The organism is Dactylosporangium aurantiacum, assembly GCF_000716715.1.
Classification (GTDB): Bacteria; Actinomycetota; Actinomycetes; order Mycobacteriales; family Micromonosporaceae; genus Dactylosporangium; species Dactylosporangium aurantiacum.
Window position 1 is genome coordinate 1 of sequence record NZ_JNYJ01000033.1, and the last position, 94,031, is coordinate 94,031.

Below are 94,031 nucleotides of genomic sequence, written 5' to 3' on the forward strand. Positions count from 1 at the left end.
CACGTTGGCGTACACGTGCGCAGGGCGCATACTGACGTCGGCCTCGTCGTGGATGGGTACTGGTGTGGTAACCGAATCCAACCCCGACGAGGCCAACTCGTTGGCACGTCTATCAATCCGGGCGAGTTACGGACATAACTATTGGACAGGCGCTTAGATGAACCGCCACAGGTGGTCGTTGGTGCCGTTGTCGTCCCAGATCAGCACCTGGGCGCCCTGGGCGGTGGAGGCGCCGTTCACGCCCAGGACCCGCCCGCCGTTGGCGGACTGGATGCGGAAGTAGCCTCCTGTGCCGTACCGCAGCCGCCAGCGACGGTCGGCCGAGGACGTGTCGGCGAGCTGCACGGCCCGCGTGCCGTTGGCCGTGCCCCCGTTCTCGACGCCGAGGACCAGGCCGCTGTTGGCGTTGCGCAGCCGCAGGTAGCCGCCGGAGTCGACCACGGCCGTCCACAGGTGGTCGGCGGTGCCGGTGTCGCCCCACTGCAGGATCAGCCCGCCGCTGGCCGTGGACATGTTCTGCACGCCCAGGACCAGGCCGCTGCCGAGGTTCTGGATGCGCCGGCTGCCGTTGGGCACGAAGCGCCACAGGTTGTCGGTGCCGCCGTCGTCGGGCGCCTGCACGGCCTGAGCGCCGTTGGCGGTGGAGTTGCCCTGGATGGCCAGGACCTTGCCGCTGTTGACGTTGCGCAGCTTGTGCGAGCCGTCGCCGTTGTCCACCACGGTCCAGCGGTGGTCGGCGGTGCCGTTGTCGGCCCACTGCAGCACGACGGCGTTGTCGGCGGTCGACATGTTCTGCACGCCGAGCACCTTGCCGCTGTTGACGTTGCGCAGCCGCACGGCGGTGCCGTCGGTGACCAGCTCCCAGTTGTGGTCGGCGGTGCCGTTGTCGGTCCACTGCAGCGCCAGGCCGCCGTCGGCGGTGGACATGTTCTGCACGCCGAGCACCAGCCCGCTGGCGGCGTTGACGAGCCGGTAGTTGGCCACGCCGGAGCCGGTGCCCTGGCCGTCGGCGCTCCAGTACACGGTGTAGTTGTAGCCGTGCGCGTCCTGGAACGGGTTGAGGGCGACCGTCGCGCCGTTGGCGGTGGCGGTGAAGGCGAGCGACGTCGAGCCGGTGCGGGTGACCGAGGCGGTGTTGAGCGACGGCAGCGCGCTCAGGGCGGTGTCGCCGTAGTTGCCGGCGAGCACGACCGGACCGTAGGTGACGGCGACGACGTTGGCGTTGTCGTTGGCCGGGCGCACGGCGACCTGCATCGGCAGCCGGACGGTGACGGTGTCGCCGGACGTCCAGGAGCGGGTGAGGCTCGCGTACGTGCCGGGCGTGGTCGCGATGCTCTGCGCGGTGCCGTTGACGCTGACGGTGGCCCCGGAGGTCCAGGCGGGGATGCGGATGCGCATCGTCCAGGTGCCGGCGGCGGTGCCGGTGACCGTCAGCGTCGTGGTGTCGCTCACCGGGTACGTGGTGCTCTGGGTGACCGTGATCCCGCGCTGCGACCAGTTCAGCACCGACGGGGTGAACAGGTTCACGGTCAGCGTGGTGCCGTTGTAGAAGTAGATGGACTCCATCAGCTTCGTGTTGGTCTCCACGCCGGTGCCCTGGCAGCACCAGAAGCTGTTGTAGTCGGTGCTCCAGGTGCCGCCGCCCCACGCGGGGCCCACGCCGCGCCGGCCGCCGGGTTTCAGGGGCGTGAAGTAGGTGACGTGGCCGTGGCTGTCGGCGGGGTTCTGCGCGCCGATCAGGTGGTTGATGAGGGCCCGCTCGTAGAAGTCGAAGTAGGCGGCGTTGTCGGGGTTCAGCAGCCACAGCTCGCGCGTCAGTTTCAGCATGTTGTACGTGTTGCACTGCTCGCACGTGTCATTGGTGAGGTACGCGGCGATCGCGTTGGGCGCGCGGAAGTGCTCGGCCTGGCTGTTGCCGCCGATGACGTAGGTGTGCGCGGCGACGGTGATGTTCCACGCGTTGGCGGCGATGTCGCGGTAGCGGGTGGTGCCGGTGGCCTTGTACTCGCGTGCCGCGCCGATCCACTTCGGCACCTGCGTGTTGGCGTGCAGCCCGTTGAGCTGGTCGGTGTTGGACGCGAGCGGGTTGAACACCGAGGCGTGGTCGAAGCGCTGGGCGGTGGTCAGCCAACGGGCGTCGCCGGTCTGCTGGTACAGGTCGGCCAGCACGGCGTTCATGCCGCCGAACTCGACGCCGAGGGTGTTCTGCATCTGGCTGGCGCTGAGCCGGCCGGTGCGCCAGTCGACCCAACCGGCGAGGGCGAGCAGCACGTCGCGGGCCTGGGTGCTGCCGATGAGCCGCCACACGTCGAGCAGGCCGGCGAGGGTCTTGTGGATGCAGTACCACGGGACGTTGCCGTTGCTCAGCGTGCCGTTCTCCAGCGCGGTGAAGTCCGACTCGGGGAAGCCGGACAGGTAGCCGGTGCTGAACCCGGCGGCGCCGTTGTTGGCCTGGCACGCGGCGAGCCCGGCGACCATCGCGTTGGCCTTGTCCCGGCAGGTCGTGTCGCCGAGCACCGCGTACGCCTGGGCCCACGCGGTCAGCAGGTGGCCCTGCATGTGGGTGCGGAACGGGAAGTTCGGCGCGTCCCATCCGCCGTTGGCGGCGGCGCCGGCCGTGGACAGCCGGTGGTTGGCGCGGAAGTTGTACAGCATCCGGTTGACGTCGACGAACTGCAGGTACGCGAGGGTCCGGTTCTGGTTGTCCAGCCAGCGGCCGGTGGTCAGCCGCACCTGCCCTAGGTCGAACGGGTACGCCGAGACGCCGATGTCGGCGCGGGCCGGGGCGACGGCGGCGCCGGCCGTCGCGTCGCCGAGCAGGGGTGCGGCGGCGGAGGCGGCGGCGAGCACGCCGGTGGTCTGCAGCAGCCGTCGCCGGCTGACGCTGGGGTGGGCCATCGGGGGTGTGATCCTTTCCAGGTCGGCGGTGCATGTGAACGCTCACATGGCGGGGGTACGCTAACCATCCGTAGCAGTCGGCGGACTCGGATTGATCAGCGTGAGCGCTCACATCCGTGCCGAGCGTGCCAGACCCGTCCGGACACCGCAAGAGCGAGGTACGCTCGCCCGGCGGGGAGGATCATGTGTGGGCGGACACCAACCGGCCTGAGCTGCGCGGCCGGCGGCAGGAGCGGCAGCTCCTGGACCAGCTGCTGCGCGACGTGCGCGCCGGTCGCAGCCGGGTCCTCGTCGTTCGCGGCGAGGCCGGCGCCGGCAAGTCGGCCCTGCTGCAGCACCTGACCGCCGGGGCCGGCGCGCCGCGCGTCGCCCGCGCCGCCGGCGTCGAGCCGGAGACCGAGATCGCCTATGCCGCGCTGCAGCAGCTGTGCGTGCCGCTGCTGGGCCACCTCGACGCGCTGCCCGAGCCGCAGCGCCGCGCCCTGGGCACCGCGTTCGGCCTCGCCGCCGGCGACCCGCCGGATGCGCTGCTGGTCGGGCTCGCCGTCCTCGGCCTGCTCGCCGAGGCCGCCGCCGTGCAGCCGCTGCTGTGCGTCGTGGACGACGCGCAGTGGCTCGACCGGATGTCCGAGGTCATCCTCACGTTCGTCGCCCGCCGGCTGGACGCGGAGTCGGTGGCGCTGGTGTTCGCCGCCCGCAGCCCCGGCGGCGACCGGCTGCTGACCGGCCTGCCCGAGCTGCGCGTCGGCGGGCTGCCCGCGGCCGACGCGCGGGCCCTGCTCGACTCGGTGCTGCCCGGCCCCGTCGACGAGCGCGTCCGGGACCGCATCGTGGCCGAGACCGGTGGCAACCCCCTGGCGCTGCTGGAGCTGCCGCGCGCCTGGAGCGCCGCCGAGCTGGCGTTCGGCCCCGGCGCCCCCACCGACCGGGGCGATGTGCCGGCGTCCGGCGCACCCGCCGGCCGGGGCGCAGCGCTGGCCGGGCAGGTCGAGGAGGGCTTCGGCCGGCGCATCGCCGCGCTGCCGGCCGCCACCCGGCTGCTGCTGCTCGCCGCGGCCGTCGAGCCTGTCGGCGACGTGCCCCTGCTGTGGCGGGCCGCCGCCCGGCTCGGGGTCGGCATGGACGCCGCCGCGCCCGCCGTCGCGGCCGGCCTGCTCGACCTCGGCGCGCTGGTGCGGTTCCGCCATCCGCTGGTGCGCTCCGCCGCGTGGCGGGCCGCCGACCCGGCGACCCTGCGTGACGTGCACCGGGCCCTGGCCGACGTCACCGACCCCGACCTCGACCCCGACCGGCACGCCTGGCACCGGGCGCACGCCGCCGCGGGCCCCGACGAGGACGTCGCCGCCGAGCTGAAACGCTGCGCCGACCGGGCCCTGGCCCGCGGCGGGCGGGCCGCGGCCGCGGCGTTCCTGGAGCGCGCCGCCGCGCTGACCGAGGATCCGAAGCGCCGCTCGGCCACGCTGCTGGCCGCCGCCCGGGCCCGGCTCGCCGCGGGTGCCCCGGCGCTGGTGCCGGATCTGCTCTCGGCCGCCGAGCTGGGCCCGCTGGATCCGCTGCAGCAGGCCGGCGCCCAGCGGCTGCGGGCACAGGCGGTCCTCGCCGCCGAGCCGGGACCGGCCGCCGTCCCGGCGCTGCTCGACGCGGCAGGCCGCCTCGAAGGGCTGGACCCGGCCGCGGCCCGCGAGACGTACCTGGCGGCCCTCGGCGCGGCCCTGCACGCCGGCCGGCGCGGCCGCGACACCGCCCGGCGGGCCGCGCAGGCGGCGCTGGCCGTGCCGGCGGCCGACGACGCGACCGGACTGCTGCTCGGCGCCCTGGCGACCTGGACCCTCGAGGGGCACGCGGCGGCCGTCCCCGCGCTGCGGCGCGCCGTCGACGCCACCGGCGACCCCGACCTGCTGTGGCTGACCGCGCCGGCCGCGCACGAGCTCTACCGGGCCGACGTCGCGCACCGGCTCTGCGAGCGGGCGATGACCTTCGCCCGCACCGCCGGCGCGCTGTCGCTGCTGCCCGCGGCGCTGCACCTGCACGCCGGCACGCTGCTGCTCATGGGCCGGTTCGGTGACGCGGCCGCGGCCCTCGCGCAGGGCGCCGCCCTGACCGGCGCACCGCCGGCCGCACCGCCGTCGCCCGCGGCGCTGCTGCTGGCCGCGTACCGCGGCGACGAGGACGGCACGCTGCGGCTGTGCCACGACGCCGAGGACCGCGTGCCCGGCCACGCCCTGACCGCGCGGGCCGTGCTGGGCAACGGCGCCGGCAACGCCGCGGCGGCGCTGCAGGCCGCCCGGCAGGCGGCGGCGCACGAGGAGCTGGCCGTCACCGGCGCGGCGCTCGGTGAGCTCGTGGAGGCGGCGGCCCGGGCCGGCGAACCCGCCGCCGCGGCGCACGCCCGGGACCGCCTGGCCGAACGGGCCACGGCCGCCGGCACCGACTGGAGCCTGGCCGCGCTCGCCCTCGCCGACGCGCTCGTCACCCCGGCCGACGGGCACTTCCGGCGGGCCGTCGACCGGTACACCGCCGCCGGCCTGGACCTGCTCACCGCGCGGGCCCGGCTGCTGCACGGCGAGTGGCTGCGCCGGGAGGGCCGCCGCGCCGACGCCCGCACCGAGCTGCGCGCCGCGCACGACGCGTTCACCGGCATGGGCGCCGAGGCGTTCGCCGCCCGGGCCGCCCGCGAGCTGGCGGCCACCGGCGAGACGGTCCGCAAGCGGTCCGAGGGCCCGTCGCAGGAACTGACCGCGCAGGAGGCGCAGATCGCCCGGCTGGTCGTCGCGGGACACACCAACCCCGAGATCGGCGCCACCCTGTTCCTCAGCCCGCGCACCGTCGAGTGGCACCTGCGCAAGGTGTTCGGCAAGCTCGGCATCGCCTCCCGCCGGGAGCTGGCCGCGGCGCTGCGCGACGGCTGAAACGGGCCGTCAGGCCGGCAGGCCCGCCGCCTTCGCCATGTACGCGGCGTACCAGGCCGGCCAGTCCGGGTCCTCGCGGCCGATCTCCTGCTCGTGCCGGCCGTGCGCCGCGGCGGCGTCGCGCAGCGCCTGCTCCAGCTCGCCCACCGAGTGGTAGATGGCGTGCCCGACCCGTCCCGGTAGCCGCCGGGTCACCTCCTGGAGCACGAACAGGTTCCCGTCGGGGTCGGTGAACGACGCGAACGACCCGTACGACTGCCGCTGCGGATCGGGTCCGGGCACCCTCGCCTCGGTGCCGGCGTGGTGGAAGATGCCACCGGCGTCGTGGAACACCTCGCTGACGTCGACCCCGCGCGTGCTGAGATCCTTCTGGGCGGCGACGACGTCGTCCACGACCAGGTACACGCCGCCGCGCGACGAGCCCGGCGCGGCGTCGGTGACCCGGCTGCCGAAGATGATCGACGCGGTCGAGCCGGGCGGCGTCACCTGCACGACGCGGAACCCGCCCTCGCCGGAGAAGTCGGCGTCCTCCCGGAAGCCGGCCCTGGTGAAGAACTCCTTGGACCGGTCGACGTCCGAGACCGGCAGCACCACGATCTCCAGTTTCAGATCCTGCATGTCCACTCCTCGGTTGAGCCGTGCGGCAGCGCCTGCACTGCCCAATCCGGCCCGCGTCTACCGCGCCGGCACCGGCCGGAATCGCGCCGCGTAGCCGACCGGTGGCCGTGCGCCAGGTGGTCCCTGGCGGGTCGTATTGTGGGGTTCGACGGGGAGGAGTGCTCAGGTGTCGATGCTCAAAGGCGCGAACCTGCCGGTGCGGGTGGCGGCGGTGCGTGCGGTGCTGGGCTGGTCCAGCGGTGCCGGGGTGCCCGACGCGGACGGTTCGGCGTTGCTGCTGGTCGGTGGCAAGGTCCGCAACGATGACGACTTCGTCTTCTACAACCAGCCGGCGCACCCGGCGGGCGCGGTCCGGCACGAGGGCAAGACCAGCGGCGGCGGGGTCGTGACCGACACGCTCTTCGTGAACCTGGCCCGGGTGGAGCCGGTGGTGGAGCGGATCATCCTGGCCGCGTCGGCGGACGGCGGCACGTTCGGGTCGGTGCGGGGGTTGCACATCCGGCTGCTCGACGCGGGGTCCGGGGTGGAGGTGGCCCGGTTCGACAGCCCGGGCGCCACGACCGAGACGGCGTTCATCTTCGGCGAGCTGTACCGGCGGGCCGGGCAGTGGAAGTTCCGCGCGGTCGGGCAGGGGTATGACTCCGGGCTGGCGGGGCTGGCCCGCGACTTCGGCATCTCCGTCGACGACGAGCCGGCACCCGCCGCCGCGACACAGGTACCCACGGCACCGGCACCCGCCGCGCCGCCACCCGCCGCGCCGGCACCCTCGACTGGTGGCTGGCCTTCGGTGACGGTGACGGGCCCCGATGGGCAGCCGCGGCAGATCGGGCTGCCGGCGACGGTGCCGCCGCCGGTCGCGCCGCCACCACCGCCGATGGCCCCGCCCGCTGCCCCGGTCGCGCCGCCATCGCCGCCCGCGCCGCCGATGGCCCCGCCTACTCCCCCGCCCGCGCCGCCGATGGCCCCGTTCGCTCCCCCGGTCGCTCCGCCGGCTCCGCCGGTCGCCCCCGGGCCGCCGGCCGCACCGGCGGCGCCCGTGCGGCTGACCAAGGTGACGCTGACGAAGCAGGCGCCGACCGTGTCGCTCACCAAGCAGGGCGGCTCGTCCGGGTCGATGCGGGTCAACCTCAACTGGAGCATGCGGGGGCTGGAGAAGCGCGGCCTGTTCGGCAAGCGGAAGTCCGCCCAGCTGCCCGACCTCGACCTCGACCTGTGCTGCCTGTGGGAGCTGGTCGACGGCCGCAAGGGCATCGTGCACCCGCTCGACAACCAGTTCGGGGCGCTGCACCAGGCGCCGTACATCCTGCTGGACGGCGACGACCGCACCGGTGCCGTCGAGACCGGCGAGAACCTGACGATCAACCTCGACCACGCCCGCGAGTTCCGCCGGATTCTCATCTACGCCAACATCTACGACGGCGCCGAATCGTTCGCCGGCCTCGACGCGGTCGCCACGCTGTACCCGCAGCACGGCGCCCCGATCGAGATGCGCCTCGACGAGTGCACCGTCCAGTCGCGGGCCGGGGTGCTGTTCCTCATCGAGAACGTCAACGGCGAGCTGGTCGTGCGGCGGGAGTCGCGGTACATCATCCCGGAGCCGGGCCAGTTCCGGAACCAGGCGGTCGACCTCGCCTACGGCTGGGGCCTGTCCTGGGTCGCGGCCGGCCCGAAGACCTGACGGGCCGCCGCGGCGGTCACATGACGACGACGAGCTTGCCGGTGGTGTGCCGGCGCTCGAAGTCGACGCACGCCTGCGCACCCTCGCCGAGGGTGTACCGGCGACCGATCGTCGCCCGCAGCGGGCCGTTGGTGGCCAGGTCGGCGACCTCGCGCATGCCGCCGAGAGCGCCCTCCATGTCGAGGACGAAGCGCAGGTCGACGTCGTCGCGGCCGATCCAGTCCTGCCGCGGCACCGGGTAGGTGATGGTCAGCAGCCGGCCGCCGGGCCGCACCGCCCGGGCCACGCCGGTGAGCCGGTCGCTGGGCAGCGTGAGGTTGAACGCGGCGTCGACGCCCTCGGGGTAGCCGCGCTCGTCGTAGCCGACGACCTCGGTGGCGCCGAGGTCTCGGACGAGGTCGGCGTCGTGCTCGGTCGCGGTGGCGACGACGGTCGCCCGCGCGGCGGCGAGCAGCGGCAGCAGCGTGGTGCCGACGCCGCCGGTCGCGCCGACGACCAGGACCCGCTCGCCGGGCCGGATGCCGGCGGTGGCGAGCACCGCCCGGGCGGCGAGCCCGGTCGTGGCGAGGGCGGCGGCCTGCTCGGCGGTGAGGCCGGCGGGCCGGTGCGTCACGAACGGCGTGTCGGCCTCCACGACCGTGTACTGCGCGAGGGAGCCGGTGCTCATCGAGGGGCGCGGACCGAGCATCGGGCGCAGCGCCCGGGGCGCGGCGTAGCCGAAGATCTCGTCCCCGGGGACGTAGCCGCGCACGGCCGGCCCGACCTCGGCGACCGTGCCGGCGAAGTCGTTGCCGGGCACGTGCGGGAACGTCAGCGGCGCGGCGTCGCGGAACCGGCCGCTGGGGATCACCACGTCACCCGGGTTGATCGACGCCGCGGCCACCCGCACCAGCAGCTGCCCGGGCCCGGGTCGCGGCACCGGCAGCTCGGCGACCGCGTACTGCTCCGGCGGTCCGTAATCCCGTACGACGACTGCCTGCATGCGCCCTCCCGTAAACGGACCGCCCGGTCATGTTGTCCCGCCGACATTAGCCATAAACGGACCGGGCGGTCAACTTGTACGATGGGCGCCATGACCGACACCCGCCCGCCGCGCGCCGACGCCGTGCGCAACCGGGCGGCGCTGCTGGCGGCGGCCGCGGACGAGTTCGCCGAGCGCGGCATGGACGCGTCGGTCGCCGACATCGCCCGCCGGGCCGGCGTCGGCAAGGGCACGGTGTTCCGGCACTTCGCGACGAAGGACGACCTGATCGCCGCGATCGTGCTCGACCGGATCGACGAGCTGACGACCGCGGGCGAAGGGCTGCTGGACGCCGAGGACCCTGGCGCGGCGCTGCTGGAGTTCCTCACCGTCGCCGCGCACCAGCGCCAGCAGCGGGACCTGTCGTTCCTGCACGGCGCCGGCGATGTGGATCCGGCGGTGGCGCGGGCCCGGGAGCGGATGTACCGGACCGTGCACGAACTCGTCGACCGGGCCCGCCGGCACGGCGCCGTACGCGCCGACGTCACCGGCACCGACGTCATCCTGCTGATGTGCGCGCCGAACTACGTCGCCAGCTACGCGCCCGGCGCGCCCCCCGAGCTATGGCGGCGCTACCTGGGCATCCTCTTCGACGGCCTGCGCCCCCAGGGCGCGCACCCGCTGCCGGAGCCACCACCACCGGCCTTGTAGCCGGCGGGTCGACCCCGCGGCCACGGCACCGGAGGCGCGACCGGGCCCCGAAGCCACCGGGCACCGGTCAGCCGCGGGACGCGGGGCCACACGCCTGACCGCCGAGCCGGCCGCTGGAGACGAGGCCCAGCGGGCCGCCGGGTCGTCAGCCGCCGGACGGTCCGAGCGGCGCGGCCGCCGTCGGCGACGGCGCCGGCTCCTTCAGCTCGATGAAGATGCTGTGGGTGTCGGTCGTGCCGATGTTCTCGCCGGCGTGCTCCTGGGCGCCGACCCACCGCGCCTGGCCCGCCGGCAGCTCGACCTCGACCTGCCGGTCACCGGCGGACACCCGGCGGCGGAAGCCGCTCAGGGTGACCATCACGCTGTCGGGGTGGCGGTGGCGGTGGGTCGTGTCGCCGGGGTGGTCGCGGTATTGCAGGACCCGGACCCGGTCGTTCTCGAACAGCACCGAGTAGAGCGCGGGGTCAGTGACCACCGGATCCGCTTCATGGGACTCCAGTACCATGGGACTACGGTACCATGAAGGACGATGGAGACACCATACGAAGCGACCGGCCGCACCCAGCAGAAGACACGCACCAGGGAGGCGCTGGTCGACGCGACCCGGGCGCTGCTCGCCGAGGGGTCGACACCGCAGGTGGAGGACGCGGCCGAGCGCGCCGGGGTGTCCCGCACCACCGCGTACCGCTACTTTCCTAACCAGCGCAGCCTCCTGCTCGCCGCGCACCCGCAGATCTCCCCGGACACGCTGCTGCCGGCGGACGCGCCGCGGGAGGTGACCGCCCGCCTCGACGCGTTCATGGCCGCGTTCACCCGGTACAACTTCGAATGGGAGCCGCAGCTGCGCACCTCCCTGCGGCTGGCGCTGGAGCGGTCCGGCGCGCAGCCGGCGCTGCGGCAGGGCCGGGCGATCGGCTGGATCGAGCACGCGCTCGAGCCCCTGCGAGACAGCCACCCCGCCGTCGACGTGCACGTTCTCGCGGTCGCCATCCGGTCCGCGACCGGCATCGAGTCACTGATCTGGCTGGTCGACATCGCCGGCCAGTCGCGGGCCGAGGCCGCGGAGACGGTGCGCCGCACGGCCCGCGCCCTGCTCGACGCCGCCGTGCGCTGATCCGGCAGGATGACCCGGATGCGGATCGAACTGCCGTCCGGCGTCGCCGACGCCCTCGCCGCGGCCACCCGGGTCGTCGTCTTCACCGGCGCCGGCATGTCGGCGGAGAGCGGCGTGCCGACGTTCCGCGACGACCTCACCGGCCTGTGGGCCCGCTTCGACGCCGAGCAGCTCGCCACCCCCGAGGCGTACCGGGCCGACCCGGACCTCGTGTGGGGCTGGTACGAGTGGCGCCGCGCCCGCGTGCGCCGGGCCGCACCGAACGCCGGGCACCTTGCCGTCGCGGAGCTGGAGACACTGGTCCCCGGCACGACGGTCGTCACCCAGAACGTCGACGACCTGCACGAGCGGGCCGGCTCCCGGGCGCCGGTCCACCTGCACGGCAGCCTGTTCGCGCCGCGCTGCACCGGCACCGCCGCGCACCCCGCCGACGTGCCGGACGCCGCCGACGTGCCGGACGCCGACGTCGTGCCGGACGCTGACGTCGCCGACGGCGACCCGGCAGCGGGCGGCCGCATCCCGCCGCCCGCCTGCACCCGGTGCGGGGCGCCGGTGCGGCCCGGCGTCGTGTGGTTCGGCGAGGCGCTGCCGCGGGCCGCGCTGACCACGGCGATCGAGGCCGCCACGACCTGCGACGTGCTGCTGACGGTCGGCACGTCCGGCGTGGTGTACCCGGCCGCCGAGATCCCACGCGTCGCCATGCTCCACGGCGCCACGGTCATTCAGGTGAACCCGGACCCGACGCCCCTGGACCCGGTCTGCGCCGCCAACCTCCGCGGCACCGCGGCACAGGTGCTGCCGACCCTGGTCGCCGCCGCGCGACGCTGAACCGCCGCGACACTGAACCGCCGCGACACTGAACCGCCGCTACGCAAACCGCCGCGACACAGCGCCGCCGCTACGCAAACCGCCGGGAAACAGCGCCGCCGGGAAACAGCGCCGCCGCGAAACAGCGCTACCGCGAGGCTCAGCGTCGTGCGACCCAGCGCCCCGTCGCCTCGCGGACTCCCGGCTCGTCGTTGAAGCCGGGCAGGTGGCGGGCCCAAAACTGCCGCGGCGCGTCGGCGGCCTGCCGCGCCAACCGGTCCAGCGCCGGCGCACCACCGGCCCGGTACGCGCCGATCTCGTCCGGCCGCAGCTGCATGGCGAGCTCGTACATCGCCACCGTCCCGCACACCACACACAGGACGTGCCGGTCCCCGTCGACGTACAGCATCCATGCCCACGGCTCTTCGGCGACCACGTCCATGCGCCGATTCTCGCCGATGCCCTGCCCGTCCCCGGCCCGGGCCCGGCGGGCCGGCCGTGGCACGTGGCGCGGCCGGCCCGCCGCTACCCTGGCGCCGTGACGGATTTCGAGTGGGGCACCCTGTCGGCGGCGCGGCAGGCGCGGCTCGACGCGGTGCCCGACATGGTCCGGCACGCGCTGCGGGTCCTCGAGGACGTCCTGGAGGAGGCCGACCACGCGTGCACGTTCACCCTCGAGGAGACACCGCTCACCGGCGACCTGGACGCGGCGGTGCGGGCCCTGCTGCCGGCGTCCTGCGAGGTGGCCGGGCTCACGCCGGTGCCGGTATGGTCCACAGTGGTCGGTGCGGCGCTGCCCGGGTTCTTCGTGCCGTCGCGACAGCCGCAGGCATGGGCCGCGCAGGCGGCGCCGCGGGTGCTCGCCGAGGCGCTCAGCGCCTGGGTCACCGCGCTGCTGGCCCGGCTGTGGCCCGCCACGGCGCAGGCGTGGGAGCTGACCGTGCGGTCCCGCGACTGGTACGAGGCGGCCTATGTCGACGTCGTCGTCCTCGCCGACGGCCGGGTGTGGCTGCTGCACCTGGGCGTCAGCGACTGAACGGGGAAGGGGCCGGTACGTGCCGGACAGCGTGCTCGACGGCCTGGCCGTGAACCCGGCGCTGCCGGACCGCCTCATCCGGCGCGTCATCGAGCTGCGGCTCGACAGCCGATGGGTGACGCAGCGCACCGCCCCGAGCGCCGACCTGGCCGACGCCGTCATCGCCACCGGCGACCACCGGCTGCTGCACGCGTTGGCGCTCAACCGCGGCCTGCCGCACGACATCCGGCTGCGGCTGGCCCGCAACCCCGACGACGGGGTGCGCGCCGCGCTGGTCATCGGCGGGCGCGACGGCGACCCGGACCTGTTCGCCCGGCTGATCGACGACCCGTCGGCGCAGGTCCGCCGCTACCTCGCCGAGGGCGACAACGTCCCGGCCGGCCTGCGCGCCCGCCTCGCTCACGACCCCGACCCGGAGGTCCGGGCCACCCTCGCGCGGTGGTGGCCGGCGGCGCCCGAGCACGTGCGGCGGGTCCTGCTGACCGATGCCGCGGACACGGTACGGGCCGCCGCCTGCGCCACGTACTACGCCCGGCTGCCGCATCCGGTGCCGCCCGCCGATCTGCTCCCCGCACTGCTCGACGACCCGGTGACCCGGGCCGGCGCGGTCCGCCACGCCGCCCTCACCCCGGCGCTCGCCGCCCGGCTCGCCGAGGACCCGGACGAGGAGGTACGCCGGGAGCTGGCCGGACATCCGCACCTGCCGCCCGAGCTGCGCGAGCGGCTCACCGAGGATCCGAACCCACGGGTGCGCGTCGGCGTGTTCGCCCGGCCGGACACCCCGGAGCCGGCGCGGGCGGCCGTTGTCGCCGGGATCCGCGTCGTCGACCCGCTGGCCGACCTGGACGATGACGGCCTGGAGCACATGTTCGCCGACCTGGAGCTGCGGACGCTGCGCCTGGCCTGGGTCACCGACGACCCGCTGCCGCACGTGTCGTCGCCGTACCCGTGCTTCCGCGCGTCCGCGGCCCGCAGCCCGGCGCTGCCGCCGCAGGCCGTGGCGCGGCTGCTCGCCGACGAGGTGAGCGACGTGGCCGCCGCGGCGCTGTCGCGGGCGCCCCACCTCGCCGACGTGGCGACCGCGGCACGCATCGACCGGGAGTTCCGCCCGGTGAAGCACAGCCGGTGGCGGCCCGCCGACTGCTACCCGTTCCCGCCGGACGCGCTGCGCCGCTTCGCCGCCGATCCCGACCCGAGGATGCGCCAGCTCGCGGTCCGCGACCCGGACCTGCCGGTCGCGCTCGCCGAACGCCTCGCCGCCGACCCGGACCCGTCCGTGCGCAAGGCGGTCGCCGACCATCCGCGCCTGCCGGTCGGCACGCTGCGCGCCATGCTGCGCGACCCCGTGCCGTGGGTCGCGGGCGCCGCCGCGGCCGTCCCGGCGCTACCGGTCGGCGACCTGGAGCGCCTCCTGCACGCCGCGTCCCCGCGCCGCTGAACCCGGCCGGCCCGTCCGCGCCCAGCCCGCCCGTCAGTGCCGCCGCGCGCCGCGCGCCGCGCACAACAAGGGGCCGCCCGTCCCGCGGCACCGGCGCCCGTCAGTGCCGGTGGCGGCGCGCGTCGCGGGGCAGCGGGGTGAACCAGGTGCGCATCGTCCGTGCCGCGTCGTCCTGCGGGTCACGGCCGGCCAGGTAGTCGGCGACCAGGATCCGCCAGGTCTGCCGGCGGTCGCCGTCGGCGGCGTGCTTGAACACCGCCCGCCACTCGCCGGCGGCACCGGCCCCGGCGACGAACGCGTCGCGCAGTGCCGCCTCGCCGGCCGGGTCGTCGTGTGCGGCGGCGTACAGCAGCAGCAGGCCGAGGATGAGGAACGGCCGCGTCTGCGGTTCGTCCCGCCACGTGCCGGGGTGGTGCAGGTGGCACCAGGCGACGAAGCGCAGCGCCTCCGCGGTCGGCTCGGGGCCGAGCACGAGCGCCGACTCGACCAGCCCCGCGAGGGTGCCGGCCGCCCACACGACGTCGTCGGTGCAGACCACGACGAGGCAGGCGAAGAGCCGCGCGACGTGGCCGCGCGGGTCGTCGGGGGCGGGCTCGCGGCCGCTCGCCGGCCCCAGCACCGCGCCCGGTCTCCACGGCAACCGCTGCGGCAGCCGCCGCACGCCCATGAGGTCCTCGATGCTACCGCGGTACTCCTCGACGTGCATGCCGTAGTCGAGCGCCGCGATCTCGTCGACCATGGCCGCGTCGACGCGGGTGCGCACCCAGTGCAGCAGCGACAGCTCGTCCGGGCGCAGGGTCGCCAGCAGCCGCGCCGGCTCGGCATCGGCGTCCGACGGTTGCATCGCCACGCGTCGACGGTACGCCCTCAGCGCAGCGGCTTGCGGAACACGATCTCGTGCCGCGTGTAGCCCATCCGGTGCTCGTAGAACGGCATCGAGGTGGGGTTGTCCACGCCGGTCTCGAGCGTGATCACGGCCGCGGCGCACTCGATCGCCCACCGCTCGGCCGCCGCCATCAGGGCCGTGCCGGCCCCGGACCGGCGCGCCGAGGCGGTCACGGTGAGGGCGTCGACGTGGACCCGGCGCTGCCCGAGGTCGCGCTGCAGCTGCCAGGCGGCCGTCGGCACCGGCGCGTGCAGCCGGGCGACGAGCGTGCCGACGATCTCGCCGCCGGCCTCGGCGACCAGCATCAGCACCGACGGGTCCGCCGCGTACCGCTCGTACAGCTCCTCGTGCCACGCGGCGAGGCCCTCCGGGTCGGGCTCGCGCGCGGTGTCCGGGTCGAGCGCCGCGAAGTACCGGCCGGCGTCCTGCCACACCCGCGCCCGGCCGGCTCCGTCGCCGGCCCGCACCGCCCGCACCAGGCTCACCATCGCACCAGATCGTTGAGGGCGGCGCCAGTGGCCTCGTCGGCCGGCAGGAACGCCTCGAGGCGCAGCTCGGCGACGGTGACATCGGTGGCGGTGCCGAAGTGGGTGAGGGTGGTGATCAGCCGCAGCTCCCGGCCGCCGGTCCGCAGGTGCAGCGGCACGGCGAAGCCCAGGTGCTGCGGTGACACGCGCCGGGGCGGGGCGAGCGCGGCGAGCTCGTCGGCGAGGCGGCGCAGCCGGTCGCTCGGGTTGCGCACGCTCTCGGCGTGGACGCGGTCGACGACGTGCCACGCCCACTCGTCGAGGTTGACGATGTGCGGCGCGAGGCCGCCGGGGTGCAGCAGCACCCTGGGGACGCTGACCGGCGCGGTGAGCAGCGCCGGGTCCACGTCGCGGGTGAGCATGCCGAAGCCGGCGTTGCCGGCGACGAGGTCACCGTGCCGGTCGACGACCACGGCGGGGAACGGCAGGTGCCCGTGCAGGATCCGGTCCAGGGCCGCCCGCACGGTCGCCAGCCTCGGATCGTCGAGGTCTCGCTGCGGGTACGCGGGCGCGAACCCGGCGGCGAGCAGCAGCGCGTTGCGTTCGCGGACCGGCACCTCCAGGGACTCCGCCAGCCGGATGATCATGGCACGGCCGGGGGTTGACCGGCCGCTCTCGATGAAGCTGACGTGCCGTTGGGTGGTGCCCGCGCGGGCGGCCAGCTCCAGCTGGCTGACGCGGCGGCGAGTGCGCCAGGTGCGCAGCGCGACCGCGAGCCCGCCGGCCGGTTCGGTGGTCATGGCTCCTGTCTACCGGTTCGCGGCGCCGTCCGGCGATTCCCTGCCGGGAATTGCCGGGGTCCGCCGGGCGCCGGCAGAGTCCATGACCATGACGATGGCCATGACCGACAACGACACGCAGGACCTCATCGACCGGTACGTCGCGGTGTGGGGCGAGGCGGACGACGGGCGGCGCGCCGCCGCCGTCCGCGCGCTGTGGACCGACGACGCGTTCCACGTGCTGCGCGCGCCGCAGGAGCTGCGGCAGGCTGCCGCGGCGCTAGGGTTCGACCGGCTGGAGCTGCAGGCGCGCGGGCACGCCGAGCTGGAGGTGCGGGTGGCGCGGGCGTACCGGGAGTTCGTCGCCCCGGGCACGTTCACGTTCCGCGCCCGCGGTGACGGGGAGCGGCTCCGCGACGTGGTCACCTTCCGGTGGGAGATGGTGCCGCGGGCCGGCGGCGACCCGGCCGGGGCCGGCCTCGAGGTGCTGGTGCTCGGCACGGACGGCCGCATCGCCCGCGACTACCAGTTCATCGAGGCATGACGACCGCGCTGCCCGGGGCCGTGCGCAGCTACCACGTCACCAGCGGCGCCGGCATCGACGGGCTGACGCTGCGGGTGGGCGCGCCGCGCCGGCCGGGACCCGGCGAGGTGGCGGTCGCGGTGCACGCCGTGTCGCTGAGCTTCCGTGAGCTGCTGGTGCTGCGCGGCCGGTACGTGCTGCCGGTGCGCCCCGACGTCGTGCCCGTCTCCGACGGGGCGGGCGAGGTCGTCGCCGTCGGGCCCGGCGTGCGGCGGGTGCGGCCCGGCGACCGGGTCACCGCGGCGCTGTTCCCGCTGTGGCGGGACGGCCCGCTGCGGCCGCAGTGGCTGCCGCAGCTGGGCGGGTCGCTCGACGGGCTGCTCACCGAGCTGGCCGTCCTGCCGGAGCAGGCCCTGGTGCCGGTCCCGGGGCACCTGTCGTACGCGGAGGCGGCGACCCTGCCGTGCGCGGCGGTCACCGCCTGGAACGCCCTCACCGGCGACGGCACCGGTGTCCGGCCCGGACAGACGGTCGTCACGACCGGCTCGGGCGGCGTATCGCTGTTCGCGATCCAGTTGGCGAAGGTGCTCGGCGCGACGGTGGTCGCCACGACGGGCCGGCCGGACCGGGCGCGGCGCCTGCGCGACCTCGGCGCCGACGAGGTCGTCGACTCTGCCGCGGTGCCCGCCTGGCACACCGCGGTCCGGGAGCTGACCGGCGGGCGCGGCGCCGACCGGGTCGTGCACACGGCCGGGCCGCTGGAGGAGTCGGCGCGGTGCCTGGCCGTGAGCGGGCACCTCGCCCTCGTCGGCTCCCTCGGCAGCGCATCCGGCCGCTCGGCCGAGGGCTCGACCGAGGGCTCGACCGAGGGCTCGACCGGCGGCTGGGCGCCGCTGGATCCGGGGCTGCTGTTCGGGGTGGCGGGGACGCTGCGGGCCGTCGCGGTCGGCAGCCACGCCCAGTTCACCGAGCTGGCCGAGGTCGTCGCCGCGCACCGGCTGCGGCCGGTGATCGCGCGGACGTTCCCGTTCGAGGCGGCACGGGAGGCGTTGCGGCACTACGAGACGGCCGCGCCGTTCGGCAAGGTGGTCATCGCGGTGCGGTGATGCCCGGGCCGCCGGCGGGCGCGAAATGCGTGGACGCGGGGTGCGCGCCGGGTGAGGATCGGATGGTGGAACTGCCCGGTGGACTGCTCCTGCGCGCCGCCCGCCGCGCCGACCTCGACCAGATCGGTGCGCTGCTGGCCGCGCGGGGCGCGCCGGCGGACGCCGAGGATCACCGCCTCGTGGTCGAGGACGCCGACGGGGGGTTCGACGCCTGCGGGGTGGTGGTCGACGGGGACCGGGTCGTGTCCACCGCGACGCTGCTCGACGAGACCGTCGTGCTCGCCGGCCGCCCGGTCCCCGCCGGGCAGGTGGAGCTGGTGGCGACCGACCGCGAGTACGAGGGCCGTGGCCTGGTCCGGGCGTTGATGGGCTGGGCGCACGAGCGCTCGGCCGGCCGTGGGCACCTCGTCCAGGTGATGATCGGGATCCCGTACTTCTACCGGCAGTTCGGCTACCAGTACACGATGCCGATCGCGCAGCGGCGGGCGGTGCTGGACGTGCCGGCGATGCCCGACGGCTGCACGGTGCGGGTGGCCGGGCCGGACGACATCGCGGCCATGGCGCGGCTGCAGGACGCGGTCCAGCGCCGGCACGACGTGTCCATGCCGCACTCACCGATGTGCTGGCGGGCCCTCGTCGCCAGGTCGGGCAGCACGCAGGTGGTGGCCGAGCGGGCCGGCGCGGTGATCGGCACCGCCCGGGTCACGCCACCCCACGAGGGTGTCGTCGTCGGCGAGGTCGCCGTGGCCGGCGACGGCGGTGCGGGGGTCGCCGCGCTGCTCGCCCATGCGGCCGGGCTGGCCGGCGGCGCGCCGTTCGAGGCGAAGGACCGCGCCGGGCTGCTGGCCGCGCACCTCGCACCCGCGCGCCCCGACGCCGCCGACTACTACGTGCGCGTCCCGGACGTGGCGGCGCTGCTGCGGCACCTGCGGCCCGTGCTGTCGGCGCGCCTCGCCGGGCACGACGGCGACGCCGACGTCGTCGTGTCGTTCTTCCGCCATCATGTACGCCTGCACCGCACCGACGGCGCCGTCACCGACGTCGCGGCGGGCGGGCCGATGCAGGGGCCGGCCGCGCTGGGCGGCGCGGGCGTGGCCCCGGACCTGGTCGGGCCGCTGCTGTTCGGCCCGCACGGCATCGACGGGCTCGCCGCCCGGCACGCCGACGTCTACCCGGGGCCGCGGGCGGCGCTGATGCGGGCGCTGTTCCCGCCGGTCACCTCGGACCTGCTCACCTTCTACCTGCCGTAGGGCGGCCCGGCAATTTCCTGCCGGGAACCGTTCAGGTGCCGCGAGGTTGCGCCGATGGTCTCAGCGTCACACGGACGCGACGCACCACAGGGGGCACGGATGAACAGCACCGCGATCACGAAGGCGCTCACGCTCGCCGGTTTCACCGCCGTCGCCGGGCTCGGCACGATGCTCGCGCCGGCCGCCGCGCACGCCGCCACGAACCCCGACGTGTACGCCCGTGCCGGTGTCATCTACGTCAACGACGGCCACCGCGAGGTGCGCCTCACCGAGGACGAGGTCAACGCGCAGCCGAGCCTCTCCCCCGACGGCGTGAAGATCACCTACGTGCACAACGGCACCATCTGGGTCATGAAGGCCAACGGCGCCGGCAAGCACCAGGTCAGCGACCGCACCGGCACCGCACCCACCTGGACACCGGACGGCACCTCGATCACCTACACCGCCGAGTCGTGCACCGGCGCGCCCGGCACGTTCCGCGTCGGCACCCGCGGCGGCACCACGTCCGAGCCGCTGTCGCCCGCCGAGTGCCGCGACGAGGCCGCCCCGCAGGTCGGCTACATCACCGAGCAGCCCGGCACCGGGCCGCAGTCGACCCGCTGAGCGCGGCGGTTGACTCTCCCACCGTGGGAGACCCGATCCTGGTCGGGTGGGTGAACTGTTCAGCATCGGCGACCTGGCCGCACGCACCGGCCTGCCGGTGAAGGTGATCCGGCACTGGTCCGACGTCGGCGTGGTGCCACCGACCATCCGCACCGCGTCCGGCTACCGCCGCTACGACGCGGGCGCCCTCGCCCGGCTGGAGCTGGCGCGCACGCTGCGGGACCTCGGGCTCGGCCTGACCGCGATCCGCGGCGTCGTGGACCGGGAGCGGACCGTGGCGGAGGCGGCGGCGGTGCACGCCGACGCGATCGAGACGCAGGTCCGCACGCTGCGGCTGCAGCAGGCGGTGCTGCGGTCGGTGTCGCGGCGCGGGGCGACCGCCGCGGAGCTCGCCGACCTGACCCGGCTGGCCCGGCTGTCGGCGCGGGAACGCACCGCCGTCATCCACGACTTCGTCACCGCCGCGCTCGGCGACCTCGACGTGCCCACCTACCGCGCCGGGTTGCTCGCCGCCACCCCCGACCTGCCGGAGCAGCCGTCCCCCGAGCAGCTCGACGCGTGGATCGAGTTGGCGGCGCTGGTACGCACACCGCGGCTGCACGCGTCGCTGGCGCGGATCGCGCGGTACGCCGCCGAACACGCCCCCGGCGAGCACGACGAGCGGGCCGTCGCCGCCGCCAGGGACGTCACCGACCTGTGGGTGCGCCGGGTCACGGCGGCGATCGACGGCGGGATCATGACCGACTCCCCGGCGGCCGACCCGGTCGTCGCCGACATCGTCGCGGCGTGGCTGCCGACCCAGGCCGGCACCGGCGTCGACGGCGCGCCGGCCCGGCGCCTGTTGCTGGAGCAGCTGGAGGTCGCCGCCGACCGGGACGTCGAGCGGTACTGGCAGCTGCTGTGCGTCATCAACGGCTGGCCGGTGCCGGCAAGCCTGCAGGCACCCGGGCGGTGGCTGATGACGGCGCTGCGGGCGAACCCGGCGCCGGGTGCCCGCGCCGCCGGCATCGCCGCGCTGCTGGCCGAGGAGGACCCCGACCCGGCGTGGCTGCTGCCGGCCTGCGAGCGGGTCCTCGCCGAGGTGGAGGAGCTGGTCGCCGCGGTGCCGGCCGGGCGGCTCGGCGCGCCGACGCCGTGCGCCGGCTGGGACGTCCGCGCGCTGCTGGAGCACCTCGTGTGGGAGAACCTGCTGTGGACCAGCCTGGCCGCCGGCGCCCCGCGCGCCGACTTCGCCGCCGACCACCTCGGCGACGACCACGTGGCCGCGTTCCGGGCCGCCTCGCGGGACACCCTCGCCGCGTTCCGCCGCCCCGGGATGCTGTCGCAGCGGTACGGCGAAGCACCCGGCTGGCGCCTGGTGGAGCAGGTCGTCGTCGAGATGCTCGTGCACGGCTGGGACCTCGCCACCGCGACCGGCCGGCCCACGGACCTCGCCCCGGACGTCGCCGACGCGATGCTGCCGGCGGTCCGCGCCATGTACGGCCCGCTGCCCAGGACGTCGGCCGGGTCGTTCGGCCCCGAACAGCCCTGTCCGGAGGGGGCGACCGCGGCTGACCGGCTCGCCGCCTACCTGGGCCGCGTCACAGGCCCCCGTGCGTGACGAGGGCAGGCGGCTCGCCGTCCGGCACCTTGCCCACCCGGCCGGACGACAGCTCAGGCCAGGACGACCCGCTCCAGCACCGTGAGCGGGGTGCGCCACTGGTCCGGGGTGTCGTAGTTGCCGGCCACGACCGCCACCACCAGGTCCTGGTCCGGCACGACGGCGAGCCGCTGCCCGCCGTTGCCCGCGGCCATCACGACCCGCCGCCCGGCGACGGTCTCCAGGTACCAGTGGTAGCCGTAGCCGGCGCCCCAGTCCGTCCTCAGCCGCGGCTGCACCATCGTGCGGATCCAGCCCGCCGGGACCACGGCCCGTCCCCGCCACTCCCCCTCGGCGAGCACCAGCTCCCCGATCCTGGCCAGGTCCCGCGGCGCCAGCCGCAGCCCCGACGCGGCGGACGGCACCCCGTCCTGACCGGCCAGCCACTCGTGCCGCTGGATGCCCAACGGCTCGAACAACGCACCGTCGGCGTATTCGTCGAGCGGCCGCCCGGTGCCCTCGGCGATGAGCCCGCCGAGCAGCGCCGTGGCCCCGCCGCAGTAGCTCCACCGTCGGCCGGGCGCCTCGACGACGGGCCGTTCCAGGACGTACCGGTACCGGTCCGGGGCAAGCTCCATGGCGATCTCGGCGTTGGCGGGGCTGTCGTACGGGATCTCCTCCCGCCACTCGAGCCCCAACGACATGGTCAGCGCGTGCTCCACGGTGAGCCGCGCCCGGTCCGGCTCCGCCCGCAGGTCCGGGTACTGCGGAAACCGCGCCAGCAGCGGCGTTTCCGGCTCGGGCACCAGCCTGTCGGCGAGCGCGGCGCCGTACAACAGCGCCGTCACGCTTTTCGTGACGGACCGTAGGTCGTGCAGCGTCTCGGGCCCGAACCGCACGACGCCGAGCGACTGCCCCCACGTGAAGTCCTCACCCTCGCCGTAGTGCTCCAGCACCGTGCGACCGCCGCGCGTCACCACGACCCCGTGCAGCCCGTCGACCTCCCCCGCGCCGACCGCCGCCGCCAACCGGTCCCGCATCCGCATCGATCTCCTTCGTCAACGAACCACGCTGCGCAGAACGTACACAGGATTTCGCAACCGTGGCGGCCCGGAAGGTGCACCCACGCGGCGGCGGCAGGTGGCCGCCGCCCGGGGCCGTGCGCGGTTGGGAGAACGAATTCCGAGATCATCCGAAATCAATTTGACGATCATCCACGCCGGTGATCTCGGCACTCATCTGCGTCAATACGATGGAGACCACGCAGACTTTGCAGACTTTTCGCGTGTTGGGTTTGACAGGCTACATCGTATCGCCTTCCATGGAAGCTGCAGTCGATGGTCCGTTCGTTACTTCGTCACGGGGGATGCCGTTATGGCCACGGTGTTGTGCGCGGTCGTCACCGTCCTGGCATGGGGCAGTTGGATCGGGCTGGCCCAGTACGCCGGCGAGGCCGACGCCCACCTCAAGACCGTGTACGTGACGGCCGGCGGGCTCGCCTTCGCCCTGATCGCGCCGGCGGTGCTCGGCAGGCCGGGCGCCGGCGACCTCCGTTTCACCCTGGCCGCGTGGTGGATCCCGTTCCTCGGCGGCGTGATCTGGGCACTGGGCAACGTCTGCGCGCTCAGCGCCGCCGGACGGCTCGGCATCGCCCGTGCCGCGGCGGTCTGGACCAGCCTGAACATCGCGCTCGCGGTGGTCTGGGGCGCCGCCCTGTTCGGCGAGTTCTCCCGCCTCGGCCCGGCCCGGCTCGCGCTTAACGCGGTCGTGCTGCTGGGCGTCATCGGCGGCCTGGTGCTGGTCACCATGGCCAAGGACGACGGCGAGGTCCGGGCGTGGGCGTCCGGCGGGCTCGCCGCGGCGGTCGGCGCGGGCGTGCTGTGGGGCAGCTACTTCGTGCCCGTGCAGGCCTCCGGGGTGTCGCCGTGGGTGGCCAACATCCCCCTGGCCGCCGGCATGGTGGTGGGCAGTGTGGCGCTGCTGCTGACGCCGGGCCGGCCGCACCGCCTGAGGCCCGCACACCGGCGCGCCTACGCGGTGCTGCCCGCCGCCGGCGCGCTGTGGGGCGTGGGCAACGTCGCCATGCTGCTGCTCGTCCAGGACGTCGGCGCCGGCCGCGGATTCACCGTCGCGCAGCTCGGCCTGGTCGTCAACGCACTGGTTGGCATCTATTTATATAACGAGCCGAAGCCCGGCACCCGCGCCGCCAGGATCACCTTGTGCGGGGTCGCCCTCGCCACGGCCGCCGGGGTGCTGTTCGGCACGTTCTCATAAGCGGCCGAACACCACAGGCACGGCACCACCATCACACGGCAAAGCGAGCCGCACGACGTCGGCGTGCGCGCGTACCGGCGTGCGCACAAAACCTTTCCGCAGCAGATCGGAGGAGCGTATGCGTGTCATGATCACCGGGGTGACCGGCTTCGCCGGCAGTTACCTCGCCGAGCACCTCGTCGACAAGCCCGGCGTCGAGGTGTACGGGCTCAAGCGCTGGAACAGCCCGATGACCGACATCCTGCCCGTGCGGGACCGCATCACCCTGATCGACTTCGACCTCGGCGACCCGCACTCCGTCTACGCGGCGGTCCGCGAGGTCCGCCCCGACCGCGTCTTCCACCTCGCCGCGCAGTCCTACGTGCCGATGAGCTTCCGCGCCCCGGTGGACACGATCCGGGCCAACGCGCTGGGCACCGTCGCCCTGCTCGAGGCGCTGCGCGAGGTCGGCGGCGACCCCGTGATCCACATCTGCACGTCCTCGGAGGTCTACGGCGAGGTCCCCAGCGACGAGCTGCCGATCACCGAGGCGACCCCGTTCCGCCCGCAGAGTCCGTACGGCGTGAGCAAGGTCGCCGAAGACCTCACCGCGTACCAGTACTTCATGTCCTACGGCATGCACACCCTGCGCACCAGGTCGTTCACGCACACCGGTCCGCGCAGCAAGGAGGTCTTCGTCGCGCCGGCGTTCGCCAAGCAGATCGCGGAGATCGAGGCCGGGCTGCGCCCCGACGGCATCGTCAAGGTCGGCAACCTCGACTCGACCCGCACCTTTCTCGACATCCGCGACATGGTCGAGGCGTACTGGCTGCTCACCGAGCGCTGCCCGGCGGGTGAGGTGTACAACATCGCCGGCGACACCACCTGCCTCGTCGGCGAGATGCTCGACGTGCTCGCCTCGCTGACCGACGTGACGGTCAAGGCCGAGGTGGACCCGGCGCTGCTGCGGGCCTCGGACGTCACCCGGCAGGTCCCCGACACCACGAAGTTCCGCGAGGCCACCGGATGGTCGCCGCGGATCCCGTTCGAACAGACGCTCAAGGACATCCTCGACTACTGGCGCGCGCAGGTCAGCCTGCGCGCACTGCGCGCCGAGCGGTGACGGAAGGAGCAGGGCAATGGTCTATGTGATCGCGGAGATCGGCAAGAACACCGACGGCGACCTCGGCCGGTGCGCGGAGCTGGTACGCGCCGTGCACCGCGCGGGTGCCCAGGCGGTGCGCTTCGCCCACTTCTCGCTCGACGCGAGCGTGCACCCCGACGCCCTGCGGCCCGGCGCCGAACGCGCCTGGTCCCTGGCGCTGGAGCTGCCGTTCCGCACGGAGCGGCTCTTCGACGCCGACGGCTACCGGGCGGTGCTGGACCTGTGCGGCGAGCTCGGCCTCGACCTCATCGGCACGCCCTGGGACCTGCCGTCGCTGGAGGTGTTCCAGGCGGCGGGGGTCACCGACTACGCGGTGAACTCCATCAACGCCTACAACCTGCCGGCCGCGCAGCGGATCCTCGCCGCCGCCCGCCGGTCGTACCTGTCCACCGGCGGGCTCGGCGAGCCCCAGGTGAAACGCCTCGTCGAGGCGCTGGAGCTGTCCGGGCGCGACGCGGTGCTCATGCACGCGGTGACCGCCTACCCGGCGCCGCTGAGCACGCTCAACCTGCGTGCGCTGCAGGTGTTGCAGCGGTACCACCCACACGTCGGCTACTCCAGCAACGACCTGGTGCCCACCGCCCCGCTCGCGGCCGTGGCGAACGGCGCGACCGTCATCGGCAAACACGTCCACCTCCTTGACGGTGCCGGGCCCGCGCATCGCGCCTCGATCACCGTCGGCGAGCTCGCTGAGCTGGTGGCGACGCTGCGCGAGTTCGAGGCGGCGAGCGGCGAGGAACGCAAGCACGAGTCCCGCGGCGAGATGGCCAACCGGGACGTCCTGGCCAAGGGCCTGGTGCTGGCCCGCGCCGTGCCGAGTGGGCAGCCGCTGACGGCCGAGGACCTGGCGCTGCAGCTGCCGCCGAAGGGCGTGCTCGCCGAGGAGTGGTTCGACGTGCTCGGCCTGCCCGCCGCCCGTGACCTGACCGCCGGAGACTATCTGTTCACCGCCGACGTCGGCGGCCAACGCGACGACGACCTCGGCGAGCGCGGTGTCGTGCCCGGTGAGCGCGGGGTCGTGGTGCGGCTCAAGGACATCGACGAGATGACCGCGGGTCGCGACTTCGACTACGTCGAGGTGCATTACGCGGCCAGCGACATCGGCAAGCCGGACACCTTCGACGAGTACGACCTCGACGTCGTGGTGCACGTGCCCGAGTACGCCGACGGCGTCCTGCTCGACCTGTGCGCCTACGACGAGGCGTTGCGCCGCTTCTCCATCGAGGTGATCGACCGCGTCATGGCGAAGGCCCGCGCGCTGCGGCCGCGCTTCACCCGCGGCGGCGACCTGGTCCGGTTCGTGATCCACCCCGGTGCGCTCACCCACCCCGACCCGCTGGCCGACCCGAGCCGCCAGTACGAGCTGTTCGCCGACGCGATGCGCCGCATGAACACCGACGGCCTGGAAGTGCTGGTGGAGAACATGACGCCGTTCGCCTGGTTCCTGGCCGGCGACTGGTCGCCGCGGCAGGGTGTGAGCAACAGCTTCCTCGACCCGCACGCGATGCGGGCGTTCGTCGAGGAGCACGGCTACCGGATGACGCTGGACCTGTGCCACGCGCAGCTGTACTGCAACCACGCCGGCCTGTCGCTGCGGGAGTACATGGAGGTCGTGCGGCCCGTCGTCGGGCACATCCACTTCTCCGACGCCACCGGCATCGACGGCGAAGGCATCCGGGTCGGCACCGGCGACATCGACTGGCGCGCCGTCTGCGAGGTCTTCGGCGGGCACACCGGCGGCTGGACACCGGAGATCTGGAACGGCCACCACGACCACGGGGCCCGCTTCTGTCAGGCGCACCGGGACCTCAACGCGCAGTTCCGCCTGTACGGTCCGGCGCCGTGCGAGCGGTGATCCTGGCCGGCGGCCGCGGCACCCGGCTCGCGGCGCGCTTCGGCGACATCCCGAAACCCCTCGTCCCCGTCGCCGGCCGGCCGGTGCTGGAGCATCAGCTGGCATCGCTGCGGGCCAGCGGGATCCACGACGTCACGCTCGTCGTCGGCCACCTCGCCGGTCACATCGTCGAGCACTTCGGCCGCGGCGAACGGCACGGCATGCGGATCGACTACCACCTGGAGGACCGGCCGCTGGGCACCGCGGGTGCGCTGGGCTCGCTGCGCGACGACCTCGGCGGTCCCACCGTCGTGATGTACGGCGACGTCATGCTCGACATGGACTTCACCGCGCTGCTGGACTTCCACGCCGGCCACGGTGGCGCGGTGACCCTCGTCGCGCATCCGAACGACCACCCGTACGACAGCGACGTGCTCGTCCTGGACAGCCAGGACCGGGTCACGGGGCTGCTGCCGAAGCGGGAGCCGCGGGCCGGCTGGTACGCCAACCGGGTCAACGCCGGGGTGTTCGTCCTGGAGCCGCGGGCCCTCGCCGGGCTGGTCCCGGGCCGAGCCGCGGACCTGGAACGCGACGTGGTCAGGCCGGCGATCCCGCACCGGACGGTGTACGCGTACCTCACGGCCGAGTACCTCAAGGACATGGGTACACCCGAACGGCACGCTCAGGTGAGCGCCGCGGCCGAGGCGGGGCTCATCGCGGCCCGGCACCGGGCGCGGCCGCAGCGGGCGGTGTTCTTCGACCGGGACGGCACCCTCAACGAGTACGCCGGGCTGCTGCACGACATCGACGAGCTGCGTCTGGCCGGCGGGGCCGCGGAGGCCGTCGCGGCCGTCAACCACGCGGGTTGGCTCGCCGTCGTCGTGACCAACCAGCCGGTCGTCGCGCGAGGACTGTGCACTGCGGTGGAGCTGGCGGCCATCCACGCGAAGCTGGAGACCCTGCTCGGCGAGCGCAACGCGTACGTCGATGCCATCTACGCCTGTCCGCACCACCCGGACCGCGGGTACCCGGGCGAGGTCACCGAGCTCAAGGTGGCCTGCGCCTGCCGCAAACCCGGGACCGCGCTCATCGACCGGGCCGCGGCCCGGCACCACATCGACCTGTCCAGTTCCTACCTTGTCGGCGACGGTTCCTGTGACGTGCAGGCCGGACGGGCCGCGGGGATGCGCACGGTCCTGCTGGACACCGGCGAGGGCGGCCGCGACGGCCGCTGCCCCGGCGCCGAACCGGACCTGCGCGCATCCACCGTCTCCGACGCGGTGGCAATGATCCTGAAAGGGGCCGAGTGATGACCGACTCGCAAACGCTGGACTTCGCTCCCGGCGTCAACGACTACCTCACCGAACTCAAGGACGTCATCGACACCGTGGACGTCGAGGAGATCACGCACGTGATGCGGCGGCTGCTGGCGACCTATGAGCGGCGTGGCTCGGTGTACGTGTTCGGCAACGGCGGCAGCGCCTCGACCGCCTCGCACTTCGTCAACGACTTCAACAAGGGCGTCAGCGAGCACCTCGAGCAGGGCTTCCGGTTCTACTGCCTCAACGACAACGTCGCCACCGTGATGGCGGTCGCCAACGACATCAGCTACGAGCAGGTCTTCGCCCTGCAGTTGAAGAACTACCTCGTCGACGGCGACCTGGTGCTGGCGATCTCCGGCAGCGGCGAGTCGCCGAACGTGGTCGAGGCCGTCCGGTACGCCAGCGACCGCGACATCGAGACGATCGGGCTGGTCGGCTTCGACGGCGGGCAGCTCAAGAAGCTGGCGGATCACTGCATCCACGTGCCGGTGTACGACATGCAGAAGGTCGAGGACATCCACCTGGTGGTCAACCACGTGATGATGGCGCTGTTCAAGGAGCACCTCTCGGCACCGGTTCGGGCGTGAAGGGGGTTCGATCGTGCGGACGTTGACGCTGACCCGTACACCGTTGCGGGTCAGCCTCTTCGGGGGCGGCACCGACCTGCCGGACTACTACCGGCGGCACGGCGGGAAGGTGCTCAGCCTGACCATCGACAAGTTCGTCTACGTGACGGTCCGCGCCCGCTGGGACGGCGCGGTCGGCCTGAGCTGGACCGGCACCCTCGCCGACGGCGCCGAGCAGGTCAGCGACCCGATCGTGCGGGCGGCGCTGCAGGTCACCGGGATCACCGGCGGCTGCGACATCGCCAGCATGTCCGACGTGCCGCCCGGCGGCAGCGGCCTGGGCTCCTCCAGCGCGTTCACCGTCGGGCTGCTGCACGCCCTGCTCACCGCGAGCGGGCGGGACGCCTCGCCGTCGGTCCTCGCCGAGCTCGCCTGCCGGGTCGAGATCGAGCTGCTCGGCGCCCCGATCGGCAAGCAGGACCAGTACGCCGTCGCGGTCGGCGGCTGCAACGAGTACGCGTTCCATCCCGACGAGCGGGTGTCGGTCAGCGCGGTGCCGCTGCCCGGCACCGGCCTGGCCGACCTGGCCCGGCACGCGCTGGTCTTCGCCACCGGCCGCACCCGGCGCACCAACGACGTGCTGTGCGACCAGAAGGCCCGCATCCCGCACACCGCACATCACCTGCACGCCATCAAGCAGATCGTCGACCCGGGCCGCGACCGCCTCCTCGGCGGCGACATCGCCGGCGTCGGTGCCCTGCTGCACGACGGCTGGCAGCGCAAGAAGCAGCTCTCCGCCCGCATCAACGACGACCAGCTCGACGACTGGTACGACCGTGCCTTGCGAGCCGGCGCTTACGGCGGCAAACTGCTCGGCGCGGGCGGCGGCGGCTATTTCCTGTTCCTCGCCCCACCCGGCGCCCACCCCCGCGTGGCCGCCGCCCTGCCGGAGCTGCGCCGCATGCCCGTCAGTTTCGTCCCGACCGGCTCACGTGTCGTGGCCAGCCTGCCCTGACCGCCGTCGGTACCATGGACCGGGTGCTCTCAGCCGCGATCTTCGACCTCGACGGCGTCCTCGTCGACAGTGAACCGAACTATCTCGCCGCCGAGCGGGAGCTGCTCGCCGGGTACGGCATCGACTTCACCGAAGACATGAAACGTCCCTACATCGGCTGGGGCACCCGGGACATGCTCATCGACGTGGCCGCCCGGCACGGGATCGACGATCCGGTCGACGCGCTGGTCGCCCGCAAGAACACCACCTACCTGTCACTGACCCGCCGCCACGTCACCGGCTACCCCGGCACCCGCGAGATCCTGCTGGCCCTGCGCGCCGACGGCCTGCCCACCGCGCTCGCGTCGGGCTCCTCCCCCGAGGTCATCGACGTCATCCTCACCACGCTCGACCTGCACGACGCATTCGACGCGGTCGTCTCCGCCGAGCAGGTCCCCCACGGCAAACCGGCCCCCGACCTCTTCCTCGAGGCCGCCCGCCGCCTCGCGGTGCCCCCCGCCTCCTGCGTCGTCTTCGAAGACTCCGAAGCCGGCGTACGCGCCGCCCTCGCCGCCGGCATGCGCTGCGTGGCCATCCCCTACCTGCCCGACCCACCGTTGCCGGAGCCCTTCCACCGCGCACATCTGCTCATCGACGGCGGCATGCCCGCCCTGAACCCGGCAACCGTCCTGGCCTGGCTGCGCACCTGACGACCGCCGGGCCCGTACCCCCCGGAACGTCGTCGGTGCGGCCGCGACGCGGCTGAACAGTGCTCCTCCGCAAGGGGCGACCGCGACCGGGCCGGTACGCCGGCCGGCAGCCGGGCGGAGGTCGGCATCCAGGACGCCTGTAGGGCGGCGACGGACGGCGGTACGCGACGCTCAACAGCTGGATCTGGGACCCGTCCAGCGGCGTCCCGTCACGCCGCCCACCATGTGGCGTCTCGGCCCCAGCGCCGGCCGGGAATCCGCGCCCGGCAGGTTTGCGGCGCCTGAGCGGGGAAGTGTGCTGCCGACAGCGGCAGCGAACCTGGAAGAAGGTGACCAGCGTGGCGAAGTACATGCTCCGAAGCACCTACACGACCGAAGGCGTCCGAGGGCTCCTCGACGAAGGGGGCAGCGGCCGCGCCACGGAGACCGAGCACCTGATCGCCCGTCTCGGCGGCCGGCTGGAGTCGCTGTACTTCGGCTTCGGCAGCGCTGACACGTACGTCATCGCGGACCTGCCCGACAACATGACGGCCGCCGCGATCCGCCTCGCCGTCACCGCCTCCGGCGCGGTCGAGACCGAGGTCATCGCGCTGCTCACGCCGGACGAGATCGATCAGGCGACCCGGCAGAAGGTCGGCTTCCGCGCACCCGGCGCCTAGAATCTCGAGCACGACCAGCCCCCTGCGCGGCCGCGGTGCGGCGGCGCGGGGGGTCATGCCGGAGCGCACCGTCCCGGCACGGGCAACGGCGAGAAAGACCGGAAGAGGTGCCATGTCACAGTCCGAGGCGGGTCCGCGGTCCCAACCGCTGCGGGAGGTCCCGCGACCGGAAGGACCCGCCATGCGCGCGCTGCCGCTGTCGTCGCTGGCCGACCAGCACCTCGCCACGGCGCGGGGCGCCTCCAGCGGGCGCAGCGCCCAGACCGTGTACGGCGGCCACGAGCACACCCTGCGCCAGGTGCTGCTCGCCCTGGCCCGCGGGCAGGGCCTCGACGAGCACGAGAGCCCCGGCGAGGCCACCCTCCACGTCCTGCGCGGTCGTGTCCGGCTCAGCACGGCCGACGACAGCGTCGAGGCCGACGCGGGCGAGCTCCTCGTCATCCCCGATGCCCGGCACGCCCTGCACGCGCTGGACGACGCGGTCGTGCTGTTGACGGTCGCCAAATCGCCGTGAGCCCGCGGCGTCGCCGTCGCCGGTCACCTCGGAGGGCTACGATGCGGTCCTTCAGCGACCGGTAGGAGAGGCGACGGATATGAGCGAATCGGTGGAGACCCGGGGCGATCAGCGTGACGAGCTGCTGGCCGTCGACACGAACCAGGACGGGGTCGCCGACGTGCTGGCGATCGACACCGACGGCAACGGCAAGGCCGACCTGTTCCAGCTCGACAGCGACGGTGACGGCGCCGTGAACGTCACGATGGTGGACCTCGACGAGGACGGCGTCATGGACGTCAAGGTCGACGGCGACGGCGGGCACCCCCTCGCCGGCTGACCGCCCGCCCCGGCTCGCCGCGCTGCCACGCGGGCGGCGAGCCCGGGCACCCACCGCGGGCCACGAGCCCGGGCCACAGGTCTAGCCCAGCGAGCGGTCCCCGGTGCGGGCGAGGGTGGCCAGCGGATCGCTCAGGAGCTCCTCGAAGCCGAGCTCGGCCGCGCCGATGAGGGTGGCGTCGTCGCCGAGGTCGCAGATGCGCAGGCGGATCCGTTCGCGGGCCACCGGCAGGACGTTCGTGGCGATGCGGCGCTGGACCGTGGCCGCCGCGGCCGGGTACAGGTCCCGCAGCATCCCACCGAAGATGACCATGGCCGGGTTGAACAGGTTGATGAGGTTCGCCACGCCGATGCCGAGCCAGTCGCCGACCCGGCGGACCGCGTCGCTCGCCCGCGGGTCGCCTCGCACGGCGTCGTCGACGACCGCCCTGATCGCGTCCCGGCCGAACTCGTCCGCCGGCCGGCCCGCGGTGTCCAGCAGCGCCCGCTCGCCGACCTCGGCCTCGAAGCACCCGCGTGAGCCGCAGCCGCAGGGCCGCCCGTCGTACGGGTTGATGACCATGTGCCCGACCTCGCAGCCGTAGCCGCCGTCCCCGTCCAGCAGCGTGCCGCCGACGATGATGCCGCCGCCGACCCCGACGTCGCCGTGCAGGTAGACCAGGTTCCGCAGGCCCCGGCCGGCGCCGCGGCGCTGCTCGGCCTGCGCCCCGAGGTGGGCCTCGTTGCCGACGATCACCGGCCGGCCGAGGCCGAGGCGGCGGCCGAGCTCGGCGCCGAAGGCCTGGTCGACCCAGCCCAGCTCCGGACCGAAGCGGACCATGCCGTCGCCCGGCCGGATCATGCCGCAGTACGAGGCGCCGAGGCCGACGCAGGTCGAGCCGGCCGGGGCCGAGCGGTGCAGCTGGCGGCCGAAGCGGGTCAGCGCCTCCACGACCCGGTCCAGGTCGGCGCCGGCCCGGGGGCGCACGGCCTCGTGCCGCTCGACGATCGTGCCGCCCAGGTCGACGCGGGCGGCGACCACCCGGTCGACGGCGACGTCGAAGGCCAGCACGTGGGCCCGGCCGGGCTCGGGCCGCACCACGAGCGACGGGCGGCCGCGCCGGCCGGTGTCCCCCGGGGCCTCTTCGCTGACCAGGCCGGCGGCGCTCAGCTCGGCGGTCGCGGCCAGGATCGTGCTGCGGTTCAGCCCCATCCGCTCGGCCAGCACCGCCCGCGAGACCGGGCCGTCCAGGTGCAGGTGGCGCAGCAGGGCGCCGAGGTTGTTCGACGGATCACGCAGCACCAAGCCGACCTCCCGCCGACGCACCTTACCGCCGTCGGGGTCGTCGCGCGCACCGCCGGGCCCGGCGGCCTGGTGCGTTCAGGCCAGGCCGAGGGCCGCGCGGGCCTGGGCGGCGTCGGCGGGGGCGAGGACCTGCCGGGCCGTGTCGGCGACCATCTCGCGCACCGGCGCCGGGGCGCCCGCGAGGCCGGCCAGCCAGCCGAGGCGGGCGGGGCGTTCGATCGCGGGCAGCAGCCACCGGATGCTGGTCCGGGTCACCGGGGCGGGCGTGGCGGCGAGGAACTGCTCGCGGCACGCGCTCAGCTCCTCGTCCGACCGGACCCGCCAGATCGCGGCCATGACGGTGGTCTCCTCCTCGTGCAGGTGGTGCAGGGTCGTGCCGACGTAGCGGGCGAGGTCGCGGTACCAGGCGAGTCCGGCGTCCGGGTCGCCGCCGGCGCGCAGCACGGCGAAGCGCTCCTCCAGGTCGTGCAGCAGGTCGTCGAGGTCGCGGTGGTCGTCCTCGGGCAGCGTGAGGGCGGCCTCGTGGCCGTCCAGCAGCCGGAAGATGTACTTGTCCTCGTGTTCGGTGTGGCTGTGCAGCAGCTCGGCCATCGCGTCCCAGCGGGTGCCGAGCTCGGCGACCTCGGCCGGGTCGCTCCAGTCGGTCGCGCCGGCGCGGGCGGTGAGGTCGAACAGGCCGGCGCGCAGCGCCTTGTGGATGCCGGTGAAAAGGTCGACACGGGGCGTGTGCGGTGCGTTCACGGGAGGTGGTCTCCGATCGTCGGTGCGGTCCCGGGCAACGTACGGCGGGCGTGCGGCGCGTCACCATCCCTGCTTCGCGGGGGTGGCGCCGGGTCGTGGGCCGACGACAATGGGGGGCATGCACCTCCGGTCAGCCGTCAGGCACCTCGCGGCGGGCGACCTCGACGCGGCGCGGCGCGGGCTGGACACCCTGCTGCGCGGCGCGGTCGGCTACGACATCGCGGCGATCTCGACGGTCGATCCGGCCACCATGCTGTGGACGAGCTGCTACGTGTCGGGCATCGACGAGGCGGGCTCCCGCGAGCGCGAGCGGCTCCTGTTCGACCTCGAGTTCTGCGGGGAGGACCTCAACGGCTACGCCGAACTGGCGACCCGCCGCGTTCCCGTGGCGACGCTGCGCGAGGCCACCGGGGGTGACCTGGCGCAGGCCGCCCGCTGGCGGCTGCTGCTGCACGGGCTCGGGGTCACCGACGAGCTGCGGGCGGTGCTGCGCTCCGCCGGGCAGTGCTGGGGGACGTTGACGCTGTACCGCACCGGCGACGCGCCCGCCTTCACGGCGCAGGACGTCGCGCTCGTCGCGGACGCGGGCACCGCGATGGCGGACGTGTTCCGGCTGACGCTGCTGCGCGCGGCGCTCGACGTGCCCGGCGGCCTCGAGCATCCGCCGGGGATGCTGCTGGTCCACCCCGACGGCGCCCTCGGCCCGGTGTCGGAGACGGCCGAGCGGTGGCTGTCGCTGCTGGACGACCGGGGTCGTGTCCCGTCCGTCGTGCAGTCCGTGGCGGCGGCCGTGCGGGCCGGCAACCCGATGGCGCGCGCCGCGGTGCCGAGCCGTGCCGGTCAGTACGTGGTGCTGCACGGCTCGCCCGTGTCCGGCACGACGGTCGAGGACCGGCTGGTCGCGGTGATCATCGAGAGCGCCCGCCCGGTCGTGCTGAGCGACGCCATCGTCGCGGCGCACGGCCTGACCCCGCGGGAGCGCGACGTCACCGGCCTGGCGGCGCTCGGCCGCAGCACCCGCCAGATCGCCAACGAGCTGGACATCTCCCCCTTCACGGTCGGCGACCACCTGAAGTCGGCGTTCTCGAAGGTCGGTGTGCGCAGCCGCAGCGAGCTGGTCGCGGCGCTCTACCACCAGCACTACAGGCCGAGATCCGAGCAGGGCGCGCAGCCCGGGCCGTACGGCTGGTACCTGGACCACAACGTCGCCGTCTGAGCGTGACCTCAGCGGCGGACCGGTGTCGTCCGGTCGGTCCGGGGCAGCTTCCGCGGGTTGCGGACCGCGTACAGGCCGCTGATCCGCCCGTCGTCGATGCGCACGGCGATCACGCAGTCCAGCCGGCCGTCGAGGTACAGCAGCAGCGCCGGGTGACCGTTCACGAACGCCGGTGTGAGCGCCGCCGTGCCGGGGACCTTGCGCATGCCGCCGAGCAGCAGCCGGCCCACCCGGTCGGCGCCGACGACCGGCCGCCGGACGGTCTGCACGTTGCCGCCGCCGTCGCCGAGGAGCACCACGTCCGGTGCCAGGACGTCGAGGAGCTGCTGCAGCCCGCCGGTGCGCACCGCCGCCTCGAACGCGGCGAGCGCCGCGCGGGTCTGCGCCGCCGACGCGGCTCCGCGCGGCCGGCGGGCGGCGACGTGCGCGCGGGCCCGGTGCGCGATCTGCCGGACCGCCGCCTGGGTCTTGCCGACCGCGGCGGCGATCTCGTCGTAGTCGACGGCGAACACGTCGCGCAGCACGAACACCGCCCGTTCGGTCGGCGTGAGCGTCTCCAGGACCAGCAGCATCGCCATCGACACGCTGTCGGCGAGTTCGACGTCCTCGGCCACGTCGGGCGTGGTGAGCAGCGGCTCCGGCAGCCACGAGCCGATGTAGGACTCGCGGCGGCGGCGCAGCGTCCGCAGCCGCATCAGCGCCTGCCGGGTCGTGACACGCACCAGGTACGCCCGCGGGTCGCGCACCTGGTCCAGCTCGACCTCCGACCAGCGCAGCCACGTCTCCTGCAGCACGTCCTCGGCGTCGGCGGCCGAGCCGAGCATCTCGTAGGCGACGGTGAACAGCAGGTCGCGGTGGGCGACGAACGCCTCCGTGGCGGTGTCCGGCTCCGTCATCGTGGCTCCTTTCCCGGCGTCGCCCATCCGATGCCGGCCGGCGGCGCCGTGTGACACCCGCCGAGCGTGGCGCCCGTCACGCCGCGCCCGCGTCACGGACCGTGGGGCGGCGGCATCTGGATGGGCGTCACGAACCGACGCCGGACAGGAGCTTCTCATGCACGTCGCACTGTGGATCGCCGCCGGGCTGCTCGCCGCGGTCCTGCTGGTCAGTACGTCGAAGATGGTGGTGCCGCGGGAGCGGATCGCGGCGATGGGCGGGCCCGCCGCGCAGTGGGTGCTGGACTTCAGCCCCGTCCGGCTCAGGGTCATCGGCGCCCTTGAGCTGCTGGCCGCGGCGGGGCTGATCCTGCCCGCCGCGCTGGACGTGGCGCCGGTCCTGGTGCCGGTCACGGCAACGTGCGTGGCGGCCCTGTTCGCCGGCGCGGCGACGATGCGGCTGCGCCGGGGCGAGCGGGCCACGATCGTGCCCGACCTGCTCTATCTGGCCCTGGCGATCTTCGTGGCGTGGGGGCGTTTCGGCCCCGGACAGTTCACCGGCTGACCGGGGCCTCGGGCGTGCGGCGCGGCAGGGCCGCGGTGTGGCCGTAGAAGTTGCGGATCTGCATGACGACCCGGTCGTAGTCGTCGAGGTTGATGGGTTTGGTGACGTACGCGTTGGCGTGGGCGGTGTAGCTGGCCGCCACGTCGTCCGCGGCCGCCGAGGTGGTGAACACGATCGTCGGGATCGACTTGAGGTCCTCGTCGGCCTTGATCGCCGTCAGTGTCTGCCGGCCGTCGACGCGGGGCATGTTCAGGTCCAGCATGATCAGATCCGGGCGGGGCGCGTCGGCGTACGGGGGCTGGCGCCGCAGGAACGCGAGGGCCTCACCGCCGTCGGCGACGTGGTGCAGCTGGCTGCCGATGCTGTGATCGGCGAAGGCGCTCTCCACCAGCGCCACGTCACCGAGGTCGTCCTCGACGACGAGCACCTGCAGCGGCGGCTGGTCACGGTTCACGAGCAGGCCGTCGTTCACCAGCCGACGGTACCGTCCCGGACGCGGTGGGCGGCACGCACGATCGGCCGGTCAAGTGTGCCGGTCCGGCAGGTCGTCATGGACCGTCGACGTGCCGTGCCGCACGCACCGGGGGCAGCCGTGGGGGCCGTCGGCGGTGCGCGCGCCGATCCACCCGTGCCGGCGCAGCACGCTCCACGCCAGGTCCCACCGGTGCAGCACGGCGCCGAGGCCGCGCAGCAGCAGGCCGCAGCCGTCGCAGCGAAGGCTGAAGTCGGTCCCGTCCGGCCCGTGCACCGCTGTCATGGCGGTCCTCCGTACACCTCGAACGGCGGCAGGTCAACTGCCCCAATGGTCACGCGGTGGCATGGCGACAATCCTTCGGAAATATGACAGCTCGACGACAACCGGCTCAGCCGACGAGGCTGTCGCCGAGCGGGGTGCGTCGATAGAGCACCGACCGGCCGGACCTGGCGCGTTCGACGAGCCTCGATCGGTGCAGGACGGCGAGGTGGTCGCCGACGGCGCCGGTGGCCATGCCGAGGGCGCGGGCGAGCTGGCTGGTGCTCGCCGGGTCGGCGAGGGTGACCAGCAGCAGCGCCCGGGAGCGGCCCAGCAGCGCCGACAGGTGCGCCGGCGCCGACGGCGGGCCGTGCTCCAGCAGCGTCGCGACGCCGCGGGCCGGGTACACGATCGCCTTGGGCCACGGCGCGTCGGCGTACACGGCCAGCTGCGGCCACACGAACACCGACGGCACCAGCAGCAGCCCCGCGCCGTCGAGGGCGGTCTCGCCGCGGGACCGCACGAGCACGTCGATGCCGCCGTCGCGCCACCGGACCTTCGGATGCAGGCCGGCGAGGGCGGCGGCCCAGCCGGCCCGGCCGAGCGCGGCGACGCGGTGCACCACGTCGCGCTCGCACAGCAGCCGCAGCCGTGGCCAGTCGTCGGCGAGCAGCGCCGTCCACGCGGCGGCGAGCAGTGCGGCGAGGCGGTCCAGGACGTCGGGTGCGGTGAGGACCGCGCGCGCGGCCGGCGGCACGGCACGCCGCCGCAGGTAGAAGTCGATCTCGGCGCGGGCCTCGGCGGGTGGGGCGGCGCGCAGCGCGGCGAGGTCGTCGTCGATGCTCTGGTCGAGCCCGCGCGGCGGCGGGGAGAAGAAGGTCGCCCCGGACCCGGGCCCGTGCAGGGCCAGGACGGCGTCCAGGGCCGGGTCGGCGCGCAGCGACGCGAACCGGGGCCGCAGCCGGTCCAGCCACGCCTGCGGCACGCCCTGCCGGTCCGGGCCGGCCAGGGCGCGGATCAGGTGGTGCAGCTCGAAGACCGGTGACAGCGCGAACCGGGTGCGCAGCAGGTCCTCAGCGCCGACCACGAACCGCAGCATGCCCCGACCTTACGCCACAGGACGAATCATTCGTGGCCGTCCAGCCGGGCCCGCAGGCTGCTGGCATGACCGTCGTCGACCGCCCGGCCACCTACCGCGAAGTGTTCGCGGAGCCGTCGTTCCGGGCCCTGTTCACCGCCCGTACGCTGGCGATCGGCGCCACCTCCCTGCAGATCTTCGCGCTGTCCGTGCTCGTGTACGCCGGCACCGGCTCGCCGCTGCTGAGCGCGCTGGCGTTCGGGGCGGGGTTCCTGCCGCAGGTCGTCGGCGGGATGCTGCTGGGCTCGCTGACCGACCGGCTGAGCCCGCGACCGCTGATCGTGGCCGGCTACACGGTGGAGGCCGGGCTCGCCGCCGCCCTGGGCTGGCTCGATCTGCCGGTGGCGGCGAGCCTCACCCTTGTCGCGGTCGTCGCCTGCGGTACCCCGGTGTTCGCCGGCGCCGCGGCCCGGGTGATCGCGGAACGGTTGACCGGCGACGCGTACGTGCTGGGCCGGTCCGTGTCGAACATGTCCTCGTCCACGGCGCAGCTGCTCGGCCTGGCCGGCGGCGGCGTCGCGGTCGCCACCCTCGGCGCCCGTACGGCGCTGCTGTGCGCGGCCGGCTGCCACGTGGCCGCCGCCGTCATCGTCCGGTTCGGCCTGCCCGCGGCCGGCGCGTCGGGGGCCGGCGCAAAGGACGGCGCCGGCCGGGGCGGCGCGGTGCGGGACAGCTGGACCGGCGCCGTCGCGCTGCTGTCGGACCGGACCATCCGGCGGCTGCTGCTGGCGCAGTGGTTGCCGTCGGCGCTCGCCGCGGGCGCCGAGGCGCTGCTCGTCGCGTACGGCGCCGGCCGGGGCTTCGCCGCCGGCAGCGGCGCGCTGCTGATGGCAGCTCCCGCGCTGGGCATGCTCGCCGGCAACTTCGGCGCCGGCCGGTGCATGCGCCCGTCGCTGCGGGAACGCTCCTCCCCCTGGTTCCTGCTGGTGCTCGGCACGCCACTGATCGCGCTGCTCGCCGGGCCACCGCTGCCGGTCGCCGTCGGGCTGCTCGTCGTGGCGGGCACCGGGTTCGCGTACGGGCTGGGCCTGCAACGGGCGTTCCTCGCCGCGGCCCCGGAAGACCGCCGCGGTCAGCTGTTCGCGCTGCTGTCCACCGGCCTGATGGCGCTGCAGGGCGTCGGCCCGCTCGTCCTCGGCGCCGTCGCCGAGGTGACCTCACCGGCGGTGGCCATCGCGGTCGCCGGCGCGGCCACGGTCCTGGTGGCGCCGTCCCTGCGCCGCCCGCGGCACGACAGCGTTTGAGCCGCCGGCGGCACGACGGCGTTTCCGCCGCCGGCGGCACGACGGTGTTTGAGCCGCCGCGGCCGGGACACAGGGGACGCCATGCACAAGGTGACCGTCGTGATCGCCACCCGCAACCGCTGGCCCGGCCTGCAGCGGACGCTGCGCCTGCTCACCGGGCACGGCGACGCGCCCCCGGTCGTGGTGGTCGACAACGGCTCCACCGACGGCATGCCGGACCTGCTCGCCGAACAGTTCCGCAGGTACTGGTCGTGCCGCTGCGGCGCAACGCCGGCGCGGTCGCCCGCAACCACGGGGTGGCGGCGGCCGGCACGCCCTACGTGGCGTTCGCCGACGACGACTCGTGGTGGGCGCCCGGCGCGCTCGACCGGGCGGCCGCGCACCTCGACGCGGCACCGCGCCTGGCGCTGCTCGCCGCCCGGACCCTCGTCGGACCGCGGGAGCGCCTGGACCCGATGGCGGCGTTCATGGCCACCGGCCCGCTCGGCGAGGCCGCCGACCTGCCGGGCCCGTCCGTGCTCGGGTTCCTCGCCTGCGCCGCGGTGGTGCGCCGCGCCGACTTCCTCGCCGTGGGCGGCTTCGACCCGGTCGTGTTCTTCATGGGTGAGGAGGCGCGGGTAGCGCTCGACCTGCGCGTCGCCGGCCGCGGGCTGGCGTACTGCGACGACGTCGTCGCCCACCACCACCCGGCGCCCGGCAACGGCCGGGCCGGCAAGCGGGCCCTCGCGGCGCGCAACGCCGCGCTGACCGCGTGGATGCGCCGCCCGCTGGCCGTCGCCGCGCAGCTGTCGGCGGCGCTGCTGGGCGCGGCCCGCACCGACCCCGCGGCCCGGCGCGCGGCGGCCGGGCTGGCGGCGCGACTGCCGGCCGCGCTGGCCCGCCGCCGCCCGGTGCCGGCGGACGTCGAGGACGAGCTGGCCGCCCTCGCCGCCGGCGAACGCGCCGCCGGCTACAGCACCGCCGGACGGACGGAGGAGCCGGCCAGATCATAGGCGGGATGGACCGCCGCCGCCGCGCTGGTCGACGTGGCGCAGGTCGTGGGCCGCGACGAGGAGGCGGCCGCGCTGCCGACCGCCCGCCTCGAGGCGCCGGTGACGCGGGACTGCGGTGCGTGGCCGCGCACCGGCAGCGGGCGGAGCTGCCCATCGACCTCGGCCGGGTCGAGGAGGCCGTGACGCTGCTGCGGCAACCCGGCCCGGGCCCTGATCCCGGTCAGAACGTGCCCTGGTACAGGGCACAGCCGCGGCACACGTCCGGCGGGTCGTCGCCGGCCAGGCGGCGGCGGAACTCCTGGTAGTGGGCGCCGGACCAGATCTCGGGGAACGACTGCTCGTCGAGGCGGCCGAGGGCCACCCGGTCGTCACCCATCACCATGCAGCACGGCTGGACGACGCCGTCGCTGGTCACGTACGCGGCGTCCCACGGCCACGTGCAGCCGCCGGGGTGCGGGCCGGTGCTGGGCAGCCGCAGCATGACGCCGTGGTCCTTGGCGGCGCGGCGGGCGGCGGCGAACGCGGCGTCGGCGGCCGCCCGGTCCTCACCCGTCCACAGCGCCTCGGCGGCGGCGTAGTCACGGATCTCGCGGTAGGCGCCGGACGGGTCGGTGTCGCCGAAGGTGTGCGAGAGGTTCTGCACCCGCAGCTCCGCCACGCCGATGCGGCCCAGCAGCGCCACCAGGTCGGGCAGCTGGGCGACGTTGCGGCGCATCGCGACGAACACCACCCGGATCCACGGGGTGTCGCTGCCGGCGGCCCGTTTCGCCGCGACCAGGCCGGCGAGGTTGCCCACCACGGTGTCGAAGGACGCGCCGTCGCGGATCGCCTCGAACGCGCCGGCGTCGGCGCCGTCGAGGGACACGTGCAGCCAGTCCACGCCGGAGTCGACGAGCTCCGCGGCGCGGCGGGCGTTGAGCAGCGTCGCGTTGGAGTTGAAGCCGACCCGCGCACCGCCGCCCTTGGCGAGCCGGATCATCGCCAGCAGGTCCGGGGCCAGCAGCGGCTCACCCAGCCCCTGCAGCGTGAGCTGCCGCAGGTCGGGCAGGTCGCCGATCAGGCGCTCGAACATCACCATCGGCATCGCCCCGGTGATCTTGTTGACCGGTGGCCGGTACCGCACCAGGCACATCGCGCAGCGCAGGTTGCACGCCGAGGTGACCTCGACCTGCAGCGCGTCGGGCAGGGGTGGGCACAGGTCGAGCACGCGCGCGGGGTGTGCGACTGCCGTCACCGCGACCTCCGTGTCCTCGTGGGCGTCCTGCGCACCGGCTACCCGCGCCGAGGACCCGAAAACACCCGGCGGCGGCTACCCGCCGGGCTGCCGGCGCGCCTCCGCGGCCCGCTTCTGCCGCTCCCGCATCTGCTTGTACTGGTCGCGGGCCTGCGGGCTCCAGCCCTGGATCGCCCCTTCGACGGTCGCGGGGCCGAAGATCTGGAAGAAGAACTCGCCGACGCGGTCCTTCTTCGGCTTCGGTTGCCCGGCACGGGAACGCTTGAACATGGCCGCCACTTCCTTGGTGTACCAACTATTGGGGTACCATCAGTGTGACACGCCGGCGAGACGCGAGGAATACTGAACGACGTGACCCGCACCGCAGACCTCACGGCGGAAGGCCGCGACCCCCTCGCCCTGGATCAGCAGGTGTGCTTCGCCCTGGCCGTCGCCTCGCGCAACGTCATCGCGCTCTACCGCCCGCTGCTGGAGCCGATGGGCCTCACCCACCCGCAGTACCTGGTGATGCTCGCCCTGTGGCAGCACTCACCGCTGTCGGTCAAGGACCTCAGCCGGCTGCTGCAGCTCGACCCGGGCACCTTGTCACCGCTGCTCAAGCGCCTGGAGGCGGCGGGTCTGGTGCGCCGGCAGCGGGCGCCGCAGGACGAGCGGACCCTCGCCGTCACCCTGACCGAGACCGGTCAGGCGCTGCGCGCCGAGGCGGAGAAGATCCCGGCGGCCGTCGTCGACCGGCTCGGCATGCCCCTCGACGAGCTGCTGCGGCTGCACGCCGCCCTCACCCGCGTCATCGAGGTCACCCGCGAGCTGTGACCGGCTCCCCGTCGATCAGCGCGAGCCATGCCGGCACCCAGTGCCGGCCGTACCGCTGCCGCAGCTCGGGCCGGCGCCAGTCCCCGCCGGTCACCACCCCGCGGCACCCCGGCGCACCGCACCGGCACTCCAGCGGGAAGGTGGCGTCGGCGGTGCTGGTCGCACAGTCGTTCGTCAGCTCCTCCGCTGCCGCGATGTCCCGCCGGGCCGCCAGGGTGTACGCGTCGATCCACCACAGGTTCGGATCGCAGCCGTCCCGGCGGCGATCGGCGCGACGGCGAACAACCCTTCCCCGGCGATCGCCGAGGCGTGTACCGCCACATCGTCGTGCAGCCAACAGTCCGGTGCCGGAGCGTCCACCATGCGCCAATCCTGCCCGTTCGCCGCCCGCGGGCGTTGCGGCGCAGGCCCCGACGACCCACGATGAGCGGCATGCAACCCGTCGCGCAGGTCATGCACGAAGCGCTCCAGGCCGACGCGGACCGCCGGTGGGAGCTCGTCACCCAGCTCCACGTCAGCGGCGGCCAGGAGGCGCTCGACCTCGCCGACCGGCTCCGGCACGACCCCGAGCCGTCCCACCGCGAGCTGGCCGCCGACGTGCTCGGCCAGCTCGGCGCCGGACCCGGCAGGGCGGCGACCGACGGCCCGTTCCACTCCGCCGCCCTGACCATCCTGCTGGCGATGATCGAGCACGAGGAGCATCCGGACGTGCTCAACTCGATCGCCGTCGGCCTAGGCCACATCGGCGACGAACGCAGCGTCGAGCCCCTCGTGCGGCTGCGCGCGCACCCCGACGTCGACGTGCGCCGCGGCGTCGTGTTCGGCCTGCTGGGCCGCCCGCAGCGGCCGGCGCTGGACGCGCTGATCAGCCTGTCCGCCGATCCGGACGACGACGTGCGCGACTGGGCGACGTTCGGCCTGGCCCGCCAGACCGACGCGGACTTCCCGGAGCTGCGCGCGGCGCTGGCCGCCCGCCTCGGCGACGACGACCCCGACACCCTCACCGAGGCGATCCACGGCCTGGCCGTCCGCGGCGACCAGCGAGCCCTGCCGCAGCTGCTGCGGCACCTGACCGCCCCGGAGCCCGAGGGCGACCGGACGGTCCTCGTCGAGGCCCTGTACGCGCTGGCCGCCGCGACCGGCGACCCGAGGCTGCTGCCGCACCTGGCGGCCGAGCGCGACACGTACACCCGCGACACACCGGACGCGGAGCCGCCCGCGGAGCTGGCCCGCGCCCTCGCCCGCTACGGCACCGGGCCGCACTGACCGCCCGGTTCAGTACCGGAAGCTCGACACGAGCGCCGACAGCTCCGAGGACATGCGGGCCAGCTCGTTGGTGGCCTGCTGCGACTCGGTGACGCCCTGGCTGGTGATGCGGGATGCCTCGGCGACGCCGGTGATGTTCGCGGCGATCTCCCCGACGCCGGAGGCGGCCTCGGACACGCTGCGGGTCATCTCGCCGGTGGTCGCGGTCTGCTGCTCGACCGCCGAGGCGATCGTCGTCTGGAAGTCGCTGATCCGGCTGATCACCTGCGAGATCTGCTCGATGGCGTGGACCGCGCCGGCGGTGTCGCCCTGGATCGCCTCGACCCGCCGGGCGATGTCCTCGGTCGCCCGGGCGGTCTCCTGGGCCAGGTCCTTGACCTCGGAGGCGACCACCGCGAAGCCCTTGCCGGCGTCCCCGGCCCGGGCCGCCTCGATGGTGGCGTTGAGCGCCAGCAGGTTCGTCTGCTCCGCGATCGAGGTGATGACCTTCACGACGTTGCCGATCTCGGCGGAGGACTCGCCGAGCTTGCCCATCGTCGAGGAGGTCGCGACCGTGACGGCCACCGCCTCGCTGGCGACCCGGGCGGCCTCGGCGGCGTTCTGGGAGATCTCGCGGATGGAGGCACCCATCTGCTCGCTGCCGGCGGAGACGGTGTCCACGCTGCGCGACACCTCCTCCGCCGCGGCGGAGACGGCCTGCGCCTGCGCGGACGCCTCCTCGGCCGACGAGGAGATCTGGGTGGTGACGCCGGTCAGCTCCTCCGCCGCGCCCGCGAGGGACGTGGCGGAGCCGTCGATGGTGACGATCGTCTGCCGCAGGCGGACCATCGCACTGTCCAGCGCCCGCCCCATCCGGCCCGGCTCGTCCGCCGACGCCAGCCCCGCCGTGCCGGTCAGGTCGCCGCGCTCCAGGCCCTCGCACACCGCCTGCACGCGGGCGAGCGGCCGCACGATGCCCCGGGCGACGAACAGCCCGACGCCGAGGGCGAGCAGGATCCCGACGACCAGCACGGCGACGGAGCGGGTACGGCTGGTCTCGTAGCCGTTGCGGGCGGCGGCCGCGGACTTCGCGGCGTCGGCGGTCTCGGCCGCGGCGAGCTTGTCGATGTCCTGGTAGAGCGCCGTGATCACCGGCGCCAGCTCGGTGTCGCGAACCCGCTGCCATCCCGCCATGTCGTTGGCCGCGCCCGCGGGCAGCTGCTTCGCCCTGGCGATCTGGACCCAGCTCTGCCAGGTCGCCTGCAGGTGGTCGATCACCTGCGGGTCCCCGGCCGGGAAGCTGCCCCGGTAGGTGGTCATCGCCGCGTCGAAGGCGCCCAGGTCCTGCTCGAACGCGTCGGCGAACTTCGCGACCGTCGACGCGTCCTGCGAGATCGCCTGGTTCGCCAGGTCGACCCGCGCCTGCAGGGCCGCGGCCTTGATCTGCCCGACGGCGCTGACGCTGGCCACGTTACTGGCGTACAGGCGCTGCGCCCGCGCGCTCGCGTCGGACAGCGCCACCAGCCCGATGACCCCGACGACGAGCGCCACCAGCGCGGCGACCGCGATGCCGGTGAGGATCTTCGTCTGGACCCCACGGTCGGCGAACCAGTTGCTCCGGCCGGCGCCCGGCACTGAATGTGACTGCGTGCTCACACATGTACGGTAAGGAGTCGCCTCGTTTGCACGGGCGCAAATTCATCATGATCGGCGCGTCTGCAGGCTCCGGTCGCCCGGGTGCGGCTGCTGCGCGGCCCACAGCGCGAGCAGGCGCAGGTTGTCATGCGACGGGCTGCCGGGGTCCGCGGTGTAGATGAACAGGGTCTGGTCCTCGTCGCCCGGCAGGGTCAGCGCCTCGTACCGGATGGTGATCGGACCGACCGCGGGGTGCGCCATGTGCTTCGTGCCGTGGGTGCGTTCATGCACCTGGTGACCGTTCCACCAGGTCCGGAACTGCGGGCTCTGCACGGCCAGCTCGTCGACGAGCTCGGTCAGCCGCGGATCGTCGGGGTGGCGGCCGGCGTACCGACGCAGCGTCCCCACGACCTCGGCGGCGACGGTCGGCCAGTCGCGGAACGCGGCCCTGGCCGCCGGGTCGAGGAAGATCCAGCGGGTGTAGTTGCGGTGCCGGGGCGGCAGCTGCGTCCAGTCGGTGAGCAGGGCCCGCGCCAGGGTGTTGGACGCCAGGACGTCGGTGCGGCGGCCGATGATGAGCGCCGGGTGGTCGACCATGGAGGCGATCATCTGCTGCATCGCCGGGCGGACCCGCTGCGCCGGCGGCTCCCCCGCGCGGTGCCGGGCCGGCCGGGCCAGGTCGCTGAGGTGGGCCCGGGCGGCCGCGTCGAGCCCGAACACGCGGGCGAGGGCGTCGAGGACCGCTTCCGACGGGCTGGCGTGCCGGCCCTGCTCGAGGCGCGTGTAGTAGTCGACGCTCACCCCGGCGAGCCGGGCGACCTCCTCGCGGCGCAGCCCCCGCACCCGCCGGCCGGCGCCCGTGCCGTCGGCGACGCCCACGGCGGACGGGCTCGTGGCCGCCCGGCACGCCCGCAGGAAGTCTCCCAGATCTGTACGCCCGGCCATGCCCTCCATGCTCCCGCCCCGGTGGCCCGCCGCCCACCGGTTGGGTGGGCATGCCGTTCCCAGGCAGGGCTGGGCCGGTCCGGCCGTGTCCGGGGGCGGGTGTCCGCTTGCAGCATGGGTGGCGTCCCACCGGGGACCGTCAAGTCCCAGCTGCACCTTGAAGGAGCACCTCATGCCGTACCCCACCACCGGACCCGCCACCTGGATCGTCACCGGCGCCTCGCACGGGCTCGGGCTCGAGCTGGTCGGGCAGCTGCTGCGGCGCGGCGACCGGGTCGCGGCGACCACCCGCTCGACCGACCGGCTGCACGCCGCGCTCGGCGCCGCCGCCGGCACCGACCGGCTGCTGGCGCTGCCCGTCCAGCTCGCCGACGAGCGGGACGTCGCCGCCGCCGTCACCGCCGCCACCGACCGGTTCGGCGCGATCGACGTCGTGGTCAACAACGCCGGCTACGGCCTGCTCGCCGCCGTCGAGGAGGTCACCGACGCCGAGGCCCGCGCCATGTTCGACGTCCAGGTCTTCGGCGCGTGGAACGTCCTGCGCGCCGTGCTGCCCGGCATGCGCGAACGGCGCAGCGGCCACATCATCACCGTCTCCTCGATCCTCGGGCTGACCGCGTTCCCGGGCTGGGGCGCGTACTGCGCGGCGAAGTACGCCGTGGAGGGCCTGACCGCCGCCCTCGCCGCGGAGGTCGCCGACCTCGGCATCCGGGTCAACCTGATCGAGCCGGGCTACCTGCGCACCGACTTCCTGCACACCGACAACCTGCGCCTGCCGTCGCGGGTCGCCGACGGCTACGACGGCATCCGGACGATGACCGACGCCCACCTCGCCATGCCCGGCACCCAGCTCGGCGACCCCGCGCGGGCCGCCGCGGCGATCATCGCCGTCGCGCGGGAGGGGACGGCACCGCTGCACCAGGTGCTCGGCTCCGACGCCCACGACCTGGCCACCGCCCAGGTCCGGGCGCTCACCGCCGACCTGTCGGCCGGCCACGCCCTGGCGCTCACCACCGACATCACCGGCGCTGTCAGCACCGCCTGATGGAGGCCAGCAGAGCGTCGATCTCCCGCTCGTAGGCAGGGTCCTCCGTGTCGGCCAGGGCGTGGACGAGCTGGCCGTGGTCGGCCTCGACGAGCGCCTCCCGCAGGTGCCGCGGCGGGGTGCCGGGCTCCTTCGGGAACACGTGCACCCAATCCGTCGGCAGGCCGAGCAGCCGCCCGCCGGTCCGGGTCACCGCTTCCGCCGGGAACGCGGTGTGCACCAGCGACGGTGCGCTGCCCCGGTACACGCTCGCCGACACGGAGGGCCCGCCCAGCGGGGTCATCCGGTACAGACGCAGCACGACGAACGACAGTCCGGCCTCCTGGAACGCCACCCACCCGGCCGGCGCGTCCAATGCGAGGACCGGCGTGCCGTCGAGCCCGGTCAGGGTCCTGGTCCCCGCCGCCGCGCCGGACCCGCGGCCGCCCGGGGCGACGGTGGCCAGGATCCCCGCGGCGAGCGCGGCGAGCCCGTCGGGGTCGTCGACGGCGTTCGGCGACGCGAACAGCTGCACCCGGACGACGCTCGTGTCGCCGGTCCGCACGAACGCGTCGGCCACCGGGACGGCCCGGCGGCCGGTGTCCAGCGGCCGGTACCCGTAGGCGACCGCGTCGCCCGCCACGGGAAGGCCGGTGAGCTGCTGCCCGGCGGGCAGCGGCCAGGACGCCACGACCGCGCCGACGTGTGCGGCGAGGTCCCCGGGCACCGTGCGGAACAGCTCGGTCGCGAGCAGCACCAGCCGCTCCCCGTCCAGGTCGTACACCACGCGGGTCTCCGACCGGTCGGACGTCGCCACCCCCATCAGCGACTGCTGCCGCGCCTCGACCCGCGCCCCTTCCGGCGGCGCGACGGTGACCCGCCCGTCGAGCAGCGACAGCGCCGGCCCCGCCACGAAGTTCCGCCCAGCCCACCCGAGTGCACCCACGCCCACAGAAGGTAGTACGCCCACGCTCACGCCGCGAACCGCTCGTCCAGGATCCCCACGCTCAGCCGGGGCCAGGCGGCGCGGGCCAGCTCAACCGCCGCCACCGGCCGTGCCGCACCGACCGCCGCGTCGGCGCGGAACCGCACGGTCGTCCCCGTCGCGCCGTCGGCGGGGACGGGGACCAGGTCGGTGACGGGCACGCCGTGCTCGTAGCGTCGGGTCCACGCGAACGTCGCCGGCTGCCGGCGGACCTCGGCGAGATGCCCGGCGTCCACGCTGCCCGCCCATCGTGCGTCGTGTTGCGCCACGGCGTTCCTGGGTCGCCCACCCCCGGATTGTCCCAGCGGCGGCCGGATCGTGCGCCGCCGCTCCGCGAACGACCGCTCGGCGAAGCTCTGCCCGCCCCGCTCGGCCGTCGTCAGGACCTGCCTGCCGACGTGGCGCGGTGGCTGCCGGAGATGTTGCGTGAACCGGTGCGCGCGCAGGCGCGGGTCGAAGTTCTGACCCTCGATGTGCCATTCGTCGCCCGGCTGGCCGTCCGGTGCAGGCAGCCGGCCGTCACGGACCACGGTGAGCCAGCACGAGCCGGCCGGGGTCGAACTCGGCGGCGTCCGCGCTGTCCCGGTCAGCCCGCCGCCGCGACGGCGTCCCGGATGGCTTGCGCGTCGCGGTCCAGCAGCGACCGTTCGCGTTCCGGCGGGGTGGCCTTGATGGTCCAGCCGTCTCCCGTGTACCGGGGGATGACGTGCAGGTGGAAGTGGAAGACGGTCTGGAAGGCGGCTGCGCCGTCACAGAGCAGGACGTTGATCCCCTCGCAGCGCATGGTCGAGCGGCGCAGGGCTCGTGCCATGGTGTGCCCGACAGATTGGTCGGGGGTTCTCGGTGGCGACGCCTGGGGAACGGTGCGGTCCTTCCACCGGGCGGTAGCGACCGCGCACACCGCGAGCGCGGCCATGACCAGCACCGCATGACGGGCAATCGCGGTGTACAGCCGGGCCTGGCACTGGTCCAGGCCGAAGCCGTCCACGCTGAACTCGAAATCTTCCACCGGCCAGCGCAACCCGGCCGCGCGGATGACCGCCGCCACAGCGACCGATTCGGGCCGGAACCGATCTCAGCCGCGCAGTCGCCGGACTGCCCGCTCGTAGCGGTCGATCCGGTCGACCACGTCCGGCGTACGGGCCAGGCGCTGGTTGTTGGCGAGGTTGTCCGCGAGGTCGGCGAGCTTCACCTGGCGAGCCAGCGGGTTACCGGCCACCTGTTCGATGTACTCCTCGTAGGTGTTCTCCGGTCGGTGAGTGATCGCCTCGACCGCCGCGACGACCACGTCAGGAAGCCCGGCGGCCCGCAGGTCGGCGGTGGTTACCGGGGTTTCTTCCAGGACGTCGTGAAGCACCGCGACCATCTGCGCACGAAAAGGGCGAACCGCGAGCATGACCCGCAATGGGTGCTGGATGTACGGCTCCCGCTCGGGGCTCGGATAGCGCTGCCCGTGGTGGGCACGGCAGGCCAGGGCGATTGCCTCCTCCAGCAGTGCGGCGTCGTCGCTCATTGGCCCATAGTGCCAGACGCCGACCGGTGCCGGCCGCTACCAGTCAGTGGCCGATCCGCCCCGCGGGCGTTTTGGCCGGTCCGCGCCGGAGAGTTCAGACCGCCAATGGCGGCTGCCGTACCAGGGCAGCGGGCTGGTTGAACCGGGCCAGGGTCCACCGCGGCGGCGGCCAGGTGGTCGGTGGTTCGCCGGTGCGCCATTCGGTCACCGAGGCGGGTCCGACGGCGAGGTCGAACGAGCGGTACAGCGGCAGCAGCCCCAGCGCGTGGAACGACACCTCCACCGTCTCGGAGTGCCCGACGATGACGACGGTCGAGCCTTCGTGGCGTTCGGCGATGTCGAGGATCGCCCGGCTGCCGCGGGTGACCAGCTCGGCCCAGGTCTCGTTGTCGCGCTGGAACGGGCGGTACACCCCGCCGCCGGTGATCGCGTGCTCCCGCAGCTGCGCGTGGGTGAGCCCGTCGGCGTAGGCGGGCACGTGCCACGTACACAAGCGGCAGTCCTCCTCGGCGGGGACTTCCAGGGCGGCGGCGATGGTGGTCGCGGTCTGCGTGGCACGCGGCAGCGTGGAGGAATAGACGGCCACGGGGCGGACGCCGCGCAGCTCGTCGGCCAGCTGCCGGGCGACGGCGCGGGCCTGGTCGTGCCCGCGGTCGGTCAGGCCCCGGCAGGCCCGCGGCCCGCCGATGAAGCCCTCGACGGTGTGCACGGACTCGCCGTGGCGGATGAAGAGCAGTCGGGTCTGCACCGCCCGATCCTCTCTCAGGATCCCGAACGGTTCCGGTGGGCCTGGCCACCAGCACCGTTCGGGATCATCCGAAAGGCGGCTCAGCAGCCGAGGCGGCGCGTCGCCAGTGCGATGTCGTCCAGCCACACGTCGAAGTGGGCCGGGGTCGGGCCCGGCTGGTACAGCTGCCAACCGAGCTTCACCGTGTCGGCCTTCGGCAGGACGAAGTCGACCGGGTTGCCGCCGTGCCGGGTGGTGGTGGCGCTGAGGTCCGGCCTGGCGACGCCGTCGATCCACAGCGCCACGCGGTTGTCGGCCGGGTCCCACTGCCACTCGAAGCACTGCCACCGGTCGGCGGTGGTCGGCGCGCTCTCCCGCCAGTCGGTCCAGTCGCCGGTCGGGCCGCCGTCGGCGCCGACGCCCCAGAACGAGCCCTGCAACGGCGGCGCCCACTGGCCGCCGACCGGGCGGACCACCTCGCTGCTGCCGCTGCCGGTGATCTCGACCAGCGTGAAGTGGGCCCAGTCCGGCGCGGTCGGGAACGCGTCGACCTTCAGCCGGACCCGGCCGTAGAAGGCGTTGCCCGGCGCGGCGAAGTCGTCGACGCGCAGGAACGCCCGACCGTTGCCCTCGGTGTGCACGTTGAGCACCCGGTTGTGCCGCTGCTGCTGGACGCGCAGCAGGCCGTGCCTGGTGTCCACGCCCCAGTCCAGCGTGGCCGGCCCGCCGGGCGGCAGCCGCTCGAAGTCCTCGCAGAACAGCAGGGTCCGGTCGGCACACCCTCTGGGCTGCTGTCCGTTGCTGGCACTGGCGGCGCCGCCGGCTGCCAGGACGGCGACGGCCGTCAGCGCGGTGGCGGCGAATCTCATGGTGGTCGACATGACGGCAGAGCATGACAGATATCGATTGATGCCGCTGTACGGTGTGGAACTTCCACGCCCGGGCGACCGTTCGCCGCCCTCGGCGCCCGCGGAGGTCAGTCCGGCAGGAGCGGCCGCATGAAGGTCCGGTCGTACCGGAGCACGCAGCCGGACTCGTCGCGGATCTTGTCGGCGGCCACGAACTCCGGATCACTGCCGAACCTGGATCGGTACCGCTCGTAGGCGGCCAGGCTCTCGAAGCTGAACAGGGCCTCGGCCCGGTCGCTGGCGCCCTCGGCCGGCAGGAAGTAGCCGTGGTGGACGCCCCCGTGCTTCGCCACGAGCCGCATCCACTCCCGGGCGAACCGTTCGAACGCCCCGATCTGACCGGGATCGATGGTGTAGTGCACGACGCAGGTGATCACGACGCCAGCGTACGGAACCGTGGCGCGTCCTCCACCAGGTTTCCGGCCGGGACGATCAGCTCGCGGCGAGGAGGCGCGGCAGGACGGCGGCGGTGGTGCTCGCCAGGTCGCGATCCAGCGCCCGCTCCCGGGGGACGAACACCATCGCGCGGCCCTCGCCGAGCGTCACGTCGTCCTGCCCGGCGTCGGTGGTGCCGCGGAAGACGTGCACCGTCACGGTGTGCGGGAAGCCCGCCTCGTACGGGCGCGGGCCGCTCCACACCGGACGCAGCTCGTCCACGGTCAGGCCCGTCTCCTCCAGCAGCTCCCGGTGCGCGGCCTGTTCGGGCGTCTCGCCCGGCTCGATGTGGCCGCCGGGCAGACTCCACTGGTTCGGCGAGACCGGCGCCTCGGCGTCGCGATGCTGCATGAGTACCGCGCCGGACGGGTCGACAAGGAGCACGAGCGCGACCTCATAGGTAGCCATGGCAAGATCGTGCCAGGTCGTCCACGGGCCGGTTCGCGGTGCCGGCCCGCCCACCGGCCACGGCCGTCCTGCCAGACCCGCAGATCGTCGCCGACGACCTCGACCTCCGGCCCCGGGTCATGCTCGGCGCCGGCGGTGGGGCGGGTCTGGCAGCACACGTCGTCGGCCGATCATCCCAGCGCCCTGCCGGACTACCACCGGCGCGGGCTGCGCGCGTTCAGGACGGAAGAACGCGACCGCGCCTGACGTCAGCCGCCGGCGCTTACCGCCCGCGGTCGGCGATGACCGTCCCGCCGAGGCCGGACCGGGAGGTTGGTTGGCCGACGAGCTCGACGAGCACGTCGTCGCGGCAGTCGTCGCCGAAGACGGCGGTGACGGCGTCCGTGAACGCGGCCACGAGACGGGCGACGACGCCCGCCGCGTCCGGGCGGGCGAACACCTCCTCGCGCATGCCGAAGGTGACCGACGGCGCGGCCGTGCTCAGCGCCGCTCCCCCGCGGGCCCACCGGCCGGCGGGGATGCCGATCAGCCTGACGTCCACCGAGGGTCGGGCCCATTCGCCGTACACGGACACCACGGCGTCGGTCAGTGCGCCGATGACGGCGGGTTCGTGCCCGGCGAGCTCCGACTCGAGCGCGTAGAGCGTCACGTGCGGCATCGGCGGCTCCTCGAGGTCAGACAGCAGCGTACCGAAGGGCGCCGTCGCGCGGTGGGCTCAGTGCCGCAGCAGGCCTCCGACCGGGACCGGGGCGACGTGGCCGGTCGGGGGCAGGGTCCGCGCCAGTGCCAGCCCGACGTCGACCAGCGACGAGCGGGGCAGGCGGGCCACGTCCGGGACCGGTGTCCAGACCGACTCGGCGATGTCGCCACCGGGCTCGGGGCGCGGCGTGCCACCGGTGATGCGCACCAGGTAGAAGATGCCGACGTTCTGGTGCTCGACGCCGAGCCGTGCCTCGGCGGCGGGAATCACCCGCGAGTCCACACCGAGCAGCCGTTCGACGAGCGCGTCGCAGCCGGTCTCCTCCGCGACCTCGCGGATGACCGCGTCGAACGGATCCTCGGCGGGCTCCACCTTGCCGCCGGGAAGGGTCCAGGTGGTGTCGCCGGCCGGCGACACGTGGCGGGCCAGCAACACCCGCCCGTCCTCGACGCACACGGCGTAGGCGGCCAGCCGGAGGCTCATCCGAACCGCCGGTCGGACCATGGCCGGCCGGCGGCACGAACGCCGGTGCGGTCGATGCGCGTATCGGCGAAGGTCGAACGTTCGGGTGAGATCCGGTACACAACCGCCACGATAGTCTCTGGGCCGTGACGCGGGACGCGCTTCGATCTTCGGCGAGCCCCGGGGCCGGTGTGGACCGGACCGTCCGGCGTTGCGTCGTGGCGACCGTCGCGGTGGCGGTGTCCGGCACCGCCTGGTGCGTCGCCTATCTCACCGTCGGCGCCGGCACGGAGGCGCTCGCGTACACGTTCGCGCCCGTTGGCGGGGTGTTCGCGGCCGTGGCCGTGCACCGGCTCGCCCGGCGCGGCGACCTCGCCCCGGTGGCCCGCCGCTTCTGGCGCGCCGCGCTGCTCGCCGTCACCGTCATCACCGTCGGGTACGCGTGGCTGGCGCTGGACATGCTCACCCACGCCGCGCAGGCGCGCACGCGGACCATGCCGGTGCCGGCCGCGGCCTGCGTGGCGATCGGGTTCTGCGTCGCCATCTGGGCCGTCGCGCGGGTGCCGGTCGCGGCGACCGGCCGGGCGGAGCGGTGGCGGATGCTGCTGGACCGCACGATCGCGTTCCTCGGCTGTACGGCCGTGCTGTGGTACGTCGGCCTCGCCCCCATGCTGTCGGCCCGTGAACCGTGGAGCCGGCAGGCGATGGTGCTGGTCGGGCTGGCGTTCCTGGTCACCGTCGGCGCCGCGACGAAGGTCTCGTACGTGATGGGCGGGCCGGTCGACCGCACCGCGATCCGGCTCGTCGCGGCCGCCGGTGGGGTCCCCGCCGGTATCGTCGCGGTGCTCGCCGTGCAGTACGGGTACGCCGGTGGGGTGCCCGCGCAGGCGATCGTGATGCCGTTCGCGCCGGCGCTCGTCGCGTTCGGGGTCGCCGCCCAGCGCCGCGCCGACCTCGGGCCGCGCCGCGACCAGGGACGCAGCGGCGTGCTGCTGCCGTACCTGGCGGTGGTGGCCGTGGACCTGCCGCTGCTGGCGTTGGCGTGCGGGGCGCCGCTGCACTGGCCGAGCCGGGTCGTCGTCATCGCCGCCGTGCTCGTCACCGGGCTGGTCACGGTGCGGCAGTTCCTCGCGTTCCGGGAGAACACGCTGCTGCTGCGCAACACCCGGCTGCAGGAGGAGCGGCTGCAGTACCAGGTCAGCCACGACGGGCTCACCGGCCTGGCGAACCGGGCGCTGTTCCGCGGACGGCTCACCACCGCCCTGGCCAGGACCGGCCGCGCGGCGGTGCTGCTCGTCGACCTCGACGACTTCAAGACCGTCAACGACCTGCTCGGCCACGGCGTCGGCGACCAGCTGCTCGTGTCGGTCGCGCAGCTGCTGGCCGCCGAGGTGGGCGACGACGGGCTGCCGGTGCGCGTCGGCGGCGACGAGTTCGCGGTGCTGCTCACCGCCCCCGACGCCGACCCGGAGGAGCTGGCCGGCCGGCTCCTCGCCGCGCTCAACCAGCCCATCAGCGAGCACCGGCTGCTGGTGCAGGCGAGCATCGGCATCGCCGACGCCCAGCCCGGCGCGACCGTCGACGCGGTGCTGCGCGACGCCGACGTCGCCATGTACACGGCGAAACAGCGCGGCAAGGCGAGCTTCGTGCGCTACACCGAGGGCATGGGCGAGCCGGTGCTGGCGCACATGCAGCTCGGCGGGGAGCTGCGGCGCGCCCTCGACGACGGTGAGCTGCGCGTGGTGTACCAGCCGATCCTGCGCCTCGCCGACCACCGGGTCATCGGCGTCGAGGCCCTGGTGCGCTGGCACCACCCGACCCGGGGCGTGATCAGCCCGGCCGAGTTCATCCCGGCCGCCGAACGCACCGGCCTGATCGTGCCGCTGGGCCGGTACGTGCTGCGCGAGACCTGCCACCAGGCGGCCGCGTGGCTGGCGGAGTACGGGCCGGACGCCCTGGAGGAGGCGGGCCTCAACGTGTCCGCCCGGCAGCTGCACGACCCGGACTTCGTCGCCGACGTGACCGCCGCCCTCACCGACAGCGGCCTGCCCTGCCGGCGGCTGGTCCTCGAGGTGACCGAGTCCGCGGTCCTGCGCGGGCAGCAGGTGTCGCGCACCCTGTACGAGCTGGACCGCATGGGCATCCGCCTGGCGCTGGACGACTTCGGCACGGGCGAGTCGTCGCTGAGCCTGCTGCGCGCGTTCCCCGCCGCGATCGTCAAGCTGGACAAGTCGTTCGTGGACGGCATCGAGATCGACGACGGCCGGCCCGCGGCCGCGGACGCCCGGCAGGCGGTGGCCCGCGCCGTGGTCCAGCTGGCGCACGCGCTCGGCCTGGACACCGTCGCCGAGGGCGTGGAGAGCGCCGAACAGGCGGCGGTGCTGCGCGACCTCGGCTACACCGTCGGGCAGGGGTACCACCTGGCCCGGCCGATGACCGCCGGGGAGTTCGGCGTGCTGCTCGACCGGCAGCGCTCGGCGCCGGGCCTCACACGTGGCAGCGCAGCCGCACGATGAGCACGTCGCCGGGCAGCCGCTCGAGGTACGCCGCGATGTCCACCCACGTCCACGGCTCGGTGCGCCCCTCGCGGTGCGGGCAGCCGGCGAGGCTGTCGCACGCGCCGTGCACCGGCCGGTAGTTGCGCTCGATCCACCAGCCGGCCAGGTCCAGCAGCTCGCCCGGCCCGCCGGCGCAGGTGCCGTCCGGCCGCGGCAGCACGGTGCGGGGGTCGTCCGCGGCGCCCGGCCGCATGCGGAACCCGTGGCTGGCGGCGATCGTCCACGGCTGCCACTGGTCGCGTTCGGCCGGGTAGCCGCACATCGCCTCGAAGGGCGCCATCGCGGCGCCGAGCGCGCCGGCCAGGTCCGCGCCCGCCGACGGCGGCAGACACACGACGATGCCCAGTCCGGCCGCCGGCGCACTGTACGGCCACCTCTTATTGCAACTCGATGGCAATTACGGCAGACTCGCAATTGACGGGCGCGGCGGCGCCCGGCGCGATGGTCCTCAACCGGACCGGGCGCCGCCACGTCCCCGGAAAGGACCACGCCCGGATGACCGAGCTGCTCGACGCCACCCGGTTCCTCGCCCTGCGCGCCGGGCTCGCCGACGTCTACCGGGCGGTGTTCGGCCGGGCGCCGTGGAGCGAGCCACCCGCTGCGGCCCAGGCGTTCGCCGACCGGCTGCCGGACGAGGCCGGGCAACCCGGGTTCCGGGCCGTGGTCGCCCGTGACGGCGGCGGCACCCTCACCGGGTTCGGCTACGGCTACCTGACCCCGTCACCGTTCCCGACCGGCCGCAGCTACGACAGCGTCCGCGCCGCGGTCGGCGACCGTGCCGCGGACACCCTCAGCGGCACGTTCGAGGTCCTGGAGCTGGCCGTGCGCCCCGACGCGCACGGGCAGGGCACCGGCCGGAGCATGCTCACCGCCCTCGTCGCCGACCGGCCGGCGTGGCTGCTCACCGCCACGTTCGCGCCGGGGGCGGTCGCGTTCTACGACCGGTGCGGCTGGAAGCGGCTGGGCGAGGCCGACGACATCGTCGTCTACGGCGCGCCGGCGGGCTCAACCGCGGGGCACTGACCCCGTCACGGCAGCGGCGGGTAGGCGTTGGCGAGCAGGCCGCGGAAGGCCGCCGGGAACCACTCGCCCGCCGGCGGGGCCAGCGGCAGCGCGCCGGTCGGGTTGTAGCCGTTGCGGATCCCGCCGCCGTACAGCGGGTCGCACATCGGCTGCACGACCCGGTTGTCGGTGTCCGGGCGCAGCGGGTCGCTGGAGCCGTCGGACTCCCCCGGCGGTTTCATCCACTCGTAGGCGTCGATCCCGGCGGCGGGGGCCGATCGGGGCCGCTCCCCCAGCCCGGCGCCGGCCTGGTTGCACCAGTTCATGATGCGGTACCGCCGGTCGACGCGGGACTGCTCGACGAACACGTTGCGGTTCGTCGACGTGCTCGCCAGGCTCGGGCGGGCCGGGCCGCCCCAGCCGTTGCGGGACGTGTCGATGAGCATGCCGATGCCGGTGGCGAAGCCCTCACCGACCAGCCGGGTCCGCAGCGCCTGCGCGAAGGACAGCTCGTCGACGACCGTGTTCCAGTCCGCCCACCGCGACCGGCGGGCGCAGCCGGTCGGGGGCGTAGCGCAGCGCCCGCACGTACACGCCGCTGGTCGCCGCCTCGGTGCACGGGTCGACGAACTCGGCCCGGTAGCGGGTCAGCTCGCCGAGGGCGAAGTCGCCGGTGGAGTACGCCCGTTCGCAGTCGCGGCCCGGCAGGTCGTTGAGCACCAGCTGGACGTAGCCGGTACCCTGCGCGAGCGCGGCGTCCAGGTGCGCCCGCAGCGCGGACGGTGGCCGGCCCGGGTGAAAGTCACATCCGGCAGGCGAGCCGGGCGGCGGTCACCGCGCTGTGGAACGACACCTCGCTGAGCAGCCCGGGCGCGGCGACCATGTCCCCGGCGAGGTACACGCCGTCGCCCCGGTCGACGGCCGGCCGGTCCCGCCGAGGGTGCGGGCGTGCGCGGCGAGCCGGTCGACGAGGCCGTTCCAGCCGCCGGTGACGTACTGTGCGGGCGGGTTCGGCGCGAAGACCCGCAGCAGGCGTGGCCAGACGAACGCGGCCGACAGCCGTCCCGGGTCGGCGTCGAAGGTCGCCACGCCCATGAGGTTCGCCGCGGCGTCCGCCGCCGGGTCGCCGTGCCGGTCGCGGATCCAGGTGCGGAAGTCGGCGTCGACCGGTGCCCGCCGGCGCCGGGCCGCGAGGACCGGCAGCAGCGCCGCCGGCGGGGTGCGCCGCAACCGGCCGCCGCGGCGGAAGCGGAACCCGGCGAGCCCCGCGGCCGGCACCCCGCCGGCGGCGCCGATCAGGTCCCGGTCGGCGAGCCACCGCCACCAGGGCCCGTCGCGGTACAGCACGTGCGGGCCGTCATGCGCGACGTACGGCCCGGTCGTCGCGCGGGCCCGGCCGCCGAGGGTGCGGTGCGCCTCCAGCAGCCGCACGCGCGCGCCGGCCTCGGCGCAGGTGACAGCCGCGACAAGCCCGGCGAACCCGCCGCCGACCACGGTGACCCTCGGCGATGCCCCGTTCCTGATCCTCTGCATGGCGGTCAGACGACGTAGCCCACAATCGTGTGACATGGACGCCGGGCAGCGCTTCGAGCAGCACCGCCGGTACCTGTTCGCGGTCGCCTACCGACTGCTCGGCAGCGCCGCGGACGCCGAGGACGCCGTGCAGGAGACGCTGCTGCGCCGGTACACCTCGGGAGCCGACGACCTCGAGCACCCCCGGGCCTGGCTGACCACCGTCATCTCACGGATCTGCCTGGACATGCTCGGCTCGGCCCGCGCCCGCCGCGAGACCTACCCCGGCACCTGGCTGCCGGAGCCGCTCGCCGGTTACGACGACACCGACCTCGGCAACGAGGTCGCGCTGCGCGAGTCGGTGCGCACCGCCGTGCTGCTGGTCCTGGAGACCCTGTCACCCGCCGAGCGGGTCGCGTTCGTCCTGCACGACGTGTTCGGCATGGACTTCGACCGGCTCGCCGACGTCGTCGGCCGCACCCCCGCCGCCTGCCGGCAGCTCGCCTCCCGGGCCCGCCGCCGGGTCAGGCAGGAGGCCCCGCCCCGCACGCCGGTCACCGCCGACGAGCACCGCCGGGTCACCGCCGCGTTCCTCAAGGCCACCGCCGACGGCGACCTCACCGACCTCCTCGCCCTGCTCGACCCCCGGGTCGTGCTGCGATCCGACGGCGGCGGCGAAGTCCTCGCGGCGCGCCGCCCGGTCCACGGCCCGCAGCAGGTCCTGACGCTGCTGTCCGGCCTCGGCCGCCGGTACGCCGGGGCGCGGGCCCGCCCGGTGCGACTCGCCGGCGGCCCGGGCTACGTGCTGGAGCTGGGCGGTACGGTCCTCGGCGTCCTGGCCGTCGACCTCGCCGGCGGCCTGATCACCGACCTGTACCTCGTGGTCGATCCAGCCAAGCTGCGCCGCCTCGCGTAGCCCGCGTCCGCCACCCGAGCAGGTGACGACCTAGGCGGCCGGTGGTGGGGTCCGCAGGCCTTCCAGCAGCGTGAGGAGGTACCGGCGGGCGGTGGCGGACCGCTCGGCCGGGGTCTCGCAGTGAACCTCGGCGGCGTAGGCGATCCCGCACATCAGCGGCACCAGGTCGGGGGCGGTCAGGTCGGTGCGCACCACCCCGGCGGCGTGGGCTCGGGCCAGCAGGGTGGTGCCGGCCGAGCGCAGCGACTCCTTGAGCTGCGTGGTGCGCGGCAGGGCGTCACTGGCGGCGGCCGAGACCGTGGCCAGGGACGGGTCGGTGACCTGGGCCTGCACCGTGTGCAGCAGGAAGCCGGTCAACGCCCGCCAGGGGTCGGTGTCGCGCAGCGCCGCCTCGCCGTGCCCGGCGAGCGTCTCCAGGCACGGCAGGGCGACGGTCTCCAGCAGCGCCTCCGGCGTGGGGAAGTGCCGGTAGACGGTGCCGACGCCGAGGCCGGCGCGGCGGGCGACGTCGTTGAGCTGCAGCGGGGTGTGCTCGTCGACCAGTTCGCGGGCCACGGCGACGATGCGGTCCCAGTTGCGGGCGGCGTCCTTGCGCAGCGGCGGCCTGGTCATGTGATCAGCATATTTCGACCGCCTGCCCGAGGGCCGGCCGCTACGCCGCCGTCAGCGGCGCGTGCCGCTCGCTCAGTCGGCGCACGGCCGCGACGACGCCGGGCCGCGTCGCGGGCTTGAACGGTGGCACCGGCTCCCCCGCCGCGCCGATCACGACGCCGGTGCGGCCCTCCAGCGCGGCCGCGGTGCCGGCGACGATCGACGGCACGGCGGCCACGGACGCCGGCCCGGCGGTCGACCGGGCGAACCTGCGCCGGACCAGCGGCCACAGCAGGCGCAGGCCCGGTGAGACGATGCGCGGGTCGTCCATCGTGCCGGTGGTCATGTCGGTGGCCGCGCCACCGGGGTCGGCGGCGAAGACCGACACGCCCGACCCGTCCAGCCGCGCGGCCAGATCGAGGGTGTAGACGAGGTTCGCGAGCTTGGCCCGGCCGTACCAGTGGAAGCCGTAGTAGCCACCGGGCGGCTCGACCGCGTCGAACACCCGCCTGGCCACCCCGACCGCGCCCGAGGTGACGTTCACGATCCGGCTCGGCGCGCCGGCGGACAGGGTCGGCAGGAGCAGCTCGGTGAGCAGGTACGGCGAGAGGTGGTTGACCACGAACGACGCCTCGACGCCCCCGACGTCCCGGCGTTCGGCGAACATCGCGCCGACGTTGTTGACCAGCACCTTCAGCGGCTCCCCCGAGCCGGCGTGCTCGGCGGCGACCCGCGCGGCGAGCGCACGGACCTCGTCGAGCGAGGACAGGTCGGCCGGCAGGAAGCGGGCCGGATGCGCCGGTGCCGTCGCCGCGATCCGCTCGACCGCCCGGGCACCCCGGCCGCCGTCGCGGCCGACGACCGTGACGGCGAAGCCGTGCGCCGCCAGCCCGACCGCCGTCTCCAACCCGATGCCACCGGTCCCCGCCGTGACGATCGCATGCTGTCGCACAGTCACTCCTCAAATCGGATAGTCCATCCACTTGAGGTGACCGTAGCAGTAAATCGGATGCGCTATCCGCTCCGCGACTGTGGCGCTGGTCATGCCTGCTGCTTCGAGACAGCACCGACAACGACCTGACAACGACCCTCACGACGACCCAGAGGACGACGAGGAACGGCACGGGTCGCCGATCGTCGCGGAGTTCCCGGTGGGCGGTGGCTACGCCCTCGGGCTCGACATCGGCGCCGGCTTCAGCATGATCAAGCTGGGCATGCGCACCCCGGACGCGGCCGGGACCCTGGAGCTGGGGTGGGACGACCGGGCGCGATGGCACCCCGACGCGCCGCGCTGGGCCGAGCTGCCGATCGACTTCGGCCCGCCGGCACCCGTCACGCCGTGGTGGCCGCGCACCCGGGACTGGCTGCACCGCGTCGACGGGCAGCGCAGCGCGGTGGCCTGGCACCGGCACGACGACGGCACGTGGACCGTCGACCAGCACGGCGTCGGCCGTTATCTGTACAGCCACCCGCGACCACCGCCCGGTCCCGCCGGACCGACCCCGCCGGCGGGCCCCGTCAGTGGCGCGCCCGGTACTCGGCCGACGTGGCAGGGGTCGTGTCGGTGCATCCGCTGCGCCCGCACAGGCAGGCGTACGGGAACGCCGGGAGGGTCGCGCCGGTGTGCCGTTCGTGCGCCGCGATCTGGCGGTGGATGACGTCGTTCTCATGACGGCGGCGTGACGACAGCTCCCGCCCCGGTCGTAGCCGCGCGAACGGCGCCGTGGCGGTGCTGACGGCCGCGCGCACCGCCGCCAGGACCTGATCCCAGTCGACGTCGGTCGGCACTTCGACGACGCGACCATCGGCGGCCAGGGCCGCTGACCGCAGGCGTGCGTCGATCACCAGATCGCGCTCGACCAGGGCCTCGACCCGCTGGGCGGCGGCATCCTCCCCCGCCGCGAGCCGGCGCAGTCTGGCCGCGCGCGTCCACTCGGCGGTGGTGACCAGCCAGATCGCGCCGGCGGGCGACCACGTCGCGGCCGCCCGCGGGTGCAGTTGCGGCCCCTCGACCAGGGTCGGCACCCCCGCAACCTGGGCCGCCCGGACATCGTCCAGCACGGTGGGGAGTCTGAGGGCGGACGTGCGCTCGAACTCGTCCGCCGCGGCCACCGGGCCCAGGGCGAGCACGTCGCCGAGCGGTGGCCCGAGGGGGCCGAGGCGTTCCAGGTGGTCGTAGGTGTAGGCGTCGACCGGGTGCAGCGGGAGGTCCAGTTCGCGGGCGAGCCGGCGGGCGATCGTCGACTTGCCGGAGCCCGGGGTGCCCCCGATCCAGAACATCGTCACGGTGTCCACCGGGCGGCCGTGGTGCGCAGGTACGCGGCGACCGCGGCCGGGTCGACCAGCTGGTGCAGGTGCAGGCCGGGCAGGTGGGTGACGGCCCAGCCGCGCTCGCGGGCGTCCCGCGCGGCCGGGGTGTAGTGGTCGCTGAACCGCAGGTACGCGCACGGCGCCGTGTCCCAGCCGGACGGCACGGGGACCCGCTGGTCGTAGTACGTGAGCGGCAGGCGGGGCAGCTCGGCGCACACGGCGCGGCGGGTCGGCTCGTCGGGGAACAGCGGCGACGGATCCTCGTCCCACCAGTCGATCCACGGCGGCAGCCGGCCGTCGACGGCGCGGGGGCGCAGCCGGTCCAGCAGGGCGGGCGCGACGACGCGGGTCGGTCCGGTACGGGCGGGCAGGGCGGCGTCGACGAACACGCACCCGGCCACGGCGTGACCCGCGGACGCGGCGAGGCCGGCGACGATCACCGGCACGAAGTAGCCGGCGTTGCTGTGCGCCACGACGACGAGTGGGGCGCCGCCCGGCAGGCGGGTCACGGCGTCGGTGACCCGCCGGGCGACGGACGGCCAGAACGGCGGGTCGCCGCCGGTCACGCCGAGCAGCGACGGCACCGCCACGGCGGAACCCGAAGCGGTCAGCGCCGCGGCCACCGGTGCCCAGGTCAGCGGGCCGACGAGAGGGCTGTGCACGAGCACGAACGCCGCGTCCATCGGCCCACCGTAACGGCGGGCCGGCGGACGCGGCGTCCGGACGACGCGTCAGGCGACGACGGTCGGGAACCGCTCCCAGACCCGGTGCGCCCCCATCAGCTGCAGCACCTGCGGGAACACCGCCGCGGCCGCGTCGCCGTCGACGACGCCGGGTGAGCCGGCGACCCCGGCCGCGGTGAGCACGGCCGCGCCGGCGCCCCAGCCGCCGATGGCCTTCGCGTGCCGCCAGCACTCCTCGACCATGAGCAGCACCCGCGGGTCGATGTTCGCCGCGGCGGGGGCACCGGCCTTGGCGTCGCGGGCCGGCAGCGCGTCAGGGGCCGGCACCGGCGCACCGGCGACCAGCAGCGCGTCGAACTCGACCGAGCGTGCGGTCGCGAACGTACGCTGCACCGGCAGGCCGCCGACGATCCCGCCGTGCGGGGCGATCAGCAGCGGCACCATGCCGGCGGCGAAGACGCTCTCGCGCAGGGCGCTGATGCCGTCGAGGTCACCGTCGGGGTCCACGACGATGCCGACCATCCGGCCATCGGTGGGCCATACCGCGCCGACCTGCGACAGCGCGGGGCTCGGGGCGGGTTCGGCGAGCGGCTCGGTCGGCTGCGGCGCGGGCAGGCCGAGGCCGGTCGCGACCTGGGCGCACAGCACCGGGTCGATGTTCGCCAGGCACTGCAGCTGCCGTTCCTTGATCGCCTGCTCGTAGCATTTGCCGAGCTCGAAGGTGTACGCGCGGATGATGTGCTCCTGCTCGACCGCCGACATGCTCCGCCAGAACAGCCGGACCTGGCTGTAGTGGTCGTCGAACGACACCGGGTTGGCGCGCACCTTGCTGGCCTCGGTCACGGTGACCGGGACGTCGAGGAAGGCGTGTTCGGCGTCGCCGGCGACGGAGGGGTTGCCGCCGTCGAGGGAGTTCGGCCGGTACGGCGCGACCCCGGCGTGCACGGCGTGCTGGTGGAACCCGTCGCGGAGCATGTCGTTGACGTCGGCGTGCGGCCGGTTGATCGGGATCTGCGGGAAGTTCGGCCCGGCGAGACGGGTGATCTGCGTGTCCAGGTAGGAGAACAGCCGGGCCTGCAGCAGCGGGTCGTTGGTGACGTCGATGCCGGGCGGCAGGTTGCCCAGGTGGTAGGCGACCTGCTCGACCTCGGCGAAGAAGTTCGTCGGGGTCCGGTTCAGCGTCATCCGGCCGATCGGCTGCACCGGCGCCAGCTCCTCGGGCACGATCTTCGTCGGGTCCAGCAGGTCGATGCCCTCGAACGTCTCGTCCGGGGTGTCCGGGAAGACCTGAATGCCCAGCTCCCACTCGGGGTGTGCGCCGGCCTCGATCGCGTCGTACAGGTCGCGGCGGTGGAAGTCGGGGTCCATGCCGCTGATCAGCTGCGCCTCCTCCCAGTCCAGGGAGTGCACGCCGAGCTTGGGCTTCCAGTGGAACTTCGCCAGCACCGTCTCCCCCGCCTCGTTGACCAGGCGGAAGGTGTGCACGCCGAAGCCTTCCATCATCCGGAACGAGCGCGGGATGCCCCGGTCCGACATGTTCCACATGGTGTGGTGCTGGGCCTCGGTGTGCAGGGAGACGAAGTCCCAGAACGTGTCGTGGGCGCTCTGCGCCTGCGGGATCTCCCGGTCCGGGTGCGGCTTGCCGGCGTGGATGATGTCGGAGAACTTGATGCCGTCCTGGATGAAGAAGACCGGCATGTTGTTGCCGACCAGGTCGAAGGTGCCCTCGTCGGTGTAGAACTTGGTGGCGAAGCCCCGCGTGTCGCGGACCGTGTCGGCGGACCCCCGGGAGCCCAGGACGGTGGAGAAGCGCACGAAGACGTCGGTCTTCTTGCCCTTCTTGAGAAAGCCGGCCCTGGTGACGCCCTCCGCGGTGCCGTACCCCTCGAAGACGCCGTGCGCGCCGGCGCCCCGGGCGTGCACGACCCGCTCCGGGATGCGCTCGTGGTCGAAGTGGGTGATCTTCTCCCGGAAGTGGTGGTCCTGCAACAGGATCGGGCCCCGCGGTCCGGCCTTCAGCGAGTGGTCCGTGTCGCGCAGGCGGGCGCCCTGTGCCGTGGTGAGGTAGGCGCCCTGCTGGCCCTTCGCCGTCGGCGGCAGGCCGGTCTTCGCGCCGGTCGGGGTACGGGTGTCGGGGCTGCCCTGCTCCTGCTTCGGCGGCAGCGGATCGACCGGGGCGGTGGGCTCCTCGAGGGTCGGGGTGGCGCCCCCGGGCTTGCCGGGGATGTCCGGGGTCAGCAGGTCGACCACCTTGTCGGCGGCGGCTTCTACGGCGTTCTTGATGACGTTGCCGGGCTTGCTGCCCATGTGCGGCACCTCCATGCGGCGGAAAACATGCAGGTACGACCCGATACCCGGCGCCCAGGAGGGCAAACGCACACATCACGCAAATCGGAACGCGGCGCCGCGCCTCATCGCTGCTCGCCGGCGCGGGCCGCCAGGGCCTGCTCGTCGCGGCGCCGCTGGGTGTGCCGCAGCACGGCGTCGGTGCTGGCGGTGACCTCGTCGACCTGCTCGGCCAGGCCCGGATGCCGGCCGAGGTGGCGGCGGGCGGCGGCGAGCAGCGCGGGCAGCGCGGCGGCGTCCGGGTCGGCGAGGGCCCGGTGCAGCCGGTCCAGGTCGGCGGTGGCCGCGGCCGGCGCGTCCCGCAGGCCGGCCACCTGCCCGGCGAGGCGGCGCAGGTCGGCGGTGTTGTCGGCGGCCCACTGGGCGACCGCCCGCACGCCCGCGCGGTGGTCGCGCTCGGCGCGCACCCGGTCCTCGCGGGTGCCGCCGCCCGCGCCGGCGGCGGGCACGGAGCGCAGGTAGCGGCGCTCGGCGGCCTGCCGGCTGGCCACGCCGAGGGCCGGGGCGAGCGCCTGCCAGCTGACGCCGGCCCGCCGGGCGGCCTCGATCAGCCGCGGCTCGGTCGCCGCCAGCCGCTCCTGCACCCAGCGCAGCAGCTCCAGGGCCTCGAGCACGGCGGCGGTGTCGACGTCGGCGGCCTCCTGGGCGGCGCTGCGCTCGGCGACCGCCGCGACCGCTGCCACGGCGGTGATGAGCGTGTCCGGCCCGTCCGGAGGGCTGATCGTCATGCCCCGCGACCTCCCTCTCCTACTTGTCATCACTTCGTTGACGTTTTGGTTGTCATCGGAACGACGACGTGGTACAACGAATGTAACGCGCATTGACCAAGCAGTCGAGACCCAGGAGGTGGATCACCATGTTGATGCGCAGCGAACCCTTCACCGAGGTCAACCGGCTCGCCCAGCAGCTGTTCGGCGCCCCGACCACGGGCACGTGGTCCCGGCCGACGACCATGCCGGTCGACGCGTACCGCAACGGCGACGAGTTCGTGATCGTGTTCGACCTGCCGGGCGTCGATAAGGACGCGATCGACATCGACATCGAGCGCAACGTGCTGACCGTGCGCGCCGAGCGGCGCCCCGTCGACCTGGGCGAGCACGCGCAGGCGACGCTGACGGAGCGCCCCCTCGGTGTCTTCTCCCGGCAGATGTTCCTCGGCGACGCGCTGGACACCGACCGCATCGACGCGACGTACCACAACGGCGTGCTCGCCCTGCGGATCCCGATCGCCGAGAAGGCGAAGCCGCGCAAGATCACCGTCGGCGGCCACGCCGACCAGGAGCACAAGGTCCTCAACGGCTGATCGGGCCCGCCACACGGCAGGACAAGGTGGTGAGCTGCCATGCACACCGGACTCTCCCCCGAGTGGGACCGTGGCTTCGACGAGGCGTTCACCGACCTCGTCAGCCATGACGACGACCTCGTCCGCGCCGAGTTCACCAGCATGACCCGCGCGACCTGGCCGGCCGGACTCCGTCCGGACCCGCCCCTCGACGCGGACCCGCGGCACCTCGGCCGGGACGAGTGACCCGCGCAGCGAGCGGCCGACGGCACACCGCCGCCGGCCGCTCGCGCGTGCGGTCCCGGCGACGGGCGGCGGCCGGCAACAGTGCCACCGGACGTCGGCATGGATGACTCCGCGCTGGGTACACCGGCGGTATGGCTGCACGCAGACAGAGCACGCACGAACTGGACGCCGAGGAGCGCAACGCCATGTCCGACAGCACGTTCGCGTTTCCCCGGCTGCGCAAGGAACCGCTCAACGACGCCTCGCACGTGCGCAACGCGATCGCGCGGTTCGATCAGGTCCGTGACGCCTCCGACGAGGAGCGGGCGGAGGCGTTCCGCCGCATCAAGCGGGCCGCGAAGCGGCACGGCGTCGAGATGACCGAGACCCGCTGGCAGGACCTGGGCAAGCCCACGGCGACGAAGAAGTCCTCGGACAAGCCGCGCACGCCGACGAAGTCCCAGCGCAACCAGCCCCGCTCGGAGCGCTCCCGCGACGACCTGTACGCCGAGGCGAAACGCCGCAACATCCAGGGCCGCTCCACCATGACCAAGGCGGACCTCATCCGCGCACTGCAGAGCAAGTAGCACGCACCGGCCGGACCGCGGGGCATGACGACGCCGTCATGCCCCGCTCGCCGTCATCCCCCGCTCGCCCGCACCGCGGTGCGCCGCGCCGCCCGGCGCGCGAACGCGGGCGCGTGCTCCGGGCGCAGCCCGACCCCGATCAGGTACGCCGGCACCGCCGACAGCCACGGCACCCGGCGCAGCGCCGCCAGCACCGGCGCGGGCGGGCCGATGCGCCGCCCGGCGAGCGTCGGCGTGATCAGCGCCCGGTGCATCAGCCGCTGCAGGACCTGCACCGCGACCGTGGGCAGCAGCCGGCGGGCGCGGACGGCCGCCAGGTCCGCCGGCGTGGGCCGGCCCCGCCGCAGCGGCCCGGCGAGCAGCGCCGCGGCGGCCACCGCGTCCTGCACGGCGAGGTTGATGCCGACCCCGCCGACCGGTGACATGGCGTGCGCCGCGTCGCCGATGCACAACAGGCCGTCGGCGTGCCAGCGGCGCAGCCGGTTGAGCCGCACGTCGAGGTGGCGCACGTCGTCCATCGACCGCAGCGCGTCCACCCGGCCGGCCAGGTCCGGCATCAGCGCCGCCAGCTCCCGGCGGAACCGTTCGATCCCGGCCGAGCGCAGCTGCGGGTCGGTGCCCTTACGGGCCAGGTACGCGACCTGCAGGTACCCCTCGCGCGGGATGATCACGGCGGCCCGGCCCGCGGCGGCCCGCGGGGTCAGCGCGACGTCGTCCCCCGCGACCCGCGGCAGCCGGAACCACCAGGCGTCCATCGGCACCGGGAACTCCCGCGGCCGCAGCCCGGCCTCGGCGTGCGCGATCGACCAGCGGCCGTCGCAGGCCACGACCAGCGCCGCGCGCAGCTGCCCGGTGGTGCCGTCCTGCGTGCGGTACCGCACCCCGCACACCCGACCCGCCTCGCGCAGCAGGCCGGTCACCTCGGTGCGCATCCGCAGCGTGAAGCCCGGCTCCTGCCGCGCCGCCGAGGCGAGCAGGTCCAGCAGGTCCCACTGCGGCACCATCGCCAGGTACGGGTGCGGCACCCGGAGCCGCCCGAAGTCGGCGAGCACCACGCTGCCGCCGTCCGCGGCGGGCCACGCGACCCGGTCCAGCCGGGTCTGCGGCAGGGCCGCGAAGTCGGGGCCGAGGCCGAGCTCGTCCAGCAGCCGCTGGGTGGACGGGTGCACGGTGTCGCCGCGGAAGTCGCGCAGGAAGTCGCCGTGCCGCTCCAGCACGCTCACCCGCACGCCGGCGCGGGCCAGCAGCAGCCCGAGCACCATCCCCGCCGGGCCACCTCCGATGATCACGCAGTCCGGGTCGGTCATGACGTCACCTCCGCTGCGCTCCGGCGCCGCCCTGACCTCGAAACTGCGCCCATGATGACCAGCTCCTCGCTCCGCTGCGGGCCGGTCATGCCCCGCTCCTACCCGCCGGCGCGCGGTCGATGCCGGGCGCGGCGGGTCAGCCGCCGCGCAGGGTGGTCTCGATCAGGTCGAAGCCGAGGTCGTACCGGATGCCGTCGGGGTTGGTGAGCCCGGCGTCGGCGTACCAGGACGGGTCCGCCTCCGGGTGCGGGCCGACCAGCCCGACGTGCCCGGCGCCGTAGCCGGTGACGACCGCCGCGGCGCCGCCGGTGTCGTACCTGGCCAGGACCGTCACCGTCGCGCCGGCGCGGGGCCGGAACAGCGCGCCGTCCTGGAAGTACATGTGCCGCCGCTGCCCCCGCCAGTCGACGCCGACGACCGTGTCGTCCGTGTCGCGGATCTTCGCCTCGGCGCTGTAGATGTACCCCTCGACACCGACCCCGCTCAGCAGGCCGAACCCGGAGTCGGCACCGGCGAGGTACGCGCCCAGGCAGAACCCGAGGTAGTTGCCGCCGCCGTGCACGAACCCGCGGACGGCGTCGGCGTACCCGCGCAGGCGGCGCCACGCCTGGCGGACGTCGCCGCCGCCGGGTTGTGCGTACACGGTGGCGTCCGCGAGTGACTCCGCGGACAGCGGCCGGTCCTCGCCCGGGCCGCAGAACTCGGTCCGGAACCCGCCCGGGGCGCCGCGCAGCAGCGCCGCGACCGCTTCGGAGCAGCCGGCGCAGGCGGCCTGGCCGCGGTAGACGAGGGCGAGGGGCCGGCCACCGGACAGCATCGCGTATCCGGCGCCGGCCACCCCGCCGAGCACGGCGGCCAACCCGGCGCCCGCGCCGAGCAGGAACCGCCGCCGGTTCATCGGCCGCTGCCCGGCCCGGCCCCGGGGCGCGCCCGCCGCCTGACGATGCGGCGCCGTCCCTCGTCGGGATCCCGCGGCCGGCGCGCGGCGGGCCCCTGCCCGGGCCCACCGGCCGCCGGCCCGCCGGACACCGAACCCCCGGCTCCGGCACCACTTGAGACCGCTGCCTGCCCGGCCGGCGCCGCCGAAGCCGCCGCCGAAGCCGCCGGAGCCGCCTCCGAAGCCGCCGGAGCCGGCTTCCCCGCGGCCGGCTCGGCTGCGGCGGACTCCTCCGGTGCCGAGGCCGACGCCGGTGCCGGTGCCGGTGCCGGGTCCGGGTCCGGCGCCACCGGCGGCTCCGGGATCGGTGGCCAGACCGCCGGTGGTGCCTCCAGGACCGGCGCCCGGGCCGCCGGCGGGGGCTCGAGGACCGGTGGCCGCGGCGCCGGCGCGGCCGAGATCGGTGCCGGCGGGGCCTGGCTCGGGACGGTGGCGACCGCGGTCACCACCACCGGCGCGGGTGCCGCGCCACGGGCCGACACCCACCGCCGGGCCCGGTTGGCCAGCGCCGACACCGCCGCCTCGAGCGGGCCCCGCCCGACCGTGCCCCTGACCGCGAGACCGATGAGGACCGCGCCGATGACCTGCACGAGGCAGCCGTTGGTGGCGCTGTACGTGTCGAAATCGGAGTTGATGAACAGGATGTGCGCGGCGTAGAAGGTCAGCGTCATGCTGCCGGCCGAGGCGAGCGTCACCAGCACGACCGTACACAGCGGGCCCAGCACCCGCCGGGTCACGTGCCCGGCGAGCAGCAGCAGGCCCAGCACCGCCACGGCGCACCCGGCGGCGCCGAACATGTCCGCCGGGGTGCTGGTGTGCGGGGTGTTGACCGCCAGCCACCACCACGTGTCGGACGGCGTGTTGCCGTCGCCGCCGAACGTGAGCAGCTCCTTCGTCTCCGCCACCGACAGCCCGCTGTCCGGCTGCGACTTCCAGATCGCCGCCAGCCCGCCGAAGCGGTACAGCAGCAACTTGGAGATCGCGTTGGCCCAGACGGCGACGACCGCGCCACCGGCCAGCAGCAGCGCCGCGAACCGCCGCCGGGTCAGGTCCTGCCGGCCGAGGACGATGCCGGCGCACACGTACGCCAGCCACGCCGGCGACGGGTAGAAGCCGGTGAGCGTCAGCTCGGTGAGCATGCCGACGGGGTCGTGGACGAGCCGGTCGAACGACGGGTTGTCCAGCTGCGGTGTCGGCAGCCGGGGCAGCAGGAAGTAGTCGGCCGCCGGGCCGCCGGTCGCCAGCAGCAGGCCCACCACGGCGACGGTCCGGGTCCTCAGGTACACCAGCGGGATCGCCAGCAGGAACACCACCGCGTAGTACGGCAGGATCACCGCCTTGAGCACCGAGTCGCCGGCGCACACCAGGAACCCGACCGCGCCGATGGCGACGGCCCTGGTCGCCATCATCGCCGCGACGGCGGCCCGGTCGCCCGCCGCGACCCGGCGGCGGCCGGTGACGAACGCGATGCCGACGCCGGCGAGCACTGCGAACAGCGCCGCGGCGCGCCCGCTGAACACCGTCGCCGACCAGGTCGGATTGCCGGCGGCGTCGGCCTCGTACAGGGCGTGCAGTGTGATCATGCCGAGCAGGGCGACGCCCCGGGCGGCGTCGACGGCGATGAGGCGGGGCCGGCCGCGCGGCGCGGCGGCGGGCGGCGGTGTGGGCGCCACCGGGTCATCGGGCGCGGTCATGCCGTCACCTCCGCTGCGCTCCGGCGCCGCCCTGACCGAAACACTGCGCCCATGATGACCAGCTCCTCGCTCCGCTGCGGGCCGGTCATGACGTCATCACCGCGTCCACCAGGTCCAGGCCGAGGTCGACGCCGAGCCGGTCGACGTGCAGCCCGGCGTCGGCGTACCAGTCGCCGGTGGCCTCCGGGTGGGGGCCGACGACACCGACCCACCCCCGCCCGAAGCCGGCGACGAGCGCGGCGACGGTGCCGTTGGGGTACGTGGCGACGACGGTCGCCCCCGCGTTGGGCCGCAGCCAGAAGTACGGGCCGTCCTGGAAGAACAGCGTCCGGGTGCGGCCCCGCCAGGCGACCTCGACGAGCGTGTCGTGCGGCTCGACGACGGTGGCGGCGGCCGAGGCGATGTACTGGTCGGTGTCCCCCGGCAGCAGCCCGAAGCCCGGGGTCGCGCCGGCGAGGTACCCGCCGAGGCAGAAGCCGAGGTACCGCCCGCCCGCGTGCACGAAGTCGCGGATCTCGTCACGGTGCCGGCGCAGGTGCCGGTAGCCGTGCGAGAGCAGGCCGCCGCCGGGCTGCGCGTAGAGGACCGCACCGGGAAGGGCCCGCGCCGAGACCTGCGTGTCCTCGTCCGGGCCGACGTAGCGCACGTCGAAACCCCAGCGGCTGCCGCGCAGCAGCTGGGCCACCGCCTCGGGGCAGCCCGGTAAGGACGCCGGCCCTCGGTACACCAGGGCCACCAGCGCCCCGCCGGACGGCGCCGCCGGCGCGCGGCACGCCGCGGCCGTGACGCGCCCCGCGCCGGTCGCCCGGGCGCGCCGGGGTGCGATCACCGCGACCCCCGCGGCGGCGGGTTGTCCAGGGTCAGGGCGGTGCACCGCACGCCACCGCCGCCCTTCGCGAGCTGGGTCGTGTCGAGCTCGACCACGTGCAGGCCGCGCTCGCGCAGCGTGGCGGCGAGCCGCGGCGCGCCGCGGGTCATGGTCACGGTGCGGCCGTCGCTGATCAGGTTCAGCGCGAGGCGGGTCGCCTCCTCGAGGCCGACCTCGATCAGCTCCAGGCCCAGCGCGCGCAGCGTGCCGCGGCTGGGCTCGTCGAGGGCCTGCGGGCAGTACGCGAGGGTGTGCGGGGCGTCGACGACGGCCACGGCCAGGTCGAGGTCGTACCAGCGCGGGCCGACGGTGCGCAGCGGGATCACGTCGTAGCCGAGCTCCTCGGCCAGGATGGCGTGCATGCGCTGGTCGGTGCGCTGCCCGTAGCCGGCGAGCAGCAGGTCGCCGCAGGCGAGGGCGTCGCCCTGGCCGCTGAACGGGTACGGCGCCTCGATCACGTCGTAGCCGCGGTCGACCAGCCATTCCTCGAAGTAGGACAGCTCAGCCTTGCGTTCCGGCGGCGGGAAGCCCAGCACGGCCCGGTCGCCGCGGACCACGGCGGCGTTCGCGGTGAACACCATGTCCGGGCACTCGGGGGCGGACGCGACGTATTCGACCCGGCGGCCGGCGGCCAGGTGCGCGGCGACGATCGCCTCGTGCTCGGCGATCGCGGCGGCCGGGTCGGGCTGCACGTCGGTGTGCATGTACGGGTTGATCTCGTAGTCGATGCGGAAGTGGGCGGCGTCGGAAACCAGCAGTTCGGTGTTCACCGGGCGGTGTGCTCCTTGTCTGTGGATGGATCTCGCGTAGCGGTAACGGCCGCGCCAGCCAGTGCACGGCGCGCGGACGTCAGGCACGCCGGTACGGGCGGGCCGGGCGTCTGAGGGGTCAGACAGCAGGGGTCGGACAAACAGCAGGGGTCAGGCGGCGGCGATCGCCGGCAGGGTGGCGACGCCCTGCGCGGGGATGCCCCGCCAGCAGCTGCCGGGGGTGAGCTGTTCGCCCTTCATGAGCAGCGACAGCGACCCGAGCGACACCTCGTCGCCGACGACGGCGTCGTACAGCACGATGGCCCGGGTGCCGATGCTCGCGCCGGCGCCGACGGTGACGACCGACATCTTCATCACCCGGTCCTCGAACAGGTGCGTCTGCAGCGACACCTCGGCGCCCACCGCGGCGTCGTCGCCGATCTCGACCAGGTCGAACTCGGTCAGGTAGGTGGTGCCGATCCAGGTGCGCCGGCCGATGTGGGCGCCGAACCAGCGCAGCACCGGTGGCAGGAACGGCGTGCCGACGAGCAGGCCGACCCCGGCGGGGATCGCCGCGGCCTCGTACAGGCCGGTGACGAACTCGGTGCGGCGCACGAACGTGCTCCACAGCGGCTCGACCCGCGGCCGGTAGGTGCCGATGATGCTGCGTTTCGTCGCCGCGCAGCACCCGATCACCGCGGCGCACGCCGCCACCACGACCAGCGGCGACACCAGCGCCGGCACCGTCAGGTCGCGGCCGCGGGCCAGCGCCGACAGCACCCACAGGTACAGGTAGACGCTCATGCCCAGCAGGGACGCGGGCACGGTCGCGCGGGCGAACTCGACGGCGAGGCGGTGCGCGACCAGCTTGCGCGGCGGGCGGAACGTCTCCTGCTCGCTGAACGAGCCGCTGCTCTGCCGCTTCGGCAGGTGCATCGCGGGCGAGCCGAGCCACGAGGTGCCGTCCGGCACGTCGTCGTCCGGCGGCACGGTCTGCACGCCGACGAGGCTGCCGGCGCCGAGGGTGGTGCCGGCCGGCACGAACGCCGCGTTGCCGACGAACGCCCGTTGCCCGACCCTGGTCGGCAGCAGCGCCATCCGCCCGTTGGCGAACGTGGCGGCGCCGACGCTGGCCATGTCGGCCACGAAGCTGTCCGGGTCGAGGGTGAGCAGGTCGGGGTCGAGGTGGGCGGCGGTGGACACCTCCACGCCCCGCCCGACGCGGGCGCCGAGCAGCCGCAGCCACGGCACCGTGTACAGCGTGGAGTACAGCGAGTTGGTGAACAGCAGGCTGAACTCCAGCAGCTTGTCGGTGATCCACTTGCGGATGCCGAGGCCGGAGCGGACCGGGTGGATGCCGGCCGGGGCGTGCGGCAGCACGAGCCGTTTACCGGCGGCGACGACCGCGCAGGTGGACAGCACGTACAGCGGCCCGGCCGGGACGGTGGCGGCGAGGCCGGCGAGCAGCCCCCAGCGCAGCAGCGCCCACCAGACGAGGACCACGCTGGGCACGACGGTCGCGATGGCGCCCAGCTCCAGGCCGACGGCGCCGGCGACGGCGGCGGCGAGGTGCTTCGGGTGCCAGCCCTGGCCGGCGCCGCGGCTGCCGGTGCCGAGCATCAGCTCCACCGTCGCGCCGAGCCCGGCGACGGGCTGGGCCGGGGAGCCCGCCCAGCGCGCGCCGGCCGGCACGGTCTCGCCCTGCTCGAGCACGGACTGCTCGCCGAGCCCGGCCCCGGCACGCACCGACGAACCCGGCTCCAGTACGGCGTTGGCGCCCACGAACGCGTGCCGCCCGACCGTGATCGGCTCGACGACGACCCAGCCGTGCTCGACCCGCCAGGGCCGCATCGACACGCCGTAGCCGACGGTGGCGTCGGCGCCGATCTCGATCATCGTGGGGATGCTGACGGAGCTGGTCGCGACGGTCGTCCGGGCGCCGACGCGGGCACCGAGCAGCCGCAGGTACCCCGCCATCAGCGGCGAGCCGCTGAGCACGTTCATCGGCCCGATCGTCAGCAGCAGGTCCAGCAGCCACAGCCGCACGTAGGTCGGGCCCCACAGCCGGTACCGGCCGGGCCGGATGCCGGCCGCGACGGGCCGGGCGAGCAGGACCGGCACGATCCAGCGCACGCCGAGGTAGCTCACCAGGATCGCCATCATCAGCTGGACGAGGACCTCGACGGACACCCGGCCGTTGTTCCAGGTGTACACGTAGGACACCGGCAGCGTGATCAGCAGCACCAGCAGGTAGATGACGAGCGCCTGGCCGGCGCCGGCGGCCGCGATCCGGCGGCTGCCGTGCCGCAGCGGCGCCGGGCGGCGCGGCGCGCTCGGCCCGGCGACGGGCGCGGCGAGCCGGCGGGCCATGCCCCGCACCGTCGGGTTGCTGTACAGGTCGCGCACCGCGGCGCTGGCGCCGATGCCGCGGGTGCGCAGCAGCGACACGACCCGCGCGGCGAGCAGCGAGTGCCCGCCCAGGTCGTCGAAGAAGTGCGCCTCGACCGACAGCGCCTGCGGCTCCAGCCCGAACGCCTCGGCCCACACCGCGCGGACCTGCTCCTCGAGGTCGCCGTCGGCGGCCACGATCGTGCCGCGGGCGGGGCGCCGGTTGACCGGGGTCGGCAGCCGCTTGCGGTCGACCTTGCCGCTCGGCATCGCGGGCAGCGAATCGACCGTGTCGAGGTACGCCGGCACCATGTACCCGGGCAGCCGCTCCTGCAGCTGCTCGTACAGGCGCTGCACGAGTGACCCGTCCGGTGCCGGGCAGACGATGTACGCGGCCAGTTCCTTCGGCGCGTCGTCGCCGGGGCCGACCGGGACGAGCGCGGCGACGGCCTCGCTGACGGCGGGGTCCTCCAGCAGCACGTTCTCGATCTCGCCCAGGTCGACCCGGTGCCCGCGGATCTTGACCTCGGCGTCGGCGCGGCCGAGGTACTCGATCTCGCCGTCGGCGGTGAGCCGGCCGAGGTCGCCGGTGCGGTACAGCCGGGATCCGGGCGGCGCGAGCGGATGCTCGATGAACCGGTCCGCGGTCAGCTCGGGCCGGCCGACATAGCCGCGGGCGACGCCGGGCCCGCCGATGCAGATCTCGCCGACCTCGCCGTCGCTGACCGGCCGGCGCTGCTCGTCGAGCAGCACGACGCTGTACGTGGGCAGCGGCCGGCCGATGGTGACGGTGCGGCCCGGCAGCAGCTCGCCCCAGGTCGCGGTGACCGTCGCCTCGGTCGGCCCGTACGTGTTGAGGATGCGCCGGCCCGGTCTGCTCCACCGCTCCACGAGCTGCCCCGGGCAGGCCTCCCCACCGACGAGGAGGTTGCGGATGCGGGGCAGCTCCCGGGGGATCGTCGCGAGCAGGGTCGGCACGCAGTACAGGACGGTGATGCCGGACGTTTCGAGGAAGTCGGCGAGCTCACCGCCGAAGCGCCGCGAGTCGGTGGGTCCGGCGACAAGGGTGGCGCCGACGGACCACGTGGGCCAGATCTCCTCGATCGAGAAGTCGAACGCGATCGTCATGCCCTGGTAGACCCGGTCGCCGGGGCGCACGTCGTACACGCCGGGCACGACGTCGAGGAAGTTGCAGATGCTGGACTGGGCCACCTCGACACCCTTGGGCCGGCCGCTGGAGCCCGAGGTGTAGATGATGTACGCGACGGGGTCGCCGCCGGTGTCGGGGTCCGGGCGCCGCGCCGGCGAGCCGTCCGCCGCCGCGCCGGCGTCGTCGACGCGCAGCACCGGGCAGGGCAGCCCGTCCGCACGGTCGGCGAGCTCCGCCGAGGTCAGCAGCAGCGCGACCGCGGAGTCCTCGGCGATGTAGGCGACGCGGTCCGCGGGCGACTCCGGGTCGATCGGCACGAACGCCCCGCCGGCCTTGCCGACGGCGAGCAGGGCCACGTACGTCGCGACGGAGCGCTGCAGCAGGATCGCCGTGCGGGCGCCGCCGCGGATGCCGAGGGCGCGCAGCCGGTGCGCCAGGCGGTTGGCGCGTTCGTCGAGCTCCCGGTAGGTGAGGCGGGTCCCGTCGCACTCCAGCGCGACGGCGGTCGGGTCGCGGTCGCACGCGGCCTCGAACACGTGGTGCAGGCGCCGCGCCGTCGACCCGTGCGGCCGGGACGGCGGCACGGCGGGCCTGGTGGTTGCCTGGGTCAAAAGTCAGCCCCATCTCTGCTGATGCTGCGGCGGCACCGGGGCGGGCCGGTGTCGCGGCCGTCGCCGGGGCACGGCGGAGCCAACCGCGGCCGGTGTGCATCCGGCCGCGGTCCCAGCGACAGCAATAAACGAAGCGGCGCGCCGGGGCGGATCCCGGGGCGTGCCGTGCCGCCGCGTGACCGGTGCGGTCAAGCGGCGGCAGCGGCACCTGGGTGGGTGCCGCATCACCAGATTGCCGCTCCGCATCCCGTCGCGCGGGCGACCCCGGAACGTCTCACCACGAGACCACCCGTGGCGCGCGACCACCACCCTCGGCGTCCGCCACGCCACCGTCGGTGGCCGCGGGGCATCACACGGGGCCTCACGCCCGCCGATGCGAGCCGTTCTCAACGGGTTTGCGCCGGTACGGGCGCCCGAATCAAACCATTTGACAGTCGCGATACGTTGATCCTCCGTACCTGCCGCGCGGCGGGAGCTTCGGAGGGGGCCATGGCCCTTCCGACCCCAGGAGCTCACGATGCGCCGGGCACCCGCGCTGTCCTTCCTGCTCGTCACCGTCTTCATCGACATGCTCGGCCTCGGCCTCATCGTGCCGATCGCGCCGGCCCTGCTGACCGGCGTCACCGGCGACCCCGCCGCCGGCGCCCGCTGGTCGGGGGTGATCGGCTCCAGCTACGGTCTGCTGCAGTTCCTCGCCTCGCCCCTGCTCGGGCGGCTCTGCGACCGGTACGGGCGCCGGCCGGTCCTGCTCGCGTCGCTGGCCTGCCTCGGCGTGGACTACCTGGCGCACGCGGTGTCGCCCACGGCGTGGCTGCTGCTGCTCTTCCACGCCGTCGCCGGCGCGTGCGCGGGCACGAACACGGTCGTCAACGCGTACATCGCGGACGTCACCCCGCCGCAGCGGCGGGCCCGCGCCTACGGTCTGGTCGGCACGGCGTTCGGGCTCGGGTTCGTCGCCGGGCCCACGATCGGCGGCCTGCTCGGCGCGGTCGACGTCCGGCTGCCGTTCCATGCCGCGGCGGCGCTCGCGCTGGCCAACGTCGCGTACGGCGCGCTGATCCTGCCGGAGTCGCGGCCCGGCGACCGGCGCACCCCGCTGACGTTGCGGACGGTCAACCCCGTGGGCGCGATCGCCGCCGTGCTGCGCCGCCCGGTCCTCGGCCGGCTCACGTACGCCCGGGCCCTGGCCGACGTCGCCCGCATGACCTCGCAGGTGTGCTGGACGTTTTTCGTCACGGCCCGGTTCGGGTGGGGCACCGCGCAGGTCGGCGTGGTCATGGCCGCGGGCGCCCTGGCCGGTGCGGCGTTCCAGGCACGGCTCGTCGGCCCGCTCGCGCGGCGGCTCGGCGACAAGCGCGCCGCCGTGCTCGGCGGTCTGCTCGCAGCGGTGTCGTTCGCCGGTACCGCGGCCGCCGCCGCGCCCTGGGTGCTCTACGCGCTGCAGGCGGTCGGGGTGCTCGCCTCCGTCGGCGGCGCGGCGGCGCAGTCGTGGCTGTCGGGCGCCACCGGCGACGACGAGCAGGGCACCGTCCAGGGCGCGGTGACCGGGATCGGTGCCCTGGCCGAGACGGCGGTGCCGGTCGTGGCCACCGCCGTGTTCGCGTGGTCGCTGGCGCACGGCTCGCCGGGGCTGGTGTTCCTCGGCGCGGCCGCGTGCGCGGCCGCGTCGACGGTCCTGCTGGCGACGACGCCGCCGGCTACTCCCCCGGCGGCACCTGGTCCTTGATGTCGTCGTAGCCCGCCTTGGCGGGCGCCTCGCCCGGCGCGTAGATCACCCGGATGACGCCGGTCGGGTACGCCTCCGTCGCCGTCACCGCGAGGTGGTACGGCGCGTCGCCGTCGTCGAACAGCCGCCGGCCCTTGCGCGCCGCCACCGGGTGCACCAGCAGCCGCAGCTCGTCGACGAGCCCGGCGGCGAGCAGCTGCTGCACCACGGAGATCGAGCCCGGGATGAGGATGCCCTTGATCCCGGGCTCGGCCTTCAGCGCGGTGACCGCCTCGACCAGGTCGCCCTGGATCAGCTCGGAGTTGCGCCAGGTGAACTCCAGCGGCTGGCGGGAGACGACGACCTTGCGCACGTCGCCGAGCTGCTTGGCGAACGGCGCGTCCTCGCCGCCGGCCGCCTCCCGCTCGGGCCACGCACCCGCGAAGCTGTCGTAGGTCTGCCTGCCGATGAGCAGCACGTCGGAGGTCGCGTAGTCCTCGGTGACGGCGCGGCCCATGTTCTCGTCGAAGTACGGGAAGTGCCAGTCGGGGTCGATCTCGGCCACGCCGTCGGCCGAGATGAACAGCGTGGAGATGACCTTTGCCATCGCGTTGGTCCCTTCGAGTCGGCGGTACCCGGCCGATTCTCGCGGATATCCGGGTTCCGGCTGCAACCGGGCACGTCACCCGCAAATGTGGGCATAAGGGAAACCATGATCAACCCGCTCCGAGGTACCGCAATGACGACACCAGCCGTCTACACGGCGGTGAAGATGAGCGGGCTGGCCGGCCGCGCCCCGGCCGGGGCGGTCGGGGACGGCCGGACCCGCGCCGCGGCCCGCCGTTGACCCCTGCGGCGAACTGCCGGGATCGGCCCGGGTTGGGGCCGGTGCCGGGTCTCACGGAAAGTAGTTTTTTCCGCCTGCTGGCAGTACGCCAGCCGGCAGCTCCGCGCTGAGCTGGGATCATCCGTCACAGCCGTAACGTCACTGGCCGTGTTCGGTCCTTACCGACGCTTGCCTGGGCATCGGCTGCCTGCGTAGGTTGCCCGTCGCCGTCCCGCGCGTCTGCGCGGGACGTTGTCGTGCGGGGAGCTCAGCGTGTCCTTCAGTCGTCTCAGCGCCACCACCGGTCGGTCGCGCCTGTGGTGTGCCGCGGTCGCCGGTGCCGTGGTCGCGTCGATGTTCGTGGCCCCACCGGTGGCCGCCGCCCCACCGTCATGGCCGACGCCCGCGGCGCCGGCCGCCGGGTCGTCGGTGCCGGTCTCGCCGGTCGGTGCGCGGGTGGCGGCGAAGGCGCCGTCGGAGACGGGTCCACGGTGGAGCGCGGGCGCGCCGTCGTGGCCCGCCGGTGGCGACGGCGTCATCGCGGTCGACACCGCGACGACCGGCGCGGCGCGGTCGGCGCAGGCGGCGGGCTCGGGCAGCGCGCGGGTCGGTGGGCTCGGGCTGGCCGTCCGCGGCAACGGCGGGGACTCGCTGAACGAACGCGCGCTGGTGCACGGCGCGGCGGCGGGCACGGCGTCGGCGGTGCCGGGCTCGGTGAAGGTGTCGGTGGCGGACCGGGCCGCGACGGAGGCGGCCGGGGTCAAGGGCGTGCTGTTCACGGTGCTGCGCGCCGACGGCTCGGCCGGCGCGTCGAAGGTGGCACTCGACCTGGACTACTCCGGGTTCGCCGACGCGTACGGTGCGGACTACGGCGGCCGGCTCCGGCTGGTGCGGCTGCCCAGCTGCGTGCTGAGCACGCCTGACCTGCCGCAGTGCCGGATCCAGACCCCGGTGCCCGGGGTGGTCAACGTCGCCGAGACCAAGGTCGTGTCGGTCGACGCGGTCGACGTCGGCGGGCAGGGCGCGCGGACCTTCGCGGCGAAGGGCGGCGCGACGCCGACCGTGCCGGCGGCCGGCGCCTGGGGGCCGAGCGAGACCGAGGTCCGCAAGGCCTCGGGCGGCGGGGCGGAGGCGCGGAGCACGAACGGCACGCCGCGGACCACCGCCGCGTCGATGAGCGAGCAGCCGGTGTACGCCCTCGCGGCGACGGCCGCGTCGGCGCAGGGCGACTTCGCGCACACGACGTTGGCGCCGACGTCCTCGTGGGCGGCGGGCAGCCAGGGCGGCGAGTTCTCCTACAACGTGCCGATCACGATGCCGCCGGTGTCCGCGGGGCCGAAACCGACCCTGGCGCTGCAGTACTCATCGTCCACCGTGGACGGCAAGACGACGTCGACGAACAACCAGGCGTCGTGGGTCGGTGAGGGCTGGGACCTGCAGACCGGCTACATCGAGCGGTCGTACCGGCTGTGCACGGAGGACGGCGGCACGACCGGGGACCTGTGCTGGTTCACCGACAAGGTGATCACGATGGTGTTCAACGGCAGGTCGACCCGGCTGATCAAGGACGACAACACCGGCGTGTGGCACCCGGAGGCCGACGACGGCTCCAAGGTCGAGCTGCTGACCAACGACGTCGGCAACGGCGACTACTTCAAGGAGTACTGGCGCATCACCACGCAGGACGGCACCCAGTACTCCTTCGGCAAGCACAAGCGCTACGCCACGGACCCGGACGCGACGAACTCCGTGCAGAAGGTCCTCGTGTACGGCAACAACGCCGGCGAGCCGTGCAACGTGGCGGGGCAGCCGTGGAACTCCGGCTGCGACCGCGCCTACCGGTGGAACCTCGACTACGTCGTGGACCCGGCCGGCAACTCGATGACGTACTTCTACGAGCGCTACCAGGGCAAGTACGGCAACTTCAACGGCGCCAACAACTGGGTGTACGACCTGACCGCCCGGCTCAAGCGCATCGACTACGGCGCCCGCGCCGGCAGCGAGGGCACCGCCGCCCCCGTCGCCCGGGTGAACCTCGTGGAGAACTCTCGCTGCGACCCGAACTCCGCCGGCTGCTCGTCGTACCCGGACGTGCCGTGGGACCAGTACTGCCCGACGACGCAGACCACGCCGTGCTCGCAGTACACGCCGACGTACTGGACGCCGTGGCAGCTCGCGATGATCAACACCGAGGTGTACGACGCGGCGACGGGCGCCTACCGCCCGGTCGACTCCTACTACCTGAGCAAGACGTTTCCCAGCCCGAGCGACGGCACCGCCGCGGCGCTGTGGTTCAGCGCGCTGCAGCACACCGGCCGGTCCGGCGCGTCCGGCGCGGACATCACGCTGCCGGCGATGACGTTCGGCGGCCAGGCGATGGCGAACCGGGTCAACAACGGCACCAGCAACCACTTCCGGATGACGTTCGTGACCACCGGCACCGGCGAGCAGATCGCGGTGAGCTACAAGCCGGCCGAGTGCACCGCGTCCAGCGTGGCCACGTACTCCGTGGACCAGAACACCCACATGTGCTTCCCCGGCAACGGGTCCTGGTTCCACAAGTATCTGGTTGACAAGATCACCACGAGCGACCTGACCGGGTCCTCGCCGGACGAGGTCACGTCCTACACCTACTCCACGGCTGGCAGTACCGTGCCCGCGCTGTGGCGACTGGGCAGTAACGAGGCCACGACCTCGCACGTGTACGACGACTTCGCCGGGTTCCCGACCGTACGGACGGAACACGGCCCGGTCGGCGGTCCACGGACCGTCACCGAGAAGCTGTACCACCGTGCCCTGGCCGGAGACACGCTGCTCAACGGCACGCAACGCCAGGTATGGGTGGTGGACTCCAGCGGCACCCAGACCTACGACTACGGCCAGGTCCGCGGGTCCCTGCGCGAGGAACGCACGTACGACGGCACGACCCTGCGCGGCAAAACGTTCCACACGTGGCGGTTCGCGGGCCCCAACGGCTACGACAACCCGACCGCAACCCGCACCGGCACCTGGGCCGGCGCCGTCCCGGCGAAGGCGTACCAGGCTGTGGAGTACGAGACGACCACCCACACACTGCTGTCCGGCGGCACCTGGCGATGGACCCGGCAGGCCCGCGACTTCGACACCTACGGCCTGCCGGTCAAGGTCACCGACTACGGCGACGCCGGCACCGCCGCCACGGCGGACAACGCCGGTAAGGCCGGGGACGACACCTGCACCACCATCGCCTATGCCCGCGACATCGCCAGGTGGCTGGTCAGCTACCCCTCGCAGACGGTCACCACCGACTGCGCGGCGAGCCCTTCGGGCGCCAACCACCTGTCCGGCCTGCAGACGCAGTACGACGGCGGTGCCGTCGGCGCCATGCCGACAAAGGGCCTTGTGACCCGGACCAACACGCTGTCCGACGTCTCCGGCACCACGCTGACCTGGATCCAGGCGAGCCGCACCACGTACGACACCCTCGGCCGGATCACCGGCGAGTACGACGCCCTGGAGCACGGCACCACCACCGCCTACACACCCGCCGGTGTCGGCCCCGTCACCGGCATGACGATCACCAACCCGCTCGGGCACGTCACCAGCAGCACCGTCGACCTGACCCGGGCCGAGGTGATCCAGATCGTCGACCCGAACAACCGGGTCACCACCATGCAGTACGACTCGCTGGGCCGGCTCACGAAGGTGTACAAGCCGCACACGCCGCCGGTCGGCACGCCGGACCTGCAGTACACCTACGCCCTCACGGCCGGCGGTGCGAACAGCGTCTCGACCAGGACACTCGCCGCCAACGGCACGCAGATCGAGACGTTCGAGGTGTACGACGGCAAGCTGCGCCCCAAGCAGACGCAGACACCGTCACTGGGCGCGGCGGGCGGCCGGGTCATCACCGACGTCAGCTACGACGGCCGGGGACTGGCGAGCAGGAGCAGCACGCTGTGGAACTCCGGCGCGCCGTCCGGCACCCTGGTGACCTTCGCCGACACGGCGGTCACCCGGCAGACCCGCACCGCCTACGACCTCATGGGCCGCCCGACCACCGTCGGCGTCTACTCGGCCAACGTGCTCAAGTCGCAGACCACCATCACCTACGACGGTGAACGGACCACCGTCGTGCCGGCCGACGGCGGCGCTACCAGGACGATCACGGACGCCGGCGGGCGGACGACCAGCGTGCTGCGGTTCCCGACGGCCAGCCCGACCGGCACCGCCGAGACCACCACCTACGCCTACGACCGGGTCGGGCGGCTCAAGACGCTCACCGACGCGGCCGGCAACCAGACGACCTACACGTACGACCGGGACGGGCAGCTGCTCACCACGACCGACCCCGACACCGGCACGACCACCGACGTCTACGACAAGGCGGGCCGGCGCACGTCCACCACCGACGCCCGGTCACAGAAGATCACCACCGACTACGACAACCTCGACCGGCCGACGGCCCGCTGGGCCGGCGCCAGCGGCACCGGCACGAAGCTGGCGACCTGGACCTACGACACCCTCGCCAAGGGCGAGCTGACCTCGTCGACCCGCTGGGTCGGTTCAGACCAGTACACGACCGCCGTCACCGGCTACAACGACAGCTACCAGCCGACCGGGCAGACCATGACCGTGCCGATGGTGCAGGGCGCCCTCGCCGGTTCGTACACCACCTCCTTCGGCTACGACAGCGTCGGGCACCTCACCAGCGTCGGCTATCCCGCCGGCGGCGGGCTGGCGGCGGAGACCGTCACCTTCGGCTACACGACGCTCGGCGCGCCGGTCACCGCCTCCGGCATCGACCCGTACGTGACCGCGACCTCCTACACCGAGCTCAATGAGCTCAGCCAGCGGGTCTACGGCACGTCCGGCATCGCGCAGCTGACCCGGCAGTACACCTACGAACCGGCGACCGGGCGGCTGGCCACCGTCAAGTCGCTGCTGCCGAACCAGGCGCAGGCCGGCCAGTACACCACCGCGCAGCAGGACACCTACGCCTACACGGCCAGCGGCGACGTCACCCGGATCACCGACGGCACCGACAACCAGTCCCAGTGCTACCGCTACGACGGGCACCACCGCCTCACCGAGGCGTGGACCGCCGTCGACGCCTGCGCCGCGGCGCCGACGACCACCGCGATCGCCGGCTCCGGCAAGTACCCGTACTGGGACAGCTGGACGATCGACAGCGCCGGCCGCCGCACCACCGACGCGCACCGGGTCAGCGCCGCCGACGTGACTACCCGCACCCACACCTATCCGGCGGCGGGTGCGGCCCGCACCCACGCGGCGACGTCGGTCAAGTACACCGGCGCGGTCACCCGCACCGACACCATGACCTACGACGCGGCCGGCAACACCAAGACCCGCAGCGTCAACGGCATCGGCACGGACCTCACCTTCAACAGCGAGGGCCGCTTCGCCGCCGCGACCGTCCACGCCCTCAGCGGCGACCAGGTCACCAACCACCTGTACGACGCCGACGGCGGCCTGCTCATCCGCAAGGAACCCGGCGGCACGACCCTCTACGCGGCCGGCCAGGAGTACAAGGCGGTCGGCGGGACCGTCTCCGCGACCCGCTACTACAGCAGCGGCGGGGCCGTCGTGGCGGTGCGCACCGGCGCCGGCAAGCGCTGGCTCGCCGCGGACCACCAGGGCTCGGCGAGCCTCACCGTCGACGCCGCGACCGGTGCGGTGCAGCGCCGCTGGTACACCCCGTACGGCGCCGACCGCGCGGTCAACGGCACCTGGCCCACCGACCGCGGCTTCCTCGACAAGCAGACCAACCCGTCCACCGGCCTGATCGATGTCGGCGCTCGCGAGTACGACCCGAACCTCGGGGTCTTCCTCAGCCCGGACCCGCTCGTCGACCCGGACGACCCCAAGTCGTTCAACGCCTACGCCTACAGCCACCACAACCCGGTCACGCTGAGCGACCCCAGCGGCCTGTGCCCAGCCGACCGGTGCGAGGGCTACGGCCAGAACCCCGGCCAGAGCACGGGCGTCAAGGCCAAGCCCGGCCCGCACGGCATCGGCGTGGACTACCAGCCCGACTCCGCCAGTCCCGCCGACATCGAACGGGAGAAGGCGCGGCTGGCCGCCGAGGCCGCCAAGAAGCAGCTCATCGACGCCGCCATCGCCCTCGGCAAGATCGTCCTGGACGAGCTGGGCATCACCGCCGGCTTCGACTGCTTCTTCAGCGGCGACCTGGGCGCCTGCGCCGAGACCGCGGTCAACGTCGTGCTCTCCCTCGTCGGCGGCTTCGCCGGCAAGATCGCCGCGAAGTACCTGATCCGCATCAAGCAGGGCGTCAAGCTCGTCAACAAGGTCTGGAACCTCGTCAACAAGCTCATCGACGGCGTCAAGGCCTGGCTGAAGAACTCGAAACTGCTCAAGAAGCTCGACGAGGTCGCCGAGACCGTCACCACGAAGGGCGACAACCTCGGTGGGTGCACGGGGGGCGCCAACAGCTTCCAGGCCGGCACCCTCGTGCTGCTCGCGGACGGCACCACGAGACCCATCGAAACCCTCAAGGTCGGCGACGTGGTCCTCACCACCGACCCGGTGAGCGGCACGACCGAACCGCACAAGATCACCCAGCTCCACGTCAACGACGACAAGGAGTTCACCGACCTCACCGTCACCGCCGGTACGGACGCCGGCGCGGTCATCAACACCACCCAGGAACACCCCTTCTGGAGCACCACCCGCAACGCCTGGACGCACGCCGGAGCTCTCCACCCCGGCGAGCGGCTGCAGACCGACGACGGCACCGCGGTCGACGTCCTCACCAGGGCGAACTACACCGGCGCCAGGACGATGTACAACCTCACCGTCGCGACCATCCACACGTACTATGTGGTCACCGGAATCCACGGAGTTCTGGTCCACAACACCGGCCCAGGGTGCGATCTGCCGAAGCCGCCCACGGGACGGGGATCGGTGCCGCCGGCGGAGCGCGACCCCCAACGGCTCTTCAGCAGAGGCCAGGTCCAGGACAAGCTGGACGAGAACGGTAATGTCTGCGCGAAATGTGGCGAACCGCTCGAGCTCGGCGACGCGAAGGGCCATCATGTGCAAAGGCATGCCGATGGCGGGGCAACTGATCCTGACAACCTTGCCGTGCTGTGTGATGCCTGCCATAAGGAGATCCACCGTAGATGAACGGAGCAGCGAACCCGGACCGGCGGCAGCGTCTCGATAGGATGCACGCGGATATCGCGACGCACGGGCTGTCAGTGACCCTTGTCGCCGGCGGCGCGCTGCCGCGGTACGCGTACACGGTGGGACTCAAGGACGTGACCGGATCCGAGCTGATCATGTGCGGGGCGTACCAGTACACGAGCGCCCAGGTGCACCAGATCATCAACGCCGTCGGGAGCGCACTGCGCGCAGATCCGGCGACCACGTCGCTGGTCGTCGGCGCGGCGGGTGTGTTCAGGTTGCGACCCGTTCACAGCAGCTGGAGCCGGCCGCTCGCCCTCGGCGCGCAGGACTTCTTCGGCACCGACGACGTCCGCTGCTCGCAGGTCGTCCCGGACCTGGACCATATGACCGACGACGTGCCTGACATGACCGTCGAATGGGCCGCGGACCGGGAGCCGGCCTGGCAGTGGATCCACCGGCCGTGGGATCTTCCGGTCGCGCGCACCGCCGTCGTCACGACCAACCTTCCGGCCCTGCGCGGCACGCCTGTCACGGAACTGGCGCGCTGGGAGGACGACGAGTGGGAGATGTTCGCAGGTAACGGTCCTGACGTGATCGCCGAGGACGTCCGCGTCGTGCCCTTCGGCACGATGGTGGGTCTCGACCCGTCCCTCACCGCCGCCGCCGGCGTCAGGATCGGCGAGGGCCTGTGGCGTGACGGACCCGGATCCGCCTGGCACCCGTGGCGGCGCCGTGAGTCCTGACACCGCGCCGATGACGTCGTCGTCCCGATCTCAGGCAATGTTCGCCGCCGCGGCACGGGGAGCACGTGGGTGGGCGTGCGGTCCTCAGGCCTGCCGCAGGATCGCCACGAGGAAGTCGGCGTCGGGGGTGAACGGGCGCAGGTCCCAGGTGGACAGCAGCACGTCGGGGGCGAGCCCGGCCGCGGCGGCGTCGGCGAGGAAGGTGTCGAAGTCGTAGCCGCGGCCGGCGCCGAACCCGGTCACCACCCGGCCGGCGCCACGCAGGTGCGCCCGCATCCGGCGCAGCACCTCCCGGCGGGTGTCCGGGGCGAGGAACGTCATCACATTGCCGGCGCAGACCACCACGTCGAAGCCCTCGGCGATGCCCTGCGCGGGCAGGTCGAGCTCGGACAGGTCGCCGACCAGCCAGCGCGGCCCGGGATGGTCCTCGCGCGCCGCGGCGACCAGCACCGGGTCGAGGTCGACGCCGACCACGGCGTGCCCGGCCGCGGCGAGCAGCCCGCCGACCCGGCCGGTGCCGCAGCCGGCGTCCAGCACCCGCGAGCCGCGCGGCAGCATGGCGTCGATCATGCGGGCCTCACCGCCCAGGTCGGCGCCGGCGGCCGCCATCGACCGGAACCGGTCGATGTACCACTGGGAGTGGCCCGGGTTCGCCTCGATCGACGCCAGCCAGCCGTTACGCTCCGTCACGCGTGGTCCCTCCGTGCTCATCGGGGTGCCACCGCGGGCGGCAGCAGCGTGCCCACCCGGGCGCGCACCGCCTCCACGGCGTCCCAGTCCGCGGCGCTGAGGTCGATCAGCGCGGCGGGGAACACCCCGTCCTGCTCCTTCAGTATGTGATCTCGCAGCGTGTCCAGTGCCGCGAGGAGCCGCTGCGGCCATTGCGGGTCGGCGGGTGTACCGGCGGCGGCCTCGCCCAGGACCGCCTCGATCCGCCGGTGCTCGGACTCCAGTGCCGCGACCTGGTCGGGGAACTCGCCGACGAGCGCCGGGAACAGCCCGTGCTCCTCGACCTCGGTGTGCGGGCCGAGCACCGCGGCGATCCGCCGGGCCACGGCCGCCATACCGGCGGTGTTCCCGCCGTCGTGCGCCCGGCGGACCTCGCCGATCAGGTTCACGACCGCGTCGTGTTCCCTGGTCAGCTCGTCGATGACGGCCAGCGACTGGCAGCCGCAGTACTCACACATGCCTCCAGCCTCGCCCGGCGCGGGCGCCACGACCAGGGACCTTGGTCCCGAAACGGGGGCCGCCGGGCCTACGACGCCAGCCGCCGGCTCGGGTGGTGGACCGGCCGCACGAGGGTCGCCGCGCCGTCGGGCTCGTTGATCTGCGACCACACCTCGTCGAGGGAGAGGCCGAGGACGTCGGCGATCGCCGCGATGGTCGAGAACGCGGGGGTCGCCACCCGGCCGGACTCGATCTTCCGGAGGGTCTCCGGCGACACGCCCGCGTCGAGCGCGGTGCTGAGCATCGACCTGGTCCCGCGGGCCCGTCGCAGGAGGGCGCCGAGGCGCTGTCCCCGTTCGACCTCGGCGGGGCTGAGCGGCAGTCTGACCATGGCTGCGATTCTAATACCGGGATAACATGGCCGGGATACTTATTGGCACCGCGAGGAAGACGCCGCATGATCGAGATCATGAACCCGACCCAGCTGCTGCGCGCGAAGGACACCGGCGCCCTGGTCGCCGACATCCTGCAGGAGCTCAAGCAGCGCAGCACGGTCGGCACGAACCTGCTCGACATCGACCGGTGGGCCCAGGCCATGATCGTCGAGGCCGGGGCACTGTCCTGCTACGTCGACTACGCGCCGTCCTTCGGCCGCGGGCCGTTCGGCCACTACATCTGCACCTCGGTCAACGACGCCGTGCTGCACGGCCGCCCGCACGACTATTCGCTCGCCGACGGCGACCTGCTGTCGCTCGACCTCGCCGTCTCCCTCGGCGGCGTGGTCGCCGACTCCGCGATCAGCTTCGTCGTGGGCGAGGCCCAGCCGGCGGAGAGCCTCGCGATGATCGACGCGACCGAGCGGGCGCTGCGCGCCGGGATCGCCGCGGCCGGCCCCGGCGCCCGCATCGGCGACATCTCCCACGCCATCGGCACGGTCCTCAGCGCCGCCGGCTACCCGATCAACACCGAGTTCGGCGGCCACGGCGTCGGCACCACGATGCACCAGGACCCGCACGTGTCCAACACGGGGCGGGCCGGCCGCGGGTACACGCTGCGCCCCGGGCTGCTGCTGGCGCTGGAGCCGTGGATCATGGCGGACACCGCCAAGCTCGTCACCGACGCCGACGGCTGGACCCTGCGCAGCGCGACGGGCTGCCGCACGGCGCACAGCGAGCACACGATCGCCATCACCGACGACGGCGCGGAGGTCCTCACCCTGCCGAAACACGCCCGCGCGGCGGGCTGACCGCCGAGCGCCACCCACGTCTGACGAGTGCCACCCGGACGGCGCGGGCGGCCCGGCCGTACACACGAGGGGGCGACGCGCCGAGGGACCGGTACCATCCGAGGGACCACAGCCGCGTCGATCCCAGGGACGGTCCTGTCACGTGTTGCAGCAGCCGGAATTCGGCCGGCGGCTTCGCCAGCTGCGAATGGAGCGGGGCAAGTCGCAGGCCGACCTGGTCGGGCTCGGCATGTCGGCGGCCTACCTGTCCCGTCTCGAGTCCGGGTCCCGGGAGCCGACCGCACGGGCGGTGGAGTACCTCGCCGAGGCCCTCCAGGTGCCCGTCGAGGCGTTCGACGACCTGGCCGGGCCGAACCTCGCCGACGTGCTCGGCATGGTCTTCACCTCCAGCGACGCGACCCGCGCCGCCGAGGCCCGCGACCTGCTCACCGCCGCCCTGGACGGCACGCCCGGCGCCGACGCCACGACCCGCTGGCTCGCCCTGTCCGAGCTGGCCCGGCTGTACAACATCCTCGGCGACCACGAGCGGGAGCGCGACACGCTGGTGGAGGCGTGCGCGATCAGCGACGAGCTGAAACGCCCGGCGCTGCAGGCGCAGGCGCGGCTGCAGCTGGCCCGCTGCTACCGGCACCTCGGCGACGCCGCCGCCACCCGCGACACGGTCCGCGAGGCGCTGCGGCTGGGCGAGCGGCACCAGTTCATGGTCCCGCCGTCGGACCTGATCCGGGCCCGCCTGATGCTCGTCTCCGCCGAGGCCGAGCTCGGCGACATCACCGAGGCCGCCCGCCTGTCGGCCGAGGTGTGCGACAGCCTCACCACCGAGCGTGGCGCCCTCGCCGCCGAGGCGTACTGGACGGCGGCGACCGTCGCGACGTGGCAGCGCGACTACCCGCGGGCCGGGACCCTCATCGACGCGGCGATGGCCGCCATCGACGCCCGCGACGACATGGTGCTGTGGATCCGCATCCGGCTCGCCGCGATCTCCCTGGCGCTGCAGGCGTCGCCGCCGCGCATCGACGAGGCGCAGTCGCTGCTGGACGTGGTCGCGCCGGCCCTCGCCCTGGTCGGCACCGCCCGCAACCGGCAGGAGCACCTGTACCTGCAGGCGCAGCTCGCCTACCACCGCGGCGAGCTGGAGCGGGCCGCGCTGCTGGCGAAGGAGGCCCTCGCGGTGCCGAGCCTGATGGCGTTCCGGGACCAGGTGATGCTGGAGGCCCTCGACGGGCGCGTCGCGATGCGGCTCGGCGAGCGCGACGCACTGGCCCGGCTCACGGCCCTCGCCGAGCGCGTGACGGCGATGCACATGCCGGAGGTCGCCGCCGACATCTGGCGGGCGATCGCCATGACCGCCACCACCGAGGACTGATCCCCCCGCCGTCGCATGACGACAACGTGGGCATCCCGGCGATGCGTGCGGCCGACCCGCCCGTCATAGGTGCACCGGGACGTCGATCACCCGGATCGGCTCCTGGTGCCATGCCGCCAGCAGACCGTTGACCACCTCGACGGTGGCCGTCCAGCCGGCGCGGCCACTCAGGCCGGCGGCCAGCAGGGTCGACGGGACCTGCCCGGCGCGCAGCAGCTGCTGCCAGCCCGCGACGTCGAGCTGCAGATACTCCAGCGCGGGCAGTGCGGTGACGGCGGGAAGGTCCGCGACGGCGGCGGATTCGGTGATCAGGGTGCGCAGCCGGTGGCCGGCCAGCACGGCCAGGTCGAACGGCGCGGCCGCGGCTCTGACGTACAGCACCTCGGTCATCGGCCGGACGTCGGCGATCGTCTTGCCGCTGCGCGATCCGACCCGCACCAGCAGCCCGCCGTCCGGACCCAGCTCCGCCAGGGTCGCGGGCCGGTCGGCGAGCTGTCGCGCAGCGCGGTCACGAACGCCCGCCAGGCCTCCGGCTGGAACAACGCAGGGTCGATCATCGCCTGAGCGTAGGCGGCGGTGGGGCACCCCGGCCTGCCGCCACGTCGAAGCCGCCGCCCGGCCGATTGTGACGTGGTCGAGCCGCACAGCGGTGGCGGCGGGGGCGCATCAGGGGCATCGTCGGAGGTTATGCGATCTTTTCACCACGTGCGGATGGTGGCGTTGCTGGTCGGCCTCGGTCTCGGGTTGACGGCGTGCGGCGGAGGCTCCGCGCCGAAGGCCTCATGGTCAGGGGCGCCGGCGTCGGGCCAGCAGCCGGCCGGGGCCGCGTCGCCCTCGGTGTCGCCGGCGCCCAGCGGTAAGCCGGTGCATGTGCGGCTGTACGAGAAGGACGGCGCGACGTACGGCGTCGGCATGCCGATCATCGCGTACCTGTCGGCGTCGATCACCAGCGCCAAGGACTTCGACGCGGCGACCGAGGTCACCGTCAACGGCGCGCCGACCGAGGGCGCCTGGTACTTCCAGAAGTCCACGATCTACGCCGGCTACCCGATCGAGGCACATTACCGCCCGGCCGAGTTCTGGCCGGCGCACGCCGAGGTCGCCATGAAGCTCGACACGAAGGGAAAGTCGGGCGGGACCGGGCTGGTGTACGACAACAGCTTGACCCTCGACATGAAGACCGGCCCGGCGAACATCGGCAAGGTCGACGGCAAGACCCTGCGGATGGTCGTGACCTCCGACGGCAGGCAGGTCTTCGACTTCCCGGTGTCGCTGGGCAAGGCGAGCACTCCCACGTTCAACGGCACCAAGGTGGTCATGGAGAAGAAGGCCGTCGAGCACATGGTCGGCGACGGCTACGACGAGCAGGTGCCGTGGTCGGTACGCGTCACCAACTCCGGCGAGTACGTCCACTCGGCCAGCTGGAACGGCGGCAACATCGGCCAGCGCAGCACCTCCCACGGCTGCACCAACCTGACCGAGGCGAACGCCAAGGCGTACTTCGACTTCGCCCAGGTCGGTGACCCGATCACCTACACCGGCACCGGCGGCCCGACGATGCCGACCTGGGACGGGTACGGCGACTGGAACGTGCCCTGGAACACCTGGCAGGCGGGCGGCGCGGTGCCGGCCAACTGAGCCGCTCCCGCACCGCTGTCGCATCGACGGGCCGCCGTCGAGGACGCGGCGGGGTCAGACCGGCCGGACCTCGGCGAGTCGCCGCTTCGAGTAGTCGTCGTCCCAGCAGACGGCGGCCTCCCAGGCGGCCGAGGCCTGCGCGGCGATGTCGTGCGCGACGTCGTCGAGGCCGGCGGCGTTGCCGGGCAGCCGGGCGAGGTCGAGGGCGGGCACGTCGACGTGCGCCTCGTCCCAGTCGATCAGGGCGACCCGGTCCGCCGTCAGGAGGATGTTGCGGGGGTTGGGGTCGCCGTGCACGACGCGGGTCGGGCGTCCGGCGAGCCGGGCCCACGCGGCCCGGCAGCGGGCGACGCCCTCGGCGGGCATCGCGCCGAGGTCGACCTTCGTGCCGGTGTCGGCGTGCAGCAGGTCGGTCGACGAGCGCCAGCCCGGGCGCTGCGGCCAGCCCCGCGTCAACCGGTGCAGGTCCCGGAGCGTGCCGGCCACGCGACGCCAGTCGGCCGGCGTCTCGGGCGGCCCGCCTTCCAGGTGGGTCATCACCACGAGGCCGTCGGCGAACAGGCGGCCGTCCCTGGTCGGGATCGGCACCGGCACGGTCAGGCCTTCCCGGTCGAGGTACCGCAGGAGCCCGGTCTCCCACGCAAGGTCGGCGTCGCTCCTGCCGCCGAGGCGGCCCACCGCGAGGCGCCCACCGACGCGCACGGTCCACACGTCGTTGGCGACGCCGCCGCTCAGTGGTTCGATGCGAGCGGCGTCTCCGCCCCACTGCGCGAGTGCCTCCCAGCCCATCGGCCACATGCTACGTGCTCCGGCAGACGGGGCCGGCCCCGCAGGACCGGCCCCCGTCGTTGCCGGCTATCCGGTGAAGGTGGCCGTGATCTGCGTGAACTGCCAGTTGTTCTGGGCGATGCCGCTGCAGTTGGACACCACGCCACCGCCGGGGCAGGGCCGGTC

Annotated in this window: 91 protein-coding genes and 2 pseudogenes; 41 read left to right on the plus strand and 52 right to left on the minus strand. The window is 74.2% G+C overall.

The window, feature by feature from the left end; all coding sequences use genetic code 11:
- Window positions 1–153 precede the first annotated feature (153 nt).
- Window positions 154–2,898 carry a beta-L-arabinofuranosidase domain-containing protein gene (locus tag OP18_RS31690; protein WP_033362794.1) on the minus strand — a complete coding sequence of 915 codons (2,745 nt, stop codon included), beginning with the start codon at window positions 2,896–2,898 and terminating at the stop codon, window positions 154–156.
- Between the two features lie 185 nt (window positions 2,899–3,083).
- Here OP18_RS31690 and OP18_RS31695 point away from each other — a divergent pair, with 185 nt between their 5' ends.
- Complete coding sequence (locus tag OP18_RS31695; protein WP_033362795.1) at window positions 3,084–5,807, plus strand: helix-turn-helix transcriptional regulator; 2,724 nt, start codon at window positions 3,084–3,086, stop codon at window positions 5,805–5,807.
- Between the two features lie 9 nt (window positions 5,808–5,816).
- Here OP18_RS31695 and OP18_RS31700 read toward each other — a convergent pair whose 3' ends face one another.
- The gene (locus OP18_RS31700) at window positions 5,817–6,425 is read right to left on the minus strand and encodes a VOC family protein (protein WP_033362796.1); all 609 of its coding nucleotides are present in this window, start codon (window positions 6,423–6,425) and stop codon (window positions 5,817–5,819) included.
- A 172-nt stretch (window positions 6,426–6,597) separates the two neighbouring features.
- On the opposite strand from OP18_RS31700, the gene OP18_RS62000 reads away from it, so the two are divergent.
- Complete coding sequence (locus tag OP18_RS62000; RefSeq protein ID WP_033362858.1) at window positions 6,598–8,103, plus strand: TerD family protein; 1,506 nt, start codon at window positions 6,598–6,600, stop codon at window positions 8,101–8,103.
- Window positions 8,104–8,119: 16 nt separating this feature from the next.
- Here OP18_RS62000 and OP18_RS31710 read toward each other — a convergent pair whose 3' ends face one another.
- The gene (locus tag OP18_RS31710) at window positions 8,120–9,085 is read right to left on the minus strand and encodes an NADP-dependent oxidoreductase (RefSeq protein WP_033362797.1); all 966 of its coding nucleotides are present in this window, start codon (window positions 9,083–9,085) and stop codon (window positions 8,120–8,122) included.
- A gap of 90 nt (window positions 9,086–9,175) precedes the next feature.
- On the opposite strand from OP18_RS31710, the gene OP18_RS31715 reads away from it, so the two are divergent.
- Window positions 9,176–9,775 (plus strand): TetR/AcrR family transcriptional regulator, encoded by a 600-nt coding sequence (locus OP18_RS31715; protein WP_033362859.1) that lies wholly within the window; start codon window positions 9,176–9,178, stop codon window positions 9,773–9,775.
- A 145-nt stretch (window positions 9,776–9,920) separates the two neighbouring features.
- Here the strand turns inward: OP18_RS31715 and OP18_RS31720 are convergent, their stop codons facing one another.
- Window positions 9,921–10,250, minus strand: coding sequence for a cupin domain-containing protein (locus OP18_RS31720; RefSeq protein WP_245635594.1), 330 nt, complete (start codon window positions 10,248–10,250; stop codon window positions 9,921–9,923).
- Window positions 10,251–10,304: 54 nt separating this feature from the next.
- Here OP18_RS31720 and OP18_RS31725 point away from each other — a divergent pair, with 54 nt between their 5' ends.
- Both OP18_RS31725 and OP18_RS31730 read left to right on the plus strand, forming a co-directional pair.
- Complete coding sequence (locus tag OP18_RS31725) at window positions 10,305–10,889, plus strand: TetR/AcrR family transcriptional regulator (protein WP_033362799.1); 585 nt, start codon at window positions 10,305–10,307, stop codon at window positions 10,887–10,889.
- 18 nt (window positions 10,890–10,907) lie between these two features.
- Window positions 10,908–11,717, plus strand: coding sequence for an SIR2 family NAD-dependent protein deacylase (locus tag OP18_RS31730; protein ID WP_033362800.1), 810 nt, complete (start codon window positions 10,908–10,910; stop codon window positions 11,715–11,717).
- Window positions 11,718–11,856: 139 nt separating this feature from the next.
- On the opposite strand, the gene OP18_RS31735 is transcribed toward OP18_RS31730, so the two are convergent.
- The gene (locus OP18_RS31735; protein ID WP_156089938.1) at window positions 11,857–12,138 is read right to left on the minus strand and encodes a hypothetical protein; all 282 of its coding nucleotides are present in this window, start codon (window positions 12,136–12,138) and stop codon (window positions 11,857–11,859) included.
- 96 nt (window positions 12,139–12,234) lie between these two features.
- Here OP18_RS31735 and OP18_RS31740 point away from each other — a divergent pair, with 96 nt between their 5' ends.
- Together OP18_RS31740 and OP18_RS31745 are read left to right on the plus strand one after the other, a co-directional pair.
- A complete protein-coding gene (locus tag OP18_RS31740; protein ID WP_156089939.1) occupies window positions 12,235–12,732 on the plus strand; it encodes a hypothetical protein in 498 nt (165 codons plus the stop codon).
- Window positions 12,733–12,751: 19 nt separating this feature from the next.
- On the plus strand, window positions 12,752–14,170 hold the full coding sequence (locus OP18_RS31745; RefSeq protein ID WP_033362803.1) for a hypothetical protein: 1,419 nt from the start codon (window positions 12,752–12,754) through the stop codon (window positions 14,168–14,170).
- 100 nt (window positions 14,171–14,270) lie between these two features.
- Here OP18_RS31745 and OP18_RS31750 read toward each other — a convergent pair whose 3' ends face one another.
- From OP18_RS31750 to OP18_RS31765, 3 genes are read right to left on the minus strand one after another with little or no spacing between them, the layout of a single operon-like run.
- Window positions 14,271–15,020, minus strand: coding sequence for a hypothetical protein (locus OP18_RS31750; protein WP_033362804.1), 750 nt, complete (start codon window positions 15,018–15,020; stop codon window positions 14,271–14,273).
- A gap of 17 nt (window positions 15,021–15,037) precedes the next feature.
- The gene (locus OP18_RS53350; protein ID WP_052387628.1) at window positions 15,038–15,544 is read right to left on the minus strand and encodes a GNAT family N-acetyltransferase; all 507 of its coding nucleotides are present in this window, start codon (window positions 15,542–15,544) and stop codon (window positions 15,038–15,040) included.
- The gene (locus OP18_RS31765; RefSeq protein ID WP_033362805.1) at window positions 15,538–16,323 is read right to left on the minus strand and encodes a helix-turn-helix domain-containing protein; all 786 of its coding nucleotides are present in this window, start codon (window positions 16,321–16,323) and stop codon (window positions 15,538–15,540) included. The genes OP18_RS53350 and OP18_RS31765 overlap by 7 nt, the downstream gene beginning before the upstream one ends.
- Before the next feature lie 88 nt (window positions 16,324–16,411).
- Here OP18_RS31765 and OP18_RS31770 point away from each other — a divergent pair, with 88 nt between their 5' ends.
- The 5 genes from OP18_RS31770 (at window position 16,412) to OP18_RS31790 (ending at window position 21,384) form a co-directional block, all read left to right on the plus strand.
- Entirely contained in the window at window positions 16,412–16,846 is a 435-nt protein-coding gene (locus OP18_RS31770; RefSeq protein WP_245635595.1) for a hypothetical protein, read from the plus strand.
- A complete protein-coding gene (locus tag OP18_RS31775; RefSeq protein ID WP_081971286.1) occupies window positions 16,843–17,931 on the plus strand; it encodes a zinc-dependent alcohol dehydrogenase family protein in 1,089 nt (362 codons plus the stop codon). Before OP18_RS31770 ends, OP18_RS31775 begins: the two co-directional genes overlap by 4 nt.
- A 62-nt stretch (window positions 17,932–17,993) precedes the next feature.
- Entirely contained in the window at window positions 17,994–19,181 is a 1,188-nt protein-coding gene (locus OP18_RS31780) for a GNAT family N-acetyltransferase (protein WP_033362807.1), read from the plus strand.
- Window positions 19,182–19,280: 99 nt separating this feature from the next.
- On the plus strand, window positions 19,281–19,784 hold the full coding sequence (locus tag OP18_RS31785; protein WP_052387629.1) for a TolB family protein: 504 nt from the start codon (window positions 19,281–19,283) through the stop codon (window positions 19,782–19,784).
- Between the two features lie 46 nt (window positions 19,785–19,830).
- Window positions 19,831–21,384, plus strand: coding sequence for a TIGR03086 family metal-binding protein (locus OP18_RS31790; RefSeq protein ID WP_033362808.1), 1,554 nt, complete (start codon window positions 19,831–19,833; stop codon window positions 21,382–21,384).
- A gap of 53 nt (window positions 21,385–21,437) precedes the next feature.
- Here OP18_RS31790 and OP18_RS31795 read toward each other — a convergent pair whose 3' ends face one another.
- Window positions 21,438–22,409 (minus strand): serine hydrolase domain-containing protein, encoded by a 972-nt coding sequence (locus OP18_RS31795; protein WP_033362809.1) that lies wholly within the window; start codon window positions 22,407–22,409, stop codon window positions 21,438–21,440.
- 328 nt (window positions 22,410–22,737) lie between these two features.
- On the opposite strand from OP18_RS31795, the gene OP18_RS31800 reads away from it, so the two are divergent.
- The 10 genes from OP18_RS31800 to OP18_RS31845 all read left to right on the plus strand — a co-directional run bounded on the left by OP18_RS31800 (window position 22,738) and on the right by OP18_RS31845 (window position 31,699).
- The gene (locus OP18_RS31800; RefSeq protein WP_033362810.1) at window positions 22,738–23,637 is read left to right on the plus strand and encodes a GRP family sugar transporter; all 900 of its coding nucleotides are present in this window, start codon (window positions 22,738–22,740) and stop codon (window positions 23,635–23,637) included.
- A 118-nt stretch (window positions 23,638–23,755) separates the two neighbouring features.
- Entirely contained in the window at window positions 23,756–24,739 is a 984-nt protein-coding gene (locus OP18_RS31805) for a GDP-mannose 4,6-dehydratase (protein WP_033362811.1), read from the plus strand.
- 16 nt (window positions 24,740–24,755) lie between these two features.
- The gene (locus OP18_RS31810; protein ID WP_033362812.1) at window positions 24,756–26,636 is read left to right on the plus strand and encodes an N-acetylneuraminate synthase family protein; all 1,881 of its coding nucleotides are present in this window, start codon (window positions 24,756–24,758) and stop codon (window positions 26,634–26,636) included.
- Complete coding sequence (locus OP18_RS31815; protein WP_033362813.1) at window positions 26,624–27,925, plus strand: HAD-IIIA family hydrolase; 1,302 nt, start codon at window positions 26,624–26,626, stop codon at window positions 27,923–27,925. The genes OP18_RS31810 and OP18_RS31815 overlap by 13 nt, the downstream gene beginning before the upstream one ends.
- Window positions 27,925–28,524: an SIS domain-containing protein gene (locus OP18_RS31820; protein ID WP_052387630.1), complete on the plus strand. Its 600-nt coding sequence runs from the start codon at window positions 27,925–27,927 to the stop codon at window positions 28,522–28,524. The genes OP18_RS31815 and OP18_RS31820 overlap by 1 nt, the downstream gene beginning before the upstream one ends.
- A gap of 13 nt (window positions 28,525–28,537) precedes the next feature.
- On the plus strand, window positions 28,538–29,518 hold the full coding sequence (locus OP18_RS31825) for a GHMP family kinase ATP-binding protein (RefSeq protein WP_156089942.1): 981 nt from the start codon (window positions 28,538–28,540) through the stop codon (window positions 29,516–29,518).
- Between the two features lie 23 nt (window positions 29,519–29,541).
- The gene (locus tag OP18_RS31830; RefSeq protein WP_162189866.1) at window positions 29,542–30,207 is read left to right on the plus strand and encodes an HAD family hydrolase; all 666 of its coding nucleotides are present in this window, start codon (window positions 29,542–29,544) and stop codon (window positions 30,205–30,207) included.
- A 338-nt stretch (window positions 30,208–30,545) separates the two neighbouring features.
- Entirely contained in the window at window positions 30,546–30,866 is a 321-nt protein-coding gene (locus tag OP18_RS31835; protein WP_033362815.1) for a GYD domain-containing protein, read from the plus strand.
- 181 nt (window positions 30,867–31,047) lie between these two features.
- Window positions 31,048–31,380 (plus strand): cupin domain-containing protein, encoded by a 333-nt coding sequence (locus OP18_RS31840; RefSeq protein WP_033362816.1) that lies wholly within the window; start codon window positions 31,048–31,050, stop codon window positions 31,378–31,380.
- A gap of 79 nt (window positions 31,381–31,459) precedes the next feature.
- A complete protein-coding gene (locus OP18_RS31845; protein WP_033362817.1) occupies window positions 31,460–31,699 on the plus strand; it encodes a hypothetical protein in 240 nt (79 codons plus the stop codon).
- An 81-nt stretch (window positions 31,700–31,780) separates the two neighbouring features.
- Here the strand turns inward: OP18_RS31845 and OP18_RS31850 are convergent, their stop codons facing one another.
- Window positions 31,781–32,980 carry an ROK family transcriptional regulator gene (locus OP18_RS31850; RefSeq protein WP_389254097.1) on the minus strand — a complete coding sequence of 400 codons (1,200 nt, stop codon included), beginning with the start codon at window positions 32,978–32,980 and terminating at the stop codon, window positions 31,781–31,783.
- Between the two features lie 78 nt (window positions 32,981–33,058).
- Entirely contained in the window at window positions 33,059–33,724 is a 666-nt protein-coding gene (locus OP18_RS31855) for a hemerythrin domain-containing protein (protein WP_033362818.1), read from the minus strand.
- 118 nt (window positions 33,725–33,842) lie between these two features.
- On the opposite strand from OP18_RS31855, the gene OP18_RS31860 reads away from it, so the two are divergent.
- Window positions 33,843–34,940: a helix-turn-helix transcriptional regulator gene (locus tag OP18_RS31860; RefSeq protein ID WP_052387634.1), complete on the plus strand. Its 1,098-nt coding sequence runs from the start codon at window positions 33,843–33,845 to the stop codon at window positions 34,938–34,940.
- A gap of 8 nt (window positions 34,941–34,948) precedes the next feature.
- Here the strand turns inward: OP18_RS31860 and OP18_RS31865 are convergent, their stop codons facing one another.
- Window positions 34,949–35,836 (minus strand): RNA polymerase sigma-70 factor, encoded by an 888-nt coding sequence (locus tag OP18_RS31865; protein WP_211273735.1) that lies wholly within the window; start codon window positions 35,834–35,836, stop codon window positions 34,949–34,951.
- A 157-nt stretch (window positions 35,837–35,993) separates the two neighbouring features.
- On the opposite strand from OP18_RS31865, the gene OP18_RS31870 reads away from it, so the two are divergent.
- Window positions 35,994–36,380: a DoxX family protein gene (locus OP18_RS31870; RefSeq protein WP_033362820.1), complete on the plus strand. Its 387-nt coding sequence runs from the start codon at window positions 35,994–35,996 to the stop codon at window positions 36,378–36,380.
- Here the strand turns inward: OP18_RS31870 and OP18_RS31875 are convergent.
- The 3 genes from OP18_RS31875 to OP18_RS31885 form a co-directional block, all read right to left on the minus strand.
- Window positions 36,370–36,852 carry a response regulator gene (locus OP18_RS31875; protein WP_052387635.1) on the minus strand — a complete coding sequence of 161 codons (483 nt, stop codon included), beginning with the start codon at window positions 36,850–36,852 and terminating at the stop codon, window positions 36,370–36,372. The two genes, OP18_RS31870 and OP18_RS31875, sit on opposite strands and share 11 nt — an antisense overlap.
- A gap of 51 nt (window positions 36,853–36,903) precedes the next feature.
- On the minus strand, window positions 36,904–37,137 hold the full coding sequence (locus OP18_RS31880; RefSeq protein ID WP_033362821.1) for a hypothetical protein: 234 nt from the start codon (window positions 37,135–37,137) through the stop codon (window positions 36,904–36,906).
- A 106-nt stretch (window positions 37,138–37,243) separates the two neighbouring features.
- A complete protein-coding gene (locus tag OP18_RS31885) occupies window positions 37,244–38,212 on the minus strand; it encodes an ArsR/SmtB family transcription factor (RefSeq protein WP_033362822.1) in 969 nt (322 codons plus the stop codon).
- 65 nt (window positions 38,213–38,277) lie between these two features.
- On the opposite strand from OP18_RS31885, the gene OP18_RS31890 reads away from it, so the two are divergent.
- Both OP18_RS31890 and OP18_RS51510 read left to right on the plus strand, forming a co-directional pair.
- Entirely contained in the window at window positions 38,278–39,495 is a 1,218-nt protein-coding gene (locus tag OP18_RS31890) for an MFS transporter (RefSeq protein ID WP_033362823.1), read from the plus strand.
- Between the two features lie 81 nt (window positions 39,496–39,576).
- A pseudogene (locus tag OP18_RS51510) lies at window positions 39,577–40,487 on the plus strand (glycosyltransferase family 2 protein).
- Between the two features lie 220 nt (window positions 40,488–40,707).
- On the opposite strand, the gene OP18_RS31905 reads toward OP18_RS51510, so the two are convergent.
- Together OP18_RS31905 and OP18_RS31910 are read right to left on the minus strand one after the other, a co-directional pair.
- A complete protein-coding gene (locus tag OP18_RS31905) occupies window positions 40,708–41,721 on the minus strand; it encodes an SPASM domain-containing protein (protein WP_245635596.1) in 1,014 nt (337 codons plus the stop codon).
- 75 nt (window positions 41,722–41,796) lie between these two features.
- Entirely contained in the window at window positions 41,797–41,991 is a 195-nt protein-coding gene (locus tag OP18_RS31910; RefSeq protein ID WP_156089943.1) for a hypothetical protein, read from the minus strand.
- Between the two features lie 81 nt (window positions 41,992–42,072).
- Between OP18_RS31910 and OP18_RS31915 the strand changes: the two genes are divergently transcribed.
- Window positions 42,073–42,534, plus strand: coding sequence for a MarR family winged helix-turn-helix transcriptional regulator (locus OP18_RS31915; protein WP_033362826.1), 462 nt, complete (start codon window positions 42,073–42,075; stop codon window positions 42,532–42,534).
- 432 nt (window positions 42,535–42,966) lie between these two features.
- Window positions 42,967–43,800: a HEAT repeat domain-containing protein gene (locus OP18_RS31920; protein ID WP_162189867.1), complete on the plus strand. Its 834-nt coding sequence runs from the start codon at window positions 42,967–42,969 to the stop codon at window positions 43,798–43,800.
- Window positions 43,801–43,809: 9 nt separating this feature from the next.
- Here the strand turns inward: OP18_RS31920 and OP18_RS31925 are convergent, their stop codons facing one another.
- Entirely contained in the window at window positions 43,810–45,435 is a 1,626-nt protein-coding gene (locus tag OP18_RS31925) for a methyl-accepting chemotaxis protein (RefSeq protein WP_052387638.1), read from the minus strand.
- Between the two features lie 45 nt (window positions 45,436–45,480).
- A complete protein-coding gene (locus OP18_RS31930) occupies window positions 45,481–46,359 on the minus strand; it encodes a helix-turn-helix transcriptional regulator (RefSeq protein WP_033362828.1) in 879 nt (292 codons plus the stop codon).
- Window positions 46,360–46,531: 172 nt separating this feature from the next.
- Between OP18_RS31930 and OP18_RS31935 the strand changes: the two genes are divergently transcribed.
- Window positions 46,532–47,404 (plus strand): SDR family NAD(P)-dependent oxidoreductase, encoded by an 873-nt coding sequence (locus tag OP18_RS31935; protein WP_033362829.1) that lies wholly within the window; start codon window positions 46,532–46,534, stop codon window positions 47,402–47,404.
- Here the strand turns inward: OP18_RS31935 and OP18_RS31940 are convergent.
- From OP18_RS31940 to OP18_RS31985, 11 genes and pseudogenes are all read right to left on the minus strand, one after another.
- Window positions 47,391–48,329: a hypothetical protein gene (locus OP18_RS31940; RefSeq protein ID WP_156089945.1), complete on the minus strand. Its 939-nt coding sequence runs from the start codon at window positions 48,327–48,329 to the stop codon at window positions 47,391–47,393. The genes OP18_RS31935 and OP18_RS31940 overlap by 14 nt on opposite strands.
- A gap of 26 nt (window positions 48,330–48,355) precedes the next feature.
- Window positions 48,356–48,898, minus strand: coding sequence for a hypothetical protein (locus OP18_RS59895; RefSeq protein WP_052387639.1), 543 nt, complete (start codon window positions 48,896–48,898; stop codon window positions 48,356–48,358).
- Between the two features lie 56 nt (window positions 48,899–48,954).
- Entirely contained in the window at window positions 48,955–49,179 is a 225-nt protein-coding gene (locus OP18_RS62665; RefSeq protein WP_425388669.1) for an HIT family protein, read from the minus strand.
- A gap of 15 nt (window positions 49,180–49,194) precedes the next feature.
- Window positions 49,195–49,407, minus strand: a pseudogene (locus tag OP18_RS62670) (IS701 family transposase); the annotation flags it as partial.
- 36 nt (window positions 49,408–49,443) lie between these two features.
- Window positions 49,444–49,881 (minus strand): bifunctional (p)ppGpp synthetase/guanosine-3',5'-bis(diphosphate) 3'-pyrophosphohydrolase, encoded by a 438-nt coding sequence (locus OP18_RS31955; protein ID WP_033362831.1) that lies wholly within the window; start codon window positions 49,879–49,881, stop codon window positions 49,444–49,446.
- A gap of 94 nt (window positions 49,882–49,975) precedes the next feature.
- A complete protein-coding gene (locus tag OP18_RS31960; protein WP_052387641.1) occupies window positions 49,976–50,629 on the minus strand; it encodes a histidine phosphatase family protein in 654 nt (217 codons plus the stop codon).
- Between the two features lie 80 nt (window positions 50,630–50,709).
- Window positions 50,710–51,489, minus strand: coding sequence for a hypothetical protein (locus OP18_RS31965; RefSeq protein WP_169788975.1), 780 nt, complete (start codon window positions 51,487–51,489; stop codon window positions 50,710–50,712).
- 95 nt (window positions 51,490–51,584) lie between these two features.
- A complete protein-coding gene (locus tag OP18_RS31970; protein ID WP_033362832.1) occupies window positions 51,585–51,893 on the minus strand; it encodes an NIPSNAP family protein in 309 nt (102 codons plus the stop codon).
- Window positions 51,894–51,948: 55 nt separating this feature from the next.
- On the minus strand, window positions 51,949–52,359 hold the full coding sequence (locus OP18_RS31975; RefSeq protein WP_033362833.1) for an NUDIX hydrolase: 411 nt from the start codon (window positions 52,357–52,359) through the stop codon (window positions 51,949–51,951).
- A gap of 262 nt (window positions 52,360–52,621) precedes the next feature.
- On the minus strand, window positions 52,622–53,017 hold the full coding sequence (locus OP18_RS31980; protein WP_033362834.1) for a hypothetical protein: 396 nt from the start codon (window positions 53,015–53,017) through the stop codon (window positions 52,622–52,624).
- 57 nt (window positions 53,018–53,074) lie between these two features.
- Window positions 53,075–53,542 (minus strand): NUDIX hydrolase, encoded by a 468-nt coding sequence (locus OP18_RS31985; RefSeq protein WP_033362835.1) that lies wholly within the window; start codon window positions 53,540–53,542, stop codon window positions 53,075–53,077.
- A 197-nt stretch (window positions 53,543–53,739) separates the two neighbouring features.
- Between OP18_RS31985 and OP18_RS31990 the strand changes: the two genes are divergently transcribed.
- The gene (locus tag OP18_RS31990; RefSeq protein ID WP_245635597.1) at window positions 53,740–56,037 is read left to right on the plus strand and encodes a putative bifunctional diguanylate cyclase/phosphodiesterase; all 2,298 of its coding nucleotides are present in this window, start codon (window positions 53,740–53,742) and stop codon (window positions 56,035–56,037) included.
- On the opposite strand, the gene OP18_RS31995 is transcribed toward OP18_RS31990, so the two are convergent.
- Window positions 56,009–56,413 (minus strand): hypothetical protein, encoded by a 405-nt coding sequence (locus OP18_RS31995; RefSeq protein ID WP_033362836.1) that lies wholly within the window; start codon window positions 56,411–56,413, stop codon window positions 56,009–56,011. The two genes, OP18_RS31990 and OP18_RS31995, sit on opposite strands and share 29 nt — an antisense overlap.
- A gap of 56 nt (window positions 56,414–56,469) precedes the next feature.
- Between OP18_RS31995 and OP18_RS32000 the strand changes: the two genes are divergently transcribed.
- A complete protein-coding gene (locus tag OP18_RS32000; RefSeq protein ID WP_156089946.1) occupies window positions 56,470–57,102 on the plus strand; it encodes a GNAT family N-acetyltransferase in 633 nt (210 codons plus the stop codon).
- A 5-nt stretch (window positions 57,103–57,107) separates the two neighbouring features.
- Here OP18_RS32000 and OP18_RS53365 read toward each other — a convergent pair whose 3' ends face one another.
- The 3 genes from OP18_RS53365 to OP18_RS62005 all read right to left on the minus strand — a co-directional run bounded on the left by OP18_RS53365 (window position 57,108) and on the right by OP18_RS62005 (window position 58,614).
- The gene (locus tag OP18_RS53365) at window positions 57,108–57,590 is read right to left on the minus strand and encodes a glycoside hydrolase family 6 protein (protein ID WP_081971289.1); all 483 of its coding nucleotides are present in this window, start codon (window positions 57,588–57,590) and stop codon (window positions 57,108–57,110) included.
- Window positions 57,550–57,801: a glycoside hydrolase family 6 protein gene (locus OP18_RS53370; RefSeq protein WP_052387645.1), complete on the minus strand. Its 252-nt coding sequence runs from the start codon at window positions 57,799–57,801 to the stop codon at window positions 57,550–57,552. The genes OP18_RS53365 and OP18_RS53370 overlap by 41 nt, the downstream gene beginning before the upstream one ends.
- Before the next feature lie 111 nt (window positions 57,802–57,912).
- Window positions 57,913–58,614, minus strand: a complete 702-nt coding sequence (locus tag OP18_RS62005) for an NAD(P)-binding protein (RefSeq protein WP_211273736.1) — start codon at window positions 58,612–58,614, stop codon at window positions 57,913–57,915.
- 34 nt (window positions 58,615–58,648) lie between these two features.
- Between OP18_RS62005 and sigJ the strand changes: the two genes are divergently transcribed.
- Window positions 58,649–59,509, plus strand: a complete 861-nt coding sequence (gene sigJ / locus OP18_RS32015) for an RNA polymerase sigma factor SigJ (protein WP_033362837.1) — start codon at window positions 58,649–58,651, stop codon at window positions 59,507–59,509.
- Window positions 59,510–59,539: 30 nt separating this feature from the next.
- On the opposite strand, the gene OP18_RS32020 is transcribed toward sigJ, so the two are convergent.
- The 6 genes from OP18_RS32020 to OP18_RS32045 all read right to left on the minus strand — a co-directional run bounded on the left by OP18_RS32020 (window position 59,540) and on the right by OP18_RS32045 (window position 66,167).
- Window positions 59,540–60,121, minus strand: coding sequence for a TetR/AcrR family transcriptional regulator (locus OP18_RS32020; RefSeq protein ID WP_033362838.1), 582 nt, complete (start codon window positions 60,119–60,121; stop codon window positions 59,540–59,542).
- Window positions 60,122–60,161: 40 nt separating this feature from the next.
- Window positions 60,162–61,052, minus strand: coding sequence for an SDR family NAD(P)-dependent oxidoreductase (locus OP18_RS32025; protein WP_211273737.1), 891 nt, complete (start codon window positions 61,050–61,052; stop codon window positions 60,162–60,164).
- A gap of 566 nt (window positions 61,053–61,618) precedes the next feature.
- Window positions 61,619–62,395 carry a hypothetical protein gene (locus OP18_RS32030; RefSeq protein ID WP_052387647.1) on the minus strand — a complete coding sequence of 259 codons (777 nt, stop codon included), beginning with the start codon at window positions 62,393–62,395 and terminating at the stop codon, window positions 61,619–61,621.
- A complete protein-coding gene (locus OP18_RS32035) occupies window positions 62,383–63,093 on the minus strand; it encodes an alpha/beta fold hydrolase (protein ID WP_033362839.1) in 711 nt (236 codons plus the stop codon). The genes OP18_RS32030 and OP18_RS32035 overlap by 13 nt, the downstream gene beginning before the upstream one ends.
- A 48-nt stretch (window positions 63,094–63,141) precedes the next feature.
- A complete protein-coding gene (locus OP18_RS32040) occupies window positions 63,142–65,400 on the minus strand; it encodes a catalase (RefSeq protein WP_033362880.1) in 2,259 nt (752 codons plus the stop codon).
- Between the two features lie 104 nt (window positions 65,401–65,504).
- Window positions 65,505–66,167 carry a hypothetical protein gene (locus OP18_RS32045; RefSeq protein ID WP_063745650.1) on the minus strand — a complete coding sequence of 221 codons (663 nt, stop codon included), beginning with the start codon at window positions 66,165–66,167 and terminating at the stop codon, window positions 65,505–65,507.
- Between the two features lie 128 nt (window positions 66,168–66,295).
- Between OP18_RS32045 and OP18_RS32050 the strand changes: the two genes are divergently transcribed.
- The 3 genes from OP18_RS32050 to OP18_RS32060 all read left to right on the plus strand — a co-directional run bounded on the left by OP18_RS32050 (window position 66,296) and on the right by OP18_RS32060 (window position 67,533).
- A complete protein-coding gene (locus tag OP18_RS32050; protein WP_033362840.1) occupies window positions 66,296–66,742 on the plus strand; it encodes an Hsp20/alpha crystallin family protein in 447 nt (148 codons plus the stop codon).
- A gap of 39 nt (window positions 66,743–66,781) precedes the next feature.
- The gene (locus OP18_RS32055) at window positions 66,782–66,967 is read left to right on the plus strand and encodes a hypothetical protein (RefSeq protein WP_033362841.1); all 186 of its coding nucleotides are present in this window, start codon (window positions 66,782–66,784) and stop codon (window positions 66,965–66,967) included.
- 131 nt (window positions 66,968–67,098) lie between these two features.
- Window positions 67,099–67,533: a DUF6582 domain-containing protein gene (locus tag OP18_RS32060; RefSeq protein WP_033362842.1), complete on the plus strand. Its 435-nt coding sequence runs from the start codon at window positions 67,099–67,101 to the stop codon at window positions 67,531–67,533.
- Window positions 67,534–67,586: 53 nt separating this feature from the next.
- On the opposite strand, the gene OP18_RS32065 is transcribed toward OP18_RS32060, so the two are convergent.
- From OP18_RS32065 to OP18_RS32090, 6 genes are all read right to left on the minus strand, one after another.
- Window positions 67,587–68,840: an FAD-dependent oxidoreductase gene (locus OP18_RS32065; protein WP_033362843.1), complete on the minus strand. Its 1,254-nt coding sequence runs from the start codon at window positions 68,838–68,840 to the stop codon at window positions 67,587–67,589.
- A 136-nt stretch (window positions 68,841–68,976) separates the two neighbouring features.
- Window positions 68,977–69,738 carry a hypothetical protein gene (locus OP18_RS32070; RefSeq protein ID WP_033362844.1) on the minus strand — a complete coding sequence of 254 codons (762 nt, stop codon included), beginning with the start codon at window positions 69,736–69,738 and terminating at the stop codon, window positions 68,977–68,979.
- On the minus strand, window positions 69,735–71,471 hold the full coding sequence (locus OP18_RS62010) for a heparan-alpha-glucosaminide N-acetyltransferase domain-containing protein (protein ID WP_052387648.1): 1,737 nt from the start codon (window positions 71,469–71,471) through the stop codon (window positions 69,735–69,737). Before OP18_RS62010 ends, OP18_RS32070 begins: the two co-directional genes overlap by 4 nt.
- An 85-nt stretch (window positions 71,472–71,556) precedes the next feature.
- Window positions 71,557–72,300, minus strand: coding sequence for a BPL-N domain-containing protein (locus tag OP18_RS32080; protein WP_245635598.1), 744 nt, complete (start codon window positions 72,298–72,300; stop codon window positions 71,557–71,559).
- The gene (locus tag OP18_RS32085) at window positions 72,297–73,109 is read right to left on the minus strand and encodes a dimethylarginine dimethylaminohydrolase family protein (protein WP_033362845.1); all 813 of its coding nucleotides are present in this window, start codon (window positions 73,107–73,109) and stop codon (window positions 72,297–72,299) included. The genes OP18_RS32080 and OP18_RS32085 overlap by 4 nt, the downstream gene beginning before the upstream one ends.
- Window positions 73,110–73,259: 150 nt before the next feature.
- Complete coding sequence (locus OP18_RS32090; protein ID WP_211273738.1) at window positions 73,260–77,237, minus strand: Pls/PosA family non-ribosomal peptide synthetase; 3,978 nt, start codon at window positions 77,235–77,237, stop codon at window positions 73,260–73,262.
- Between the two features lie 517 nt (window positions 77,238–77,754).
- On the opposite strand from OP18_RS32090, the gene OP18_RS32095 reads away from it, so the two are divergent.
- Entirely contained in the window at window positions 77,755–78,963 is a 1,209-nt protein-coding gene (locus tag OP18_RS32095) for a tetracycline resistance MFS efflux pump (protein ID WP_033362846.1), read from the plus strand.
- Here the strand turns inward: OP18_RS32095 and OP18_RS32100 are convergent.
- Window positions 78,935–79,549, minus strand: coding sequence for a dihydrofolate reductase family protein (locus tag OP18_RS32100; protein WP_033362847.1), 615 nt, complete (start codon window positions 79,547–79,549; stop codon window positions 78,935–78,937). The genes OP18_RS32095 and OP18_RS32100 overlap by 29 nt on opposite strands.
- Window positions 79,550–80,041: 492 nt before the next feature.
- Between OP18_RS32100 and OP18_RS32105 the strand changes: the two genes are divergently transcribed.
- A complete protein-coding gene (locus OP18_RS32105; protein ID WP_033362848.1) occupies window positions 80,042–86,914 on the plus strand; it encodes a polymorphic toxin-type HINT domain-containing protein in 6,873 nt (2,290 codons plus the stop codon).
- Between the two features lie 41 nt (window positions 86,915–86,955).
- On the plus strand, window positions 86,956–87,660 hold the full coding sequence (locus tag OP18_RS32110) for a DUF4262 domain-containing protein (RefSeq protein ID WP_279327213.1): 705 nt from the start codon (window positions 86,956–86,958) through the stop codon (window positions 87,658–87,660).
- 84 nt (window positions 87,661–87,744) lie between these two features.
- Here OP18_RS32110 and OP18_RS32115 read toward each other — a convergent pair whose 3' ends face one another.
- The 3 genes from OP18_RS32115 to OP18_RS32125 form a co-directional block, all read right to left on the minus strand.
- Complete coding sequence (locus tag OP18_RS32115; RefSeq protein WP_033362850.1) at window positions 87,745–88,350, minus strand: class I SAM-dependent methyltransferase; 606 nt, start codon at window positions 88,348–88,350, stop codon at window positions 87,745–87,747.
- Between the two features lie 17 nt (window positions 88,351–88,367).
- Window positions 88,368–88,847 carry a hemerythrin domain-containing protein gene (locus OP18_RS32120; RefSeq protein ID WP_033362851.1) on the minus strand — a complete coding sequence of 160 codons (480 nt, stop codon included), beginning with the start codon at window positions 88,845–88,847 and terminating at the stop codon, window positions 88,368–88,370.
- A gap of 68 nt (window positions 88,848–88,915) precedes the next feature.
- A complete protein-coding gene (locus OP18_RS32125; RefSeq protein ID WP_033362852.1) occupies window positions 88,916–89,218 on the minus strand; it encodes a helix-turn-helix domain-containing protein in 303 nt (100 codons plus the stop codon).
- 66 nt (window positions 89,219–89,284) lie between these two features.
- Here OP18_RS32125 and map point away from each other — a divergent pair, with 66 nt between their 5' ends.
- Together map and OP18_RS32135 are read left to right on the plus strand one after the other, a co-directional pair.
- On the plus strand, window positions 89,285–90,073 hold the full coding sequence (map, locus tag OP18_RS32130) for a type I methionyl aminopeptidase (RefSeq protein WP_033362853.1): 789 nt from the start codon (window positions 89,285–89,287) through the stop codon (window positions 90,071–90,073).
- Window positions 90,074–90,215: 142 nt separating this feature from the next.
- Window positions 90,216–91,439, plus strand: coding sequence for a helix-turn-helix domain-containing protein (locus OP18_RS32135; protein WP_033362854.1), 1,224 nt, complete (start codon window positions 90,216–90,218; stop codon window positions 91,437–91,439).
- A gap of 63 nt (window positions 91,440–91,502) precedes the next feature.
- Here the strand turns inward: OP18_RS32135 and OP18_RS32140 are convergent, their stop codons facing one another.
- The gene (locus OP18_RS32140) at window positions 91,503–91,877 is read right to left on the minus strand and encodes a hypothetical protein (protein WP_033362855.1); all 375 of its coding nucleotides are present in this window, start codon (window positions 91,875–91,877) and stop codon (window positions 91,503–91,505) included.
- 426 nt (window positions 91,878–92,303) lie between these two features.
- On the opposite strand from OP18_RS32140, the gene OP18_RS32150 reads away from it, so the two are divergent.
- Window positions 92,304–93,077 carry a L,D-transpeptidase gene (locus OP18_RS32150; RefSeq protein WP_156089951.1) on the plus strand — a complete coding sequence of 258 codons (774 nt, stop codon included), beginning with the start codon at window positions 92,304–92,306 and terminating at the stop codon, window positions 93,075–93,077.
- A 54-nt stretch (window positions 93,078–93,131) separates the two neighbouring features.
- On the opposite strand, the gene OP18_RS32155 is transcribed toward OP18_RS32150, so the two are convergent.
- Window positions 93,132–93,866, minus strand: coding sequence for a phosphotransferase enzyme family protein (locus tag OP18_RS32155; RefSeq protein ID WP_033362857.1), 735 nt, complete (start codon window positions 93,864–93,866; stop codon window positions 93,132–93,134).
- Window positions 93,867–94,031: the final 165 nt, after the last annotated feature.

Bases quoted from the DNA above. Each gene is read 5' to 3' on its own strand.
- OP18_RS62000 (WP_033362858.1), top strand. From the start codon at position 6,598: ATGCTCAAAGGCGCGAACCTGCCGGTGCGGGTGGCGGCGGTGCGTGCG.
- OP18_RS31840 (WP_033362816.1), top strand. From the start codon at position 31,048: ATGCGCGCGCTGCCGCTGTCGTCGCTGGCCGACCAGCACCTCGCCACG.
- OP18_RS31935 (WP_033362829.1), top strand. From the start codon at position 46,532: ATGCCGTACCCCACCACCGGACCCGCCACCTGGATCGTCACCGGCGCC.
- OP18_RS31845 (WP_033362817.1), top strand. From the start codon at position 31,460: ATGAGCGAATCGGTGGAGACCCGGGGCGATCAGCGTGACGAGCTGCTG.
- OP18_RS31890 (WP_033362823.1), top strand. From the start codon at position 38,278: ATGACCGTCGTCGACCGCCCGGCCACCTACCGCGAAGTGTTCGCGGAG.
- OP18_RS31765 (WP_033362805.1), bottom strand. From the start codon at position 16,323: ATGACCACCGAACCGGCCGGCGGGCTCGCGGTCGCGCTGCGCACCTGG.
- OP18_RS31860 (WP_052387634.1), top strand. From the start codon at position 33,843: ATGCACCTCCGGTCAGCCGTCAGGCACCTCGCGGCGGGCGACCTCGAC.
- OP18_RS31930 (WP_033362828.1), bottom strand. From the start codon at position 46,359: ATGGCCGGGCGTACAGATCTGGGAGACTTCCTGCGGGCGTGCCGGGCG.
- OP18_RS31800 (WP_033362810.1), top strand. From the start codon at position 22,738: ATGGCCACGGTGTTGTGCGCGGTCGTCACCGTCCTGGCATGGGGCAGT.
- OP18_RS31810 (WP_033362812.1), top strand. From the start codon at position 24,756: ATGGTCTATGTGATCGCGGAGATCGGCAAGAACACCGACGGCGACCTC.
- OP18_RS32055 (WP_033362841.1), top strand. From the start codon at position 66,782: ATGCACACCGGACTCTCCCCCGAGTGGGACCGTGGCTTCGACGAGGCG.
- OP18_RS31725 (WP_033362799.1), top strand. From the start codon at position 10,305: ATGGAGACACCATACGAAGCGACCGGCCGCACCCAGCAGAAGACACGC.
- OP18_RS31690 (WP_033362794.1), bottom strand. From the start codon at position 2,898: ATGGCCCACCCCAGCGTCAGCCGGCGACGGCTGCTGCAGACCACCGGC.
- OP18_RS31955 (WP_033362831.1), bottom strand. From the start codon at position 49,881: ATGAGCGACGACGCCGCACTGCTGGAGGAGGCAATCGCCCTGGCCTGC.
- OP18_RS32110 (WP_279327213.1), top strand. From the start codon at position 86,956: ATGCACGCGGATATCGCGACGCACGGGCTGTCAGTGACCCTTGTCGCC.
- OP18_RS31775 (WP_081971286.1), top strand. From the start codon at position 16,843: ATGACGACCGCGCTGCCCGGGGCCGTGCGCAGCTACCACGTCACCAGC.
- OP18_RS62665 (WP_425388669.1), bottom strand. From the start codon at position 49,179: ATGGCACGAGCCCTGCGCCGCTCGACCATGCGCTGCGAGGGGATCAAC.
- OP18_RS62010 (WP_052387648.1), bottom strand. From the start codon at position 71,471: ATGACCGCGCCCGATGACCCGGTGGCGCCCACACCGCCGCCCGCCGCC.
- OP18_RS32040 (WP_033362880.1), bottom strand. From the start codon at position 65,400: ATGGGCAGCAAGCCCGGCAACGTCATCAAGAACGCCGTAGAAGCCGCC.
- OP18_RS31880 (WP_033362821.1), bottom strand. From the start codon at position 37,137: ATGACAGCGGTGCACGGGCCGGACGGGACCGACTTCAGCCTTCGCTGC.
- OP18_RS31820 (WP_052387630.1), top strand. From the start codon at position 27,925: ATGACCGACTCGCAAACGCTGGACTTCGCTCCCGGCGTCAACGACTAC.
- map (WP_033362853.1), top strand. From the start codon at position 89,285: ATGATCGAGATCATGAACCCGACCCAGCTGCTGCGCGCGAAGGACACC.
- OP18_RS31920 (WP_162189867.1), top strand. From the start codon at position 42,967: ATGCAACCCGTCGCGCAGGTCATGCACGAAGCGCTCCAGGCCGACGCG.
- OP18_RS32070 (WP_033362844.1), bottom strand. From the start codon at position 69,738: ATGAACCGGCGGCGGTTCCTGCTCGGCGCGGGCGCCGGGTTGGCCGCC.
- OP18_RS31730 (WP_033362800.1), top strand. From the start codon at position 10,908: ATGCGGATCGAACTGCCGTCCGGCGTCGCCGACGCCCTCGCCGCGGCC.
- OP18_RS32050 (WP_033362840.1), top strand. From the start codon at position 66,296: ATGTTGATGCGCAGCGAACCCTTCACCGAGGTCAACCGGCTCGCCCAG.
- OP18_RS32060 (WP_033362842.1), top strand. From the start codon at position 67,099: ATGGCTGCACGCAGACAGAGCACGCACGAACTGGACGCCGAGGAGCGC.
- sigJ (WP_033362837.1), top strand. From the start codon at position 58,649: ATGGACGCCGGGCAGCGCTTCGAGCAGCACCGCCGGTACCTGTTCGCG.
- OP18_RS32120 (WP_033362851.1), bottom strand. From the start codon at position 88,847: ATGTGTGAGTACTGCGGCTGCCAGTCGCTGGCCGTCATCGACGAGCTG.
- OP18_RS31785 (WP_052387629.1), top strand. From the start codon at position 19,281: ATGAACAGCACCGCGATCACGAAGGCGCTCACGCTCGCCGGTTTCACC.
- OP18_RS31735 (WP_156089938.1), bottom strand. From the start codon at position 12,138: ATGGACGTGGTCGCCGAAGAGCCGTGGGCATGGATGCTGTACGTCGAC.
- OP18_RS31780 (WP_033362807.1), top strand. From the start codon at position 17,994: ATGGTGGAACTGCCCGGTGGACTGCTCCTGCGCGCCGCCCGCCGCGCC.
- OP18_RS31865 (WP_211273735.1), bottom strand. From the start codon at position 35,836: ATGACGGAGCCGGACACCGCCACGGAGGCGTTCGTCGCCCACCGCGAC.
- OP18_RS32020 (WP_033362838.1), bottom strand. From the start codon at position 60,121: ATGACCAGGCCGCCGCTGCGCAAGGACGCCGCCCGCAACTGGGACCGC.
- OP18_RS31910 (WP_156089943.1), bottom strand. From the start codon at position 41,991: ATGTTCAAGCGTTCCCGTGCCGGGCAACCGAAGCCGAAGAAGGACCGC.
- OP18_RS32095 (WP_033362846.1), top strand. From the start codon at position 77,755: ATGCGCCGGGCACCCGCGCTGTCCTTCCTGCTCGTCACCGTCTTCATC.
- OP18_RS53350 (WP_052387628.1), bottom strand. From the start codon at position 15,544: ATGGTGAGCCTGGTGCGGGCGGTGCGGGCCGGCGACGGAGCCGGCCGG.
- OP18_RS31885 (WP_033362822.1), bottom strand. From the start codon at position 38,212: ATGCTGCGGTTCGTGGTCGGCGCTGAGGACCTGCTGCGCACCCGGTTC.
- OP18_RS32000 (WP_156089946.1), top strand. From the start codon at position 56,470: ATGGCAATTACGGCAGACTCGCAATTGACGGGCGCGGCGGCGCCCGGC.
- OP18_RS31795 (WP_033362809.1), bottom strand. From the start codon at position 22,409: ATGCGGATGCGGGACCGGTTGGCGGCGGCGGTCGGCGCGGGGGAGGTC.
- OP18_RS31975 (WP_033362833.1), bottom strand. From the start codon at position 52,359: ATGGCTACCTATGAGGTCGCGCTCGTGCTCCTTGTCGACCCGTCCGGC.
- OP18_RS32100 (WP_033362847.1), bottom strand. From the start codon at position 79,549: ATGGCAAAGGTCATCTCCACGCTGTTCATCTCGGCCGACGGCGTGGCC.
- OP18_RS31985 (WP_033362835.1), bottom strand. From the start codon at position 53,542: ATGAGCCTCCGGCTGGCCGCCTACGCCGTGTGCGTCGAGGACGGGCGG.
- OP18_RS32125 (WP_033362852.1), bottom strand. From the start codon at position 89,218: ATGGTCAGACTGCCGCTCAGCCCCGCCGAGGTCGAACGGGGACAGCGC.
- OP18_RS31770 (WP_245635595.1), top strand. From the start codon at position 16,412: ATGACGATGGCCATGACCGACAACGACACGCAGGACCTCATCGACCGG.
- OP18_RS31710 (WP_033362797.1), bottom strand. From the start codon at position 9,085: ATGCAGGCAGTCGTCGTACGGGATTACGGACCGCCGGAGCAGTACGCG.
- OP18_RS31965 (WP_169788975.1), bottom strand. From the start codon at position 51,489: ATGTCGACCACCATGAGATTCGCCGCCACCGCGCTGACGGCCGTCGCC.
- OP18_RS32045 (WP_063745650.1), bottom strand. From the start codon at position 66,167: ATGACGATCAGCCCTCCGGACGGGCCGGACACGCTCATCACCGCCGTG.
- OP18_RS32155 (WP_033362857.1), bottom strand. From the start codon at position 93,866: ATGGGCTGGGAGGCACTCGCGCAGTGGGGCGGAGACGCCGCTCGCATC.
- OP18_RS31715 (WP_033362859.1), top strand. From the start codon at position 9,176: ATGACCGACACCCGCCCGCCGCGCGCCGACGCCGTGCGCAACCGGGCG.
- OP18_RS31700 (WP_033362796.1), bottom strand. From the start codon at position 6,425: ATGCAGGATCTGAAACTGGAGATCGTGGTGCTGCCGGTCTCGGACGTC.
- OP18_RS32065 (WP_033362843.1), bottom strand. From the start codon at position 68,840: ATGACCGACCCGGACTGCGTGATCATCGGAGGTGGCCCGGCGGGGATG.
- OP18_RS32035 (WP_033362839.1), bottom strand. From the start codon at position 63,093: ATGGACGCGGCGTTCGTGCTCGTGCACAGCCCTCTCGTCGGCCCGCTG.
- OP18_RS31805 (WP_033362811.1), top strand. From the start codon at position 23,756: ATGCGTGTCATGATCACCGGGGTGACCGGCTTCGCCGGCAGTTACCTC.
- OP18_RS62005 (WP_211273736.1), bottom strand. From the start codon at position 58,614: ATGCAGAGGATCAGGAACGGGGCATCGCCGAGGGTCACCGTGGTCGGC.
- OP18_RS31870 (WP_033362820.1), top strand. From the start codon at position 35,994: ATGCACGTCGCACTGTGGATCGCCGCCGGGCTGCTCGCCGCGGTCCTG.
- OP18_RS31980 (WP_033362834.1), bottom strand. From the start codon at position 53,017: ATGCCGCACGTGACGCTCTACGCGCTCGAGTCGGAGCTCGCCGGGCAC.